This is a genomic window from Haloarcula pellucida (assembly GCF_014647235.1).
GTDB classification, from domain to species: domain Archaea; phylum Halobacteriota; class Halobacteria; order Halobacteriales; family Haloarculaceae; genus Haloarcula; species Haloarcula pellucida.
This window is the reverse complement of record NZ_BMOU01000001.1, coordinates 490,345-600,612: the sequence shown is the minus strand read 5'-3', so window position 1 is coordinate 600,612 and position 110,268 is coordinate 490,345. Positions and strand designations below refer to the sequence as shown.

116 protein-coding genes, 1 tRNA gene and 2 pseudogenes (2 of these 119 cut by a window edge) are annotated in these 110,268 nt (G+C 66.1%); 57 read left to right on the top strand and 62 right to left on the bottom strand.

Annotated features, from left to right (window positions below; all coding sequences use genetic code 11):
• On the bottom strand, positions 1-719 hold the 5' portion of the coding sequence (locus tag IEY28_RS03245) for a D-2-hydroxyacid dehydrogenase (protein WP_188994479.1). The gene continues 235 nt to the left of window position 1, outside the view; only the first 719 of its 954 coding nucleotides appear in the window; its start codon is at positions 717-719; the stop codon falls past the left edge of the window.
• 156 nt (positions 720-875) lie between these two features.
• Here IEY28_RS03245 and IEY28_RS03240 point away from each other — a divergent pair, with 156 nt between their 5' ends.
• From IEY28_RS03240 to IEY28_RS03230, 3 genes are all read left to right on the top strand, one after another.
• Positions 876-1,472 (top strand): response regulator, encoded by a 597-nt coding sequence (locus IEY28_RS03240; RefSeq protein ID WP_188994477.1) that lies wholly within the window; start codon positions 876-878, stop codon positions 1,470-1,472.
• Between the two features lie 48 nt (positions 1,473-1,520).
• Complete coding sequence (locus IEY28_RS03235; RefSeq protein ID WP_188994475.1) at positions 1,521-2,879, top strand: NAD(P)/FAD-dependent oxidoreductase; 1,359 nt, start codon at positions 1,521-1,523, stop codon at positions 2,877-2,879.
• A 521-nt stretch (positions 2,880-3,400) separates the two neighbouring features.
• Positions 3,401-4,633, top strand: coding sequence for a Fic family protein (locus IEY28_RS03230; protein WP_188994473.1), 1,233 nt, complete (start codon positions 3,401-3,403; stop codon positions 4,631-4,633).
• A gap of 500 nt (positions 4,634-5,133) precedes the next feature.
• Here IEY28_RS03230 and IEY28_RS03225 read toward each other — a convergent pair.
• Positions 5,134-5,363: pseudogene (locus IEY28_RS03225) on the bottom strand (IS5/IS1182 family transposase); the annotation flags it as partial.
• A 71-nt stretch (positions 5,364-5,434) separates the two neighbouring features.
• On the opposite strand from IEY28_RS03225, the gene IEY28_RS03220 reads away from it, so the two are divergent.
• A complete protein-coding gene (locus tag IEY28_RS03220) occupies positions 5,435-6,988 on the top strand; it encodes an alkaline phosphatase (protein WP_188994471.1) in 1,554 nt (517 codons plus the stop codon).
• A gap of 109 nt (positions 6,989-7,097) precedes the next feature.
• Positions 7,098-7,406: a hypothetical protein gene (locus IEY28_RS03215; protein WP_188994469.1), complete on the top strand. Its 309-nt coding sequence runs from the start codon at positions 7,098-7,100 to the stop codon at positions 7,404-7,406.
• 13 nt (positions 7,407-7,419) lie between these two features.
• Here IEY28_RS03215 and IEY28_RS03210 read toward each other — a convergent pair whose 3' ends face one another.
• From IEY28_RS03210 to IEY28_RS03185, 6 genes are all read right to left on the bottom strand, one after another.
• Positions 7,420-8,334, bottom strand: coding sequence for an LLM class oxidoreductase (locus IEY28_RS03210; protein WP_188994467.1), 915 nt, complete (start codon positions 8,332-8,334; stop codon positions 7,420-7,422).
• A gap of 6 nt (positions 8,335-8,340) precedes the next feature.
• Positions 8,341-9,183, bottom strand: coding sequence for a CPBP family intramembrane glutamic endopeptidase (locus IEY28_RS03205; protein WP_188994465.1), 843 nt, complete (start codon positions 9,181-9,183; stop codon positions 8,341-8,343).
• A 52-nt stretch (positions 9,184-9,235) separates the two neighbouring features.
• Positions 9,236-9,775: a DUF1684 domain-containing protein gene (locus tag IEY28_RS03200; protein WP_188994463.1), complete on the bottom strand. Its 540-nt coding sequence runs from the start codon at positions 9,773-9,775 to the stop codon at positions 9,236-9,238.
• Between the two features lie 108 nt (positions 9,776-9,883).
• Positions 9,884-12,580 (bottom strand): PAS domain S-box protein, encoded by a 2,697-nt coding sequence (locus IEY28_RS03195; RefSeq protein ID WP_188994461.1) that lies wholly within the window; start codon positions 12,578-12,580, stop codon positions 9,884-9,886.
• Positions 12,581-12,680: 100 nt separating this feature from the next.
• A complete protein-coding gene (locus tag IEY28_RS03190; protein WP_188994459.1) occupies positions 12,681-14,657 on the bottom strand; it encodes an AMP-dependent synthetase/ligase in 1,977 nt (658 codons plus the stop codon).
• Positions 14,658-14,762: 105 nt separating this feature from the next.
• Positions 14,763-15,191, bottom strand: a complete 429-nt coding sequence (locus tag IEY28_RS03185) for an Hsp20/alpha crystallin family protein (RefSeq protein WP_188994457.1) — start codon at positions 15,189-15,191, stop codon at positions 14,763-14,765.
• 165 nt (positions 15,192-15,356) lie between these two features.
• Here IEY28_RS03185 and IEY28_RS03180 point away from each other — a divergent pair, with 165 nt between their 5' ends.
• The 5 genes from IEY28_RS03180 to IEY28_RS03160 all read left to right on the top strand — a co-directional run bounded on the left by IEY28_RS03180 (position 15,357) and on the right by IEY28_RS03160 (position 19,515).
• Positions 15,357-16,193: an NOP5/NOP56 family protein gene (locus IEY28_RS03180; protein ID WP_188994455.1), complete on the top strand. Its 837-nt coding sequence runs from the start codon at positions 15,357-15,359 to the stop codon at positions 16,191-16,193.
• A complete protein-coding gene (locus tag IEY28_RS03175; protein WP_166969531.1) occupies positions 16,190-16,819 on the top strand; it encodes a fibrillarin-like rRNA/tRNA 2'-O-methyltransferase in 630 nt (209 codons plus the stop codon). Before IEY28_RS03180 ends, IEY28_RS03175 begins: the two co-directional genes overlap by 4 nt.
• 59 nt (positions 16,820-16,878) lie before the next feature.
• Positions 16,879-17,961, top strand: a complete 1,083-nt coding sequence (locus tag IEY28_RS03170; RefSeq protein WP_188994453.1) for a glutamate--cysteine ligase — start codon at positions 16,879-16,881, stop codon at positions 17,959-17,961.
• Between the two features lie 473 nt (positions 17,962-18,434).
• Positions 18,435-18,932, top strand: a complete 498-nt coding sequence (locus tag IEY28_RS03165) for a helix-turn-helix domain-containing protein (RefSeq protein ID WP_188994451.1) — start codon at positions 18,435-18,437, stop codon at positions 18,930-18,932.
• Positions 18,933-19,026: 94 nt separating this feature from the next.
• Complete coding sequence (locus tag IEY28_RS03160; protein ID WP_188995680.1) at positions 19,027-19,515, top strand: phosphopantetheine adenylyltransferase; 489 nt, start codon at positions 19,027-19,029, stop codon at positions 19,513-19,515.
• Here the strand turns inward: IEY28_RS03160 and IEY28_RS03155 are convergent, their stop codons facing one another.
• Complete coding sequence (locus tag IEY28_RS03155; protein ID WP_188994449.1) at positions 19,516-19,824, bottom strand: cyclin family protein; 309 nt, start codon at positions 19,822-19,824, stop codon at positions 19,516-19,518.
• A gap of 64 nt (positions 19,825-19,888) precedes the next feature.
• The gene (locus IEY28_RS03150) at positions 19,889-20,608 is read right to left on the bottom strand and encodes a hypothetical protein (RefSeq protein ID WP_188994447.1); all 720 of its coding nucleotides are present in this window, start codon (positions 20,606-20,608) and stop codon (positions 19,889-19,891) included.
• Between the two features lie 386 nt (positions 20,609-20,994).
• Between IEY28_RS03150 and IEY28_RS03145 the strand changes: the two genes are divergently transcribed.
• Both IEY28_RS03145 and IEY28_RS03140 read left to right on the top strand, forming a co-directional pair.
• Positions 20,995-21,078 (top strand) — tRNA-Leu (locus IEY28_RS03145).
• A gap of 630 nt (positions 21,079-21,708) precedes the next feature.
• On the top strand, positions 21,709-22,308 hold the full coding sequence (locus IEY28_RS03140) for a DUF5789 family protein (RefSeq protein WP_188994445.1): 600 nt from the start codon (positions 21,709-21,711) through the stop codon (positions 22,306-22,308).
• Between the two features lie 66 nt (positions 22,309-22,374).
• Here IEY28_RS03140 and IEY28_RS03135 read toward each other — a convergent pair whose 3' ends face one another.
• A complete protein-coding gene (locus IEY28_RS03135) occupies positions 22,375-22,803 on the bottom strand; it encodes a DUF7539 family protein (protein WP_188994443.1) in 429 nt (142 codons plus the stop codon).
• Between the two features lie 80 nt (positions 22,804-22,883).
• The gene (locus IEY28_RS03130) at positions 22,884-23,108 is read right to left on the bottom strand and encodes a DUF7385 family protein (protein WP_188994441.1); all 225 of its coding nucleotides are present in this window, start codon (positions 23,106-23,108) and stop codon (positions 22,884-22,886) included.
• A gap of 109 nt (positions 23,109-23,217) precedes the next feature.
• On the opposite strand from IEY28_RS03130, the gene IEY28_RS03125 reads away from it, so the two are divergent.
• The 4 genes from IEY28_RS03125 to IEY28_RS03110 all read left to right on the top strand — a co-directional run bounded on the left by IEY28_RS03125 (position 23,218) and on the right by IEY28_RS03110 (position 27,261).
• Complete coding sequence (locus IEY28_RS03125) at positions 23,218-24,249, top strand: nicotinate-nucleotide--dimethylbenzimidazole phosphoribosyltransferase (protein WP_188994439.1); 1,032 nt, start codon at positions 23,218-23,220, stop codon at positions 24,247-24,249.
• Between the two features lie 16 nt (positions 24,250-24,265).
• Positions 24,266-25,558, top strand: coding sequence for a cobyrinic acid a,c-diamide synthase (locus IEY28_RS03120; protein ID WP_188994437.1), 1,293 nt, complete (start codon positions 24,266-24,268; stop codon positions 25,556-25,558).
• A gap of 96 nt (positions 25,559-25,654) precedes the next feature.
• Complete coding sequence (gene dacZ, locus IEY28_RS03115; protein ID WP_166969505.1) at positions 25,655-26,464, top strand: diadenylate cyclase DacZ; 810 nt, start codon at positions 25,655-25,657, stop codon at positions 26,462-26,464.
• A 2-nt stretch (positions 26,465-26,466) separates the two neighbouring features.
• Entirely contained in the window at positions 26,467-27,261 is a 795-nt protein-coding gene (locus IEY28_RS03110) for a mechanosensitive ion channel domain-containing protein (protein ID WP_188994435.1), read from the top strand.
• On the opposite strand, the gene IEY28_RS03105 is transcribed toward IEY28_RS03110, so the two are convergent.
• The 3 genes from IEY28_RS03105 to purD all read right to left on the bottom strand — a co-directional run bounded on the left by IEY28_RS03105 (position 27,258) and on the right by purD (position 30,717).
• On the bottom strand, positions 27,258-27,767 hold the full coding sequence (locus IEY28_RS03105; protein WP_229783083.1) for an acyltransferase: 510 nt from the start codon (positions 27,765-27,767) through the stop codon (positions 27,258-27,260). The genes IEY28_RS03110 and IEY28_RS03105 overlap by 4 nt on opposite strands.
• A gap of 40 nt (positions 27,768-27,807) precedes the next feature.
• Positions 27,808-29,307, bottom strand: a complete 1,500-nt coding sequence (locus IEY28_RS03100) for a TrkH family potassium uptake protein (protein ID WP_188994432.1) — start codon at positions 29,305-29,307, stop codon at positions 27,808-27,810.
• A gap of 111 nt (positions 29,308-29,418) precedes the next feature.
• Positions 29,419-30,717 (bottom strand): phosphoribosylamine--glycine ligase, encoded by a 1,299-nt coding sequence (purD, locus tag IEY28_RS03095; RefSeq protein WP_188994430.1) that lies wholly within the window; start codon positions 30,715-30,717, stop codon positions 29,419-29,421.
• Positions 30,718-30,812: 95 nt separating this feature from the next.
• Here purD and IEY28_RS03090 point away from each other — a divergent pair, with 95 nt between their 5' ends.
• Complete coding sequence (locus IEY28_RS03090; protein ID WP_188994428.1) at positions 30,813-31,109, top strand: hypothetical protein; 297 nt, start codon at positions 30,813-30,815, stop codon at positions 31,107-31,109.
• A 35-nt stretch (positions 31,110-31,144) separates the two neighbouring features.
• Here the strand turns inward: IEY28_RS03090 and IEY28_RS03085 are convergent, their stop codons facing one another.
• From IEY28_RS03085 to IEY28_RS03070, 4 genes are all read right to left on the bottom strand, one after another.
• The gene (locus tag IEY28_RS03085) at positions 31,145-31,528 is read right to left on the bottom strand and encodes a DUF7344 domain-containing protein (protein ID WP_188994426.1); all 384 of its coding nucleotides are present in this window, start codon (positions 31,526-31,528) and stop codon (positions 31,145-31,147) included.
• Positions 31,528-31,731 carry a hypothetical protein gene (locus IEY28_RS03080; protein ID WP_188994424.1) on the bottom strand — a complete coding sequence of 68 codons (204 nt, stop codon included), beginning with the start codon at positions 31,729-31,731 and terminating at the stop codon, positions 31,528-31,530. The genes IEY28_RS03085 and IEY28_RS03080 overlap by 1 nt, the downstream gene beginning before the upstream one ends.
• Positions 31,731-32,309, bottom strand: a complete 579-nt coding sequence (locus IEY28_RS03075; protein WP_188994422.1) for an HTH domain-containing protein — start codon at positions 32,307-32,309, stop codon at positions 31,731-31,733. The genes IEY28_RS03080 and IEY28_RS03075 overlap by 1 nt, the downstream gene beginning before the upstream one ends.
• Positions 32,310-32,530: 221 nt before the next feature.
• Positions 32,531-35,089, bottom strand: a complete 2,559-nt coding sequence (locus tag IEY28_RS03070) for a bacterio-opsin activator domain-containing protein (RefSeq protein WP_188994420.1) — start codon at positions 35,087-35,089, stop codon at positions 32,531-32,533.
• Between the two features lie 312 nt (positions 35,090-35,401).
• Here IEY28_RS03070 and IEY28_RS03065 point away from each other — a divergent pair, with 312 nt between their 5' ends.
• Complete coding sequence (locus tag IEY28_RS03065) at positions 35,402-37,540, top strand: thioredoxin domain-containing protein (protein ID WP_188994418.1); 2,139 nt, start codon at positions 35,402-35,404, stop codon at positions 37,538-37,540.
• Here IEY28_RS03065 and IEY28_RS03060 read toward each other — a convergent pair whose 3' ends face one another.
• Complete coding sequence (locus tag IEY28_RS03060; protein WP_188994416.1) at positions 37,541-37,936, bottom strand: thioredoxin family protein; 396 nt, start codon at positions 37,934-37,936, stop codon at positions 37,541-37,543. It lies immediately after the preceding gene.
• A 42-nt stretch (positions 37,937-37,978) separates the two neighbouring features.
• The gene (locus IEY28_RS03055) at positions 37,979-38,413 is read right to left on the bottom strand and encodes a DUF488 family protein, N3 subclade (RefSeq protein WP_188994414.1); all 435 of its coding nucleotides are present in this window, start codon (positions 38,411-38,413) and stop codon (positions 37,979-37,981) included.
• A gap of 108 nt (positions 38,414-38,521) precedes the next feature.
• Between IEY28_RS03055 and IEY28_RS03050 the strand changes: the two genes are divergently transcribed.
• The gene (locus tag IEY28_RS03050) at positions 38,522-39,445 is read left to right on the top strand and encodes a PLP-dependent cysteine synthase family protein (protein ID WP_188994412.1); all 924 of its coding nucleotides are present in this window, start codon (positions 38,522-38,524) and stop codon (positions 39,443-39,445) included.
• A gap of 284 nt (positions 39,446-39,729) precedes the next feature.
• Here IEY28_RS03050 and IEY28_RS03045 read toward each other — a convergent pair whose 3' ends face one another.
• The 5 genes from IEY28_RS03045 to cyaB form a co-directional block, all read right to left on the bottom strand.
• Positions 39,730-40,269 carry a DUF5804 family protein gene (locus IEY28_RS03045; protein ID WP_166969477.1) on the bottom strand — a complete coding sequence of 180 codons (540 nt, stop codon included), beginning with the start codon at positions 40,267-40,269 and terminating at the stop codon, positions 39,730-39,732.
• A 27-nt stretch (positions 40,270-40,296) separates the two neighbouring features.
• On the bottom strand, positions 40,297-41,484 hold the full coding sequence (locus tag IEY28_RS03040; protein ID WP_188994411.1) for a tRNA sulfurtransferase: 1,188 nt from the start codon (positions 41,482-41,484) through the stop codon (positions 40,297-40,299).
• 47 nt (positions 41,485-41,531) lie between these two features.
• Positions 41,532-41,936, bottom strand: coding sequence for a carboxymuconolactone decarboxylase family protein (locus IEY28_RS03035; RefSeq protein WP_188994410.1), 405 nt, complete (start codon positions 41,934-41,936; stop codon positions 41,532-41,534).
• Positions 41,937-42,178: 242 nt separating this feature from the next.
• Positions 42,179-43,381: a methionine adenosyltransferase gene (locus tag IEY28_RS03030; protein ID WP_188994409.1), complete on the bottom strand. Its 1,203-nt coding sequence runs from the start codon at positions 43,379-43,381 to the stop codon at positions 42,179-42,181.
• 66 nt (positions 43,382-43,447) lie between these two features.
• Complete coding sequence (gene cyaB, locus IEY28_RS03025; RefSeq protein WP_188994408.1) at positions 43,448-43,987, bottom strand: class IV adenylate cyclase; 540 nt, start codon at positions 43,985-43,987, stop codon at positions 43,448-43,450.
• A gap of 146 nt (positions 43,988-44,133) precedes the next feature.
• On the opposite strand from cyaB, the gene IEY28_RS03020 reads away from it, so the two are divergent.
• Together IEY28_RS03020 and IEY28_RS03015 are read left to right on the top strand one after the other, a co-directional pair.
• Complete coding sequence (locus IEY28_RS03020) at positions 44,134-45,168, top strand: threonine ammonia-lyase (RefSeq protein WP_188994407.1); 1,035 nt, start codon at positions 44,134-44,136, stop codon at positions 45,166-45,168.
• A gap of 51 nt (positions 45,169-45,219) precedes the next feature.
• Positions 45,220-46,173 (top strand): FKBP-type peptidyl-prolyl cis-trans isomerase, encoded by a 954-nt coding sequence (locus IEY28_RS03015; RefSeq protein WP_188994406.1) that lies wholly within the window; start codon positions 45,220-45,222, stop codon positions 46,171-46,173.
• Between the two features lie 45 nt (positions 46,174-46,218).
• Here the strand turns inward: IEY28_RS03015 and IEY28_RS20890 are convergent, their stop codons facing one another.
• From IEY28_RS20890 to IEY28_RS03000, 3 genes are all read right to left on the bottom strand, one after another.
• Positions 46,219-46,359, bottom strand: coding sequence for a rubrerythrin-like domain-containing protein (locus IEY28_RS20890; RefSeq protein ID WP_188994405.1), 141 nt, complete (start codon positions 46,357-46,359; stop codon positions 46,219-46,221).
• 118 nt (positions 46,360-46,477) lie between these two features.
• A complete protein-coding gene (locus IEY28_RS03005) occupies positions 46,478-47,107 on the bottom strand; it encodes an RAD55 family ATPase (protein WP_166969463.1) in 630 nt (209 codons plus the stop codon).
• A gap of 29 nt (positions 47,108-47,136) precedes the next feature.
• Entirely contained in the window at positions 47,137-47,766 is a 630-nt protein-coding gene (locus IEY28_RS03000; RefSeq protein WP_188994403.1) for a MinD/ParA family ATP-binding protein, read from the bottom strand.
• Positions 47,767-47,853: 87 nt separating this feature from the next.
• Here IEY28_RS03000 and pyrB point away from each other — a divergent pair, with 87 nt between their 5' ends.
• Together pyrB and pyrI are read left to right on the top strand one after the other, a co-directional pair.
• Positions 47,854-48,771 (top strand): aspartate carbamoyltransferase, encoded by a 918-nt coding sequence (gene pyrB / locus IEY28_RS02995; protein ID WP_166969459.1) that lies wholly within the window; start codon positions 47,854-47,856, stop codon positions 48,769-48,771.
• A complete protein-coding gene (gene pyrI, locus IEY28_RS02990; RefSeq protein WP_188994401.1) occupies positions 48,768-49,235 on the top strand; it encodes an aspartate carbamoyltransferase regulatory subunit in 468 nt (155 codons plus the stop codon). The genes pyrB and pyrI overlap by 4 nt, the downstream gene beginning before the upstream one ends.
• 25 nt (positions 49,236-49,260) lie before the next feature.
• Here pyrI and IEY28_RS02985 read toward each other — a convergent pair whose 3' ends face one another.
• From IEY28_RS02985 to IEY28_RS02935, 11 genes are all read right to left on the bottom strand, one after another.
• Entirely contained in the window at positions 49,261-50,502 is a 1,242-nt protein-coding gene (locus IEY28_RS02985; protein ID WP_188994399.1) for a P-loop NTPase, read from the bottom strand.
• Between the two features lie 16 nt (positions 50,503-50,518).
• Entirely contained in the window at positions 50,519-51,394 is an 876-nt protein-coding gene (locus IEY28_RS02980; protein ID WP_188994397.1) for a HEAT repeat domain-containing protein, read from the bottom strand.
• Positions 51,391-52,224 (bottom strand): DUF8068 family protein, encoded by an 834-nt coding sequence (locus tag IEY28_RS02975; protein ID WP_310914996.1) that lies wholly within the window; start codon positions 52,222-52,224, stop codon positions 51,391-51,393. Before IEY28_RS02975 ends, IEY28_RS02980 begins: the two co-directional genes overlap by 4 nt.
• Entirely contained in the window at positions 52,221-52,898 is a 678-nt protein-coding gene (locus tag IEY28_RS02970) for a molecular chaperone TorD family protein (protein WP_188994395.1), read from the bottom strand. Before IEY28_RS02970 ends, IEY28_RS02975 begins: the two co-directional genes overlap by 4 nt.
• Complete coding sequence (locus IEY28_RS02965; RefSeq protein ID WP_188994393.1) at positions 52,898-53,743, bottom strand: ethylbenzene dehydrogenase-related protein; 846 nt, start codon at positions 53,741-53,743, stop codon at positions 52,898-52,900. Before IEY28_RS02965 ends, IEY28_RS02970 begins: the two co-directional genes overlap by 1 nt.
• 113 nt (positions 53,744-53,856) lie before the next feature.
• Positions 53,857-54,930, bottom strand: a complete 1,074-nt coding sequence (gene narH / locus IEY28_RS02960) for a nitrate reductase subunit beta (protein ID WP_188994391.1) — start codon at positions 54,928-54,930, stop codon at positions 53,857-53,859.
• A complete protein-coding gene (narG, locus tag IEY28_RS02955) occupies positions 54,927-57,797 on the bottom strand; it encodes a nitrate reductase subunit alpha (RefSeq protein WP_188994389.1) in 2,871 nt (956 codons plus the stop codon). Before narG ends, narH begins: the two co-directional genes overlap by 4 nt.
• Positions 57,790-57,972 carry a DUF8120 family protein gene (locus tag IEY28_RS02950; RefSeq protein ID WP_188994386.1) on the bottom strand — a complete coding sequence of 61 codons (183 nt, stop codon included), beginning with the start codon at positions 57,970-57,972 and terminating at the stop codon, positions 57,790-57,792. Before IEY28_RS02950 ends, narG begins: the two co-directional genes overlap by 8 nt.
• Complete coding sequence (locus IEY28_RS02945; protein WP_188994384.1) at positions 57,965-59,359, bottom strand: cytochrome b; 1,395 nt, start codon at positions 59,357-59,359, stop codon at positions 57,965-57,967. Before IEY28_RS02945 ends, IEY28_RS02950 begins: the two co-directional genes overlap by 8 nt.
• Positions 59,360-60,007: a QcrA and Rieske domain-containing protein gene (locus IEY28_RS02940; RefSeq protein WP_188994382.1), complete on the bottom strand. Its 648-nt coding sequence runs from the start codon at positions 60,005-60,007 to the stop codon at positions 59,360-59,362.
• Between the two features lie 2 nt (positions 60,008-60,009).
• A complete protein-coding gene (locus IEY28_RS02935) occupies positions 60,010-60,582 on the bottom strand; it encodes a hypothetical protein (protein ID WP_188994381.1) in 573 nt (190 codons plus the stop codon).
• Positions 60,583-60,756: 174 nt separating this feature from the next.
• On the opposite strand from IEY28_RS02935, the gene IEY28_RS02930 reads away from it, so the two are divergent.
• From IEY28_RS02930 to IEY28_RS02910, 5 genes are all read left to right on the top strand, one after another.
• Entirely contained in the window at positions 60,757-61,416 is a 660-nt protein-coding gene (locus tag IEY28_RS02930; RefSeq protein ID WP_188994380.1) for a helix-turn-helix domain-containing protein, read from the top strand.
• A gap of 39 nt (positions 61,417-61,455) precedes the next feature.
• The gene (locus IEY28_RS02925; protein ID WP_188994379.1) at positions 61,456-61,995 is read left to right on the top strand and encodes a MogA/MoaB family molybdenum cofactor biosynthesis protein; all 540 of its coding nucleotides are present in this window, start codon (positions 61,456-61,458) and stop codon (positions 61,993-61,995) included.
• A 49-nt stretch (positions 61,996-62,044) separates the two neighbouring features.
• Complete coding sequence (moaC, locus tag IEY28_RS02920; RefSeq protein ID WP_188994378.1) at positions 62,045-62,524, top strand: cyclic pyranopterin monophosphate synthase MoaC; 480 nt, start codon at positions 62,045-62,047, stop codon at positions 62,522-62,524.
• A gap of 261 nt (positions 62,525-62,785) precedes the next feature.
• Entirely contained in the window at positions 62,786-64,177 is a 1,392-nt protein-coding gene (locus IEY28_RS02915) for an FAD-binding oxidoreductase (protein WP_188994377.1), read from the top strand.
• Between the two features lie 88 nt (positions 64,178-64,265).
• A complete protein-coding gene (locus tag IEY28_RS02910; protein WP_188994376.1) occupies positions 64,266-65,099 on the top strand; it encodes a molybdopterin synthase in 834 nt (277 codons plus the stop codon).
• On the opposite strand, the gene IEY28_RS02905 is transcribed toward IEY28_RS02910, so the two are convergent.
• Together IEY28_RS02905 and IEY28_RS02900 are read right to left on the bottom strand one after the other, a co-directional pair.
• Positions 65,096-65,896, bottom strand: a complete 801-nt coding sequence (locus tag IEY28_RS02905) for a molybdate ABC transporter permease subunit (RefSeq protein WP_188994375.1) — start codon at positions 65,894-65,896, stop codon at positions 65,096-65,098. The genes IEY28_RS02910 and IEY28_RS02905 overlap by 4 nt on opposite strands.
• Positions 65,871-66,752 carry an extracellular solute-binding protein gene (locus tag IEY28_RS02900; protein WP_188994374.1) on the bottom strand — a complete coding sequence of 294 codons (882 nt, stop codon included), beginning with the start codon at positions 66,750-66,752 and terminating at the stop codon, positions 65,871-65,873. Before IEY28_RS02900 ends, IEY28_RS02905 begins: the two co-directional genes overlap by 26 nt.
• Positions 66,753-66,863: 111 nt before the next feature.
• Here IEY28_RS02900 and thiC point away from each other — a divergent pair, with 111 nt between their 5' ends.
• The 3 genes from thiC (at position 66,864) to IEY28_RS02885 (ending at position 69,593) form a co-directional block, all read left to right on the top strand.
• Positions 66,864-68,282 carry a phosphomethylpyrimidine synthase ThiC gene (thiC, locus tag IEY28_RS02895; protein WP_188994373.1) on the top strand — a complete coding sequence of 473 codons (1,419 nt, stop codon included), beginning with the start codon at positions 66,864-66,866 and terminating at the stop codon, positions 68,280-68,282.
• A 194-nt stretch (positions 68,283-68,476) separates the two neighbouring features.
• A complete protein-coding gene (locus tag IEY28_RS02890) occupies positions 68,477-69,301 on the top strand; it encodes a hypothetical protein (RefSeq protein WP_188994372.1) in 825 nt (274 codons plus the stop codon).
• Positions 69,302-69,353: 52 nt separating this feature from the next.
• Positions 69,354-69,593, top strand: a complete 240-nt coding sequence (locus IEY28_RS02885) for a hypothetical protein (protein ID WP_188995718.1) — start codon at positions 69,354-69,356, stop codon at positions 69,591-69,593.
• 47 nt (positions 69,594-69,640) lie between these two features.
• Here IEY28_RS02885 and IEY28_RS02880 read toward each other — a convergent pair whose 3' ends face one another.
• Positions 69,641-70,201: an NUDIX hydrolase gene (locus IEY28_RS02880; RefSeq protein ID WP_188994371.1), complete on the bottom strand. Its 561-nt coding sequence runs from the start codon at positions 70,199-70,201 to the stop codon at positions 69,641-69,643.
• A 210-nt stretch (positions 70,202-70,411) separates the two neighbouring features.
• Between IEY28_RS02880 and IEY28_RS02875 the strand changes: the two genes are divergently transcribed.
• From IEY28_RS02875 to IEY28_RS02845, 7 genes are all read left to right on the top strand, one after another.
• Positions 70,412-70,594 (top strand): DUF1918 domain-containing protein, encoded by a 183-nt coding sequence (locus tag IEY28_RS02875; RefSeq protein ID WP_166969410.1) that lies wholly within the window; start codon positions 70,412-70,414, stop codon positions 70,592-70,594.
• A gap of 7 nt (positions 70,595-70,601) precedes the next feature.
• Complete coding sequence (locus tag IEY28_RS02870) at positions 70,602-71,027, top strand: RNA-binding protein (RefSeq protein ID WP_188994370.1); 426 nt, start codon at positions 70,602-70,604, stop codon at positions 71,025-71,027.
• A complete protein-coding gene (locus IEY28_RS02865) occupies positions 71,027-71,725 on the top strand; it encodes an RNase P subunit p30 family protein (protein ID WP_188994369.1) in 699 nt (232 codons plus the stop codon). The genes IEY28_RS02870 and IEY28_RS02865 overlap by 1 nt, the downstream gene beginning before the upstream one ends.
• A 60-nt stretch (positions 71,726-71,785) precedes the next feature.
• Positions 71,786-72,205 carry a hypothetical protein gene (locus IEY28_RS02860; RefSeq protein ID WP_188994368.1) on the top strand — a complete coding sequence of 140 codons (420 nt, stop codon included), beginning with the start codon at positions 71,786-71,788 and terminating at the stop codon, positions 72,203-72,205.
• Between the two features lie 78 nt (positions 72,206-72,283).
• Positions 72,284-72,763, top strand: a complete 480-nt coding sequence (locus IEY28_RS02855; RefSeq protein ID WP_188994367.1) for an Rpp14/Pop5 family protein — start codon at positions 72,284-72,286, stop codon at positions 72,761-72,763.
• A gap of 2 nt (positions 72,764-72,765) precedes the next feature.
• Positions 72,766-73,533: an archaeal proteasome endopeptidase complex subunit alpha gene (psmA, locus tag IEY28_RS02850; RefSeq protein WP_188994366.1), complete on the top strand. Its 768-nt coding sequence runs from the start codon at positions 72,766-72,768 to the stop codon at positions 73,531-73,533.
• 102 nt (positions 73,534-73,635) lie between these two features.
• Positions 73,636-74,364 (top strand): ribosome assembly factor SBDS, encoded by a 729-nt coding sequence (locus tag IEY28_RS02845; protein ID WP_188994365.1) that lies wholly within the window; start codon positions 73,636-73,638, stop codon positions 74,362-74,364.
• A gap of 32 nt (positions 74,365-74,396) precedes the next feature.
• Here the strand turns inward: IEY28_RS02845 and IEY28_RS02840 are convergent, their stop codons facing one another.
• The gene (locus tag IEY28_RS02840; RefSeq protein ID WP_188994363.1) at positions 74,397-74,744 is read right to left on the bottom strand and encodes an FUN14 domain-containing protein; all 348 of its coding nucleotides are present in this window, start codon (positions 74,742-74,744) and stop codon (positions 74,397-74,399) included.
• Between the two features lie 114 nt (positions 74,745-74,858).
• Here IEY28_RS02840 and hflX point away from each other — a divergent pair, with 114 nt between their 5' ends.
• Positions 74,859-76,169, top strand: a complete 1,311-nt coding sequence (gene hflX, locus IEY28_RS02835; protein WP_188994360.1) for a GTPase HflX — start codon at positions 74,859-74,861, stop codon at positions 76,167-76,169.
• Here the strand turns inward: hflX and IEY28_RS02830 are convergent.
• The 3 genes from IEY28_RS02830 to IEY28_RS02820 form a co-directional block, all read right to left on the bottom strand.
• Positions 76,161-77,126 carry a dienelactone hydrolase family protein gene (locus IEY28_RS02830; protein ID WP_188994358.1) on the bottom strand — a complete coding sequence of 322 codons (966 nt, stop codon included), beginning with the start codon at positions 77,124-77,126 and terminating at the stop codon, positions 76,161-76,163. The two genes, hflX and IEY28_RS02830, sit on opposite strands and share 9 nt — an antisense overlap.
• Positions 77,127-77,248: 122 nt before the next feature.
• A complete protein-coding gene (locus IEY28_RS02825) occupies positions 77,249-78,694 on the bottom strand; it encodes an NAD(P)H-hydrate dehydratase (RefSeq protein WP_188994356.1) in 1,446 nt (481 codons plus the stop codon).
• A 63-nt stretch (positions 78,695-78,757) separates the two neighbouring features.
• Complete coding sequence (locus IEY28_RS02820) at positions 78,758-79,033, bottom strand: acylphosphatase (RefSeq protein ID WP_188994354.1); 276 nt, start codon at positions 79,031-79,033, stop codon at positions 78,758-78,760.
• 145 nt (positions 79,034-79,178) lie between these two features.
• Between IEY28_RS02820 and IEY28_RS20570 the strand changes: the two are divergent.
• Positions 79,179-79,250, top strand: a pseudogene (locus IEY28_RS20570) (IS6 family transposase); the annotation flags it as partial.
• Between the two features lie 905 nt (positions 79,251-80,155).
• On the opposite strand, the gene IEY28_RS02815 reads toward IEY28_RS20570, so the two are convergent.
• The 8 genes from IEY28_RS02815 to IEY28_RS02780 all read right to left on the bottom strand — a co-directional run bounded on the left by IEY28_RS02815 (position 80,156) and on the right by IEY28_RS02780 (position 89,135).
• Positions 80,156-80,368: a hypothetical protein gene (locus IEY28_RS02815; protein ID WP_188994352.1), complete on the bottom strand. Its 213-nt coding sequence runs from the start codon at positions 80,366-80,368 to the stop codon at positions 80,156-80,158.
• A gap of 615 nt (positions 80,369-80,983) precedes the next feature.
• A complete protein-coding gene (locus tag IEY28_RS02810; RefSeq protein WP_188994350.1) occupies positions 80,984-81,895 on the bottom strand; it encodes a DNA-3-methyladenine glycosylase family protein in 912 nt (303 codons plus the stop codon).
• A gap of 61 nt (positions 81,896-81,956) precedes the next feature.
• A complete protein-coding gene (locus IEY28_RS02805) occupies positions 81,957-83,357 on the bottom strand; it encodes a sodium-dependent transporter (protein WP_188994348.1) in 1,401 nt (466 codons plus the stop codon).
• Positions 83,358-83,411: 54 nt separating this feature from the next.
• Positions 83,412-84,755 carry a sodium-dependent transporter gene (locus tag IEY28_RS02800; protein ID WP_188994346.1) on the bottom strand — a complete coding sequence of 448 codons (1,344 nt, stop codon included), beginning with the start codon at positions 84,753-84,755 and terminating at the stop codon, positions 83,412-83,414.
• A 517-nt stretch (positions 84,756-85,272) separates the two neighbouring features.
• Complete coding sequence (locus IEY28_RS02795) at positions 85,273-85,983, bottom strand: SDR family oxidoreductase (protein WP_188994343.1); 711 nt, start codon at positions 85,981-85,983, stop codon at positions 85,273-85,275.
• Positions 85,984-86,016: 33 nt separating this feature from the next.
• Entirely contained in the window at positions 86,017-86,973 is a 957-nt protein-coding gene (locus tag IEY28_RS02790) for an NADPH:quinone reductase (protein ID WP_188994341.1), read from the bottom strand.
• Positions 86,974-87,010: 37 nt separating this feature from the next.
• Positions 87,011-87,739, bottom strand: coding sequence for a hypothetical protein (locus IEY28_RS02785; protein ID WP_188994339.1), 729 nt, complete (start codon positions 87,737-87,739; stop codon positions 87,011-87,013).
• A complete protein-coding gene (locus tag IEY28_RS02780; protein WP_188994337.1) occupies positions 87,729-89,135 on the bottom strand; it encodes a protein kinase domain-containing protein in 1,407 nt (468 codons plus the stop codon). Before IEY28_RS02780 ends, IEY28_RS02785 begins: the two co-directional genes overlap by 11 nt.
• Before the next feature lie 142 nt (positions 89,136-89,277).
• Between IEY28_RS02780 and IEY28_RS02775 the strand changes: the two genes are divergently transcribed.
• Positions 89,278-91,578 carry a methyl-accepting chemotaxis protein gene (locus tag IEY28_RS02775; RefSeq protein WP_188994335.1) on the top strand — a complete coding sequence of 767 codons (2,301 nt, stop codon included), beginning with the start codon at positions 89,278-89,280 and terminating at the stop codon, positions 91,576-91,578.
• 2 nt (positions 91,579-91,580) lie between these two features.
• Entirely contained in the window at positions 91,581-92,288 is a 708-nt protein-coding gene (locus IEY28_RS02770; protein WP_268239416.1) for a bacteriorhodopsin, read from the top strand.
• Between the two features lie 55 nt (positions 92,289-92,343).
• Here the strand turns inward: IEY28_RS02770 and IEY28_RS02765 are convergent, their stop codons facing one another.
• Complete coding sequence (locus IEY28_RS02765; RefSeq protein WP_166969369.1) at positions 92,344-93,303, bottom strand: transcription initiation factor IIB; 960 nt, start codon at positions 93,301-93,303, stop codon at positions 92,344-92,346.
• A 138-nt stretch (positions 93,304-93,441) separates the two neighbouring features.
• On the opposite strand from IEY28_RS02765, the gene IEY28_RS02760 reads away from it, so the two are divergent.
• The 12 genes from IEY28_RS02760 to IEY28_RS02705 all read left to right on the top strand — a co-directional run bounded on the left by IEY28_RS02760 (position 93,442) and on the right by IEY28_RS02705 (position 101,634).
• Complete coding sequence (locus tag IEY28_RS02760) at positions 93,442-94,314, top strand: 3-hydroxyacyl-CoA dehydrogenase family protein (RefSeq protein WP_188994333.1); 873 nt, start codon at positions 93,442-93,444, stop codon at positions 94,312-94,314.
• Positions 94,311-94,898, top strand: a complete 588-nt coding sequence (locus IEY28_RS02755; RefSeq protein ID WP_188994330.1) for a DUF2391 family protein — start codon at positions 94,311-94,313, stop codon at positions 94,896-94,898. The genes IEY28_RS02760 and IEY28_RS02755 overlap by 4 nt, the downstream gene beginning before the upstream one ends.
• A gap of 72 nt (positions 94,899-94,970) precedes the next feature.
• Positions 94,971-95,150: an HVO_2753 family zinc finger protein gene (locus IEY28_RS02750; RefSeq protein WP_166969363.1), complete on the top strand. Its 180-nt coding sequence runs from the start codon at positions 94,971-94,973 to the stop codon at positions 95,148-95,150.
• A gap of 2 nt (positions 95,151-95,152) precedes the next feature.
• Entirely contained in the window at positions 95,153-95,419 is a 267-nt protein-coding gene (locus IEY28_RS02745; RefSeq protein WP_166969361.1) for an elongation factor 1-beta, read from the top strand.
• Positions 95,420-95,539: 120 nt separating this feature from the next.
• Positions 95,540-95,833, top strand: coding sequence for a 50S ribosomal protein L21e (locus IEY28_RS02740; RefSeq protein ID WP_166969359.1), 294 nt, complete (start codon positions 95,540-95,542; stop codon positions 95,831-95,833).
• Positions 95,834-95,841: 8 nt separating this feature from the next.
• Positions 95,842-96,198, top strand: a complete 357-nt coding sequence (locus IEY28_RS02735) for an RNA polymerase Rpb4 family protein (protein ID WP_188994328.1) — start codon at positions 95,842-95,844, stop codon at positions 96,196-96,198.
• Between the two features lie 76 nt (positions 96,199-96,274).
• Positions 96,275-96,850 (top strand): DUF655 domain-containing protein, encoded by a 576-nt coding sequence (locus IEY28_RS02730; protein WP_188994326.1) that lies wholly within the window; start codon positions 96,275-96,277, stop codon positions 96,848-96,850.
• A gap of 245 nt (positions 96,851-97,095) precedes the next feature.
• Entirely contained in the window at positions 97,096-97,953 is an 858-nt protein-coding gene (locus tag IEY28_RS02725) for a 16S ribosomal RNA methyltransferase A (RefSeq protein ID WP_188994324.1), read from the top strand.
• 3 nt (positions 97,954-97,956) lie between these two features.
• Positions 97,957-98,571 (top strand): HemK2/MTQ2 family protein methyltransferase, encoded by a 615-nt coding sequence (locus IEY28_RS02720; protein WP_188994323.1) that lies wholly within the window; start codon positions 97,957-97,959, stop codon positions 98,569-98,571.
• Positions 98,572-98,633: 62 nt separating this feature from the next.
• Positions 98,634-99,629, top strand: coding sequence for a 5-methyltetrahydropteroyltriglutamate--homocysteine methyltransferase (locus tag IEY28_RS02715; protein ID WP_188994321.1), 996 nt, complete (start codon positions 98,634-98,636; stop codon positions 99,627-99,629).
• Positions 99,626-100,699: a methionine synthase gene (locus tag IEY28_RS02710; RefSeq protein WP_188994319.1), complete on the top strand. Its 1,074-nt coding sequence runs from the start codon at positions 99,626-99,628 to the stop codon at positions 100,697-100,699. Before IEY28_RS02715 ends, IEY28_RS02710 begins: the two co-directional genes overlap by 4 nt.
• A gap of 422 nt (positions 100,700-101,121) precedes the next feature.
• Positions 101,122-101,634 (top strand): HTH domain-containing protein, encoded by a 513-nt coding sequence (locus IEY28_RS02705; RefSeq protein ID WP_188994317.1) that lies wholly within the window; start codon positions 101,122-101,124, stop codon positions 101,632-101,634.
• On the opposite strand, the gene IEY28_RS02700 is transcribed toward IEY28_RS02705, so the two are convergent.
• The 5 genes from IEY28_RS02700 to IEY28_RS02680 form a co-directional block, all read right to left on the bottom strand.
• The gene (locus IEY28_RS02700) at positions 101,631-102,776 is read right to left on the bottom strand and encodes an ABC transporter permease (RefSeq protein WP_229783067.1); all 1,146 of its coding nucleotides are present in this window, start codon (positions 102,774-102,776) and stop codon (positions 101,631-101,633) included. The two genes, IEY28_RS02705 and IEY28_RS02700, sit on opposite strands and share 4 nt — an antisense overlap.
• Positions 102,769-103,449, bottom strand: a complete 681-nt coding sequence (locus IEY28_RS02695) for an ABC transporter ATP-binding protein (RefSeq protein ID WP_166969343.1) — start codon at positions 103,447-103,449, stop codon at positions 102,769-102,771. The genes IEY28_RS02700 and IEY28_RS02695 overlap by 8 nt, the downstream gene beginning before the upstream one ends.
• Complete coding sequence (locus tag IEY28_RS02690) at positions 103,446-104,924, bottom strand: COG1361 family protein (protein ID WP_188994315.1); 1,479 nt, start codon at positions 104,922-104,924, stop codon at positions 103,446-103,448. Before IEY28_RS02690 ends, IEY28_RS02695 begins: the two co-directional genes overlap by 4 nt.
• A 250-nt stretch (positions 104,925-105,174) precedes the next feature.
• Complete coding sequence (locus tag IEY28_RS02685) at positions 105,175-106,188, bottom strand: phosphotransferase family protein (protein WP_188994313.1); 1,014 nt, start codon at positions 106,186-106,188, stop codon at positions 105,175-105,177.
• Positions 106,189-106,270: 82 nt separating this feature from the next.
• Complete coding sequence (locus tag IEY28_RS02680; protein WP_188994311.1) at positions 106,271-107,683, bottom strand: sulfatase-like hydrolase/transferase; 1,413 nt, start codon at positions 107,681-107,683, stop codon at positions 106,271-106,273.
• Positions 107,684-107,787: 104 nt separating this feature from the next.
• Between IEY28_RS02680 and IEY28_RS02675 the strand changes: the two genes are divergently transcribed.
• Positions 107,788-108,945 carry a dihydropteroate synthase gene (locus IEY28_RS02675; protein WP_188994308.1) on the top strand — a complete coding sequence of 386 codons (1,158 nt, stop codon included), beginning with the start codon at positions 107,788-107,790 and terminating at the stop codon, positions 108,943-108,945.
• A gap of 4 nt (positions 108,946-108,949) precedes the next feature.
• On the opposite strand, the gene IEY28_RS02670 is transcribed toward IEY28_RS02675, so the two are convergent.
• Positions 108,950-109,630, bottom strand: a complete 681-nt coding sequence (locus IEY28_RS02670; protein ID WP_188994305.1) for a haloacid dehalogenase type II — start codon at positions 109,628-109,630, stop codon at positions 108,950-108,952.
• Positions 109,631-109,745: 115 nt separating this feature from the next.
• On the opposite strand from IEY28_RS02670, the gene IEY28_RS02665 reads away from it, so the two are divergent.
• On the top strand, positions 109,746-109,892 hold the full coding sequence (locus IEY28_RS02665) for a hypothetical protein (RefSeq protein ID WP_188994303.1): 147 nt from the start codon (positions 109,746-109,748) through the stop codon (positions 109,890-109,892).
• On the top strand, positions 109,889-110,268 hold the 5' end (the start) of the coding sequence (locus IEY28_RS02660; protein ID WP_188994301.1) for a TIGR04024 family LLM class F420-dependent oxidoreductase. Its footprint extends 619 nt past the window's final position; the window shows 380 of its 999 coding nt (coding positions 1-380); the start codon lies at positions 109,889-109,891; its stop codon lies off the right edge, out of view. Before IEY28_RS02665 ends, IEY28_RS02660 begins: the two co-directional genes overlap by 4 nt.

Sequence of the window (110,268 nt, the reverse complement as noted above, 5' to 3'; positions counted from 1 at the left end):
AGGGCGTCGGTGTCGACCACCGGGCCGCGGGCGACGTTGACGAGAACCGTCTCGGGGTGCATCGTCGTCAGGAGGTCGTCGTCGACCAGCCCTCGCGTCTCCGCTGTCAGCGGGCAGGCGAGCGCCACGTAGCGAGCGTCCTCGACGGCCTCGTGGACGTCGTCGTAGCCGTACACCTCGTCTGTCGGGGTGTCTTTCTCGGGCGAGTGGCGCACGGCGACCGTCTCGACGTCGAAGCCGTCGAGTCTGTCGACGATGGCGGAGCCGATGGCCCCCATGCCGAGGACGCAGACGCGGCTGCCGGCGAAATCGTTCGATTTGAACGACTGCCAGACGTGGTCGGCCTGTCGTCGCCGCGCCGTGAAAAAGCCGCGGGCGAACGAGAGCCACGCGCCGACGACGTGTTCGGCGACGTTAGGGGCGTGGACGCCGGAGGCCGTCGTCAGCGCCACGTCGTGTGCGGCCAGTTCGTCGAGCGGGAGGTGGTCGTAGCCGGCGTAGGTACTCGCAAACAGGCGGAGCGAGTCCGCCGCGTCGAGCAGGTCCTCGGAGACGGAACTGCCGGTGAGCACCGTCGCGTCGGCGACGAGGTCACGTTCGGCGGCCGGCGTGCGTGCCACCTCGACGTCGTGGTTTGGAAGTCGGTCGCGCAGTGCCGTCGCGTATCGGTCGACGGCCATGCCGTGGATGTTGTCTCGGCGGACGACGATGTCTGCCATACGGACACTGTGACACCGCGTATCAAAAACGGCACGGCAGCCACCGAGTTTCGCTGCCGGGACTGATTATCGCGGCTGATATGCGGTTTGAACGGTCTTGAACGGTCGAAACGGTGGGCGAGATATATATCACGAGTGGTAGTTGCTTCGGATAGCATGTCGGAGACGCCCGAGACAGTGTTGCTCGCCGACGACGACGCCGGCTGTCGGGCACTCTATACTGCCTGGTTGGAGGCGGACTACGAGATACGGACGGCTGCGGACGGTACCGCGGCCCTCGAACAGATGGACGACGACGTCGACTTGGTGGTTCTCGACAGGGAGATGCCCCGAAAGGACGGCGAGGCGGTCGCAGCGGCTATCGACGCCGGCGACAACGACCCGTTCGTGGTGATGATAAGCGGCGTCGAACCGGGGGTCGACCTGCTCGACATCCCCGTCGACGACTACCTGACGAAGCCGGTACAGCGGGAGTCCGTCCTCGCAGTCGCCGAACGCGCCGCGACACTTTCGACGTGTCAGGCACGTCTCCAGCAGTTTCTGGCGCTCGCCTCACGAAAGGAGTGTCTCGAAACCCACGTCCACCCGGCCGAACTGAGCGAGAGCGACGCGTACCGGTGTGTCGTCCGCCGACTCGAACGCGAACGAGCGGCCGTCGAGGAAGCGCTCGACGCGGCGGTCAGCACGCCGGACACCGACAACCCGGACGCGTCGACGCTGCCGGGCCTATCGTGGGCCACGGAGTCGCCGTAGCGCGACGAGACAATAGGTTTTAGCCGTCGGGGTGGCACGGTAGCGCGTATGGAATACGTAGACGTGGCGATCGTCGGGGGTGGCCCGGCCGGGTCGTCCGCCGCCGAGGCCGCCGCCGCCCGAGGTGCGGATGCCGTCGTCTTAGAGAAGGGGGTTCCCCGGGCCGACCGCGACGGCCCGGGACCGGATTCGACGGACGCTGCCGGTCTGCTCGACTACTGGCTCGACATCATGGACATCCCGTTCGAGGAGTTCCCCGAGGACGTCGTGCTCAGCGAACTCGACGGGGCGAAGTTCTACGGCCCCGACTCCGAACTGGCGCTGACCGAGACCGGTATCGACGCGAGTTACGACGGATTCGGCTTTACGATGCACCGCGCGAAGTTCGACGATTGGCTTCGCCAGCGAGCGACCGACGCCGGTGCCGACTATCGCGTCGGCGTCAGCGTCACCGGCGTCGAGACGGACCTCGCGTCGAGTCCGCGCCACACGGTCCACCTCGCCAACGGCGAGGACATCGAGACGGACCACCTCGTGCTGGCCGACGGCCCCCAGCGAACCGTCACGGGCGGGGCCCTAGACCAGTTCCTCCCCGAGGGTCGGACGATGAGCGAGATCATGCCCTCCAACACGGTCAACCACATCGCCTATCAGGAACACCGCCGGATGCCCGAGGAACTGTTCGACCCGGACTTCATCGAGTTCTGGTGGGGCATCATGCCGGGTCACACGGCGTACCCGTGGATCTTCCCGAACGACGAGCCAGTGGCCCGCATCGGCCTGACGATGCCCATCGGACTGGACATCGACGACTACGACACGCGCGAGTGGGACCTCCTGCGCGACGACGACGAGGGCATCCCCCGGGGCAACGAGTACGTCCGGCGACTGCTCGAACGGCAGTTCCCCGAGTACGACGTCGCGGACTTCCCGCTGGTCGAAGACCGCGGGAAGTCGAAGGGCACAGAGACCTATCCCATCTCCTCGACCCGCCCCATCGAGTCGCCCGCCCGCGCCGGCATCGCCGTCACCGGCGGCGCGATGGGCGCTACATCGGCGTTCCACGAGGGCGGCGACCACGTCGCGGTCCGAACCGGGAAGATAGCCGGTCGACTCGCCGCCGAGGGCGGCCTCGAACGCTACAACGACGAGTGGCACGCCGCCATCGGCGACGAAGTCCTGCGGAACGCCACGTTCGCGGACATGGTTCGCGACTGGCGGCCACGCGACTGGGACCGTGCGTTCACCACAGCGGGAGACCTGATGGACGCTCGCGGCATCAAGGCAGACGCCGCTCTCAAGGGCGGCCTCCACGGCATCGAACTCGTCGCCAAGTACAAGTGGGGGAAGTTCGGCTACCGCAACGGGAAGTACGTCCAGTTGCGCGAAGACGAGTACGCACTCTGAACGCCACCCTTAGGTACGGGTGTCTCCTAGATCGACTGCGTGCCTTTAATCCCCGGCCGAGGCCCGTCACCGGGACGATGACGAACCGGAGAACCCGGGCACGGTACATACCGGCGGCTGACGCCGCCCGTTTGGCGAACGCACCCCGCCCGACTCGCGGTCGTATCCCGCCCGCCGAACCGGTCAACGCCGTTTCGGCACCAGGCGACAGTTCTGTCGCCCGCCCGGCACGAGGGTTTGCCGGCTGACCTGGCGCGCCGCCCAGGATGACGCCGGTCGTTAGTGTTCCGGGCGTACATTTCGAGGACAGATAGTATCCCGAGTAAATTGCTTCGGGGAACCGTTTACTCAGATATCGTATAGAGCGTTTAGAAAACGCTCGGCAGGAAAAGTTTACTCGGGTGTGATTTGGACGGTCTAGAAAAACGACTCCCATAGACAATTTACCCAGGCACGATCTAGAACAGCTAGGGAAACTATTTGCCATAACCTTTTACTTAGGACGAGAGGAGAGATAGCTAATGAAAGATGGGTACCTCGTGGATACGCCTGCTCCAGGAGTATACCGGCCGGTCGATTCGAGCTCCAGCGTTCCGTTCTCCAAGTTTTACAAGCCGAACGAACTGCCGCCGGATATTGAGCTATCGGACGATGTAATTCAGGCTTATGGCCGTGCGATGCACTCACTCGGTCGGCTTGATGGATTCTGGAGCGAGATTGAGAACCCCGAAACTGTCTTCGGCCTTTTCGTGTACAAGGAGGCCGAACAGTCTTCACAGGTTGAGGGAACCCGTGTCACGGTTTCAGATATGTACAAGGAGGGATCGGATTCGAAGGACGTCCGCGAGGCGCGGAATTATGCATCTACTCTGAGCGAGGCGGCGAAACAGCTGTCGGAAACAGGACGATCCCGAGAGAACCTTTCGAACGAGCTGTTGAAAGACTTGCACAGAGAACTGATGGAGAAGGGACGGACCGACGAAGAAGATCCGCTCCCGGGAGAGTTCCGACCAAGCTACGCGTGGATTGATGAATCGACCGGTATCGGAACACGAGTCCGTTTCGCTCCGCCAAAAGCCGAAATCGCGGCGTCGAGAATGGAGAACGTTGAGGAATATATGCAGTCCGAGGGAGCATATCCCGACCTGATCGATATCGGGATTCTGCATTATCAGATCGAAACGATCCATCCGTTCGTCGACGGGAACGGCCGCGTCGGTCGTCTGCTTATCGTGCTGTTGCTGATGGCGTCGGATATCTTGCTCCATCCGCTGTTCTATCTCAGTTCCTATATTCGACGGAATCGGGACGAATATACGAATCGGCTTCTGGCGGTTAGTGAAGAAGGGGAGTGGAACGAATGGCTACTGTTCTTCCTCACGGGGATTAAAGAGCAGGCAAACGAGGCGTTCAGCCGGGCGAAACTTCTGCTTCACCTCCACAAGCAGTATCAGGAGAAGTATGCCGACGCTCGCCCGTCTGTCAGGGGTCTCCTTGAAGAGGTCTTCACCGAGCCTGTATTCACAGTTAATCGTGCTTCGGAGATGATCGATATGTCGTATCCGGCGGCGAATCAGGCGGTATCCATACTAGAGGATGACGGGGTTCTTCGGGAACGGACTCAGAAAGAACGGTACCGAGAATTCCAAGCAGACGATGTCCTAGACGCATTGAATAAAGACGCAGATGAGATCCCCTCGCCGGAGGCAGTAATAGAGGAAGAAGAGAATCGGTTCGAGGAAGTCACTCAATAGGGCATCGAAGTTCGCACATCGTTACTCAGTAGGCAGATCTACCTAATAACCGAGTCTGTCAGACTCGTGTTGCGGGTCGCCAGAGCTGATCGGGATGAACACTGAGAGATGTAGACGCCCTAAGAAACGAGTAGCGTTCTCACGCCCATCGGTTTGCCATACGCTGCTGTCTCGTGTTTCACTTCCGTCGAGCCTACTAGTAGAAACTCGGCCGGTAGTGTTCCGGGCGTACATTTTGGTATACTATCGAATGCATTGCAAATAATATGCGTAGCTTTGGTTGCGGCCTATTGTCGAGACAGGTTATCAACAGTGAGCACCTTTCCAGCCGTATCTTCGGGGGAAACAGTCAGTGATGACAAACCGGGGATGATGTCCGACGGGAGTGCGCATATGCCTGTTAGGTTCGGATGCCCGTGCTGAATATACAGCGCGTATCTTGCACGACCAACCGTCGCTGGTTGGCCGATAGCTACCATGAGGGTGTCATAGAAGTATTCTCACACCGAGATCACAGTACTTCCGGAAACGTCTCCACGCTCATAGCTGGTGATTGCAACCACGAGACGGAGACACAGCGCGAGAAACACCTGCGCTCGTGCATGGACGCGTCGTCGGTACGTTCAACGCCTGTACGGCAGGTATACGTCTCGTCTACTGTCGATAGCTTCAGCTGAACGTGTTCACCATACTCCGCTGGTGCCGGCCGGTGTCGTACATGTATCCGCTTACGTTTATTGCTCCCAATATATAAAAATTATATATTATTTTGTCGCTGAATAATGTGCCGACGAATACGGCATGCAACGACGACAATTCATCACGGCACTCGGCGCAACGGGATTGCTCGGCGCGACTGGTGCTGCGAGTGCACAGGCGAACGGCAAGGGAGAATCGAAGAGGAACGGACGTAACCCGAACGTCGACGGAGGGATCGAGAACGTCATCGTGCTGATCGGCGACGGCATGGGCTTTGACCCGATCGAGGTAACGTCGGTGGTCCACGACGACCTCGCGATGCAGTCGATGACCGGAGTCGGCTACACTCGGACGAATTCACGGAGCGGCGAGGTGACGGATTCGGCGGCAGCAGGGACGGCGCTCGCAACCGGGCTGAAAGCGTACAACCGTCAAGTCTCCGTCTACGGCGACGGCGACGAGGACGACGTTACGCCGCTGGCGACCCAGCTCGAAGTCGCCCAATGGCTTGGGAAGGCGACCGGGCTGGTGTCGACGACCAGAATCACGCACGCGACGCCCGCGGCGTACGCCTCGCACATCTACGACCGTGGTCAGGAAGCGGCGATCGCGGCGCAACTCGTCGACAGCGGCGTCGACGTCCTGTTCGGCGGCGGTCGCCACGAGTTCGACGAGGAAACGCTCGGTCGTGCCGAAAACGAGGGTTACGAACTCCTCACGGACGCGGGGGACCTCGGATCCGCGAGCAGCGAGAAGCTCCTTGGCCTGTTCGACGACAGTCACGTCACCTACACGCTCGACCGCGACGACGCCATTCCGGCCCTGCCCGAGATGACCGCAACGGCAGTAGACCACCTGGAACAGGACGACGACGGGTTCTTCCTGATGGTCGAGGGGGGTCGCATCGACCACGCCGAACACGGCAACGACACGCAAACGACTGTCGCCGAGACGAAGGAGTTCGACGAGGTCGTGAACTGGGCGCTCGACTACGTCGAGGACCGCGACGACACGCTCGTGGTCGTCACCTCCGACCACGAGACCGGCGGGATGGCGACCGGCGACGGCTACGGGTCGCCGATCGAGACCGACGCGATCGCGAACGCCGAGGCGAGCAACGGGGCGATCGCCGCCGCGATCGAGGACGGCGCGGACGTGCGCGAGGCGGTCGAAGGCCACGTCGACGTCGACCTCACTGACGAGGACGTCGAGCAGATCGAAGACGGGATCAATTCGGACAATCCCTACGGCCTCTTGAACGAACTCGGGGCGGTCATCTCCGACCACCTCGGCGTCGCGTGGGCCTCGAACGCTCACACCGGACCGGCCCAGCCCGTCATGGCCGCCGGGCCGAACGTCGATCCGTACGACGGCTGGGTCCACCACGTCGACCTCTCGGCGACGCTCACCGCCCTACTGCTGTTCGGACGGCTCGACGAGGTCTCCGAGACGGAATGTGAAAACTGGGAACGGACCGTCGCCAAGAAGGGTCCCCGCGGCACCCGCGACGCCTACATGGCGCTCCAGTACGTCGGCCCCGTCGCTGACGACGTGACCGAGGCGCTCGACGTCGACGACAACGGCGTCGTCGACTACCGCGACGTCGTCGCCATCCTCGACGGCGAGGTTCCCAAACCGGTGACGGCCAAGAAGTAACGCAAACGCCGCCGGACGCGGTCGACCGGACGGCACGGAACCGTCCAGAACACCGTGTCGTCGAGGCGACTGACCCACCTTTTTGCCCGTCTGTCGCCACGTCCGTGGTATGACCGACGACGGCGACCCGGAGGCGAACCTCGAACAGTGGAAAGACGCGATGCAGGCCGAACACGAGGACGCCATCGCCAACCCCGACCCGAGCGAGGATCACCGCATCGAGGGCGTGACACAGGTTAGTTACCGCGTCACGTTCGAGTACGACCCGGAGACCGAGACGCTCGAACGCGACCAGCGAGAGCAGGTCGACGACCTCGCCGACCCGGAACTGCTCTCCTGTGATTGTGGTGTCCGCGGGATGACGCCCGACGAAGCACGCGAACACGTGCGGGCGGCCCGCGAACAGGCGTCGGAGTAAGCCACAGTCGGTCTCAGACCCGCGAGAGGACGTCCTCGGCGAGACGCGTGAGTTCCCGGTCCGGGTCCTCGCCGGGCGTCGAGACGACGACGTGATCGACGCCGACCGACGCGAGGTCACGGAAGTACTCGACGAACCACTCGCTGCCGGCCCGGTAGCCCTGATGGACCGGTTCGGGGTCGGCCGTCGGGTCGTCTGTGAGGTGGGTGCGAACGACCATCGCGTATGGTTTCTCGCCCGCGGCGGCGCGCCAGTCGTCGAGATACGACGCCAGCGTGTCTGTCGGGAGGTGATAGAACAACCAGCCGTCGCCGTGGTCGGCTATCCACTCGACGGACTGACGGGCGTTGCCCGTCGGCAAGAGTGGGATCGTCCCGCCCGCCGGTTTCGGGACTACGTCGAGGTCACCGTCTAAGGAGCCCCAGCGACCCTCTGCCGTCGGAAACTCGTCGCGCCAGGCGGTCCTGAGAAGGTCGACCGACTCACGGAACAGTACGCCGCGCTCGTCCGGATCCACGCCGAACGCCGGGTACTCCGGGTCCCGGTCCCCGGTGGCGACGCCCAGCACGAGTCGTCCGTCGGCGAGGCGGTCGACGGAGGCGGCGCTCTTTGCGACGTGCAACGGGTGTCTGAGCGGCAAGACGACGCTCGCCGTCCCCAGCGCCACGTCGTCGGTGTGGGCGGCCGCGTAACTGAGCCACGACCACGTATCGAACGTCTGGCCGGCGTCGCCGAACCGGGGCCAGTACAACGGGACGTCTCGCGCCCAGAGGGCGTCGAACCCGAGCGACTCGGCGTGGGACGCGAGGGTCATCTCCCTGTCGACGTCCGGGCGCGACTCGCTGGCGTCGGTCAAGGGAAAGCCGACGCCCACGGTGAGGCCGTCGCCTCCGAACAGGCGGTCGTACCCGGCGTTGAACTGCGCCATCGTGGCTCAGGCGAGGAGCGCTTGCTGGGGTAACTGGTCGCCGTACTTGACGACGACGAACAGCATCGTAAACAGCGTCGCGTTGTACAGACCGTGAATCAATGCCGGCACGACGATGTTGTCAGTGTACTCGTAGGCCACCCCGAAGACGAGTGCGGGGACGACCAGCACACCGAGTGTCACGAGGTTCCCCTGTGGCGACCCGCCGCTGAGCGCGAACCAGTGGAGGCCGGCGAAGATGACGCTCGGGATGAGGACGCCCGGAACGGGACTGAACACCTCACGGATACGGCCCTGAACGACGCCGCGGAACAGCATCTCCTCACCGGGGCCGATGACCAGAATCGACGCCGGTATCAACAGGAGCAGGACTTCGGGGTTTTCCATCCCTATCTGGGCAGCCTGATTCGTCCCGGTCTCTAACTCCGTGCCAGTGACTCGCTGGACGACCGTAATCGCGGCCGACCCCAGCAGCGCGCCGCCGATGGCGACGAGGTAGCCCGCGACGATTGTGGCCGCGTCTCTCATGCTCGGGACGGCGGCGGAGATGTCGAACCTCGGAACCGTCTCGGACAGTTGCAACAGGTCACGAATCGGTCCCGCGAGATGCGGTCTGACCTTGAGGTAGCTCAGGGCGACACCGGCACACCCGATTCCTTGCACGAAGACGAGGCTGAGGACGATACTCAGGGCCGGCGAGAGTTCGAGACCGATACCGACGATGAGGAGTCCCGCCACCAGGAACGTCAGGGCGAAGCCGAGGAGCAGGCCGCCGGCACCGAGGACGAGTGCGGCGACCAACGCCACGACCGACTGGAGGAACGGTCGCTCGCGCGTCACGTGAGACATACCGGCTGGTAGCGGCGACAGCCTGAAAACAGTTCGCTCCGCGGCCAGTTCGTCAGCGGGTTCGCTCGCCGGCCTCGACGGTCGTCTCCAGCCAGTTCGTCTCGGGCGGGAGCGGGCAGGAGAAGGTGTCGCTGTACGCGCAAAACGGGGCGTACGCGAGATTGAAGTCCAGCGTGACGGCGTCGCCGTCGGTCAGTTCCTCGTCGGCCTCCAGTTCCATGTAGCGGCCGCGGTGGTAGGTCTGCTGGCCGCTGGTCTTGTCTCTGAAGGGGACGAAAAACGTCGCGGGGTCGTCGCCGGCCTGTCGGTAGCCCGCGAGGTCGTAGGACTCGCCGTCCAGTTCGAAGGCGAAGGTGACGACGTGGAGATACCGGACGGTCCGGCCGTCGGTCGTGTCCATCTCGACGGGCGCAGGTTCGTCGTGTCGCGTCACCGTCGCTTCGACGCGGTAGTCGGGGTCCGGATCGAAGTAGGCCAGACCGTCGAAGTCGTCGCGTTCGTCCGGCGGGATGGGTGACTGCGGGTGTTCCGCGAAGAACTCGTCTTTCTCGGCGCGGTTCTGTCGGAGACGGTCGTCCCAGGCGTCGCTCATGGGCTACGTTGCGAGGCGAGCAGTTTGAGTCCGGCGGTCCACCGACTGACTGCCACGACCGTCGTCACCGGAGTGACCGACGTCCAGAAACAGTTACGGCCAACGGTATCACCCCTCGAAGCCCGTCATCTCGAACCGCGCGCCGCCGAGTTCGCTCTCGGTGACGCGTATCTCCCAGCCGTGGGCCTCGACGATCTGGTCGACGATTGCGAGACCGAAGCCGTTGCCGTCGTCCGAGTGAGTGTACCCCGAGGTGAACACCGCCTCGCGTTCGTCCTCGGGAATTCCCGGACCGTCGTCCTCGACGAAGACGCCGGCCCCGTCGTCGAGGTCGCCGACGCGGATCGTCGGGCCGTCGCCACCGTGTGAGGCGGCGTCGTCGGACTGCGTCTGACTGCTCGTGGCGCCGTGTTCTACGGCGTTGCCGAGGAGGTTCTCGAACACACGCCGGAGGCGGTCACGGTCGGCCTCTACCGCCTGGGCCGTCGTCACGGTGAGGTCAGCGTCCTCGGCCTGTATACCCAGCCAGCACTCCGCGACGAGGTCCGGGAGCGACACCGGTTCCGTCTCCTCGACGGTCACGCCCTCGCGGGCCCACGCGAGGACGTCGCTGACGAGGTCCGACATCCGGTCGTGGGCCGCTGCGACGCGGTCGAGATGCTCCCGGTCGACCTCGCCGTCGCCCTCCGTCGCCAGTTCGAGGTGGACGGCCGCGAGGTCGAGCGGCGTCCGAAGGTCGTGTGAGACGATAGAGGCGAACTCGTCCAGCCGCTCGTTCTGTCGAGCCAGGGCCTGTTCTCGGTTCCGGAGGGTCTGTTCTCGCGCCACCTGCTGGAGCGCAGACTGGATGTTCGCCGCGAGGACGCTCCCGAGCGAGCGGTCCGTATCGTCGAAGGCCCCCGGGTCAGTCGAGGCCGGCAACAGGACGCCGCGGTCGCCGAGCGGCACCACCATCTCCGATCGGATCGGGGTCTCGGGGCCCAGCACGCCCGCGCCCTCGCACACGTCCTGTCTGACGATCGCTTCGCCACGTTCGAACGCTCGCCACGCGATGGAGTCGCCCTCGGTGAACGTCGGCAGTTCACCGAACAGTTCGTCCGTACACTCCGTCGTCGCCGCGGGGACCAGACCGCCGCGCTCGTCGTCGTAGAGGTGGATAGCGTTGATGTCGTGGCCGAGGATGTCCTTGGCCGCAGCTAGTCCGACGTTCAGTACCTCGTCGGTCGACTCGGCGGTCATCAGGTCGCGTGCAGTCTCGTGGAGCGCCGCCAACCGTTCTTCGTAGGTCGTCCGTTCCGTGATGTCCGTGTAGACGCCGTAGGCGAGTACCTCGCCGTCTTCGTGTTCGATGGGGACGTTCCTGAACAGGAAGTCCCGTTGTTCGCCGTCGGCCGTCTCTCGGCGCACCTCCCGGGAGACGCACGCGCCGTTCAGGACGGCGCGGTCGATTTCGGCGGCCCCGTCGGTGCGGTCAGCGGGCACGAGGAGGTCGTTTACCGACTCGCCCACCACGGCCTCGGCATCGTACCCGAACACCGCCTCGAAGGCGCCGTTGGCCCGTCGAATCCGCGGTTCGCCGTCCTCGAAGTCGGTGACCACCGTCGGGTCGGGGAGGTTGTCGAACAGCGCCCGGTATCGGTCTCTGGCACGCTGACGGTCACTGACGTCCCGGACGGTACCGGCGAACACCTGTTCGGGGCCGGGGAGCGTCTCCAGTCGCCCCTCGACCGGAATCGTCTCGCCGTCGACGAGCGCCGCCGTCTCGTAGGCGAACTGGTCGACGTCCTCGCTCTCCGCGAGGCGCACGAACGGGTCGCAGTTGCCGACGGTATCGGCCGGGGGTGTCAACTCCGAGAAGTGTGCCCCGAGGATGTCGGTCGGGTCCCGCCCGACCAGTTCGCCCAGTCGCTCGTTGGCGAAGACGAACTCGCCGTCGCCGTCGAGCGCGAACACGGGGACAGAGAGCGCCTCGAGGAGTCGGTCCGCGGGGACGTGGTCGCCGCTGTGGCCCGGTTCGCTGACTCGGCCGCCGTCGGTCGCCGGCAGCGACTCGTCGTCGAGCACTCGGAGGATGCCGACCGACCCGCGGAACGACTCGCCCTCGTACGGCAGGACGCCCATGTGGTCGCGGCACTCGACCGTGTCCCCGTCCGCCGTCTCGATGGTGGCACGGAACCGGGTCGTCTCCGGCCCGGAACTCGACAGCAACCGACCGAGTTCGGTTTCGGCGCGCTGGACGGTCTGGTCGGGCTTGACAAACGACGTGGGTCGACCGAGTATCTCCGTCCGGTCGTACCCCGTCATCGCCGCGAACGGTTCGTTGACGAACTTGAACGTCCCCGTCTCGTCGACGACGTACACCGGGTAGGCGAGCGCGTCGATGACCGTCTCGTAGCGGTCGGCTTTCACCTGCGCGTGGTACTGATCGGTGGCGTTGTGGACGCGGTTCGCGAGCAGGTCGTACTGTTCGGGGCCGCCCTTCTGGAGGTAGCCGGTGACGCCGGCGTTCAGTGCGTCCGCGGCGACGGTCTCGCTCCCCCGACCGGTAAAGAGAATAAAGGGGAAGTCCGCGTGGTCGAACTGCTGGGAGAGCCGTTCGTACAGTTCCAACCCGTCCAGTCGCGGCATCTCGTAGTCGCTGACGACGCAGTCGAACTCGCCAGCATCGAACCGGTCGAGTACCGCCTCCGGGTCGTTGACCGTCGAGACGCGGATGTCCGAGTCCCGTTCGAGCATCGTCGCCGCGAGATCGGTGATGGAAGGGTCGTCGTCGACGTGGAGAACGTGGATATCACCGGCAGCCATTGGGATGTATTCGCGGACCAACCACTTCAACGCGACGGGTCCGTTATCAATTCAAAAACCGATGACTGGCGAACGCGTCTCCACCCACGCGACGGGGTGGTCAGTTCCCGCCGTCGTAGTCGTCGCCGTATATCTCACCGAGTTTCTGCTCGAACGCCTCACGGATGTTCCGGCGTTTCTTCTTCATCGACGGTGTCAAGAGGTCGTTCTCGGCGGTCCAGTCACTCGGTACGAGTTCGAACCGCTTGATTCGCTCTAGTTGCTCCAGTTCGGCGTTGGTCTCGTCGACGGCGTCTTGCATCCACGCGCGGACCCTGTCGTCCTGACAGCGGGCGTCGTCGTCCGCCGGCAAGTCGATGCCCTCGGCGTCGGCCCACCGCTCTAGTTCCTCGAAGTTGGGGACGATGAGCGCGGCCACGAACTTCTGGTCGTCGCCGACCACCATTATCTGTTCGACCCTATCGTTCGTCGAGAAGCGGTCCTCTATCGGCTGTGGTGCGACGTTTTTCCCCGTCGAGAGGACGAGCAACTCCTTCAGTCGGTCGTGATAGACGAGGAAGTCGTCGGCTCGCCGCTCGACGATATCTCCGGTCCGGAACCACTCCGTGCCGTCGATTTCGGTGAACGCCCGCTCCGTGGCCCCCGGTTCGTCCCAGTAGCCGTCCGTGACGTTCGGGCCGTCGACGAGGAGTTCGCCGAGAGTGCCGCTCACGTCCTCGAACTCCGAGTCGTCGACCACGTGGGTATCGAGGCGGACGTTCATCTCGTCGACCGGCACCCCGAGCGTCCCCGGTCTGACGTCCTCCGGTGGATTGACAGAGATGACCGGGGCCGTCTCGGTGAGTCCGTACCCCTCGACGATGGTCAGCCCCATCCCGAGGAACGTCTCACAGAGCCGTTTCGAGAGGCTCCCGCCGCCGCTGACCATGAACTCTATCTCCCCGCCCAGTCTCTCCGCGACGGTGCTGTAGACGAGTCGGTCGGCGAGTCCGTGTTTGAGTTCGAGGAGCGGTCCCGGGTTCTCGGCGCTGGCGTAGTCGCGGGCGACGTCCATCGCCCACTCGAAGATGCGCTTTTTCGCCGCCGAGTCGCTGGCCTGTTCGCGCATGTTGGCGAAGATGCGTTCGTACACTCGCGGGACGCTGGCCCCGGTGTTGGGTTGAATCTTCTGGATGTCGTCTGCAAGCGTGTCCGGGTGCTCGACGTAGCCGACGGTCGCACCGGAGCCGAACATGAAGAAGTGCCCGGACAACCGCTCGAAGACGTGCGCCAGCGGGAGGAAGGATATGGACGTCGTATCGGACGTGATGGCAGGGAGGTCGGGGTGTTTGTCGGGTCTTGGAGCGAGTCGTTTCCGCGTCTGGTTGACGTTCGACCGGAAGTTCTCGTGCGTGAGTCTGACGCCCTTCGGTTGTCCAGTCGTCCCGGACGTGTAGATGAGGCTGGCGAGGTCGTTCGGGTCCCGGTGGGCCAGCCACGACCGATACCGCTCCTCGTCGAACGTCTCTCGGCCCCGCCGGTACACGTCGTTGAGCGAGTAGACGTCCTCGCGGTCGGCGTCGTACTCGTCCATCACGACGATGAACGAGAGCGAGAGGTCGTCTTCGACGTCGAGGACTCGCTGGAGCAGTTCCTCGTTCTCGACGACGACGGCCTCGGCGTCCGGGTCGTCCAGCAGATACCGAACTTGCTTCGGCGACGACTCCGTGTACACCGTGGTCACGACGGCGCCCGCCGAGAGCAACGCGAAGTCCGAAAGCGCCCACTCCATCCGGGTACTGGAAAACAGGCCGACGCGTGTATCGGCCTCGACGCCGAGAGCACGGAACCCCGCCGCGAGGTACTTGACGAGGTCGTGCATCTCCCGGTAGGTGAGACTGGCGTACTCGCCCGGCGGCGCCGCGGGAATCGCATCACCGGTGAGCGAGCGGTCGTACGCCCCGCCTTTGTACAACTGTGCCTCGCTGTCGGCGTTGCGTTCGGCGCTCGCGGCGAACAGTTCTCCCAGTGTGTCGTCGCCGATCACCTCGTCCGTGTACGACGCCTCTGCCGCACGCCAACCCGGAGTCCCTGCCATGGGACTGCGTTCACCACCAGTTGCCAAATATGTCAGGGATGTTCACAGGGAACACGTTTGCAAAAGTTTCCGAACCGAGAGCAACCGACGGGGGACGTAACGGAATCACTCGATGTCGATGTTCGAGCCCGATATCGCCTCGTCCTCGTCGACGGTGAATCGAACTTCGAGGACGCCGTTGCGGTAGGTCGCGCTGGCGTCTTCGGGGTCGACGTGGGCCGGGAGCGTGATGGACTCCGTGACCGTTCTGCTGCGGTAGCCCATCCCGTCTCCCACCTCGTGTTCGCCGCTCAGGTGGAGTTCGTCGTCGTGGAGGCGCAGGGAGAGTTCGTCGCGTTCGAACCCCGGGAGGTCCGCGAGCACCACGAAGCCGTCGTCGGTCTCCTCGATGGAGACGCCGGCGTCCCACCCGCCCTCGTCTTCGAAGCCGGTTTCGTTTCCGAAGGCGGGTGTGTTCCACGAACCGAACATGTCGCTTCGCATCTGGTCGAACAGTCGGTCCACGTTGTCGAAGGGGTATCGTCGTCCTCTCATAACACATCCTAATACGCCGGACGAGATGATAAAGGAGTATGGACACGTGATAGCAAACGCCCGATAGAGGACTTGATACGCACTATATCGATATTTTGCCGTCCGTTTCCGAGTCCTGCCCGCCCAACCGCGGGGCTTTTTCGCGTCGGGTACACACCGGAGAGTATGACAGACGGGTGGTTCGCCGGCGTAGAGTCCGGTGACGAGGCGGCCGCGGCCGAGCGTATCAGAACAGGCCGGGCCGACGGGCCCGAGGCGTGGCCCCAGCAGGCCGTCGACGCCGGGTTCGCGAGCGACGAGGACGACTACTACGATCAGTTGCACGCGGCGACGATGACGGCGACGCGGGCCGCCGTCGCGGAACGTGAGACCGCCGACGACAAGCAACTCGTCCACGCGATTCGGGCGATGGCCGACTGCGAGCGGACGGCCAACGAACTCGCCGAACGCGTCGCGGAGTGGGCGGGCAGTCGGTACGGCGAGAGCGGCAGCGGCGTCGACTTCGCACGGGACGTCGTCGAGCGCGAACCCGTAGACGAAGGTGACGTCGCCCTCCAGTCGCTCGCCGAACGGACCGTCGCCGTCGCCGACGAGGCCGACGACCTGCGGACGTACATCGAACAGACGGCACCGGCCGTCGCGCCGAACCTCTCGGCGTTGGCCGGGCCAGTGCTTGCGGCCCGCCTCGTCTCGCTGGCGGGCGGCCTCGAATCGCTCGCCAAACAGCCCAGCGGCACCGTACAGGTGCTCGGGGCGGAGGACGCCCTGTTTGCCCACCTCCGGGGCGGCGCGCCGTCGCCGAAGCACGGCATCATCTTCACACACGAGTACGTCAGCGGAACCCGCCCCGAGGAGCGGGGGTCGGCCGCGCGAGCGCTGGCCGGGAAGTTGAGCATCGCTGCGCGCGTCGACCACTACAGCGGCGACCTGCGGCCAGACCTCGAAGCGGAACTCGACGAGCGCATCGAGCGCATCCGCACGCGCGGAGGTGACGGCGAATGAGCCTCCCCGACGGCGTCTCTCGACACGACTTCGACGGGACGACCAGCATCGCCACGCGTGGCCACCCCGAATACGGCGAGCGAACCGACGGCGAGTGGCGCCGCTGGGACCCACACCGCTCGAAACTCGGCGCGATGCTGGAACTCGGGATGGAGACGGGGCTGACCGCCGACCAGACCACGCTGTATCTGGGCGCCGCCGCCGGCACGACGGTCAGCCACGTCGCCGACTTCGGCGGCCCCACCTACGCCGTCGAGTTCGCGCCCCGACCGACGCGTGACCTCCTCGACGTAGCCGAGCGCCGCTCCAACCTCTTTCCCCTCCTGAAGGACGCCAGAAAGCCCGAGACGTACGCACACGTGGTCGAACCGGTCGACGTACTCGTACAGGACGTCGCCACCCGGGGACAGGGGCGCGTCGCGACGCTGAACCGGCAGTTCCTCGCCGACGACGGCTATCTACTGGCCGCTATCAAGGCCCGGAGCGAGGACGTGACCGCCGACCCCGAGGACGTGTTCGACGAGGTACTGGCGGACATCGACGCGGCCTACGACGTCGTGGCGACCGAACGACTCACGCCGTACCACGACGACCACCTCGGCGTCGTCGCTCGACCGGAGCGGTAGTGAGCGGTCGTCGGGCCCGGACGGAAGGCTTTAGCGCGTCGGTTGCCATGCACCAGTCGATGGATGAGACGGGGTCTCCCGAGAACTTCACCCGGATGAGTACGTTGGGCATCGAAGAGGAGTTCTACGTCGTCGACGACTACGGTCGGCCGACGTCCGGGACGGACGAACTCGTCTACGAGGCAGCGCCGCCGGAGCTACTGGAGGGTCGCTTAGACCACGAGCTATTCAAGTGCGTCATCGAGACGCAGACGCCGCTCATCGAGGACCCGAGCGACGCCCGCGAGCAGGTACTCGCAGTACGGGAGGCACTGGTTGACCACGCCGACCGGAACGGGTTCGGCATCGCCGCCGCCGGCCTCCACCCGCTCGCGAAGTGGCGGGAACTCGAACACGCAGCGAAGCCCCGCTATCGGGCCCAACTGGACCGCATCCAGTACCCGCAACACCGGAACACGACGGCGGGCCTGCACGTCCACGTCGGCGTCGACGACCCGGACAAGGCGGTCTGGGTCGCGAACGAACTCCGGTGGTACGTGCCCGTCATGCTCGCGCTGTCCGCGAACTCACCGTACTGGAACGGGTTCGATACGGGTTTGCAGTCCGCCAGAGCGAAGATATTCGAAGCACTTCCCAACACCGGGATGCCGACTGCCTTCGAGGACTACGAGGCGTTCGAACGCTACGAGCGGTGGATGCTCGACAGCGACAGCATCGACGACCGGGGCGAACTCTGGTTCGACGTGCGACCCCACTCTGGCCACGGCACCGTCGAGGTCCGCGCACCCGACGGACAGGCCGACCCTGATACCGTCCTCGCGTTCGTCGAGTACGTCCACGCCCTCGTCGAGGACCTCGCCGCTCGCTACGAGGACGGCGAATCCGGGACGAGACTCCGTCGAGAGCTCTTAGACGAGAACAAGTGGCGCGCCATTCGACACGGACAGTCCGCCTCTCTCCTCATGCGAAACCCCGGCGAAACGCTCCCGCTAGAGGACATCGTCGCACGCGAATGCGATAGACTCGACGTCGATGGCCTGTGGGAACTCCTCGACGGAGAGAGCGGGGCGACCCGGCAGCGGCGAATCCGTCGCGAGGAGGGTGTCGCCGCCCTCTGTGAGTCGCTGCTGCTCGACTATTGACGCCGTATCCGGTCGCTGTACCGGTACGCCACCGGCACCGTGACGAAGGGTTTTGGCTGCCACCACTACTCCAGGTGCCCCCACACCCATCAGGAGTGGCATCCTCGACCGTGGCCTCGTCCCACAGCCCGACGTCCCGTTGTACACGCAGATATCGTTCGCCGGTCGCCGACGATAACGGTTACTCGGTCGTGCTGTGCGACGATGTATTCTATTGAGTACTGTACTAAAATAGTAGTGGGTCACTCTCACCGGCGATAGTCAGACCGTGTATCCGGCGTTGTTTAAGTGCGCTCTTCGTCGATCTGTAGAAACGCACATCGTTCCTGCACGTTTGAGACGAATGGTTCCGGTTGGTGCAGACTCGCGTCGATCGACGACTCGCCCGGTCGTCGCTGCAGTGCAGTCGCCGCTCACTACCCCGAGGCAAGGTTTTTATCCGAAAGTCGCTTTCGTCCTCACAGAGACAACGCATGTCTGCAGACGACCCACACGAAGAAACCGAGGAGACCGGAGACGTGCGCGAGCGAATCGAGCAGGAAGCCGACCGCGCAGTCGAGCAGTTCGACGAGGGCATCGTCGACTTGCTCGCCTGGCTACTGGACACCGAGACCCGCGCGCGGATTTACGTCAGTCTGCGTCAGAACCCCGAGAGTACGAGCGACGAGATATCCGAGGCGACCGGCCTCTATCCGAGTACCGTTCGGGAGGCGCTCGCGGCGCTGCACGAGGAGGGGACGGTCACCCGCCAGAAACGCGAGAGCGACGGCGCTGGCAACAACCCCTACGAGTACAGCGCGATTTCGCCGAGCGAACTCGTCAACACCGTCGTCGGGGACATCCAGTCGGAACTGAACACCGTGTTCAACTTAGACGACCACCTCGGGGGCGACGACGAACCGCTCTCCGGCGACGAACCGGTCACCATCTCCGTCGAAGACGCCGACGACGAAGACGACGACGAAGCGTAATCGGAGACTGGGTCGCTGTCTGGCCCCGTGTGACGGTTTCTCGATGGTTGGGGAAGACGACACCACTAAATCGGACGACGCCGTTGCCGGGGATATGATGGTCGCACTGGGTGGGACGTTCGATCCCATTCACGATGGACACCGCGCGCTGTTCGAGCGTGCGTTCGAACTCGGTGACGTGACAGTCGGGCTCACCAGTGACGACCTCGCGCCGAAGACCCGCCACGACGAGCGTCACGTCCGCTCGTTCGCCGACCGACGTGCCGACCTCGCCGCGGAACTGTCGACGCTCGCCGAGGAGATGGGACAGGACTGGGAGATTCGCGAACTCTCCGAGCCGACCGGTATCGCGACCGAACCCCAGTTCGACGTCCTCGTCGTCTCGCCGGAGACGGAGACCGGCGGCAAGCGTATCAACGAGATTCGACGCGAACGCGGCTACGACCCGCTCGAAATCGAGGTCGTCCCGCACGTCCACGCCGACGACGGCGACATCATCTCCTCTACTCGCATCGTCAACGGCGAAATCGACGAACACGGGAACCTGACGCCCGAGCGCGAAGGCCGCGGGCAACCCTCGTAGTTACCAGTCGGGCGCTTCCAGCCCAGCATACTCTAGCAAGTCCTTCCAGCGCTGTTGTATCGTCAACCGGGAGACGTCGGTCGCGTCGGCGACGGCCGACTGGGACCGTTCCTCGCCGGCGACGAGTGCGCCGACGTAGACGCTGGCTGCCATCGTCGCTCGCTTCGAGCGGTCGTCGTCCGGAAGCGTCGAGAGAAACAGGTCGACGGCGTGTGACCGCGCCTGCGTCCCGAGGTCTAGCGTCTCTGCGGCCGTCTCGATCTCGGACAGCCACGCGTCCTGTTCGACTCGGTCGCTGGCGCGATACATGGCGTGGGGTTCTCGCTGAGCCTACCTAAATCTTCGTCGCCATCGGTCACGTCTCCGGTCGGGGCTACCGTTTTGCGACTCGGCGATTGGCTGCCGCCGAGCGCTCGTAGACTGTCCCGCACGATTTACACTCCCAGACGTACGCGCCGAGGTCTCTGAACGCGTCCTGTCCAGTCCGAGAATCGTCGCACTCGGTGCATGCTTCGGGGCGGTACTTCGACCCCGTGACAGCGGATTCGACCGGTTCTCCAGCAGCCTCGTCGACGAGCAAATCCAACACCTCACGACGCTCGTCGGCCGTCAGTTTGGCCCCCAGACCGTCGACGACGGACGATAACGCCTCGGCAGTCGCTTCGATCTCGTCGCGGACATCGTCACTGACCGTGGAATCGAGCCGCATCCCGGCGAGCTGTGTCGTCCGTCGATAGTATTCGGACAGCGCCACCGAGTAAACAGCGATCCGTGCCTGTCCGAGGACGGCATCGCGTAGCTGCTCTCTGTCGATGGGCTCTGAGAGATGGACCTGTGCCGTCGGCGTCGTATTATACACGGGGAGGTGGCTGGACGTGGCAAACACCACACGACTCTGTGGCGCCAGCCGCCACAACAGCGTCGCTAGCCGCTCACGCAACTCCGTGGAGAGTTCGTGCCGGACGATAGCGACGGTCGTCGTCTCGCTGATGGCTTCTTTCGCCTCGGCACACGACGTAGGGGTATGGACGGATATCGTATCCGCGAGCCACTTTTCGTAAAGCTCCCGGCGGGTGGACTCGTCGAATACCACGACCGACGGAGCGTCGATAATCGGGTGCAGTGACGGCTGACCGTTTGGTTCGGACGGCGTCGTGCGGTGGCGAGTCGGGTGAGACATCCTCTTCGCTCTCGATACGGCATACACTCTCCTGTCGGGACATAAATGTTACTCAATATACATTATATTCAATAATCGAATTCGGTGCGCCACCAGCCGTCGGCTGACGGGAGCAACACGGGCGTCGTCCCGGTCATCGCTACCTGGACCCGGCAGCGAGAGAGATCGGACATCGCTATCGGAGTTGACCCGTCGCTGTTGGGACGCGACGTCGGGGTGGCCTCGCGAGCGTTCCCGACGGTCACGTCCCGGCCCGCAAACGAAGGGTTCTTGATGACCTCGCCGGAACGGGTGACTGCGCGCGGGTTGCCGAGCCAGGAAAAGGCGTAGCGCTTAGGACGCTATCCCGTAGGGGTCCGCCGGTTCAAATCCGGTCCCGCGCATTCCGACTGACCGCGAACGGACGTGAGCGGTCTGTGAATCGTGACGAGCGGATTCTGAACCCTGGAAGACGAGCGACGCGAGTCTTCCTCCGGTTCAAATCCGGTCCCGCGCATGAGCGAACGAACGTGAGCGAAGAGCAGGACCGATTTGCACCCTGCAAGGAACGCGCAGCGAACGGCTGTGAGCGAGCATTTCTTGCTCCGGTTCAAATCCGGTCCCGCGCATTCCGACTGACCGCGAACGGACGTGAGCGGTCTATGAATCGTGACGAGCGGATTCTGAACCCTGGAAGACGAGCGACGCGAGTCTTCCTCCGGTTCAAATCCGGTCCCGCACATTTTGTAGCGAACGAGACCGTGAGCAACACTCGTGACGAGCGGTGTCGAACGACGCGAGACGACCGGAGTGGGTGTCGCCGTCGAGTGTAACTCCGGTCCCCACGTTCGACCGACTGCGAACTCCGACGCCCGGCGTCAGCGTCTCGCCGGACGGCGACGTTCGGCCCGGGTCCGTGTCGTGGTGTTTTCGCCGGAACGAGCGGCGTATCCGTGGTGTCGACGACGGGTAAGCGAGCGGTCACTCGCGGACCCAACCACAGGGTTATGCTTGTCGGGCGACTAACATTGCGGATGGCTGACGATAAGCGCGGTCGAGACAAGCAAGCACGGGACGTCGAGAAACGCCAGCGCGAGCGGGCTATGGGCGTGGCACTGGAGCGCGCGGACGAGACGGAGCCACCGATCGAGGACCCAGAACTCGACGAGATAGAGACGGAACTCGACGCGCTGTCGTTCCCGGCGACGGGGTCCGACGTCGTCACAGCGATCGGTGACCGGGACGTCGAGGCAGACGACGGCACCTACACCGTCGAGGAACTGGTCGCGGACACGGAGACGGAGGTGTTCGACTCGCCCGCTGCCGTCCGCGTGCTGGTCCAGCGCCCGACAGTCGCCACGGCGATAAAACGCATCGTAGAAGCGACCGACTCGCTGCAAGGCGTCGACCTCGATGGCTCACAGCGGGAGGCCTACGAGAAGACGTTCCGGGCGCTCAAGGGAATCGACGCCGACGACGAGGACGAGGGGGTAGAGGCCATCAGGGACTGGGTTCTCGAACAGATACGGGACGACGGGACGCTCCCGGGGTCCCGGGCGGTCCGCCGACAGGCCGCGGAGTTCTGTCGTGCCAACGGGTATCAGGTCCGGAACGACGAGTGGCTCGGGATATAAACCGCCGACGGCCGGCAGACGGGACGCAGTCGACAGCGTGGGCCACCCGGCGAGCGTCGGCCGGAGTCAGCTCTGCGTTCGGCGGAGAAACTCGTCGAGTTCGTCCTCGACGAGTGTGGCGACGCGCTCGCTGTACCGCCAGAGGGCCGCGTTGAGCCGTTCTTCGGTCTCGTCGTCTAGCTCGTCGGTGCCGCTGAGGACCGAGTCCGCGGTAATCTGAGGGTGATACACGCAGACGACGCCGAGTGCGGCGTCCGAACTCGTGGGCCCGCCCGTGTAGATACCGTACTGGTCGGTCCCCCAGACGCCGTCGCCACCTTGTCTCTCCAGTGCCGAGTCGAGCGCGTCGAGGAGTTGGCGTTCGTCAGCGGTGAGCAGCGGGTCCGCTCCCTCGAACAGTTCCGCGTATGCCTGTGCCCTGGCACTGGCGGTCCACTCTTCGAGGTGGGAGCGCGCTCTGAGGACGGTCTGTCTCTCGTCCGGAAGTTCGTCCATACATCTACGGGGCGCCGCAGACAAATCAACGTTGGTACAAGTTCTCGACGAGACGCCCGCAGTCGCCGTCCCTCGGCGGGCTACTTGTGCGTGAACAGCACGACGTTGTCGTCGTGAATGGCCGTACAGAGGTCCATCTCGAAGTCGAGGTTGAGGGACGTGAACTCCTGCTTGCAGACGACCATGTCGTCGAACGGTTTTTCGCAGGCCGGGCAGGCGACGGCGGTGGTGTTCTGGTACGACTTGATGGCCTCGTTGTCCTCGCGCGGCGTCAGCGACGACACGAGTTCTTCGAAGTCCTCCATACCGGGAGTCACGGCCCCCGTCGCTTAAATCATGCGCCGGGGAGGACGACACACGGCCCCGACGGCGGCACCGGTGGGATAAAGTGGGATTGCACTACTCCAAGTGAGTATGGAACACTCGCCCGACGGAACGCGGTTCGTCCTCGTCGCGGGGACGACGGCGACAGCGGAGAGAGAGGGTATCAGCGCCGCCGGTGCCGACCCGGACCTGATGACGACGACGCCGGCGGCCGATTCGGAACTACTCGCGTACGGGCGGCCCGTGCGGACGGAGACGGTGCCGGTGAGTCCGAGTGGGTGTCCGACGCCGGCGTTGGTCACGCGCGCAGTGCGCGAGGTGCTTGGCTTCGAGGTGACGGTCGTCGACGGCGGCCTCGCGGAACCGACCGCCGCGCCGACGGTCACTGTCGGCGCCGGGCCGGGGCGAGATATCGCCGAACAGGACCCGGTGCCGACGGCCCACGGCGCCTTCGAGGCGGCCAGACAGTTCGGCCGGAAACTGCCCGCCGACGAACTGTGGCTGGCGGAGACGGTTCCCGGCGGGACGACGACTGCGCTGGGCGTGTTGCGAGCACTGGGTGAAGACGCGACGGTCTCCTCCTCACTGCCGGAGAACCCCGTCGAACAGAAAGAACGGGTCGTCGAGGCCGGACTCGAAGCCAGTTCGCTCGCACCCGGCGACGCCGCTGGGCAACCGAAGCGGGCCGTCCGACGGATGGGCGACCCCGTGTTGGCGACGGTGGCGGGCCTCGCCGCCGGTGCCGTCGAGACGGACACGGCAGTGACGCTGGCCGGCGGGACACAGCAACTCACCGCTGCGGCACTGGTCCGTCACGGCGGCTACGAGGGGCGACTGGGGCTGGCGACGACGACCTACGTCGCCGACGACGGGACGGCGAATCTCCGGGCGAGCGCCGCCGAACTGGACCTCGACCTGACCGTGACAGACCCCGGGTTCGCGGGGTCGGACCACGTCGCGATGGAGCGGTTCGTCGCGGGCGAGGCCAAAGAGGGCGTCGGGATGGGCGGGGCGCTGGCGCTGGCAGACCGGGCCGGCGTCCCGATGGCCGACGTTCGCGAGCAGTTCGCCGCGGTGTACGACGACCTCGTCGACGAGGTGCGCGTGGGTGGTGCGCCGTGACGGTGGGTGACCGGTCGTGAAGGGCGTCGTCCTCGCGGGCACGGCCTCGAACGTCGGGAAGACGGTGGCGACGCTGGCGACCCTCTCGGCGCTGGAGCAGGCGGGCTACGACCCACAACCCGCCAAGGCCGGCCCGGACTTCATCGACCCGAGCCACCACGAGGCGCTCGTCGGCAACCCCTCGCGGTCGCTGGACCCGTGGCTCGCCGGCGAGGAAGGGACGCGACGGACCTACTGGCGCGGCGAGGGCGACGTCTGCGTCGTCGAGGGGATGATGGGCCTCTACGACGGGACGAAGGCGTCGACGGCCCGCGTCGCCGAGGTGCTGGACCTGCCCGTCGTCCTCGTCGTCGACGCCAAAGCCGGAATGGAGAGCGTCGGCGCCACGGCACTGGGCTTCCAGCAGTACGCCGAGCGTATCGGTCGAGACATCGACGTGGTCGGGGTGCTCGCGCAGCGTGCCCACGGCGGCCGACACGCCGAAGGCATCCGCGACGCACTCCCCGGGGAACTGCGGTATCTCGGTCGGATTCCGCCGACGCCGGACCTCGACATCCCCGACCGGCACCTCGGTCTCCAGATGGGGAGCGAGGCGGCCATCGACGAGGCGGCGCTGGCCGAGGCCGGTGAGACTATCGACGCCGACGGGGTCGCAGAGATAGCACGCGACCCACCGAGCGCCTCGCCCGCCGACCCGTCGAGGACGGACGCCACCGTTGCCGTCGCCCGCGATGCAGCGTTCTGCTTCGTGTATCCCAGCACCGTCGAGCGAGTCCGTGAACGGGGCACTGTCGCGACGTTCTCGCCGCTCGCGGGCGACCCGGTGCCGGAGGCCGACGCCGTCTATCTGCCGGGCGGCTACCCGGAACTGCACGCCGCCGACCTCGCCGAGTCGTCGACGCTCGACGAACTCGGGACGCTGGCGGCCGACGGCCTGCCGGTGTACGGCGAATGTGGCGGCCTGATGGCCCTCTCGGAGACGCTGACGACAGCCGACGGCGACACCTACGAGATGGCGGGCGTGTTGCCGGCCGACGTCGAGATGTGCGACCGGTATCAGGCGCTCGACCACGTCGAGCTAGAGGCGTCTCTCGACACGCCAGTCGCCACCGCAGGCACCCGGCGCCGCGGCCACGAGTTCCACTACTCCTCGGCGACGGTCGACGCGGACGCACGGTTCGCGTTCGAAGTGGTCCGGGGCGACGGCATCGACGGCGACCACGACGGCCTGACGGAGTACCAGACGGTCGGGACGTACTGTCACGCCCACGCCGCGAGCGGGGCGTTCGACCAGCTATTGTCAGTCTGAACATACGACGAGCGACGGCAAACGCGTCGTTCGAGTGGCAGACGACCGGCTGACGGCCCACAAACTTTTTTCCTGTCTGCAATCGTGATACGTACAATGAACGAGTTGCGCGACCTGTTGGGAGACGTGGTCGCAGACGCGAACGCGGTGTTCCTCTTCTCGCCGAGTTCGGCGGACTTCGAACGGTTCGCCGATGCCGAGGAAGCCGTCGTCGTGGTCGGTCCGGAGAACGCCGTCGAAGCGGAATCCTTCGTCGAACTCCCCATCGACTTCACCGACCTCGAAGGCCGAATCCGGTTCGGTATCGAGGGCGCTCTCGACAAGGAGTTCGTCGGGGAAGACGACGAAGTCGTCTGCGTGAGCGGATTCATGGGCGGGACGTCGAACACGATTGCACGCATCCAGACGAGCGACTTCACGCCCTCGGGCGTCTACGACCTGTTCGTCAACTCCCGGGCCGAACCCGGCGTCGTCAGGGACGTCTTCGAGGTGGCCATCGAACTCGGGAAGAAAGGCCAGAAAGGCAAACCGGTCGGTGCGCTGTTCGTCGTCGGTGACGCCGGCAAGGTGATGAACAAGTCCCGGCCGCTCTCGTACAACCCCTTCGAGAAGTCTCACGTCCACGTCGGCGACCCAATCGTCAACGTGATGCTGAAGGAGTTCTCGCGGCTCGACGGCGCGTTCGTCATCTCCGACGCCGGGAAGATCGTCTCGGCGTACCGCTACCTCGAACCGTCCGCCGAGGGCGTCGACATCCCGAAGGGCCTCGGGGCCAGACACATGGCCGGCGGTGCCATCACCCGTGATACGAACGCGACGGCTATCGTCCTCTCGGAGAGCGACGGACTCGTACGAGCGTTCAAAGGCGGGGAACTCGTCCTCGAAATCGACCCCGAGGAGTACTGAATATGCAGTTCGGATTCGACTGGCCGGACTTCATCCGGACCCTGTTCTCGCCCGAAGGGACACTCGTCATCTCCTTGCTCGTGTTGGGGCTGGGAATCCTCGTCGGGTTCCTCGTTTGGAGAGCGTCGCGGGAGTTCATGCGGGAACTCGGCGTGCCCGAGACCGTCGAGGGGACGCCGTTCGAGCGGACCGCCCGGAGCCTCGGGACGTCGACGGTTGGTATCGTCTCGAACCTCGCGGCGCTGTTCGTCTACATCCTCACGATCACCATCGCGCTGAACATCGCCCAACTCGTCAATCCCGAGGCCTACTGGACCCGCTTTACCGCGTTCCTGCCCGACCTGTTCATCGCGGTCTTCGCCATCATCATCGGCCTCATCGCCGGCGACAAGGCCAGACTCGTCGTCTCCGAGCGACTCCGGAGCGTGAAACTCCCGGAGGCCGGCGTCCTCCCGGAACTCGTCAAGTACAGCATCTTCTTCCTCGCCGTCCTCGTCGCGCTGGACCAACTCGGCGTCGAGACGATGGCCCTGCTCATCCTGCTCGCGGCGTACTCCTTCGGCATCGTCTTCCTCGCGGGACTGGCGTTGAAAGACCTGCTCGCGGCCAGCGCGGCCGGCCTCTATCTCCTGCTGACGGAACCGTACAGCATCGGCGACGAGGTGGTTATCGGCGACCAGCAGGGAATAGTTCAAGAAGTCGATATGTTCGTCACGCACGTCGAGAGCGACGGCAAGGAACACATCATCCCGAACCAGCAGGTCATGCAGTCCGGCATCGTCCGGGTCCGCGATTAGTCGGTCGCCTCGACCGGTTCCGCGGGAACGCCCGCGACGGTCGTCTCCGGCGGGACGTCCTCGGTGACCAGCGAGTTTGCCGCCACCTGCGCGTCCGCGCCGATTTCGACGCCCGGGAGGACGATTGCGCCCGCGCCAATCATCGCTCGCTCGCCGACGACCACTTCGCCCGTCCGGTACTCGTCCTGGAGGAACTCGTGACAGAGCAACGTGGCGTCGTAGCCGACGATGGCGTCGTCACGGACGGTGATGAGTTCGGGCCAGAACACGTCCGGCGTCGACTCTAACCCCCACGCGACGCCGGTGCCGACGGTCGTACCGAGGCGCCGCAGCAGCCAGTTCTTCAGTTGCAGACTGGGCGAGACTCGGCAGATCCAGATGACGACGTAGTTGACCATCACGCGGAGCGGATGCTTCGCGCTCGGCCACGAGAACAGGGAGTTGCGGGGGCCGGGCGTCGGATGGCGGTCGAGGTCGTCGTGTCGTGGGCCGCTCACGCCTGCCAGTTGCGTCCCGGTCGTAATCAAACCACTCGGAACCGGCGACTCACGGCCGCCGCCAGAACGTCGGCGTCAGCAGCACCATCACCGGGATGATCTCGATGCGGCCGACCCACATCAGGAGGACCATCAGGAGCTTGCTCGTCCGGGCGAACCCGTCGTAGGTGCCGTAGGGGCCGGCCTGTCCGAACGCCGGGCCGATGTTGAAGAACATCGACGCCGCGGCGGAGAGCGCCTCGAACTCCGTGATGGGGTCGCCGACCCGTTCGGCGTCCGCGACGAGCAACACGGTGCCGACGATGAAGATGACCAGCGCGACCAGCGTGTAGGCGTACACGTCCCGAATCGTGTCCTCGCCGACGACCTCCCGACCGACTCTGACCGCGCGGACGCTCCGTGGGTGTGCCGAGACGTTCAGGTCCCGCCAGAAGGACTTCGTGACGATGAGCCACCGGAGCGTCTTGATAGAGCAGGTCGTCGACCCGGCCATCCCGCCGCTGAACATCGCCACGAAGAGGACGTTCTTCGCGGCCGCGGACCACGTGTTGAAGTCCGTCGATGCGTAGCCCGTCGTCGTCACGATAGAGGCGACTTGAAACGTCGCGTGCCGGGCCGTCGTCTCGGGGTCGGCCGTGAACCGGGGGTCAGCGATCAGTAACCCCACGATGAGTAGCGTCCCGGCCCCGAGGATGCCGAGGTAGAAGCGGAACTCCTCGCTCCGCCGGAGCCTCGTGGCGTTGCCGCCCAGGAGCGCGTACAGCAACACGAAGTTCGTCGCACCGACTATCATGAACAGGGTGACGGCCCACTGGACCGCCGGCGAGAACGCGCCGACGCTCTCGGCCCGCGGCGAGAAGCCGGCAGTCGCGATGGCTGTCAGCGCGTGGGCGACGGCGTCGAAGGCGGTCATCTCCGGCGCGAGTCCGAGGAGGTGCAGGGCGAGGAGGACGAGCGTCGCACCGGCAGTGAGCAGGAGGTAGACGAGCGCCAGTAGCTTCGCCGTGTCCTCGATGCCCGGCGTGAGTTTCGTGACGTCCTTCGTCCGCGTCTCCGTCTCCATCAACTGCGCGCCGGCGACCGAGAGCCGTGAGAGGACGGCCGTCGCCAGTAGCAGGACGCCGAGACCGCCGAGCCACTGGAGGACCTGCCGCCACATCAGCAGGGCCTGCGTGTGGGCGTCGAAGTCGCGGATGACCGTCGCGCCCGTCGTCGTGATGCCGCTCATCCCCTCGAACAGCGCGTTTACCGGACTCGCGAACACGCCCGTCCCCTCGACGTACAGCGGGATGGCGCCGACGACGGCGATTCCGAGCCACGCCAGCGAGACGGTGAGGAACGCCTCCCGGTCGTGGATGCGGTCCCGTTCGAACTGCACGAGCGCGGTGCCGACCACCAGCGTCGCGCCGATGGCGACGAGATACGGGACGGGCGACTCGCCGTAGGCGAGTGCGACCAGTACCGGTACCGCCAACGGGACGACGAGCCACTGGAGTATCCGGCCGAGGACGTTCAGCGACGACCGGACGTCGACCGTGGTCAGCGCCACCGGCGATCACATCCCGTCACTCCGACTGTCTCGACGCACACGGCGTTACAGAGAACGGCTGTCGGCTTCAATCCTCCGCGAAGTCCGGCGAGAGAAATCGGTTCGCGAGCCTCAGTCCGCGCCGCCGCGAATCTCGGACATGTGGTCGATGCGCTGCTGGACGAGGTCGGCCGTGCCGATGTCGTGGCGGACGCGCAGGCCCTCGGTGCCGGCCCGCTCTAGCGCGCCCTCGGCTATCTCCTCGGCCTCACCGATGGTGTCGGCGACGCCGACGACGGCGTAGGAGCGAGAGGTGGTCGTGTAGATGCCGTCCTCGCGCTGGTCGACGCTGGCGTAGTAGAGGATGGCCTCGCCCGCGTTGTCCTCGTCGATGGTGACCTTCGCGCCAGACTCCGGTTCGGTCGGGTAGCCGTCGGGGACGGCGTACTTACAGACGGTGGCCTTCGGGCGGAAGGACAGTTGCGGTAAGGAGAGGTCGTCCCGGGCCGCCGTCAGCACGTCGAGGAAGTCCGTGTTCAGGACCGGGAGCGTGTTCATCGCCTCGGGGTCGCCAAAGCGGGCGTTGAACTCGACCACGCGCGGCCCCGTCTCGGTCAGCATGAACTGGCCGTAGAGGACGCCCTTGTAGCCGTCCAGTGCGTCCACCGTCGCGCGGAGGACGTCGACGGCGTCGTTGTAGTCGTCCTCGGTCATGAACGGGAGTTCGAGGCTGGCGTCGGTGTAACTCCCCATCCCGCCGGTGTTCGGTCCCTCGTCGCCCTCGTAGGCGCGTTTGTGGTCCTGCACGGCCGGCGTGACGCGGAGCTGGCCGTTGGCGACGAACGCCTGCACGGTGAACTCCTCGCCGACGAGGCGCTCTTCGAGGACGACGCGGTCGTAGTCCGAGTCGCGGAGGTACGCCTTGGCTTCCTCGGCGGTACACTGGTCGCCGATGACGCGGACGCCCTTGCCGCCGGTGAGGCCGGCGGGCTTGACCGCGAGGTCGCCGTCGTACTCGTCGATGTACTCGCAGGCGGCGTCCATGTCCTCGAACGTCTCGAAGTCCGGACAGCCGGGGATGTCGTGCTCCCGCATGAACCGGCGCTGGAACGCCTTGTCCGTCTCGATTCGGGCCTCGGACTGCTGCGGGCCGAACGCGTAGACGCCGGCGTCGTCGAGGGCGTCGGCGACCCCCGCCGCGAGCGGTGCCTCGGGGCCGACGACGGCGAGCGTCGCGTCGATTTCGCGAGCGTAGGTCGTGACGGCCTGCGGGTTCGTCGTGTCGAGCGTCTCGAACCCGTCGGCCAGCGCGACGATGCCCGGGTTGCGGTTGCCCGCACAGGCGTACAGGTCGGCGTCGGAGTCGGCGAGCGAACGAGCGACGGCGTGTTCTCGGCCGCCGCCACCCACCAGCAGCACTGTCTCTGTCATACCTCAAGGCCGGATGGGCTCGGATGTAAGTATTGCTCTCTCACTCCGTCGTCGTCCACCGAGTAGCGGCGGTCGCATCGGCCCCGACGCGGTCGGTGACGACGAACACCACCGGCGTGAGTGTGACGAACAGCCCGGTGACGGAGGCCCATCCGGCGACCGTCGGCCCAGTGAGGACCAGCGACCGCGACGCTATCGTCGAGGAGGCGGCGGGCTACGCCGGCATACACCGCGACGGTGCCGGTAAACAGGCTCATACTGGTGGCTGTAAGTTCGTACAGATATTCGCCACCCCGGGGTGGCGAAGTGCTTCAGTTTGTTACAGCCACCAGTATCAGTCTGGCGTCGGTCAGGACGTGGTCGACCGCGCTCGCGTCAACGTTCTGTTCTAATCTGGCCGTGCTCACCCGGCTCTCTTCCCGACTCCTCACCGCTCGATAGGCCACGAACCGTGATCGTCGAGGTCGTCGAGAGCATCCGCTCTGAGGTACGGTTCCAGTTGCGCCAGTCCCGTATCTGGCGACAGCGTATCCTCGGACTGGTCGTAGTCGACGACGCCAGCGGACGCGAGTTTCGGGACGTGCGTGTGATACAGTCGCATGTACACCGTCAGTCGTTCGTCAGGAATCGTCTCGGCGGGGACGCCGTGTTCGAACTCGGCGACGGTGTCGGCGACGGTCGCGAGCGAGACCGGCGTCGTATAGACGAACAGGCAGTAGAGAGTGTATCGTCGCCAGCGCGACGCGAGCAGCGAGTACATCTCCTCGCGCGAGAGCGACGTATCGCTGCCGCCGTCCGAAGCCGGCGACATCATCGCGATGACCGCCGACTGGACTGCCGTATGTCGGTCGCCTCGTCTGTGGCGTCGAGTTCGGCCAGCACCGCGTCGATGTCCTCGCAGATCGCCTCCACGTCGTCGGTCAGGTCGTCGGCGTCGAGTCGTTCCGTCGCATCGTCGAGGAACACGCGCGCTTCGAGGAGTCGGGTCCGGGCAGATGGGCTGTCGGTCGTCATCATTCGGCCCCGACGGTCGCCGAATCGGCCACTTGGTCCTCGGATGCGGTGTCACGAATCGCCTCGTAGAAGTCCTCGACAGTGTACACCACCCCGTCGTGTCGGGCGGGGAACACGCCTTCGAGCCCCGCGTCGCCGTGGATAGCCAGACAGACGATGGGGAGCGTGACCTCCTCGCGTCGGCGACCCGACAGGGGCGAACGGACGACGCGTCGCTGGAACGCCGGGGCGAGGCTGTAGCCGTTCTCCGACGCCCACGCCTCCATCTCCCGAACCGCCCGGTGGACCGGGCCCGACACAGCCTCCTGGTCAAGGTCCCGAAAGAGCCGCGTCGGCCACGTCCGAATCGTGACGTCCGCGACCTGTGGGCTCGTTTCGAGCGCCGTCGTCTGCTGTCTGTACTGGGCCTGCACGTCGCGCACGGTGTGTCCGGTCCCCTCACGGAGCCAGAGTTCGATCGTCACTGCGTCTGTCGACTGGTCGAGGAACTGGTCGAGACGGACACAGTCGTCCGTCCGCTCGGATTTCGCTGGCGCTTCGCTCGAACCGTCCGCCCGATAGTGATCGTCATCTGTCATATTTGTGCTTTGCATTGTTCGATGTTAGCAGCGTCTCTCCGGAGGATTGCAGTTGCTCACGAACCGCCGAGTTCGCCGTCTCGTTCCGCGAGAGCGTACAGTAGAATCGGTGCGTGCCGTCCGACAGAAAGGTTCCCTAGAAATGTCTAGACCGATCCAGTCAGGACGGCGCGTCCCCGCGGGTCGCGACCGAGACGCAGGCAGTGAGCGATGACGACCGGTTACGCCTCGGTCCTGTAGCGGTCCTCCTCGTAATACGTCTCGAGAAGGGCCCGCAGTGCGTTCCGGAGGTGGAAGTGAATCGTCGACGAGGAGACGTCGAACGACGCGGCGATGTCTTCTGCGGTGCTCTCGCGTGGCCACTCGAAGTACCCGGAGAGGTACGCGCTGTGGAGGACGTCGACCTGCCGGTCGGTCAACCGATCGGCGAGCGACTCCCGGAACTGCTGTACGGTCCTGACGGGCCGGTCCAGTTCGCTCTTCCTGACGAGTGTCGCCCCCGGACAGGCGTCTTCGAGAGTCGAGACGAGCGGTCGTACCTCGATGTCGGACGCGATTTCGGCGACGATGCGGGCGACGCCGCCGTCCGCGGACGCGGACCGTATGGTCGCGCCGTACGCGGCGAGGACCTGTATCGCCGACCCCCCGACGACGTGGAACTCGAACAGGCCGCCATCCGTACCCCCGGTAATCGTCCTGACGGAGGTGATTCCCGGTGCTCCCTCGGCGCGTTCGACCAGCCGCTCGGCTGGGACGCCTTCGACGTCGACGTAGAAGACGAGTTGGTCCGAGTCGGCCGGGACGAGTCCTTCGAGGTCGAGTCGGCAGTCGAACTCGGCAGAGATGGCGTGAAAGAACATCTCCGCGTCGTCGACCTCGAACTCCAGTTCGGTCGCCGTATCGGTCAGCAGCGTCTTGCGGGTCTCAGCGGCGCGAATCGCGCGACCGATCATCTGTCCGAGTTCCCCGAGGACCGTCAGGAACTCCTCGTCGAACACCGATGGGTCGTCAATAAACAGCAGGAGGACGCCGTAGGCGACGTTTCCGGACGTCAGCGGGACGGCGACGACGGCTCGACAACCCGCGTCCCGGAACGTATCGTACCACGACCCGGCGTCGCCGCGCGCGTCGGCGTCGCGGTCGACCCGGACAGTCCCCGTCGCGGTCGCCGTATCTATCAGATCGCTGATGAGTGGGGCGTCGACGTGGTCGCCACCGTCGAGGTCGGTCTGACTCTCGGTGGTGCCGGCACGCCTGCGTACCCGGACGCTGTCGCCGGACGACCGGTCACAGATACAGGCCGCGAGGTACGACTCCTCGACGGCGAACCGCTCACAGACGTTGTGCTCGATAGCGTCCCGGTTCGTCGTCGCGGCGACCTCGGTGTTGATGTCCCTGATGACGGCGTTGAGTCGAGAGAGATCGGATAGCCGCTCGTTCTGCCGTTCGAGTCGTGCTTCGCGTTCGGTCTGTCCTAACCCCACCTCGGTGATGGCCGTCAGTATGCCGGCGTATCTGTCGGTCCGGTCGTCGAAGGCAGTCTCAGAGCGAGTCGCGAACACCAACACGCCGTATTCGCCGAGCGCTTCGACCCAGCCACGCTGGACGCGCGACGGGACCGGCAGTCGGTGCGCGAACGAGGCGTCGAACGCCGTCGATTGCCCGCTCGCGAACGATTCCCAAAGCGGGTTCTCCGAGCCGGTGACAGCGGCGGGGTCGTCCGGTGTCTCTCCGTCGGCGGCGCACGCTATCGGTCGGAGGGTCCCGTCCTCCTCGCCGGGTACGTAGACGCAGGCGAAGGTCAGCCCCAGCGCGTCGATGGCCGTCTCGACCGATATCTCGGCGACCGCTTGGCTAGTGGTCGCCCCGAGCATCGCCTGTGCGGCCTCGTTGAGCGTCCGCCGCAACTGCTCGCGTTCCTTCCGTTCGGTGATGTCCTCGGCGATGCCGGCGACGCGGACGACGTTCCCCTCGTCGTCGGTGATAGACACCGCTCGGTCCCGAATCCACCGCGTCGTCCCGTCCGGGCGCCGTATCCGGTACTCCTCGTCGTACTCGCCGGTCGGCTGTCGGTCGAGTGACGAGCGGACCCGTGCCCGGTCTTCGGGGTGGACGGCGTCGAGAAACGCAAGGGGCTCCTCGGAGAGGCGTTCGCGGGGCTGTCCCCAGACCGCCTCGTAAGCGGGATTGACGTATATTATCTCCTCTTTGTCCGGGTCGCTCATCCAGACGACCTCCTCGATGTTGTCGAGTATCTGGCGGAACGGCGGGTCACCCTCGAACGCGCCCGGTGAACCAGTGGTACCGTCGTCTGCCGTCGCTACGGTGCCGTCTGCTCGGCAGTCGACGCCCTCGCTCCGGTAGACCCGTGGCGAGAGGTCGGCGTCCCGGCACGCATCGAGAAAGTCCGTCAGCGCAGCACTGTCGGGGGCCCGGAGTTGGAAGACCCACTCACAGGCCGTGGCGTGGGCACGCTGGAGGACGACGCCGTGCCCCCGCAGCAGCGAGAACACGTCGGTCTCGTCGAACGACCACGTGACTCGATACCGGACGGTGCCGTCGTCGTCCCGGTGACGCCTCGCCGTCTCGACGGCCCGGTCCGCCCGGAGCGCCGTGTCGAACGCATCGGGGTCGTCAGTCTCGACCCGGAGATACGGCGTCAGTCCGCCGTCGGTGTAGACACACGGTTCGAGTTCGACGCGGGTCGATTCGCCGACGGCGACTGCGTCGGCTATCCCGACCGTGTCTGTCGGGAGACCGATACGCACGTCGACGGTCATACTACCATCGTCGACGAAGGCGGCACAGTGATCCGAGTCGATATCCCGGGTGCTACCGACCGCAGTTCGGCCCCGAAATCGAGGGTACGTAGTGCTGTAGTTCGAAGCATAGGTCTCGGTTGGTAGTGCCCCACTCGACCGTCGTGACGACAGCGGGGTGCGGGCGGGTCAGACCCTTCGCCGGCATCGCCACGCCTTTGTCGAGGAGCCCAATGTCAGATGTATGTGTAATAAGTTTATACCTTTCAGTCTTTTCATCACTGTCAGTGATCAAGGTGGCCGCTTTTCAGTTCGGCCCCCGGACCGTCTAGCATGAGCGACGACACTGACCCGACGAGACGGAACCGCCTCGACGCAGCGGAGAGTCCGTACCTCCGGCAGCACGCCGACAACCCGGTAAACTGGCAGCCGTGGGACGAACAGGCACTCGAAGCAGCCCAGGAGCGAGACGCCCCTATCTTCCTCTCGATCGGCTATGCCGCCTGTCACTGGTGTCACGTCATGGAGGAAGAGAGCTTCGAGGACGAAGCGATCGCCGAGACGCTGAACGAGCACTTCGTCCCGGTGAAAGTCGACCGAGAGGAGCGCCCGGACCTCGACTCGGTGTACATGAGCATCTGTCAGCAGGTCACCGGCGGCGGCGGGTGGCCGCTGTCGGCGTGGCTCACCCCCGACGGCAAGCCGTTCTACGTCGGGACGTACTTCCCGCCCGAGGAGAAGCGCGGGCAACCGGGCTTTCACGACCTGCTGCAACGACTCGCGAACTCGTGGTCGGACCCCGAACAGCGCGCGGAGATGGAGAATCGCGCCCAGCAGTGGACCGACGCCATCGAGAGCGACCTCGAAGCGACGACCGGCGACCCGAGCGACCCCGAAGAGAACCTCGTCCAGACGGCGGCGACCATCGCACACCGGGGTGCCGACCGAGATAACGGTGGGTGGGGGTCTGGCGGTCCGAAGTTCCCGCAGACGGGGCGCCTCCACGCGTTGCTCCGCGCGCACGCCGACGGCGGTGGGGAGGACTACCTGAACGTCGTCGAGGAGACGCTGAACGCGATGGCCGACCGGGGTCTCTACGACCACGTCGGCGGCGGGTTCCACCGCTACTCGACGGACCCGCAGTGGGGCGTCCCCCACTTCGAGAAGATGCTGTACGACAACGCCGAGATTCCACGGGCCTTCCTCGCCGGCTATCAGGCGCTGGGCAACGAGCGCTACGCCGCCGTCGTCCGGGAGACGTTCGCGTTCGTCCAGCGGGAACTCCAGCACGAGGACGGCGGCTTCTTCAGCACGCTCGACGCCGTGAGCGCGCCACCCGCGAACCCCGACGGCGAGACGGAGGAGGGCGCCTTCTACGTCTGGACGCCCGAACAGGTCCACGACGCCGTCTCGGACGAGACGGCCGCCGAGGTCTTCTGTGAGTACTACGGCGTCACAGAACGCGGCAACTTCGAGGGTGCGACCGTGCTGGCGGTTCGCAAGCCCGTGCCCGTCCTCGCCGAGGAGTACGACCTGAGCGAGGACGAGATTACCGAGAAGCTACGGCAGGCGCTCGACGAGACGTTCGCGGCCCGCGAGGACCGACCCCGGCCGGCCCGTGACGAGAAAGTGCTGGCCGGGTGGAACGGCCTGATGATCTCGGCGCTCGCCGAGGGCGCCGTCGTGTTGGACGACGGCTACGCCGACGTGGCCGCCGACGCCCTCGGATTCGTCCGCAAGCACCTGTGGGACGAGGAGTCACAGCGCCTCCAACGCCGGTATAAGGACGGCGACGTGGCAATCGACGGCTATCTGGAGGACTACGCGTTCCTCGCTCGCGGCGCGTTCGACCTGTTCGAGGCGACGGGGAACGTCGACCACCTCGACTTCGCGATGGCCCTCGCCGAGGCCATCACCGAGGCGTTCTGGGACGAGGGAGAAGAGACGCTGTACTTCACCCCCACCGGCGGCGAGGCGCTGGTCGCTCGGCCACAGGAACTCACCGACCAGTCGACCCCCTCCAGCACGGGCGTCGCCGTGGAACTCCTGCTTGTACTCACGCACTTCAGGGACGACGACCGGTTCGGCGACGTGGCCGAGAAGGTCCTGCGCACGCACGCCGACCGCGTCTCCGCGAACCCGCTCCAGCACGCGTCGTTGACGCTCGCGGCGGACACCTACGAACAGGGGTCGCTGGAACTGACCCTCGCGTGTGACCCGACGAACCCGCCCGTCGAGTGGACGGAGACGCTGGCCGAGACGTACGTTCCCCGCCGGTTACTGGCGTGGCGGCCCGACGACAGCGAGACGTTCGACGCGTGGCTCGACGCGCTGGGGGTCGACGACGCCCCGCCGATCTGGGCGGGTCGCGACGCGGCCGACGGCGAACCCACCGTGTACGCCTGTCGGAACTTCGCGTGTTCGCCGCCGAAACGCGACCTCGAATCGGCCCTCTCGTGGGGCCAGAACTAGTTATTCGAGTTCCGCTTCGATTTCGTCGGCGAGGTAGACGGCGATAGGGACCGGTTCCTCCTCGACGAACCGGGCGACTTCCTCGCCGTCGCGTTCGACGACGACGGTCGGGATGTACTCGATGCCGTACTCCGCCACCTTCGGGCCGGTCTTCGAGCCGTCGTCTTCCTTCTCGGTCGGGTAGTGGTGAATCTTCGATGTGGGGACGTCGGCGGCTTCGAGCGCCGCACCGAAATCCGGCAGTTGTGCTCGACAGTCCTTGCACCAGTCGCCGCCCCAGACGTGGTACTCCAGTTCGGCGGCGTGGCGGGTGAGGACGTCGACGGTGTCGGAGTAGGCGTCTTTCACCCAGACCGGGTTCGGTTCCATCGTTTCGAGCGGTCCGCTCTCACTCATAGCACCCCGTAGCGCGGCGAGTGGCTTGAACCCCCCGACTGTTCAGTACCGTTCGAGACGGGAACGGAGGCGTTCGCGGAGGAGCGTCCGATGACAGCGCTTGCGCTCGCCCTCGAAGCAGACGAGTACGACGGTTTCGCCGTCGCGAACCCGCGTACAGAGGTCGTCGACGGCACGCTTTGCCGCCTCGCTCTCGTCGAGGTGGGTCCGATAGCGGTCGGCGAAGTCGGTCTCGTCCCACGCCGCGTTGTGTGCGCCCTCCTCGCAGAGGCCCTGCATCTGTAGGTCCTCGGCACGCCGTTTCGTCTCGTCGAGGAGGTCTGCCGGCGGGCCGAGTTCGGGGACGTTCTCGTCGACGGCGGCGTGGAACCATCCGGTCGGTTGGCGGACGACGCCGACCAGCGTCTCGTCGCCGGCGAGGTCGGCGAGGTCGTGCTGAATCGCCGCGGCGTACGTGTCGCCGACAGCACCGCTCATGTACGACCAGTCGCGCAGACGGCGGAAAAGCCTGCCGGGAACGAGCACCACCCACAGGAATCGGGGGCTCCACTAGGGGTTTAAGCGGGGGTGGCGTACGCGACAGCAATGCACGAGACACTACACGCGTCTATCACCGACGCCATCGGGTCGCCGCTGGTGTCGGTCCGCGCCCCCGAGGGCGCGACAGTCGCCGCGAAGGTGGAGTCGTTCAACCCCGGTGGCTCCGCGAAGGACCGCCCGGCGGCGTTCATGATAGAGGCCGCCGAGCGAGACGGTGCCCTCGAACCGGGCGACACCCTCGTGGAACCGACCAGCGGTAACACCGGTATCGGCATGGCGATGGTCGGGGCCGCGAAGGGGTACGACGTCGTGCTGGTGATGCCGTCCTCGAAGTCCCCGGAACGCCGCGAGATCATGCGGGCCTACGGCGCCGACATCGAACTCGTCGAGGGCGACATCTCCGCCGCGAAGGACCGCGCGGACGAACTCACCGAGAAGAGCGGGTACGTCCAGTTGCGCCAGTTCGAGAACGCGGCCAACCCGCAGGCCCACTACGAGACGACGGGGCCGGAGATTCTCGAACAGGTCGGGGACCGCACCGTCGACGCCCTCGTGGCCGGCGTCGGCACGGGCGGCACCATCACGGGCACCGGCCGGCGACTCCGTGAGGCGTTCCCCGAACTCGACGTCGTCGCCGTCGAACCGGCGGACAACGCCGTCCTCTCGGGGATGGAACCGGGCACCGGCGAGGACAGTTTCCAGGGGATGGGCCCCGGATTCGTCAGCGACAACCTCGACGTGGACCTGATAGACGACGTGCGAACGGTCGAACTCGACGACGCCGAGGCAGAGTGTCGCCGCCTCGCCCGCGAGGAGGGCATCCTCGTGGGCCAGTCCTCGGGTGCGTCGAATCTCGCGGCCCGCGAGGTTGCCGGGGAACTGGTCGAGGCGGGCGTCGACGACCCCCTCGTCGTCACCGTCTACTGGGACAGCGGTGAGCGCTACATGTCGACCGGGATGTTCGACTGACGCAAGCGCCGAGCGTCGGTTGTGAACTGCTCGCTCGCCCACTCGCTCACCGCCCCGGTGTCGTTTCGACGACGATGTGGCTGACCGTCGGGGGACACGTCCGAAAGCGTCTCGACGACCGGTATCCCGTCAAGAACTGCGGAATCGATGTCCACGTCGCCGGGGTTCAGCACGCACCGGTTGGGCCTGCGTGAGTGTGGCGGGTCCGTCCGGTCGAACCGACCGTCCCTCTGACAGCCACTCACATCGCGGACAACCGGACACCCATCGCGCCTTTCGCCGCCTCAGGCCCCGAACTCCGACTCGGTGACGCGAACGACCAGCGTATCGTCCACCTCTCGCAGGTCGTACTCGGGGATTGTGTCGCCGGTGCGGGTCAGTAACATCGGTTCGACGAGGCGTGGGGGGCGTTCCTGTGCCGGTTCGACCGCCGAATCGCCGTCCGTGTCGGATTCGCCGGTGGTCGACTCGCCCGCTTCGTCCGTCTCGCTCTCGACGACGCCGTACACTTTCAGGAACCGATCGGTGTCGGCAGGGGCTATCTCGTCGTCCCTGACCGCCGTCGCGAGGGCCCGCGAGAGCCACTCCGTCTCGCTGATAGAGGGCTCTCTGACGAAGGCGGCGTCGACGAATCGGACGAGGTACCAGTTCAGGTCGTTCAGGAGGGCGACGGCGGCACCGAGGCTCACCGTCTCTAGCCTGAGTGCGTTCTCGAACGGTTCCCGCAGATCGTAGGTCGCGAGCGCGTTCCGGGCGGTCTCTCGCGAGAGCAGTTCGTACTGGAGGTTCACGTCCTCGCTCCCGACGAGACAGACCTGCGTCATGGCTCGTCCGTGGCCCGCCCCGGAGATTTAGCTTTCGATAGCCACGACCGTCCGACGCCGCGCACACTCCCGCGCACGCTCGAACAGCGTATCGGGCTCCACCGACCTGAGTGCATCCAGCGACGCGTTCGTCTCCGGGAGTTCCGGAGCGACCCGGTTACATCCGGTGTCGACCGTCGAGTCCTCGAACGTGCCGATGTCCCGAGCGAGGGTCGTTATCTCGGCCTTATCGAGCGTCAGGTTGGGCCGGTGGACGGGTAGGTCCGTCGCCACGTCGGTAACGGCGACGTTCGCGCTGGTCTGACTCGACTTCTGTCCGATGGCCTCGCCGGTGACGACGCCGACGCTCCCCTCGTCCTCGGCGACGGCTTCGGCCGTCGCGAGCATGAACCGGCGCAGCGAGAGCATCCGCAGGCCGTCCAGTTGCTCGGCGAGGTCCGCGACCACGTCGCCCGCGTCGACGACGTGCATCGCCATCGACTCGTTCGGGGCGTACGAAGCCAGCGTCTCGACGGTCGCTCTCGCCCGGGCCCGGTGGTCAGGGCCCCCGTAGTCGCCCAGGTCGACGTACACCGGGACCACCGGACAGCCCCGTCGCATCAGCTTCCACGCGGCGACCGGCGAGTCGATACCGCCGCTTATCAGCGCGACCACTGGCCGTTGCGTCCCGAGCGGCATCCCGCCCGGCCCCGTCCGCTTCTCCAGAAAGACGTACGCCTCCTCGGCGCGACACTCGACGAACAGACGGAAGTCGGGGTCGTCGAGGTCCACTTCCGGAGTCTCGCCGAGCGACTCGATAGCGTCCCAGACGACGGCACCGCCCGCCGACTCGATGTCGGTACTGGCGAAGGGGTGGGCGTCGCTGGGACCGGCCCGCCGCGCGTCGACGGCGAAGGGGCCGCCGTCGTAGTGGGATTCGGTGGCCGCCGCCAGCGCGTCTTCGATGGCGTCGAGGGTCGGGTCCACGACTGCGGCTGGCGAGGCGGAGACGACGCCGAAGGTGTCAGTCGCGGCGTCGGTGACTCCCTCGGGGTCGTCGGTGTGGACGAACAGCCGGTTCCGTCGCTGCTCGACGTCGCCGGTGAGCCCTCGGGCGTCGAACATCGCGGCGAGGTTCTCGGCGAGGCGGTCCTCCATCTTCCGGCGGACCTGTTCGCTCTTGACGCCTATCTCACCGTGGCGGACGATGACGACGTCGGCGTCGGGCGGGTGCATACCCGCCCTTGCCGAATCGCGGATAAATGGGTGTCGGCTTCGCCGACTCAGTCGTCCGCGGCCTGTTCTTCGAGGTGGTCGGCCACCTGTGCCATCTTGACTTTGAACTCATCGAGGTCTGTCTCCTGAGCGTGGAGCATGGCGCTGTACCGCGACGTGAGACTCGCCAGCGAGGTGGTCTCTGCGAGTTCCTCGTCGGTCGCCCCGTGCATCGCCGCCGCCTTGCGGTGGAAGTGGATGCAGTACGGACACTTGATGTTGGCCGCGACGGCCAGCCCCATCAGTTCCCGATACTTCGGCGGGATCTCGGACTCGCCGACGGTGTACTTCTGGAAGAAGTGCCACTCGCCGACCATGTCGTCCTCCGGAATCGTATCGAGCGGTGGTGGGACCATCCCGAACGTCTCCGTAATCTCTTCTTCTACATCTGCGGGTTGTTGTTCTGTTGCCATGATTGGTGGTCGGTCGCTGTTCGGTCGTGCGGTACTGCGGTTCGGGGTCGGTATCGCTCGTAGAAGTTGCCCGGTCGACGAGATAGTTATGTGCTGACATTTGTCACTACAGACGGAGTCGGGTCGGCCTAGTCGCTAGTATATGACAGTATTTCCTCACGTCCGCCGTCGCCGAACGACGCTCGCGGTCGGTGGAACCCCTCGGAGAAACGAGCCGGTACAGTCAGCTAACGGACGAGACCTCAGAACGTCGAGACGTCGCCCTCGATGACCTTGCGGGTCACGTCGGTGACGCTCGCGAGTTCCGCGTCGACGGCCTCGCGTACCTCGGCTTCGATGTCGCTCACGGCGACCCCCTCCTCGGTGACGAGCATGGCGTCGGCGACGTGTGGTTCGTCGATGGGCGAGCCGATCTGAGAGAGGAGGCGAAGCTGGAGCTGGCGGATGCCGTCCACTTCGTCGACGACGGACTCGGCGATTTCCGTCGAGAGCAGGTTGTAGATCTTCCCGATGTGGTTCACGGGGTTCTTCCCGGAGGTAGCCTCCATGCTCATCGGACGGTTCGGCGTGATGAGGCCGTTGGCGCGGTTGCCGCGGCCGACGGAGCCGTCGTCGCCCTGTTCGGCGCTGGTGCCCGTGGTGGTGAGGTAGATGGACTCCTCGTCGTAGTCGTCGGCGGTGTTGACGTGGACGGTCACGTCGCGGTCGGTGTACTCCGTCGCCAGCGTTTCGACGTACTCGCGGACGTCCTCGACGGCCTCCTCGTAGGCCAGCAGGTCCTCGACGTGTTCGTCGACCATCGCGACGGCGACGGTGACGTCGATGTGGTCGCCCTCGCGCTTGCCCATGACCTTCACGTCCTGTCCGACGACGGGATTGTCGACGGCGTACTCGCCGGTGAGTTTCCGCTCGGTGTTGTAGACGATTTGCTCCGTCTCCGAGAGGGGTGCGTGGCCGACCCCGTAGCTCGTGTCGTTGGCCATGGGGACGGTCCCCTCCTCGCCGAAGACGCTCTGGAGGTCGCCCGACCCTTCGCCGAGTTCCACGTCGACGATGATATCGCCGCCCACGTCGAGATGCGGGAAGTTCTCGTCCAGATACTCGCGGGCGGCCTTCAGCGCGATGCTCTCGGCGGGAATCCGCTGGCCCTCGTACTCCTTGGTCGCACGGCCGACGATGAGGAGGTAGATGGGTTCGAGGACTTCCCCGCCGCCGTAGGCCGGGGCCGCGGTGCCGGCGACGAGTTGCGTCTCGTCGGTGTTGTAGTGGAGGACCTTGCCCACGCGGTCGAGGTACGTCTGGGCGAGCGCACGGGAGACGCTCTCGGCGACGCCGTCACAGATGGAGTCGGGGTGGCCGATACCCTTGCGCTCGACGATTTCGACGTTCTGGTCCTCGACTGCCAACCCGCTCTCGGGCTGGACGTGGATGTTCCGGTCGGTCATTGCTCGGACCTTCGCTGTGCCCGCTTCTATAACTTACGGGAACCGCTCGACGAAGAAAGATTACCTTCACGCATCCTCGAGCAGTAAGCCGAGGTACGACGTCCGGGTCTGGTCCTCGGGGTCCAGTCCGAGCGCTCGAAGCACCTCGTAGGCGCCCTCCCGGGCCGGTTCGACCCCGCTCTCGTCGGTCTCCGTCTCGACCTCCACGAACTCGCCGACGCCCTCGACGTCGTCAAGCGTGATCGTGTAGCCCTCGTAGCGGTAAAAGCGCCGGTCCTTCCGAACTGTCGCGGCGGGGTCGAACCCGAGCTGCTCGAAGATGGCGTCGGCCTTCTCGCCGTCGGTAACGCCGGTCTCGACCTCCTCGCGCGTCTTCGACTCGGCCTCCACGAGTGGCCCCTTGTAGGTGATGCGGGCCGTCGTCGCCCCGTCGCGCGTCTCTCGGCGGACCCGGAGCGCCTCGTCCGTCTCCGCGAAGTCGCGGTGCGGTGCGTCGTAGTAGGTGTCGACCTGCAGGACGTCGCCGGTCTGTTCGGCCCCGAGTTCGTCCAGTCGCTCGGCGACGGCCGCGAGGTCGGCGGCGACCTTGACTTCGACTTCGTACATGGCTGTGTGCTCTGTCGGGTCGGGCAAAAGCGATTGCATCCGTCGTCGACACCCGGTGGACATCGGGCTACTGTGACGGGCGAGGGGAGTAACGGCCACCTACCGCGGACCGCGAGTTTTAGTGTCCTCGCCCACCGGGTAGGGGTATGGACGGTCGCTACGACCCCATCGAGTCCCCCGACGAGACGACCGTCTTCCCCTATCACGACCTGACGCCGCCGACGACGGCCGACGTGGCTCGCGCGCGCAAAGTCGTCCGTCAGCACCTCCCGACCACGCCGCTCGTGCGGAGCGAGACCCTTTCGTCCGACCTCGACGCGGAGGTCTACCTCAAACGGGAAGATACGCTCCCCACCGGCGCGTTCAAAGTTCGGGGCGGCGTGAACCTCGTCTCGTCACTCTCCGCGGAGTTCCGCGAGGCGGGCCTCATCACCGCGAGTTCTGGCAACCACGGCCAGTCTATCGCGTGGGCCGGCCGGGAGTTCGGCGTCCCCGTGACGATCGGCGTCCCAGCGGAGGCCAACGACGGGAAGGTGGCCGCGATGGAGCGACTCGGCGCGGAGGTCATCAGACACGGCCCGGACTACGACGCGGCCCGCGAGCGCATCGAGCAGTTGGCCAGCGAGCGCGGCGCCCGATACGTCCACTCGGGCAACGAACCGAAACTGGTCGCTGGCGTCGGTACCGCGGGGCTGGAAGTCGTCGACGAACTGCCCGAGGTCGACCGGGTGTTCTGTCCGGTCGGCGGCGGCACCTCCGCTGCGGGCTACTGTCTCACCGTCGGCAAACTGACCGACGCCGACGTGGTCGGCGTCCAGTCCGAGGCCGCCCCGGCGATGCACCGCGCGTGGACCGACGGGTCGCTCGAACCCCACGACCGAATGGAGACGACGGCCGAGGGCGTGGCGACGCGCGTCCCGTTCGCGCTCACCATGGACCTCCTCGGCGACGGACTGGCGGACTTCCGTCTCGTCTCGGAAGCAGACATCCGAGACGGCGTCGCGCGCCTCTTCGAGGACGAACGCATCGTCATGGAGGGCGCCTGCGCGACGGCCGTCGCCGCCGCCGTCGAGGCACGGGCCGAAATCGCCGGCGAGACGGTCGTCATCCCCGTCTCCGGCCGGAACATCGACCTCGCGAAACTCGACCGGATGCTCGAAGCGAGCGAGTACTCGGCGTGAGGCCCGACGGGAAACGTTGTTCTTAAGAGTGCCACGACTGACGAACACGGTATGAGCAACGACTCCGAGGCCGAGGACGTAGAAGAAGAAGTAGAAGCAGAGACGGCCGACGAAGAGACCGAGAGCGGCCTGCAGGAGGGCGACGTCGTCAAACTCGCCTACACCGCCCGCACCGTCGAGGAAGGCCAGCTCGTCGACACCACAGACGAGGACGTCGCCGAAGACGAGGGCATCGACACCGAACAGCAGGAGTTCGGTCCCCGCGTCATCGTGCTCGGCGAGAACCACATCTTCCCCGACGTCGAGGAGGACATCTACGGTAAGGAGGTCGGCGACGAGGGCAGCGTCACCATCGCCGCCGCCGACGCCTTCGGCGAGTACGACGAGAGTGAAGTCCGCACCGTCTCGAAGGACAAGATTCCGGAAGACGACCGCTACCCCGGCGCACACGTCGACGTCGACGGCGAGCACGGGCACGTCGAGACGATCATCGGCGGCCGCGCCCGCGTCGACTTCAACCACCCGCTGGCCGGTGAGGACGTCGAGTACGACTACGAAATCGTCGCGGAAGTCACCGACCGCGAGGAGAAGGCACAGGGCATCATCGAGATGATGCTCGACATGAAGCTCGACCTCTGGTTCGAGACGGACACCGTCGAGGAAGAGCAGGTCGTCGAGTCCGACGACGACGACGAGGAGGGCGAACCCGAGTACGAGACCGTCGAGGTCGAGAAGGACACGCTCTACATCGAGGCCACGCCCCAGCTAACGATGAACCAGCAGTGGATGATGGGCAAACAGCAGATCGCCCAGCAGCTCACGCAGCTTCTGGACGTCGACCGAATCATCGTTCAGGAAGAGCTCGGCGGCGGCATGGGCATGGGTATGGGCGGTATGATGGGCGGCATGGGCGGTGCCGGTGGCGCCGACATCGAGGAAGCGCTCGAAGACGCCGACGTCGACGCCGAGGAGATCGTCGACGAGATCGAAGGCGCCGAAGAGTAACTCGACAGTCGAACTTCTCCGTCTTTTCGACCCCCGTAGTGACGCCTATCGGGGGATTGCCCTATCCGTCATTCGACCGCCACATTTCGGACAGCTGAGGCCCCGGCTGGACGCCGTCGTCCGGAACGAACAGCTGTCGCACTCGAACTGCTTTTGCTCTTTGGCGAGCGGGTCTCGACCACTCATGTAGATTGAGTAACACCTCTTGCATGATAAGCATTAGCACTGAATTGTCATGGTCGCCGGACGAGGCGGTGAGCGCACTGTCGGCGGAGAGGGCCACAGGCCGCGAGCGTGGCCGTCGTCAGGCGATGTCCCGACTCGTGTCGATGCTGACCTCTTCGACGAGGTCCAGTTTGATGACGTCGTTGGGCGCCCGGCCACCCCGGAACTTCGGGATGGCCAGCCGATTCTCCACCTCGTCGGTGTTCGTCGTCGTCTTGAGCTGGAACACCACGTCGGCGAAGTGTTCGGTCGTGTCCCGAAGCGGCGGGACGTCACGTCCGTCCAGACAGTGGAGGATAGCCAGACTACCGGTGTTGACGATGTGGTTCTGCAGGTCGTTCATGAACGCGCGGAAGCGAGAGTGGGGTTCTTGGGCCTCCAGCACGTCGAGCGGGTCGACGATGAGGTTCGACGTCTCCGGGAGCGCCGAGACGAGTTTCCCCGCGTTGTCCAGTGGCGCCTCGCCGGAGATGTGTCGGACCGTCGGGTCGCCGGTGTTGGCCGGCGTCTGTTCGATGCTGGCGACGACGGACTGGGCCGTTCGGTCGAGCGAGAGCCACAGCGTCCCGCGTGTGGCGGTGAGTTCATAGAGGAACAGTTCCGCCTGGCTGGCCGGCTGGGCAGTGAGGGCGACGATACTTCCCGCTGGAATACCCCCGTCGAGTTTCCGGTCGAGAACGTCGATGCCCGTTCGGAGCCGGTTCACCATGCCGTTTTGAGACAAGCATACCCACCTGATTAAATATTCCGCTTGGACAGGATTTTCGCACATTTCAGGTATCGAGACGCCGATTCCTCGGTTTCGAGTGGAGGATCTGGCAGTTCCGGAACGTGTACGACGTACTCACAGTCGAACAACGGCGTCGGGTCCGTCGTGCCGTCGCTTCTGGGGAGCAGGAGGACTGACGGGGTCGCGTCGAGTTGGCGAGCCATCGCCGACGTCTTCGTCGTGTCACGCAGACTCTGTGCGACTGGCGTCGAGACGAGGAGCGTCCGGTCGGCCGCGCGAAGTGGCACAACGGCGTCGGGACCGGCCCCGGCCGCACAGTCGAGCACGACGGGACGGTCACACTGCCGGAGACGGCGGAACGCCGACGCGGCGGTCGACGGGTCGGAACCCCGACACGGGAGGACGTCCACGCCGGCGAATCGAGGCGAGCGCTGTGCGACGGCGGCAGGTCGCTGACCCTCGGCGACGGCGGTGAGTCCCGCGACACGGTCGGTCTCGGCCCGGTGATGGATGTCGGGCATGTCGAGGTCCGCGTCGACGACGAGCGGTCGCTCGCCGAGGGTCGCCAGGGCACGGGCGAGTCCCAGCGCCGTCGTCGTCTTCCCACAGCCACCTTTTCCACCGGCGATAGCGAGCATGGCGGGGCTGGCTCCGTCTCGGGATTTGAACCTTCGCCTCCCCGTGTCGGGAGATTCAAGAGCGTCGGGGGCGCGGTACCGAGTAAGATGCGGCACGACCACATCATCAGCGCGAAACAACTGTCGCGGGCCGACATCGAGGAGGTGCTCGACCACGCGGCCGCCATCGCAGCGGACCCGGGTGCCTACGCGGACCGGCACGCCGATACGTTGCTCGGGATGCTCTTTTTCGAACCGAGCACGCGGACCAAGATGAGTTTCACGACGGCGATGAAACGGCTGGGCGGCGACATCGTCGACATGGGTTCGGTGGAATCGTCCAGCGTCAAGAAAGGCGAGTCGCTCGCCGACACCGTGCGCGTCGTCGAGGGGTACGCCGACGCGCTGGTCCTCCGGCATCCGATGGAGGGGTCGGCGAAGATGGCGAGCGAGTTCGTCGACGTGCCGCTGGTCAACGCCGGCGACGGCGCGGGCCAGCACCCGACACAGACCCTGCTCGACCTCTACACGATCCGTGAGAACGCCGGGTTCGACGACCTGACCATCGGTATCATGGGGGACCTGAAGTACGGTCGCACCGTCCACTCGCTGGCCCACGCGCTGACGAACGTCGACGCGCGCCAGCACTTCGTCAGTCCCGAGTCGCTGCAGTTGCCGCGGTCGGTCCGGTACGACCTGCACCAGGAGGGTGCCGAGGTCAGAGAACACACCGAACTCGACGAGATTCTGCCGGAACTCGACGTGCTCTACGTCACGCGCATCCAGCGCGAGCGGTTCCCCGACGAGAGCGAGTACCGCGAAGTCGCGGGTCAGTACCAGATAGACAGCGAGACGCTGGCCGCCGCGAAAGACGACCTGACGGTGATGCACCCGCTCCCGCGAGTGGACGAGATCGCCCACGACGTCGACGACACCGACCACGCGAAGTACTTCCAGCAGGCCCACAACGGCGTGCCGGTGCGGATGGCGTTGCTGGACCTGATGCTCGGAGGTGAGCCAGAATGACCGACGACGACCAACAACTCCGCGTCTCGAAGATTCGCAACGGCACCGTCATCGACCACATCACCGGCGGACAGGCGCTTAACGTCCTCGCCATCCTCGGCATCGACGGCACCAGCGGCGAGTCCGTCTCCGTCGCGATGAACATGCCCTCGGACCGCCTCGGCAAGAAAGACATCGTGAAAGTCGAAGGCAAAGAGCTCTCACAGAACGAAGTCGACGTGCTCTCGCTCATCGCCCCCGCCGCCTCTATCAACATCGTCCGCGACTACGAAGTGATCGAGAAACACCGCGTCGAGCGCCCGTCGGTGGTCGAGGGCGTGCTCGAGTGTCCGAACCACAACTGCATCACGACCGAGGACGAACCCGTCCAGTCCCGCTTTGCCGTCGTCGAGGACGGCGTGCGCTGTGAGTACTGCGACACCATCATCCGCGACAATCTGCCCGCGCACATCCTCGCGGACTGAGTCTCCCGATTTCGACGCGCCGTTCTCAGGGGACGACCGTCTCTAACACCCAGTCGTCCGGCGTCGCCCGTCGCACCTCGAACGGGTCGAACGCCTCCCGAGGGGCCTCGGCGAGGCGGCCGAGGAAGGGGCCGACCGGGTTCGGGTCCCGGTCGCTCACGAGGACGAACTCGTCGCCGCTGTCGAGTTCGGTGAACGTCTCTCGGACCCGGTCTTTGCGCGCTTCCGGCGACAGACCACGGATGTCGACGGCGTGGTCCGGCACCGCCACCTCGCCAGCCGTCTCGATGGACTCCGTAACGGCGTCGCCGAGGTCCGCCATCGCCTCGGGGACGTCGCCGGGCGCGGGCGTGCCCTGCAACTCGTGGGTGAACGGCAGTTCCGCCAACACGGGGGCGTCGAGGTCACCGAGGGCGTCGTCCTCGAAGAGGTCGTTCGGTTCGCCACAGCAGTCACAGACGTACTCGGCCATGTTGACGACCGTTCCGAGGACAGGCACGTCGTTGTCGCGGAACAGTTCGACGGTGCGACTGGTGTCGCTGACGCTGGCGTGGAACGGCGTCGTCACGACGACCACGCCGTCGACCGGCACCTCCTGTAAGGTCGTCAGGACGACGTCGCCGGTTCCCGGCGGGAGGTCGACGACGAGGACGTCGTCGTTGCGCCACGCGGTGTTCGTAAAGAGGTCGTCGAGCGCGTCGTGGGCCATCGCGCCCCGCCACGCCAGCGGTGCGCCGTCCTCCATCAGGCCGACGCTCATCACGTCCATCCCGTCGGTCCGAATCGGGAGGGGGTCGCCCTCGTCGCTGGAGTGAACCGGCCCCGAGACGTCCAGCAGTCCGGGCACGTTCGGGCCGTGGATGTCGGCGTCGAAGAGGGCCACGTCGTTGTCCGCCGCCAGCGCACACGCGAGGTACGTCGCCGTCGTGGACTTGCCGACGCCGCCTTTCGCGCTGGCGACGGCGACGATGTGGTCGAACGATTCGACGCTCTCCCGGTCCTCGCTGGACGGGGTCGCGCTCTCGACGTGGACGCTCTCGACGCCGTCGACGTCGTCGACGGCCCGCAACATGGCCTCTATCACCTGATTGCTCGTATCGCTGTCCAGCGAGGTCAGGTCTGTCTCGACGGTCACCTCGCCGTCCTCGGCGACGACGTTCTCGACGAACCCCGCCTCGAAGACGGAGAGGTCGGCCTTCGGGTCGCGAACCTTGCGCAACTGTGCCTCGACGCGGTCGGTCAGGGTCGTTCGGGCGTTCTCGGTCATCGTGGTGGGATGGGAATCATAGGTCGGGCATCCGGTTCAGACGGTCCTCGCCGGGGAGGAGGCGGGCGTCGGCCTCCAGTGTGCCGCCGAACTGCCGGCGGAAGCGGCCGGGGTCGGCCTCCAGCGAGCGCTCGGCTGTCTGTCGCACGACGGTCGCCGGGTCGTCGGTCAGTTCTCGGAGTCTGTCGCGGGCGGCGTCGGCGTCGACGCCGGCTAACATGTGGGCGGCCCACTCGCGGAGGCGTTCGCTCTCGTCGCGGCTCAAGTCCAGTAGCGTCTCGGCCATCGCTTCCCCGCGGAGCTTGAACAGCGAGATGGCCGCGTTCCGCCGGACGGCGTGGTGATCGTCGTCGGCGAGCGTCTCGGCGATGTCGTCCTCGTGGGCCTCTCGCGCGAGGTTGTCGAGCGCGACCACCGCCTCGGCGCGGACCCACGGGTCGGGGTCGGAGAGCAGTTCGACGGCGACGGCGGCGGCCCGTTCGTCGCCGTGGCCGGTCAGGGCCTCCACCGCGAACTGCCGGACGTCGCTGTCGTCGTCAGTCGTCGCCGCCTTCGCGAGGCCAGCGACCACCGCCTCCTCGGTGGGGACGTCCTGCAACGCGAGGGCGGCCCGTCGCCGGTCGACGTGGCTCCCGTCGGCGAGGTCAGAGAGCAGGTCGGCAGCGTCCGAATCCTCGACCGGTTCCGTGTCGGCGGCCGCCAGTTCTTCGGGCGTGGCCTCGCCGATGGTCACGTCCTCGCGACTCACCTCGATGTCTTCCAGCGCGTCGATGTCGGTGTGCATCCCCGGACTGCGCTCGGGGTCGAGTTGCGGGTCGGGGTCCTCCGCGAGGTGTTTCTCGAACTCGTCGTCGCCACAGCCACCGTCACCGCAGCCACAGTCGTCGCTCATCGACCAACCTCCAGCGAGACGAGCGCCGCGACGCCGAGGGCGAAGGGCACCGCCCGGCCGAGGGTCACCGGGACGCCCGCGAACGCGAGCAGTGCAACAGCGGCGAGCAGTGCCCAGCGTCGCTCGCGACCCGCGGCGCTGGCCGTCGTGACCGCGCCGCCCGCCGCGAGAGCGACCACGGGAAGCGAGGTGCCGACGGCCCCGGTGCCGACCAGCGTCACCGCGCCGGCGACGAACGGCATCGAGAGGCCGACGACGACGACGGCACCGAACGCGAGACACCCGCGGACGAGCGCCGAGGTGTCGGTGGCCGCGACGACCGGCGTGACGCCGATGCCGGCCAGCGCCAGCGTCGACGCGAGCGGTCGGAGCGACGCGACGCCGCCGACGCCGCTCGCGAGGCCGACGGCGAGAGCGAGACCGAGCAACCCGGCGACGGCGCCGGTCCCGGCGTCCAACTGGCTGCGGTGCGCGACGGTTACGACGGCGGTGCCGGCCACCACGGCGACGGCGGCGGGCGTGGTGACCGCTGGCGAGACCAGCGAGAGCAGGCCGAAGACGCCGACGAAGAGGAGTCCGACGCCGGCGACGGGGGTCCGCTCGGTGAGACCCACGACGAGCGCGGCCAGCGCGGCCAGCGCCGTCGCCGCGGGCGTCAGCAGACCGACGGGGGCCGTCGCGGGCGCCGTCGGGACGTTGACGATGAGCGCTGCGAGGAAGCGCCCGGCGAGGGCGACCGCCGCGAGCGCAGTCGCGGCGACGGCGGCCCGCCGGTGATCGACACCGGCCATCCGGGGAAGGACCGCCCGGAGCGTCGGGCGCGTGCTCATCGCCGACCCTCCAGCCGTTCCGCGAGGTCGTTTCTGTCCGCGCGGACGAACGCCTCCAGCAGTTCGCCGAGCGCGCCGTAGACGTCGGTCCCGGGTTCCTCGGCGAGACGGTCGGCGACGCCGGCGGCGGCGTGGCCGAGGTGCCGGTCGTGAAAGTCCAGCCGCGCCGTCGCGGCGTCGTCACCGACGGCGGCCTCCCGGCGGGCGAGGTAGCCCGCGAACTCCAGTTCGTAGGCCAGCGCGTCGTGGTTGTCGCGCTCGTTCTGGTCGATTTCGAGGCCGTAGTGGCGGTAGGCCCGCGCCAAATCGAGGTTCACGTCGTTCCACGACTGGTCGGGGCGGTACTTCGACTCGTACAGCGGCACCGGCGGCCCCTCGGCGTCCAGCGACCCGTCGGTTCGGTCGGTGTACTCGCTGTAGCCCAGTTCGAAGACGTCGTTGTACCGGGCCGCGAGCGTCTCGTAGTCGTCGTCGGTGGCGAGTTCGGGGACCGTCAGGTCCAGCGAAGTCTGCTCGGTGCAGGCCCGCACGTCCGCGTCCAGCGACCCCTCTGCTGCCGCGGCGTGGAACGCCTCGTCCGGATACCGGAACGCCTGTGCCAGCACCCGGTACACCGTCCCGCGGGCGGCCGCGTCCGGGTCGACGTCCTCGACCCCGTCGCTGGCGGCGGCCATCAGCGCATCCCCCCTCTGGCGCGGTGGACGCCGAAGGCCGTCACGGCGACGACGCCGACGATGGCGATGCCGGCGACGGTCCACAGTACCGTCTCGTAGGGCGGTCCCTCCGGTCCGGGCCCGAACGGGAAGTAGTGCCACTCGCTGACAGACTTCCGACCGGCCCGCTCGCTGTTCGACCCGTTCCAGACGGCGAAGGCCACGTCCACGTCGCCGTCGTCGGCAATGGTCGTCCGGTTCGCGCCGGACGCGCCCACGTCACGGGTGTAGACGACGGTCCACGTCGCGTTCTCGCCGCTCCCGCGGTGGACGGCCGTCGCGTTCACCGACGGGTTCTGGAACCGCGTGGTCGACCCGGCCCCGCCGGCTAACAGTTCCTCCGTTCCGGTCGCCCCGCTCCAGTACCAGACGTTGACGCGGTTGGTCGGGCCGCCCATCGCTATCGGCGGCCGGGAACTGGTGTTGACCGGGAACTGGACGGCGACGGAGTCGGCGAACGCCCGCGTCTCGTTGGTCGCCACGTCCCGGGTGGCGTCGTGCCACTGGAGACGGAGGTGCAGTTGACCGTCGCCGCGGGCCGCCTGCACGTGGACCCGTTCGACGCTCGTCTGGTCGGCGTTGGGGACGCTACTCGGGGCGCTGGCCAGCGGCACCGTCGCCGCCGGCACGTCCTCCCAGCCGTCGGTAGTCGGCCCGGAGAGGTCACCGGTGGCCGGTGCGACCGGGATCTCGTGTGCTGGGCGTGCGCTCGCCAGCGGCGCCGCCACCGCCGAGAGCGTGACGAGGACGGCGACGACGGCCGCCACCAGCAGGGTTCGCCGTCGTTTGCTGGTGGTGTCACGCATCCTCGAACACCTCCAGAGCGAAGCGCTGCCGAGCCCGAATTCGCTCACTGCGTTCGCTCATTCGAACACCGGGAGACCTGCGGTCTCCCGAGCACGAGGTTCGTTCACTACGCTCACGCATCCTCGAACACCTCCAATCGGTACTGTTTCGCGGGATTCTTGTGCTGGAGCAGTTCCATCAACTCGCTCTCGCCGCCCTGCCGGACGCGCTGGCGCTCGCGCTCGATGGTGTCCAGCGCGTCGTGGACGCGCTCGCCGAACAGCTCTTCGAGGTACTGGCGGGGGATGCGCTCTACGTCGACCGTCTCCCCCTCGTCGGTGTGCTGTGGTGGCGCGTAGGGCGGGATGTAGTAGACGTTCGGCTGCGTGTGAAACTCCGGGTGCAGGGGCAGGGCAACCTCGTACTCCTCGACGAGTTTGTAGATGGGGCCTGCCTCGTCGTCGAGGAAGCCCACCAGTCGGAGTTGGGGCGGACACTCCTCGGCGCAGGCCGGCGCGTACGTCTCCCCGTCGGGTCCCTCGCCCTCCAACCGGGGGTAACAGAAGATGCACTTCTCGGAGTTCTTCGAGACGGTGTTGTAGTACACCTTCTTGTAGGGACACCCCTCGACGCAGTAGCGGTAGCCCCGACAGCGGTCTTGGTCGACGAGGACGATGCCGTCCTCCGCGCGCTTGTACAGCGCCGAGCGCGGACACGCCTCGACACAGGAGGGGTGGGTGCAGTGGTTGCAGATGCGCGGGAGGTAGAAGTAGTAGCTGTTGGGGTACTCGCCGGCCCCTTGGTCCTCGTCCCAGTTGGGGCCCCACTCCGCGCCCTCACGGGGGCGCAGGGGTTCGTCGCTCCCCTCGTACATGATTTCGGAGTGGTTGAACTCCCACGGCCGGCCGTACTCCTCCTCGGAGGGTATCTCGCCGGTCTTCCGCTCTTTGTGTTCGCCGGACTCCCACCCGCCGCCGGAGTCCTCCCAGCCACGGGGGTACCCCTCGCCGGGTTTGGTCTCGACGTTGTTCCAGTACATGTACTCGCGGCCGCCGCCCTCCGTCCAGAGGGACTTACAGGCGATGGTACAAGTCTGACAGCCGATGCACTTGTTCAGGTCCATCACCATCGCGACCTGATGGTCGACGCCGTCGGCGACGTTGATGTGCGTGTCCTCGGACTGGGATTGGTCGTTCTGGCTACTCATTGGCTCTCACCCCCCGACCCGCCGTCGGCCAGCCGGACGTCGACGTTGACGTCGCTGTTGACCCCGGTCGGCCCCCAGTAGTTCGGGAAGAAGTGGAGGTGCTCGCCCGTGTCCTCGGGGTACTGCACCAACTGGGTCGGCTTCATGTACATCGGGACGAGCGTGTTGAAGTTGTCGTCGTCCGGGTACTGGAACTTCTCCCACGCGAAGTACTGCCGGGCCGTCCCGGGTTCGCTGGACGGGTAGATTTTCGCCTGCACCTCCACGCTCCCGAGGTCGTTGAACACCTCCACGGTGTCGCCGTCCTCGATGCCCCGTTCTTCGGCGTCGTCGGGATTGAGGTAGACGACGGGTTCACCCCGCTGGAGGCGGAGCATCTTCTCGCTGTCGCGCCACGTCGAGTGGATGGACCACCGGCCGTGGGGCGTGTTGTACGACAGCGGGTAGTCCCCGCCAGTGTCCTCCGGTCCCTGCTTGTGGGTCGGCAGTTCCTCGCCCAGTTCGAGGAACCAGTCGTGGTCGACGTAGTACTGCTGGCGACCGGTGAAGGTCGGCCACGGCTCCTTGTCGTGGACGTAGCTCTGCCACGGGACGTACGCCTCGCCGTCCTCGATGTCCGAGGTCCAGTGGTCGCCGGCGGCCAGCAACCGCTGGGGCTGTTCCTCGGTGTCGGCGAAGGTAATCTGCTCGTCGCTGTCGCTGGGGTTGGACTCCTCGGAGTGTTCGAGGATGAACTCGGAGGCGACCTTCCCGTCGGTCAGGGCGTCCTCCTCGCCGCTTTCCCAGTCGCGGACGTAGTCGTCGTAGATGGTGGTGAGGTCGATAGTGCGGTCGAACTTGCGGTCCTCGACGGGGGAGACGCCGCGGTCTTTGGCTCGCTCCTGTATCTTCCGGGCGAGCAGGCGGAATATCTCCCAGTCGGTCTTGGCCTCGCCCAGCGGTTCGACGGCGGGCGTGAACGGATGCACGTAGGTGTGCATGTCCGTCATGTTCAGGTCGTACTTCTCGTAGTGGCTCGCAGCCGGGAGGACGATGTCCGAGTACATCGCCGTCGAGTCCATCCGGAAGTTGATGTCGACGACGAGGTCCAGTTTGGGCCACAACTGCTCCTCGACGGCGACGTTGCCCTTGGCCTGATTGAAGTAGTTGCCCCGCCAGACGAACATCGTCGAGGGGTCGGGCCGACTGCCGTCGTCCCGTTCCTCGGGGTAGAGCGGCATCCACCCCTCGTCGATGGACTGTTGAATCTTCTCGGCGGTGTCGGGGTCGGTGTTCTCCAGAATCCCGGAGTGGTAGTAGGTCCACAGCGTCGTCGGCACGCCGCGGACGCTCCCGGTCGGGAAGGATAGGACCTTCCAGCCGTGGAACGTCCATATCTTCTCCTGGCCGACGTAGTGGTCGAGGCCGGTGCCGGGTTCGCCGAGGTTGCCCGTCAGCGTCACGAGCAACTGGATTGCGCGGTTGCCGAGGTCGTTGTGGTACCAGTCGTTGACGCCCTTGCCGTGGATTATCTTGGCGGCGTCGGCCTCGGCGAACTCGCGGGCGACTCGCTGGTACGTCGACCGGCCGACGCCGGTCTCCTCGTGGACGAACTCGGGGGTGTACTGGGCGAGTTCGTCCCGCAGGTTCTCCCAGACAGAGCGGACCTCCACCTCGCCGCTGTCCGTCGAGACGGCCCGCTCGACGGAGAGTCGCGGGTCGAAGTCGAGTTCGATGCTCGCCGACGGGTCGTGCTGGCCGTCGCGTTCGCCCAGCGACCCCGGCGCGCGGCGGAGAGTGCCGTCGGCGTCGACCATCACGAACACTTTCTCGGGGTCGTCGGCGTCCCCGGCGAGGCCGACCTCGCCGGCCCGCAGGAACTTCCCGGTGTCCTCGCGGACGAGCAGCGGCATGTCGGTCTGTTCCTTGAGGTGGGCCTCGTCGTAGAGCCCCTGATCGACGATGGTCTGGGCCATCCCCAGCGCGAGGGCGGTGTCGCTCCCGCCGTGGGGAGAGAGCCACTCGTCGGTGTGGATGGCCGTCTGGGAGTAGTCAGTGAAGATGCCGACGCGCTTGGTGCCGTCGTAGCCCGCGTCTAAGAAGTACTTCGCGTCGGGGATGCGCGTGACGTTGATGTTCGACCCCCACGCGATGATGTAGTCGGCGTTGTGCCAGTCGGCGGACTCGGCGTTGTCCGTCTGGGTGCCCCACGTAATCGGCTGGCCCGGCGGCAGGTCGGAGTACCAGTCGTAGAAACTGTGGGAGACGCCGCCCAGCAGGTTGACGAGGCGACTGCCGGAGGCGAAGGAGACTGGCGACATCGCCGGAATCGGGGTGAACCCGGAGATGGCGTCGTACCGCCCGGCCTGCACCTCGTCGATGACGTGGTCCGCGATTTCGGTCAGTGCCTCGTCCCAACTGATGCGCTCCCACTGCCCCTCGCCGCGTTCGCCGGTGCGGCGCAGGGGATGGAGGACGCGCTGGTCGGCGTTGACGTAGTCGGTGTAGCAGGCCCCCTTCTGACAGCCACGCGGGTTCGGGTCCGGGAGACTCTCGTCGAAGGTCGGGTAGTCGCCGGCCTGCTCCTCGCGCCAGACCTGCCCGTCTTTGACGAAGACGTTCCACGAACACGAGCCGGTGCAGTTGACGCTGTGGGTGGATCGGGCGATGTCGTCCCAGTCCCACTCCTCGCGGTAGAAGTCCTCCCAGTCGCGGTAGGGGTAGTTGCCGATGGGGTCGTCGACCGCTTCGAGGCCCTGCATGCCGTCGTCGGCGAAGGAGAGGCCGGTCGCCCCCAGCAACGAGGCGGCCCCGAGGCCGCGCACGAAGTCGCGTCGACTGATTCCGGAACTGTCCGTCGCGTCGTCGGTGGGGTCGTGTCTACTCATGGGTGAGGAATACGGTCGCAGTCGCACAGGCGACGCCGGCGAGAGCGAGGGCGAGACCGGGCGGGGTCGACCCGCCGGCCTCCAGTCCGCCGGCGACGAGCGCGACGCCGAGCAGTTTGCTCGTGGCGTCCAGCAGGCGGTACTGGCGGGCGGAGAGGGTCGCGAGGTCAGTCATCGGACTCACCTCCGGTGGCGTCCGCAGCGGCGTCACCGTCGGCGGCTATCTCCTGCTCGTCGGTCTGGGACTCGTCGTCGCCGTTCCGGAGCAGGAGGTACGTCAGACCGCCGACCAGCGGCGGGACCAGCAACAGCGCGGCCTGCAAGATGGGGTTGACGACGCCGGTGGTCGTCCCCAGCACCTTGTCGGCGAGGATGTTGTTCATCCCCGCGATGGAGGCTATCATGACGAAGGCGACGGCGGCGACGCCGACGCCGGTCTGCCACGGGCGGGAGAGCGGGTCGGCGGTGAAGTGCGTCGGTTCGGGCGTCCGGTCGATGAAGGGCCAGACGGCGACGGCGGCGAACACCAGCCCCGGAAGGACGACGCCGCCGATGAACTCGCCGCTGACGTGGACGGGGCCGACGGTGAAACTCGCCCACTTCGGGAGCAGTTTCAGGAACCCGTACACCCACATCAGGAACCAGTCGGGCATGATGAGTCCCGGCGTGCTCGCGGGGTCGTTCGGGCCGTAGTGGGCGATGTTGTGGACCGGCAGGAGGCCTGCGAGCGCCGACAGCGTCGCCGCCGTAAAGAAGAACACGACGGCCGAGACGGCGGCCTGATTCGGGAAGGCGGGCAGGCCGACGATGACGCTGTCGTCGTCCTTGTCGACCTCCCGGCCGCCAGCGGTCAGGTCGTCGTCCCGCGGCGCCTCGGTGTGTTTCTGCCGGACGAGGATGGCCATGTGGAGCGCCAACCCGCCCGCGATGAGCATCGGGATGACGAGGACGTGCAGGAAGTACAGACGCGGGATAGTCGCGCTGGACGGGAACTCGCCGCCGAATATCACCTGCCCGAAGAAGTCCCCGACCAGCGGCACGGAGATGGTGAGGTTGTAACCGATGCTGGTCGCGGTTGCGGCGAACTCGTCGAAGGGGAGCGCGTACCCCGTGTAGGCCGCCCCCATCGCCAGCGCCGCGAGTCCGGTGCCGACTATCCAGTTTGGCTCCCGCGGGTTGCGGTAGGCCCCGGTGAAGAACACCCGTAACATGTGCAATCCGATAGAGGCCACGAACAGGTGAGCCGCCCAGTGGTGGAGTCGGCGGATGAACATGCCGAAGGGCACGTCGTAAGTGATGTGCAGCACCGAGACGAACGCCTCGGGCATCTCCTCGCCTTGGAACTTCTGGACGCTGCCGTCGTACTCGACGTCGGAGGTGGAGGGTTCGAAGAAGAACCCGAGGAAGATGCCAGACAGCACGAGCAGGAGGAAACAGAACAGCGCCACCTCCCCCAGCAGGAACGAGTCTTCGGCCGGGAACGCCTTCCCGAGGAACGTCTGGCCGTTCTCGACGTCGAGTCGCGTATCGAACCAGTCGTAGAGCTGTTTCGCGCGGGACATTCACTCGCCCCCCGGGCCGACTGGCCCCTCGAAATCGCCGGTAGCGACGAGATAGCCGTCGCTCGTGACGGTGATGGGTAGTTGCGGGAGCGGCCGCCCCGGCGGTCCGTCGGTCACTGCCGCCCCGTTTAGCGGGTCGAACTTCCCGAAGTGACACGGGCAGACGAGCAGGGTCCCCTCCTCGTTGGCGACCATACACCCGGCGTGGGTACACACCTTCGAGAACGCGGCGTAGCCACTGACGGTGAACCCCATCTCGATGCCGCCGCCGTACTCGGACTCGGGGTACCGAACCAGCAGCGTCGGCGCGTCCTCGATGCCGGGCCGTGGCTCCGGGAAGACGGTCATCTTCTCGCCCTCTGAGAGGCGGTTCTCCTGGATGCGTTCGCCCTCGTCGTCGACGAGGAACACCCCATCGGAGTAGACGGGGCCCTCGTAACTGCGCTCGAACACCTGCGTGGTGCTCGCGAGGGGGGCCGTGAGGCTGGCGATGGCGGTCAACCCGCCGACGCTCGCGAGGAACTTCGCGAAGTCTCGACGGCGTAGTTCCGCCCGGGCGTCGCCGTACAGCGTGGGCGACACCTCCGGGGAGTCGCTACACGGACAGTCCTCGGTGTCGTCGCCGTCGTCTGGTTTCGGATAGTCCATGGTCAGTGTCCCCTGATTTCCGCGACTTCGATGTGTGGCATGAACCAGGCGTAGTACGCGACGGTCGAGAGCGCCAGCGAGACGAACATCCCCGTCGCGTAGAGGCCGAAGTACTGGGTGCGGGCGAGCGTGAGGTACTCGCCGGTAAACAGCGTCGCGAAGACGATGGCGAGCACTGTCAGGCCGCCCATCGCCACGAGGCCCTCGATGGCGTCCGAGGCGTCGTGGTACTCGACGACCCAGCGCGTCTCGGTGTCGAGCCACGGGAGCGAGACGGTGCCCCCGTCGGCCACCGTCTGGGCGTCGTCCGGTGGCCGAACCGCCCTGTTCATGAACTGGTGGACGGCCGCCAGCACCCCGACGAGGGCGAACAGCGCCACCCAGACGATGACGCCGACCTGACTGGGTGAGAGTTTGTTCGGGGTGTCGACGAACCCTTCCAGCGGCCGCTGTTCGGTGACGCTCTCGTCGATGGCTATCTCTTCGGACGGTGGTTCCCCGTGGAGGGCGACGTACCACATCGGGAGCAGTACCGCCGTTATCAGCAGGCCGATGAGTATCGTGTTGCGTCTCATGGTTGCGGTCCACACCCACCCGGCGGAGGCCGGACGAGTGGTTCGCGTGTTCGGTCATTAACGAACCACTCCCCTGAACCACCAGCCAGACATCTTAGGTGTTTTATTAAGGGACTTGAACCACGAACATATTCGGGGCCAACTATAACGGGGCACTCGGGCGAACGGGGTATCATGGCCGACCGTGTCCTTGCCGAAGTGGAAGTGTTCGACCCGCGGTCGTGTCAGGTGGCCCCCCACGCCGACGAGGCGTGGAGCATAACCGACGTCTCTCGGAGTGCGCTCGGCGGTGAGGGCGGAACGGTCGTGGAGGAGTTCACGCTCACGGGGAGCGAGGACGCACCGCCGCCCGACGCCGACGCGCGCGAGCGAGTCGAGAAGGTGTTCTCCTTCGACAGCGAGTTCGTCTATCGCTTCGAGCGGACGGCGAATCAGGGCTGTGTCTGCGAGCGTATCGAGCGCCTTGGCTGTGTGGTACAGGACGTCAGTGCCGACGAGAACTCGATGGTCGTCACGTTCCTCGTCGAAGACATCGAGACGCTACGGGACGTCATCAAGGACTTACAGGGGGAAGGAGAGAGTATCAGTCTCCGCCGACTCGTCGAGAGTTCCGAGAGTGCCAGCGGCGGACAGCCCGCTATCCTCGACCGCGACGCCCTGACCGACCGGCAGAACGAGGTGCTGGAACGGGCGTACGAGATGGGCTACTTCGAGCATCCGCGGGACGCGACCGCCGGGGAGGTGGCCGAGGACCTCGGTATCGCCACCACGACGTTCACCGAGCATCTGGCCGCCGCCCAGCGCAAACTGCTCGACGACTTGCTCGGCGCCTGACCCCCGACGGTTTACTGCTGGCGGCCGCGTGGTACGGGTATGGACCGCGATCATCACTCCCCCAGCGATGAGAGTCACGACCATCACCACGACCACCACGCACACGACGAGGACACGGTCGCCATCGCGGTGGTGACCGTCTCCTCCTCGCGCACGCTCGACGACGACCCCGGTGGCGACGCCATCGAGTCGGCGTTCGAAGCGTCGAGCCACGACGTCGCCGACCGGTCGCTCGTGACCGACGACGCGGCGGCTATCGCCGACGCCGTCGCCGCTGCGATGGACGACGGCGCCGACGTGGTGGTGACGACTGGCGGGACGGGCCTGACCGACGACGACGTGACCGTCGAAGCGGTCGGCGCGCTGTTCGACCGCGAGATTCCCGGCTTCGGCGAACTGTTCCGCTGGCTGTCCTACGAAGAGGTCGGACCGATGGCGATGGCGTCGCGGGCGACGGCCGGCGTCGTCGACGACCGGCTCGTGTTCTGCCTGCCCGGTAGCGAGAACGCCGCACGGATGGGAAGCGAGGAGCTAATCGCGCCCGCCGCGGGTCACTTACTCGGCCTCGTTCGTCGCTGACCGCCGCCAGACCCGCACGGTTTTGGGCGGCGTCGCGCTATCGTCGGATATGACCGACGAGTTCACGCACGTCGACGAGGACGGGGACGCACAGATGGTCGACGTCGGCCAGAAGGCCGACAGCCGGCGTCGGGCGGTCGCTCGCGGCGAGATTCGCCTCTCACAGAGTACGCTCGACGCCATCGCCGCCGACGACGTGGAGAAAGGCGACGTGCTGACGACGGCCCGTATCGGCGCGATTCAGGCCGTCAAACACACGTGGGAGACGATTCCGATGTGTCACCAGATACCCATCACGAACGTCGAGACCGGTTTCGAGGTGGGCGAGGAGTGCGTCGAACTGACCGTCGCCGTCGAAACGGTGGGCAAGACCGGCTGCGAGATGGAGGCCCTAGAGGGCGTGACGACGGGCCTCAACGTCGTCTGGGATATGGTGAAAGCCAACGAGAAAGACGAAGACGGCGAGTATCCGACGGCGGCTATCGGAGACGTGCGGGTGGTCGAGAAGTCGGTCGAGCGAGCCGAGTAACCGCTCCTTCGAATCCCGCTCGACCGATATCGCGAGAAACCACGTCCGACGGATTCCCGAGAAGTGTGCCGTAGTGACGACCGCCGGGAGGGTCCGACAACCCGGAGAAATCAGGTGTGGCACGAACCGAGCGAGTATGCCCTAAATATGTGTAACGATAACACCTAACACACCTGTCAACGTATTGGAAGCAGCGCTCTCTCGACGCTGGAACTGTGGGCGAGACGAGAGTCGTGTCGAGAGAGCGCGGCGAAGCAACCAATGGCAACGACAGCAAGCGACGAGTTCGACGGCGCACTCGACGACCTCAGAGAGACGGTACGGGGAACAGTGATAGAGCGCGGCGACCCGGCGTTCGACGACGCGCGTGAGATATACAACGCGATGATAGACAAGCAGCCGAGACTTCTCCTCACGTGTACCGACGTCGCAGACGTGAAGGCGGCCGTAAACTTCGGACGCGAACACGGTCTGGATACGGCAGTACAGAGCGGCGGCCACAGCGGACCCGGTCTCGGGCTCGTCGAGGACGGGTTGGTCATCGACCTCGGCGAGATGACCGGCGTCCACGTCGACCCGGAGGCGGAGACGGCACGCGTCGAGGCCGGGTGTACGTGGGGGGACGTCGATCACGCGACCCACGCGTTCGGGTTGGCGACGGTCAGCGGCGTCATCTCGACCACGGGTGTCGGTGGCCTGACGCTGGGCGGCGGGCACGGCTACCTGACCCGCAAGTACGGCCTGACGATAGACAATCTGCTGAGCGCCGACGTGGTACTGGCCGACGGCCGACTGGTCCACGCCAGCGAAGACGAGAACGAAGACCTGTTCTGGGCGCTCCGCGGTGGCGGCGGCAACTTCGGCGTCGTCACCTCGTTCGAGTACCAACTGCACCCGGTGGAGACGGTGGTCGCCGGACCGATGTTCTGGCCTCTCGACGACCTCGAAGCGACGATGCGCTGGTACCGTGAGTGGCTTCCAGAGGCTCCGGAAGACGTCTACGCGTTCTATATGGTAGCGGAGGTCCCGGGCGACCCGTTCCCGCCGGAGATACACGGCGAGAGTGTCTGCGGACTGATGTGGTGCTGTACGGGTGGAGAGGAACTGGCCGAGGAGATGCTCGACGAGGCGCGTGGCGTCGCAGAGCCGATGTTCGAGCACGTCGGCCCGATGCCGTACCCAACACTGCAGTCGATGTTCGACGACCTCTACCCGCCGGGTGACCAGTGGTACTGGAAAGGCGACTTCGTCCGGGACCTGTCCGACGAGGCCATCGCGGCCCACGAGCGATTCGCCGAGGTGCCGACGCCGAAGTCGACCATGCATCTCTACCCCATCGACGGGGCCGTCCACGACGTCGGCGAGGACGAGACGGCGTGGAGCGTCCGCGACGCCAACTGGTCGATGGTCATCGTCGGCGTCGACCCCGACCCGGCCAACACCGAGACGATTACCGAATGGGCACAGGAGTACTGGGAGGCCGTCCACCCGCACACCGTCGGCGGGTCCTACATCAACTTCATGATGGAGGAAGGACAGGACCGCATCCGCGCCACGTACGGCGACAACTACGAGCGGCTACGGGCGGTCAAAGCGACCTACGACCCCGAGAACTTCTTCCACGTGAACCAGAACATCGAACCGGCGAACTGAGGGAGCCCAACAGCCAGTTCCTGTGCCGGTCCCCACCCGCGATTCACCATCGGAAACACATAGGTGGCCGCCGTCACAACGTGTATCCATGCACGTCCTCGGTATCGCCGGTCACTCAGACACCGGCAAGACGACGCTGGTCGAGCGCCTCGCCGAGCGCTGTTCGTCGTCCGGGTCGGTCGCGACGGTCAAGCACTGTACTCATTCGCCCGACGTCGACACGGACGGGAAAGATTCCGCGCGCCATCGCGACGCGGGCGCGAGCGAGACGGTCGCAGTGACCGACGACGGCGAGTGGTTCGCGACCGGCGACTCCCGGACGCTGACCGACACGCTCGACGACCTCGCACCGGACTACGACTACGCCTTCGTCGAGGGGTTCAGCGACGCGGCGATTCCGAAAGTCGTCCTCGGCGACCGGGACGCGGCCGACCCGGTCCTCCACCGGGCCGCGGACGGCGAGTCGGCAGACGTCGACGCTATCCTCGATGCCCTCCACGACCGTGACCCCTACGTCACGCTCGAAACGCTCGTCGAGGAGGTCAAGCGCTCGCCCGACGAGGACCGAGCGGGCGCCATCGCGACGTTCACCGGACGCGTCCGTGCGAAGGAGAGCGCGGACGACCGGCCCACGGAGTATCTGGAGTTCGAACGCTACGACGAGGTGGCCGCCCAGCGGATGGCCGAGTTGCGGGCGGACCTCGAAGCCCGCGACGGCGTTCACGCGGTCCGCTTACACCACAAGACCGGCGTGGTCGAGGCGGGCGAGGACATCGTCTTCGTGGTGATCCTCGCGGGCCACCGCGGCGAGGCGTTCCGGGCCGTCGAGGACGGCATCAACCGCCTGAAAGAGGAGGTCCCGCTCTTCAAGAAGGAAGTGACCGTCGACGACGAGTTCTGGGCCCACGAGCGGGACTGTTAGCGCCACGGCGTCGCCCGCAGACCGTGGACGACGAGCAACGTTCCGAGCGCGACGCTCAACAGGACGACGGCGACGGGGAGCGCCGCGTCGAGTCCGCTGGAGATGAACGACGCCCAAATCTGGACCGGCAGGGTCCGCGGGTAGTACGCGAGCATCATCGTCGCGCCGAACTCGCCCATGGCGCGAGCGAACGTGAGGACGAGGCCGGCGAGGATACCCGGTTTGGCGAGCGGAATCGTCACCGAGCGCATCGTCTCGGGCCAACTGCGGCCCAGCGAGCGGGCGGCCTCCTCGAAGTGACTGTCGACGCCGTCGAAGGCCGCCTTCACCGTGACGACGAAGAAGGGCGCGGCGACGAACGTCTGGGCCGCGACGACGCCGAACAGCGAGCGAGTCAAGCGGAGGTCGGTGAGGCCACCGAGACCCTCCGGCCCGACGACGGTCAGCAGGAGCATTCCGCTGACGACCGGCGGCAGGACGAGGGGGAGCACCACGACGCCCAGCGCCACCGTGGCGAGGACGTGGTCGCTCCGGGAGAGCCAGTACGCAAGCGGGAGGCCGAAGACGAACGCCAGCACCGTACTCGACAGCGCCGCGAGCAGGGAGGTGGCCGCGGCGTCGACGACGTAGCCCGCGGCGAGGTTCGACAGCGCCGTCGGCGAGTAGGTGACGACGAGGACGGCCACCGGGACGACGAAGTACAGCAACAGGACCGCGCCGAGGACCGGCACGAGGTGTCGAAGTTCGAGCCCGACGCGCCGGGAGGCCGCCTCAGCCTCGGAGACCGTTCGGGACATCGCCCTCCATGCGCGGGTACTGATCGTGGACGACGAAGCCGTGGTCACGGAGCCACTCGCCCGCGAGCAGTGTCTCGAACGCCCGTTTCGTCTCGTCGTCGTCGGCCCGGCGCGTCGCAGCGTACTCGATGGGCGCGCCACGGGCGACGGTGCCGTCGGGGAGTTCGTACTGGACGTCGGCGTAGGCGTCGGCGTGGGCCGGGTCGCCGAGATCGACCGCCGGTGGCAGTTCGCGGAAGGGGTAGTCACGCTCTATGGCCATGCTCCGGTAGACGACGGCGGCGTCGACGCTCCCCGTCTCGAACTGCGCCAGCAGTTGCGTCTCGGGATAGCGCTGGTCGGGGGACAGCACCTCGTCGACGAGGTCCGGGTCGTCGCGCCGCCGAGCGGCCAGTTCGAGCGCGAAGATGGTCCGGTAGCCGAGCGGGTCCAAGTCCGGGTCGGTCCGACCCAGCGAGACGTCCGCCCGGCCCAGCGGCGCTGTCCACGACTCCGCCTCGGCGACGAGACGGCCGCCGGGCGTCTCGGGGTTGTACGCCAGCACGAGTTCGTTGCTCGCGACCACGGCGTACCACGGCGTCGACAGCAACCGCTCGAACAGTTCCGGGTCCGCGAGTGCGAGCACGTGCGGGTCGCGCTTGCCGTCGGCGACCAGTCGCGCGGCGTGGACCGAACCGTGGGCCTCGACGGCGAGTTGCGGCCCGGTAGCCCGTTGTAACGACTTGCACGCGGCCTGTAAGCTCCCGGCCACGAGCGTCCGCACGCGCGACCGTCCGACCGCACCGCACCCAGCGACACCGACGGCGGCACCGCTCCCGAGGAGACGCAGAACGTCCCGGCGATGCCAGACAGTCATCGGTCGCTGATTCAGCGTTCGGGCACTTGCCTGTTCGGATGGGTACCAACAATTGGCGGTGCTTTATCCGGACGGTGGATTTATAATCTAGTGATATAACTAGCTTATCCGATGACGCAACTGGCAGCCGCCCGACACGGAACCGTCACGGAAGCGATGGAACGCGTCGCCGAGAGGGAGAACTGTGCGGCCGAGTTCGTCCGCCAGCAGGTCGCCGACGGACAGGCCGTGATTCCGGCCAACGTGGGCCACGACGCACTGGACCCGATGATTATCGGCCGCGAGTTCGGGACGAAGGTCAACGCGAACATCGGCAACAGCGAGGAGACGAGCGACATCGAGGGCGAACTAGAGAAACTCCACACGGCGGTTCACTACGGCGCCGACACGGTGATGGACCTCTCGACGGGGGCCAACCTCGACGCGATCCGGGAGGCCAACGTCGAGCACTCACCGGTACCGATCGGGACTGTCCCCATCTACGAGGCCGTCAAGCGAGTCGATGACGTCACCGACATCACGCACGAACTACTGCTCGACGTCATCGAGAAGCAGGCCGAGCAAGGCGTCGACTACATGACCATCCACGCCGGCGTGTTGATGGAGCACCTCCCCCTGACCGACGGCCGGAAGACCGGCATCGTCTCCCGCGGCGGGTCCATTCTCGCCCAGTGGATGGAGGAAAGCGGGATGCAGAACCCGCTCTACGCGACGTTCGAGGAGATCTGCGAGATATTCGCCGAGTACGACGTGACGTTCAGCCTCGGTGACGGCCTCCGTCCGGGCTGTCTGGCCGACGCCGGCGACGAGGCGCAGTTCGCGGAACTGGACACGCTCGGCGAACTCACACGGACGGCGTGGGACCACGACGTACAGGTGATGGTCGAAGGGCCCGGCCACGTCCCGATGGACCAGATAGCCGAGCAGGTAGAACGCCAACAGGAGGTCTGTGACGGCGCGCCGTTCTACGTGCTGGGCCCGCTCGTGACCGACATCGCGCCGGGGTACGACCACATCACCAGCGCAATCGGCGCCACCGAGGCGGCCCGCGCCGGCGCGGCGATGCTGTGTTACGTCACGCCCAAAGAACATCTGGGACTGCCCGACCGCGAGGACGTGCGCGACGGCCTCGCAGCGTACCGCATCGCCGCCCACGCCGGTGACGTAGCGAACGGGCGGGACGGCGCCCGCGACTGGGACGACGCCCTCTCGGAGGCGCGCTACGCCTTCGATTGGAGCGAGCAGTTCGAGTTGGCGCTGGACCCCGAGCGCGCCCGGTCGTACCACGACCAGACGCTCCCCGGTGACAACTACAAAGAGGCCCGTTTCTGCTCGATGTGCGGCGTGGAGTTCTGTTCGATGCGCATCGATCAGGATGCCCGCGACGCGGGCGAGATGGAATCTATCGAGGCCGAGGACGGCGAGCGAACGGACGTCGCAGGGTCTGCCGCCGCCGAAGTGAACCGACCGCCAGTCGGCACTCACGACAGCACGCCAGTCGACGAGGCCACGCCGGCCGACGACGACTGACGACAGTCTGGCGATAGTTCTTTATGAGCCAGTTGCGTATCTAGAAGCGATGTCGAAGAAGGTACTCGCCGTCGTCGCTATCGTCGCCCTCGCACTGGTCTACTTCGCGAAGAAGTAAGGGCAGAGGGTCCCCAGCACAGTTTTCAACCACCCTTTTCAGAACCCTTACCCGGAACAGCGACCAACGGGAGTCCATGTACGGCGTCGTCACCCGCAACGAGGAGGAGACCGAGTGGTCGGAGTTCGACCGGGCGTTCTACGAGGTCAAGGACGTCACCGGCCGGGCCGTGGAACCCATCCCCGGTGCGGTGAACATGGTGTCGTGTTTCGGCGACAACGCCGTCGAGAGCGAGCAAGACCTGCTGGCGTTCGACGACGAGGGGACCGCCGCCACCCGGAACGAACCGTACTTCGACTGGACGTACGTCTGTCCGACCCACGAGCGCTACCGCGAGGGACTGCTGGACATCGTCGAGGAGGCCGCCACCGTCAACGAGAACGTCCGCCTCGACGACGTGGGCTTCCCGCGCGACGAGTACTGCCACTGCGACCGGTGTGAACGGACGTTCGCCGACAGCGAGTTCGACGACTGGGCGGCGTGGCGGACGAACGTCATCACCTCCTTCGTCGCCGACGCCCGCGAGCGAGTGCCCGGCGACCTCTATCTCACGCTGTATCCCGACCCCTATCCCGGTCATCTCGAATCGCGGACCGGCATCGACGTGGACGCCGTCGACGAGTACGTCGACGAGTTCGTCGTCCCCATCTACGACATGGCCTACTCCACGACCTACTGGCTGGAGATTCTGGCCAAGGGGTTCCGGGACCGACTCGACACGCGGTTCAGCATCGAACTGTACGCCGTCGACGTCGACATAGACGACCTCGCGAAGGCCGTCGAGGTGGCCGCCGAGTACGGCCACTCGGTCTTGTTCGGCTACGACGCCAGCAACGCCCGCGCGACGGTCCGGCGTCTCGACGCCGACGCCCGCGAGGGGCGGTCGTTCGGTCCCGAGTAATCGCCGGTAGCCAGCGCATGCTTTTTTCCGTCCGACGCGTGTCGGGTCGTATATGAAAGCACGAATCAAGCGAACCGTCAGTCGCGCGAAGTACGCCGCAATCGGTGGCGCCGTCGGCGGCGCACTGGGCGGCCTGGTAGGGCGAAACGCCGCGAGCACGGCCGCCGGCCTCGGTGCCTTCGTCGGCGCTATCGTCGGCGAGAAGTGGGCGTCGGCCGCACCGGTGGTCGAGAAGGCGAAGTCGAGAGTCCCGAAGAAAGAGACGCCGGACGCGGCCGAGGACGAGGCGTAACTTCTCGCCCGTCGACGGTCGCACTGTCCGCTCGGCCGCGATGTGAGTCAGTCGAACCGCCGGTCGCGCCACCGAAGAATCTCCTCGCGGTCCCGCGTGTCATCGGGCAACTCGCCGAACCACCGGGCAGCGCTTATCTCGTGGTCCGGGTCGTCGACGGAGGGATCGATGGTCTCGGCACGCGCCTCGAAGACGGGGAGGACGCCCCACGTGTCGTTGCCGTCACAGTAGAACTCTACACGGCCGAGCATCCCCAGACCCTCGATAGTCGCCTCGATACCGCCCTCCTCGCCGAGTTCGCGGATGGCGGCCTCCCGAAACGTCTCGTCGCCGTCGAGTTCGCCGCCGGGCAGAACCCACTTGTCGACCCCCTCGTGGCGGACCAAGAGGAGTTCGCCAGAGGGACGGTACGCGAGGGTATGCGCGCCGAAGGGCGCCCCGTGGTCCCGGGCGTCCTCGGCGACAGTGCGGAACCGCGGGCGAGGCACCCGCCGGCGGCGGGTGAACTCGACGAACCCGTCGTGTCGCTCCGTCAGGGCGTGATAGGTCTGCTCGGCCTGCTGGCTGGCGACGTCAGCGAGATACCACAGGTCGTCGACGGTGGTCATCTGTGGCCGCAGCGTGGGGCGTATCTGCCGCACGGAGACAGCGACTGAAGCAGCGTAGACGAACCGGTCATGCCCACAGATACGCGTGAGATTCACTATAACCCTTCGACACCAAGTTGGACGGACCGCGGTCGACGCCGGGTGAGCGACCGACAGCGGCAGTCGGGGCGAATCAGTCCCTTTTTGACCGGGCATCCAGTACCGCCGAGCATGGCATTCGAAGAAGACGACAGCGTCATTCTCCACGACGAGCACAGCGACTACGACGGGCAGGAAGGTACTATCACGCAGGTCGTCGAGACGATGTTCGGCGACGCCAACTACACCGTCTCCTTCGAGGACGGCCAGGAACAGGGCGTCCCCGAAGACAACCTCGAAGCGGCCGAGGAGTAAGGCCCCGATGTCGTCGGTGCCGTTCCACTACGTCGACCTCCGGACGTTCTGTTACGCCACGGAGGACGAGAAACGCGTCGAGGAAGCCCTGCGTACGTTCCTCCCCGAGGACTGGGAGCTAGAGCGGACGGAGAGCGAGGGCCACTACGGCGACCGCATCGTCGTCCTCTCGGCCCGCATCGAGAACGCCGACGACGTGCGCCACGTCCTCTCGCAGGTGGCGACGCTCGACGACATCGACGACGTGCGTGCGGAACTCGACGACAGGGTCGACGACAACTGCTCGTTCTTTCTCACCTTCGACAAACAGGCCGCCTTCGGCGGCGAGGTTCGCCGCGGCGACGGGATCACACTGCGGGCGAAGGTCGAAGCCTACCCCGCAAAGCGGGAGAAGGCGGTCGCTAACGCCCGCGAACTGCTCGACGAACTGTGATGTACGAGGCCGTCCACGCGCACCCGGACGGCGACAGTACCGTCGCCAGACAGGCGCTCACCGCCGCCGAGTACGGCTTCGAGGGTATCGTCGTCCGCAACCACGGTGACGACCCCGCGGACTACGACGCGGCGGCGGTCGCCGACGCGTACGGTATCGACGTCGCCGATGGCGTCGAAGTGCGGGCAGACACCACCTCACAGGCCAGCGGTCTCGTCGGGAACCACCGCTCGAAACGCACTGTCGTCGTCGTCCACGGCGGCGACAGGGCCATCAATCGGTTCGCCGTCGAGAACCCCACAGTCGACGTGCTGGCCCATCCGATGCGAGACGACGGCGACTTCAACCACGTCCTCGCGAACGCGGCGGCCGAAAACGGCGTCCGCGTCGAATTCTCGTTGGGACCGGTGCTGCGAGACAGCGGCGGGAGTCGCGTTCGGGCCCTGCAGGACCTGCGGAAGTTACGGGAACTCATCGAGGACGCAGACGCCCCCTACGTCGTCTCGGCGGACCCGCGAAGCCACCTCGAACTCCGCGGGCCGCGGGAACTCATCGCGTTGGGCGAGCGGATTGGGTTCACAGCGGACCAGATACGCGGCGGCCTCGAAGCGTGGGGGTACCTCGTCGAGCGAAACCGCCGGTTGACCGACGACTCGTTCGTCGAACCGGGGGTCCGACTGGACGAGACCGACGGCTGACACTGTCGACCGGTTGAACGACCTAGTGGATTTATTTGCGAGCGGGTCGGCTTCGGATGTATGTCAGAGACCCGTCCGACGTTCGGTGCCCTTGTTCTCGCCTCGCTCGCCGGCGTCGTCGGCACCAAGTACCTCCTCGGCGGTGCCCTAGCGATGGTGACGGAGTCGGTGGGGAGTTCGATGCTGGTCGCCGACTCGATAGCGCTGACAGTTGGCTGTGGCGTCATGCTCGGTGTCGTCACTGGCGGGTTCGTAGACGGCGCGGTCTGGGCCAGATTCGCCGCGATCGCCGCGTTCGTCGTCGTCTCCGGCCTCAGCGTCTCTGCGGTACTCGCCGCTGATCCGATCGTCCTCGTAGAGACGGTCGGCATGGGACTGGCGGTCGCCTATCTACTCGTCCGGAACCCGATAGAGCGTCTCGAAGAACCCGACGTCGAGTCCGAGGACAGCGCTAGCAGGTTCGGTTCGACGCTGCGCTGACCGGCGACGACACCGCACTGTTCTTTACGCCGATACCCGAAGGCTAGGTATGCGACAGTCAGCGGCGGAGGGCGGGCGATGAAACACCTCCCGAAACACCTCCAGCCACGGTGGCGCTACCTCGCCGTCGAACTCGAAACGTGGCCCGACGCCGACGTGGACCGCCGGGCGTTCCAGCGCGAGGTGTGGTACGCGGCCCAGAACCTGCTCGGCGACACCGGCAGCGCCGACGCCGACGCTACCGTCCTCCGGTTCGAACACGACGACGGTCTCGGTCACGCCATCGTCCGCGTCCGCCGAGGCCAGACCGACGCCGCACGGGCGGCACTGGCCTGTATCGGTTCGGTCGACGGCGTGCCAGTGGGCCTGCGCGTGACGGGCACGAGCGGGACCGTACGCGCCTGTGAAGAAAAATATATACGCGGGCCGGCGGAACCGTTCGAACAGAGACACGTCGTGTTCGAGAACGCAGAACGGCGCGCCGTCGCCCGCGAGACGCGAGTCGACGTGCGCACCGACCACACGTTCGTGGGCGCGACAGACCTCGATTTCCGATAACTATGCAGGGACAAAATCAACAGCAGGCGTACGACCGCGGGATTACTATCTTCTCTCCGGACGGACGTCTCTATCAGGTAGAGTACGCCCGTGAGGCGGTCAAACGGGGTACGGCGAGCATCGGCATCCGAACCAGTGACGGCGTCGTCCTCGCCGTCGACAAGCGCATCCGCTCGCCGCTGATGGAGCGGTCGTCCGTCGAGAAGATTCACAAGGCCGACGACCACATCGGCATCGCCTCGGCCGGCCACGTCGCCGACGCGCGACAGCTCATCGACTTCGCCCGCCGACAGGCGCAGGTCAACCAGCTCCGGTACGGCGAACCGGTCGGCGTCGAGACGCTCACGAAGGAGATCACCGACTACATCCAGCAGTACACGCAGGTCGGCGGCGCCCGCCCGTTCGGCGTCGCCCTCATCATCGCCGGCATCGCCAACGGCGAACCCCGTCTCTACGAGACGGACCCGTCGGGCACCCCCTACGAGTGGAAGGCGCTCGCAGTCGGCGCGGACCGCGGCGACATCCGCGACTACCTCGAAGCCCACTACGACGAGGAGATGGATCTGGACGCTGGCGTCGACCTCGCACTCGCGGCGCTCGCGTCGGTCAACGACGACGGCCTCGCCCCCGAGGGCATCGGCATCGCCGTCATCGACGTCGAAACCGAGACGTTCCGAGAACTCTCCGACGAGGAGAAAGCGACCCACCTCGCCGAGGCGGACCTGCTCGCCACCGAGGACGAGGCCGACGAATCCGAAGACGAAGAGTAGCGTTCCGGCCGTCCCGGGTTCTGGCCGCCAACGAGGTTTCGAGCGACTGTCTGACCGCCCGACGCAGTAAGGCCTTTAACCGACCCACCGTTACCGACAGGTATGATATCGCTTGACGAGGCGGTGACGGCGCGCCTCGAGACCCACGGACAGCGGTTCGAGGTACTGGTCGACCCCGACGCAGCCCTCGCCATCAAACGCGGTGAGTTCGAGGGCGAACTGGAGGACGTCATCGCCGCCGAGGACATCTTCGAGGACGCCTCTCGCGGCGACCGACCGCCGGAGGAGAGCCTGAAGGAAGTGTTCGACACGACAGACCCAATGGAGATTATCCCCGAGGTCATCAAACAGGGTGAGATACAGATAACGGCCGACCAGCGCCGGGAGATGCAAGAGCAAAAGCACAAACAACTCATCCAGCGCATCACCCGCAACGCCGTCAACCCGCAGATGGACGACGCGCCACACCCCCCCGAGCGCATCGAATCGGCCCTCGAGGAGACGGACTTCCGCGTCGACCCGATGGAACCCGTCGAGACGCAGGTCGACGACGCGCTAGACGCCCTGCGGCCGGTCATCCCGATTCGGTTCGACGAGGTCACGGTCGCCGTGCAGGTCCCGGCCGAGTACGCAGGCAGCGCGCAGGCGAAGATTCGGCAGTTCGGCGACTTAGAACGCGAGGAGTGGCAGGCCGACGGCTCGTGGGTCGGCGTGTTGACGTTCCCGGCGGGGATGCAGAACGACTTCTACGACGTGGTCAACGAGAACACGAGCGGCGAGGCCGAGACGCGCATCATCAAGGACGAAGACGACATCAGTACCCGCGGATAGCGGACACCGGGGTCACAGAACCGCGCCGAGCGTTATCCCTTCTTGAAGCCGACGAGGAAACCGCCGGTGAAGCCTGCGCTGACTGGCAGCGCCGAGAGAATCGACATGAGCCACGAGGGCGGTTGGCCGGCCGCGGTGTCGGTCGCGCCTCGTGTGGCGTTCTGTGCGGCCCCGCCGATGGCCTGCCAGTTCACTTCGAGGATGCCTCGCGTTTCGAGGAACTTGAATAGGGCCAGTTCGAGGCCGACGATGACCGCGATGAGTTTCGCGACCTTCTTGGCGGCGAAGCCGATGATGCCGCCGATGAGGCCGCCAGCCCCGAACTCCAACCCCATCTGCTGGAGGCCGAGTCCATCCATCTGGAGAGCAAACTCTACCATACTGGATACCTGACTGGGACGTTTTAAATCCTTTGTGCTAACAACGGTTCCGTCCCCGATTCGATGCCCCCCTACCCTGCAGATTAAATAACCGGACAGCGTAGTGTTTGGCGAGTGACGGCGACACACACCACGGACCGGGCTGTTGTCGCGAAACGGGTCGACAGTGGCACGGCCGACACCGAGGAGATTCGTGACCTCGCGCGGGCCGCCGGCTACGACGTGGTCGGCGAGATAACCCAGACGCGGACCGAAGACCCCGCCTACCACCTCGGCGAGGGGAAGGTGACGCGACTCAGCAACACGGTCGCCAGAGAACGAGCGACGACGGTCATCTTCGACAACCAGTTGGGGCCCTACCAGACGTACAACATCGGGAACGAACTCCCCGAGGGCGTCACGGTCATGGACCGATTCCGCCTCATCATCGAGATATTCGGCCAGCGGGCACAGACCCGGAAGGCACAGCTACAGGTCGAACTGGCGGAACTACGCTACGAACTCCCGCGTGCCGAGGCGAAGGCCAGCCTCGCGAAACGCGACGAGCGCCCCGGATTCATGGGGCTGGGCGAGTACGACGAGAGCCGCGAAGAGGACATCAAAAAGCAGATAGCGAACATCCGAGACGAGTTAGAATCCATCGAGGAGACCGAGCAACACCGGCGCGAACAGCGCCGGGAGTCCGGGTTCGACCTCGTGGCACTCGCGGGCTACACGAACGCCGGGAAGTCGACGCTGTTGCGCCGCCTCGCCGACGATCTGGAGGTCGACGAGAACGAGGACCTCCACCCCGACCTCGATACGACCGCCGAGAGCGAGGACCGCCTGTTCACGACGCTGGGAACGACGACCCGCCGCGCCGAGGTGGGCAAACGCGAGGTACTCGTCACCGACACCGTCGGGTTCATCCAGAACCTCCCCCACTGGCTGGTGGAGTCGTTCAAGTCGACGCTCGACTCCGTATACCGGGCCGACCTCGTGTTGCTCGTCGTCGACGTCTCGGAGTCCGTCGAGGAGATACGCGAGAAACTGGTGACGAGCCACGACACCCTCTACGAGCGCAACGAGGCCCCCATCGTCACGGTGTTGAACAAGACGGACAAGGTGGACGACGAGGAGGTAGAGCGCAAGCGTGCGGCGCTCTCGAAACTCGCACCCAACCCCGTGGCCGTCAGCGGCAAAGAGGGGCTGAACATCGAGGAGTTGGCCACTCGCATCGACGAGGAACTCCCCGATTACGAACGCGAGCGCCTCGTCCTGCCGATGACCGAGGAGACCATGAGCGTGGTGTCGTGGATTCACGACCACGCCGTCGTCGAGGACGTCGACTACGGTGACCAAGTCGTCATCGAGTTCGAGGCCCGGCCGGCCATCGTCGAGCAGTCTCGTTCGAAAGCCGGTGAGTTGGTGGGCGCGTCAGCCTGACGACGTGTTTCGGTCGCTCTCGCGGATGGTCTCGTCGAGGAAGCGAAGCGTCTTCGACCACGCGTCCTGTGTCGCGTTCGGGTGGAAACGCTCACCGCTCGGGTTGGCGAAGGCGTGGCCGGCGCCCTCGTAGACGTGTATCTCCGTCTCGACGCCGAGGTCGGCCAGCGTCCTGTCGAACTCGCGGACGCTCTCGATACTCACGACCCGGTCTTCGGACCCGAAGATGCCTAGCACCGGCCCGTCGATGCGCTGCAGCGTCGTCTCGTCCGTCGTCAGCGTCCCGTAGTAGATGACCGTCGCGTTCAGGTCGGCGTCGCTCAGGCTCAGCTGGAGGCTCTGGCCGCCGCCGAAGCACCAGCCCAGACTGGCGACACGTCGGGTCGTGTCCGACCGGTTTCGGAGGCCAGCGGTCGCACGGCTCATCTTCCTCACGGCCTCGTCGGGATCGTCCCGGACCTCGCCGGACAGCTCGGCGGCGTACGAGGCGTTGGTCGCCACGCGACCGTCGTAGAGGTCGACGGCGAAGACGACGTAGCCGTGGCCGGCGAGGATGTCGGCCATGTGCCTGATGTTCTCGTTGAGGCCCCACCACTCGTGAATCACGACGACGGCGGGGTACGTCCCATTGTCGGCCGGTCGGGCCAGATACCCCGGCGTCCCGTTTATCGTCGTGTTCGTCGCCGTTATCGCCGAGAGGTTCTCGGCGCCGAATATCTCGGCGTTCGAGTCGGAGGTGACCACTCGGCAAGTGCCGTTCTTCTCGATAGCGCCCGGCTGACATCCCATGTGTGGCGTCTGGGTGTAGGTCGCTTCCGCGCTGGTCGGCTGTGCGGTCGGTGTCTCGGTCGGGGTACTCGTCTCGGTCGGCGTCGTCGCACCGCTCTGAGAGAGACCGGCACAGCCACTCAGGGCGACCAGGACTGCGACCGCCACCGCGAGCGAACTGGCGCGCATGGTCTACGCAGATGGGCAGTTCGTGTAAATCGGTTGTTACTAGTTGTCTCGCAGATAGATTCGCGCCGCGAGACAACGGGGGCGAGCGATCGCACACTGCCGGCCGGGGGTCGAAACGACTGTCAGTCGTCGTCGTCGTCGTCCGCCCACAGCGCGGGTGGCACCGCGTCGAGCAGGTCGGTCGCGACCAGTCCGTACCCCCGTTCGTCGACGACCGCGTCACCCGCAGCGCCGACGGCGTGGGCCGCGATAGCCGCGGCGTGGCGCGGTTCCTGCACACAGGCCAGTGCGCCGGTGACGCCCGCCAGCACGTCGCCGGTACCGCCGACAGTCATCCCGGGATTGCCGGTGCGATTGACGCGGGTCCGCTCGCCGTCGGAGATAACGTCGTAGGGGCCTTTCACGAGCACGGTATGGCCGAGTTCGGCCGCGAACGACTCGACGAGGTCCGCGCGTTCGCGCCAGTCGTCGCTCGTCTCGCCGCCCATCCCGACGAGTTCGCCCTGGTGGGGGGTACAGACGAGGTCGGCGTCGGTCTCGACGTCGGGAACCACCGAGAGGGCGTCGGCGTCGACGACGGCAGTGCCGTCGAACCGTTCGAGGAGGTCTGTGACGGCAGCGAGCGTCGCGTCGGCGTCGCCCAGTCCCGGCCCGAGGACGAGCGTGTCGTGGTCGGCCGCGAAGGCGGCGAGACGGTCGACGTGGGGCGGTGCGAGCATCTCGCCGTCGTACGGTCGGACGATGAGGTTCTCGCTGTAGCCCTGAATCTCGCGAGCGACGAGTTCCGGCGCGGCGACGCGGACGAGGTCCGCGCCACCGCGCAGCGCCGCCTGCGCCGAGAGGGCCGGCGCACCGGTGTAGGGGCCGCCACCGACGACCAGTACCTCCCCGTTGTCGCCCTTGTGGCTGGCCGGGTCCCGCGTCAGTCGCCGGAGGTCGCCACGTTCGACGAACAGTTCGGCGGCCTCGGGGATGCCGATGTCGGCGACGGTGACACCCGCGTCGAGGTCGGACAAGCCGGGTTTCGTGTCGTGAAACGTGACGACGTGGTCGGCCTCGACGGCGTTCTCGGCGAGAGTGCCGTCCTCGGCGTCGAGGCCGGACGGCACGTCGACCGAGAGAACCGCCGCGTCGCTCGCGTTCGTCGCCGCCGCTGCGGTGGCCTCGGGTTCTCGGAGCGCCCCGTTGATGCCAGTGCCGAGCATCGCGTCGACGACGATGTCCGGGTCACCGAGGTCGAACTGCGAGGCGTCGCGGACCTGTTCGGTCGGATACTCCGCCGACTGGAGGGCGTTCCAGTTCTCTCGGGAAATGTCGGTCGTGATCGTCTCGGGGCGGCCGAGCAAGAGTATTCGGAGGTCGTAGTCGTCGAGAAAGCGCGCGGCGACGAGGGCGTCGCCGCCGTTGTTACCGCGGCCGGCGACGATAGTGACACTCGCACCGGGGTCGGCGAGGTCCCGGACCGCCCCCGCGACGGCGTTGCCCGAGGACTCCATCAACTGCTTGCGCGGCACGCCCAGCGCCGCCGCGTTCTCGTCGACGACACCCATCTCTGAGCCAGTGAGCATGCGTGGCGGTTCGCCCGCCACCGTGGTAACGATAGGGGGACCGCGCGACGGCCGACGCGTCGGCTACCAGCGAACTTCGAACCCGTCCACCCCCTCCGGGTCTTCCTCGTCGACCTCGACGTCGGTGACGGTCGCCCGCGTACTTCCCTCGTGACAGTACTCGACCATCGCGTCGACGGCGTCCGGGTCGCCCTCGAAGACGGCTTCGACGCGGCCGTCGTCGAGGTTCTTCACCCACCCATCGACGCCGTGTTCGCGGGCCGTATCTCGCGTCGTCGCCCGGTAGTAGACGCCCTGTACCTGTCCTGAGACGTAGACGTGGACTCGCTTCCGACTCATGGGCGACAGTCCCGTCGGCGACTACAAAAATCAATCCCCAGCGGACGGGCCGTGTTTCGTGAAGCGTGAAACGTACGCTGTGCTTATTTCTGCGTGGCTCAGGCCCGAAACCAGCTGCCACCGCGGGAACAGAGACTGAGTTGATTTGGGGTTCGTGGAGCGCGAACGAACACCCAAACTGGCGATGGCACTGGGTATTCAACCGCACGCTTCAGGATTTTGACCAATATATAACAAATATACGCTCATAGAGAGTACACCACCTTCTTACATCGGCATATGTCGATATTATATATGGCATCTAATTGTGATAATGTGTGTGGAAAAATCAGAATCGGAGAAATTCATCACCTCGATACAACGAACAGTCATAGGTGTGCTACTCGCTATAGTTTTTATTTCGGGAATTGGATGGGGTATCCGTTCATCACCAGAAACGATAGTATCCAGTATTACCGGATGGTTGCTTGCGACAGTTGCGTTACTTGGAATAGTATTTCTATTTACACAGGGTCTCAAAGAAACCTGAACTAGTGTGGAGTTTGAGTGGCAGTGGTTAGTTACGAATGCAAGTGCGGCGGTCGGCAAGTCGGAGACAGTCAGCGTCTCGACGCCGTTCTCGCCGTGGACTGGCTCACGACCACGAGCGGCACGGGCTCGGTGACTTCGCGACGTAGCGCGCCGGGGTGAAAACACCCGGCGCAGATGGTGGGGGTGTGGGGATGGCGGACACGCCGAGAGTGATGGCTCCAGCGGCGTCCGCAGCGGAGGCTACCTGCGTGATGCGTAAACTGATTCTGGTACACGCGTCTAACTGTGAAACGTCGCCGGTGGAGTGGGGTTGTGCAGGACGAGAACAACCCCAAATACCGTGAATGGACCCACTGACGGCCGCTGTGGTGCCTCTGACAGCCCGCATCAAGCGTATCGAACCGCCGGTATAGAATAGTACCTATCAATTACTATTCGAGTTGTAAAATCCGCTGGGGAGGGCACCCCAGCGGCGAACCACCGCCGACCTGCACTTCGTCATGGCCGGCAGCGGCGGCTGTCAGAGGTGCGGGCGCTGTGCCCGCACCACGAACATCTCGATCAATACACATACATGTTGTGTGAGTGTATTCAACTTCTCCCACTATTAACTCGTAAAAATGTATATTCCTCCAACTCGGTCGCCAGTGTCGGCACATTTATCGATTTCTCAGACAGGTGTCGTCGACATCCACACTCGATCTCAGCGCCGACGAGGTGCTGGGCCTGCGTCGCTATCTGCCGGCGGACGCCCTCGACCAGCCCCCGGGCGTCGCGAGCGATCCGATCGACATCGTCCGTCATCGCGACCCCTCCTGTTCAGTGGCCGCGGCTACTGAGCGATCTGTGAGGATGCTCCTAACACTGGGGGTTATTCCGTCCTCGGGATAATTGTCAAGTGGGATCGGGGAGGCCTCTGACAGTTCGAACCCCCCAGTTTCCGAATCGGACTCCCCGTTGCCCTATACTGGAATCCAGACGATTGGAGAGTGTACTCTGTACTGCCTGGGGACTGAGCGCTCGCCCGTCGATCACCTCCCACGCAGACTCGTGGCCGTCGGCACGGATTTGCCCGACAGCCGCCTCGAGGACCCCCTCGTTTACGGGGATGTTCGGGTTGCCCAGTTCCTGCCCCTCGGCGACCATCTCGGCCTCCAGTCGGAGCGTCTCGACGTCGTCGGGGACCGGCGACGGTCTGCTCGCGGATCTCGTGCCCTGCTTCGTTGTCTCGTCGTAACGGTCGCTGTCGATGAACGACGCGTCGAGGTTGGCCTTGCGGCGCCGACGCGATTCTGCGCGGGGTCGATCTCGCTGACGCCGTCGTCACCCTCGCGATGGGCCTCGACGGGGCGCGTGAGTGTGGCGGCGCTCATGCCGCGCTCACCCAGGTCAGAGACTGCCGACACTGCCGGAGACTCATTACTCCTCGCCTTTTCCGCCGTTTCGTAAGAAGTGGAACAGATAGGTCTGCGTGTAGCCCGCGTACTCGCCGCCGAGCGTCTCGCGGATGGCACGGGAGGTGTCCGTGTAGTTCCCTCGTTCGCACTCGGGATAGTACTCCTCGATGGTCTGGCGAATCCACGTATCCAGCGGGACGGCCTCCAGATACCCCAGCGAGAACAAGAGGATGCAGTCGGCCACCTTCTCGCCGACGCCGACGAACTCGGTCAGTTCCTCGCGGGCGTCCTCGTAGGGGAGCCCCGCCGCGTCTCCCGGGTCGGCCTCGCCCTCGGCGACCATCTCGGCCGAGCGCTTGACGTAGGGCGCCCGGTAACCGAGGTTCAGGTCCCGCAGGTCCGTCTCGCTCGCCCCGGCCAGCGCCGCTGGCGTCGGGAAGGCGTCGTAGGTTCGGCCGTCGAACGTGACCGCCTCCCCGAACTCCCGGCGTATGGCCTGTTGCATCCCGTGGATGCGTCCGACGCGCATCTGGGCCGAGCAGATGAACGAAATCAGCGTCGGGAACGACGGGTCGCGGACGATGCGCATCCCCCAGTAGGCGTCGTAGGCGTCGTCGACGACGGCGTCTGGCGGGGACGTCTCGCGAATCGCGGGCAGGTCGTCGTCGAGGCCCAGCAGCGTCCGGAGGCGCGATTCGGCGTCGAACGACGACTCCCAGACGAGGGCACCGTCGGTCTGCCGGACCCGGATTACGTGGGGGTCGCCGTCGACCCGAACTGTGGTCCAGTACCACGCGTCGCCGCCGCTGGCGGCCGTCCGCTCGTACATCTCGCCGTCCTCGCGGTCCCAGAGGTAAGACTGGCCGCTCTCGACGGTCGCTTGCAGGTCGATGCCCCCCGAGAGCGCCCCCACGTCGATGCGTCCGCGTTCCATCGTGGTGTGGGACGGGTCGGAGGCCTTTCCGGGTTTCTATCCCGTGTGACGGCGAGCGCCGTTAGGTCGCGGCGTCCGCCGTGGTCCGGAGGAGCAGGATGGCTCCGACGACACCCACGACGGCGACGCCCGCCGCCTGCGGGGCGGTGACCGAGACGCCGACGACGCCGCCTAGACCGGAGACGAGCGTGAACGCGAGGAACAGCGGAAGGGCGACGGCGACGGCGTAGTACCACGGCAGGCCGACCATCCGGGCGACGGGGCCGGCCCCTTTCTCGTACTCGTCGAGCGCTGCCTTCCCCAGCACCCACCCGTCGAACAGCAGGAATCCGAGCAGTCCGGCGGTCAGGACGAGGTTGGCGACAGTGTTCGCAAGCAGTGCGAACAGCGACGGCGACAGCGCGGTGACGCTCCCGGTGACCAGAAACAGGCCGCCGACGCCGGCGGTGGCCTGCGAGCGAGTGAGGTCGTGTTCGTCGACGAGGTACGAGACGAGCACCTCGAAGATGCTGATGGCCGACGACAGTGCCGCAAGCAGGACGACGCCGAAGAAGACGACGCCGACGACGCGACTGTACGGGAGGTCGGCGAACGCGCCGGCGAGACTGACGAACAGTGCGCCCGGGCCTCCTTCGCCCGGCGAGACGCCCAGCGAGAACAGCAGCGGGAAGATGACGAGGCCCGCGAGGACGCCGATGCCCGTGTTCAGCCCGGCGATGATGGTTCCGTCGGCGGCCAGCGAGCGGTCCTCGTCGACGTAGGAGGCGTAGGTGAGCATCGCACCGGCCCCGACAGAGAGGGTGAAGAGCGCTTGTCCCGCCGCGGCGACGAGGACGTCGACGAAGTTCGCCCGGAGGTAGCCCACGTCCAGCGAGAGGTAGAACTCGTAGCCGCCAGCGCTGCCCGGTAGCGTCGCGGCCCAGACGGCCAGCGCGCCAAAGAGGACGACGATACCGGGCACCATCACCGTCGTCGCCACTTCGATACCGCGGTCGACGCCCGCGTAGACCACGGCTATCGTCGCGAGTAGGAACAGGACGTGAAAGCCCGCCGCGCCGACGCCGTAGTCGATGGCGGCGAAGTACCCCTGCGGGTTCCCGAAGTACGCGCCGGTCGCGCTGGCGAGCGCATACCGCAGAATCCACCCGCCGACCACCGAGTAAAACGAGAGAAGGACGACGGAGGCGAGTACGGCCACGCCGCCGAGGACGCGCCATCGCCGCCCGCCAAGCGCGCCGAACGCGCCGACCGGGTTCCGGCGACTCCGCCGGCCGATGACCATCTCGCCGAGCAACCCGGGGACGCCCACGAGGACGATGACGAGGACGTACAGGAGCAGAAACGCAGCGCCGCCGTTGGTCGCGGTCAGCCACGGGAACCGCCAGATGTTCCCGAGGCCAACGGCGCTCCCGACGGCGGCGAGGACGAACCCGAGTCGCGTCCGCCACGTGGCTCGCACCATCGTCTCACCGTCCTCCCGCGCGTCGACCGTCGTACGGAGAGCGTTGCACGCACATCAGAACGGCTGGAAGAAGTCGGCGTTCTCGACGAGAAACATCTCGTTGATACCGAGGCCAAGCGTGCCGAGGATGGCCACGACGACGACCAGACGGAGCGTCCAGAGCCACACCGGCCCGACGGGACCGAGGCCTTCGGTCCCCCGCGTGAGTTCGTCGACGGCGTCGTGTCCGACGACCCACCCGACGAAGACGACCAGCGCGAGCACGGAGACCGGCAGGAACACCTGGTAGGCGAAGCGGTCGAACCACGTCAGCCAGGCGGTGTCCCACGCCGACGGGAGGCCGAGTACAAACAGGCCGACCCCCGCCGCGGTCGCGAGGTACGGTCGCGGTATCCCGAAGTTGTCGTTGGCGTAGGAGACGGTCACTTCCAGCAGACTGATGGCCGACGACAGCGCCGCGATGAGGACGACGCCGAAGAAGACGACGCCGAAGACGCGACCGAAGGGGACGGACCCGAACCCGGCCGCCGTCGCGACGAACAGCGCTCCCGCCCCGCCAGTCTCGGAGGTGACCTCCGCGCCGATAGTGAGCAGGATGGGGAAGACGACGAGGCCGGCGAGGACGCCGACCAGCGTGTTCGTGACCACGACCGTCCCACCGTCGAAGACGAGGTTGTCGTCGCTGCCGACGTACGAGGAATACGTGATCATGATCGCCATCCCCAACGAGAGCGTGAAGAAGGCCTGTCCGACGGCGAAGGGGATGATGCTCCCGGCGTTTGCGACCATCGTGTCGACGTTCGGTGAGAGGAAGAAGGCATAGCCCTTGGCCGCGCCGGGCAGCGTCGTGACCCACGCCGCGAGCGCGACCATCAACACGACGATGCTGGGGACCATCACTTTCGTCGCCTTCTCGATACCGTCCTCGATGCCCAGCGCCACGATGCCGACGACGATGGCGAGGAAGACGGCCTGTGCGAGGACAGCACCCGGGCCGGAGGAGACGGCCCCGAAGTAGCCACCGGGGTCGGCGAAGTACGCGCCCGTGACACTGCCGACGACGTAGCGGATGACCCACCCGCCGACGACGTTGTAGTAGGACAGAATCCAGAACCCGGTGAAGACGGCGAGGCCGCCGACGACGCGCCACTGTCTGTGGCCCAGTTCGCCGAACGCGTCGACGGCGTTGACGTTGGTCCGGCGGCCGACGACGAACTCGGCGAGCATCGCCGGGAACCCGACGAGGACGACCGCCGCCAGATAGAACACGACGAAGGCCGCCCCGCCGTTGGTTGCGGTCTTGAACGGGAACTGCCAGAGGTTCCCGAGACCGACTGCGCTCCCGATAGCCGCGAGGATGAACCCGACCCGCGTGGCCCACGTCTCTCGTTCGCTCATAGACGCGCCCTATCTCGTTCGTCCGGTTAACCGCTGTGATTCGGCCTCGATATCACGCCGTGGCACCCCCGCTCACGTGACCCATTGAGCCCTATATACCAATATTATCAACGCACTAATGCCGCGCCCCGTGAGTATCATCCGTCCACACTCGCTGCCAGCACCAACCAGTCAAGAGCCACATTGTCATGGTATCCCAACGTCTCTCGTCTACCGCCAGTGTGGACAGGCAATCGTGCGACACGACGGCGACTCCCCACCGTCGTCGTTCCTCTCTTTCGGATTCGGTAGGCGTCGTCTCAGCGCTCCGCAGCAGCGCCGCCTCCCTCGGTCTACGCCTCCCCGTAGACCGGGACGGCCACGATACTCGGCAGCGGCGCCGCCTCCCCTCGGTCTACGCCTCCCCGTAGACCGGGACGGCCACGATACTCGGCAGCGGCGCCGCCTCCCCTCGGTCTACGCCTCCCCGTAGACCGGGACGGCCACGATACTCGGCAGCAGCGCCGCCTCCCTCGGTCTACGCCTCCCCGTAGACCGGGACGGCGGCGCCACTCGTGACCGACGCCGCGTCGGAACACAAGAACACCATCGTCGCAGCGATGTCGGCCGGGTCGACCCACTTCTCGAAGTCCGAATCCGGCATCATCTCGCGGTTCATCGGCGTGTCGATGACGCTGGGCATCACCGCGTTCGCGCGGACCGTGCCGAGGTTCTCCGCGGCGATGGTCTCCGTGAGCAGTCGTACCCCGGCCTTCGTCGCACGGTAGATACCGTCGCCTTCACCGCCTTCGAGCGACGAACGAGCGGAGACGGAGACGATAGCGCCCCCCGTCTCCTGTAGGTGGGGTAAGGCGTGTTTCGACGCGAGAAACATCGTCTTCAGGTTGACGTCGAACAGGAAGTCGAACGTGTCGACCTCGGTCTCGTGTATCGGGTCGCCGCCGCGCCACGTGCCGGCGATGTTCAGCAGGTAGTCCAGACGGCCGTGTTCGTCGACGACGCGGTCGACGACCGACGACACGTCGTCCTCGTCGGTGAAGTCGCCTCGATGGAAGTGGATGCGGTCGGGGTCCGATAGCTGGAAGTCCTCGCTGTCGGGTTCGACCACGTCAGCGCCACAGACGGTAGCGCCCGCTTCGAGGAAGGCGTTGGCGACGGCACTGCCGAGTGCCCCGCCGACGCCGGTGACCAGTGCGACCTCCCCGCCCATGTCGAACGTGACGGACATGTGAACGGAGAGGCGCGGCAGGCGGTTAAAGGGTCAGGGCGTGACGACCAGTTTGCCGAGGAAGCTCTCCGACATCACGGCTTCCTGTGCGTCGGCCACCTCGACGAGGTGGTACGTGTCGGCTACCTCGGCCGTCAGGTCGCCGTCCTCCAGCAGGTTCGCGAGGCGACCGAGGACCGCGCCGAAGTCCGGCGTGTTGAACATCGAGACGTGGTGGACCGACACGTCCTTCGCGCGACACTGCGGGACGTTCTCGAAGGTCGCGGCCGGGTCCGTGTTCCCCATCGCCGCGATGCGGGCGCTCTGGGCGGCGACGTCGACGTCGAACGAGAGGTAGTCGTCGAGGCGGTGGTCGACAATCACGTCGGGTCGACCGGCCTCGACGACCGCGTCTTCGAGGTCCTCGCGGCGGTAGTCGAAGACGTCGTCGGCACCGAGTGCCCGCAATCGGTCGTGGTACTCCGGCGCGGCCGTCGTCGTGACACGCGCCCCCGTCGCGGCGGCCAACTGGACGGCCACGTGACCGACGCCGCCGCTCCCGCCGTGAATCAGGGCGCGCTCGCCGGGTTCCAACGAGCAGGCGTCGACGAGCGTCTGCCACGCGGTGACGCCGACGAGCGCTATCGCCGCGCCCGTCTCGAAGTCGACGCCGTCGGGGAGGTAGGCGAGGTGTGACTCGGGGACGACGGCATACTCCGCGCAGGCCCCCTGTAGCCAGTTGCCCAGTCCCGTCGCGAAGACGCGGTCGCCCTCGTCGTAGCCGTCGACGTCGGCCCCGACCTCGGCGACCGTTCCCGCACAGTCCGACCCCGGAATCCACGGCAGTTCGCCGGGGTCGTACCCGCCCTCGCGGAAGTACGTGTCGACGGGGTTGATAGCCGCCGCATCCACGTCGACCAGTACCTCGTCGGCATCCGGTGCTGGCCGAGGAATCTCCTCGACTGTGAGTACCTCGGGACCGCCGTGTTCGTGAAATCGGACTGCACGCATGGGCCATACGTGGACGGGTGCCAGCAAAAGGATAGTGCTACAGGCTAGCGAGGTTCTGCCGGAGTTTGATGGTCGCCGTCATCAGCGTCGTCGCGGTCATGATGACGAACACCACCTGTATGTGGAGGACGATGACGCGGTCTAGCCCCGCCAGCACGGCGATTTCGACGGCCGGTACCAGCGACGCGAACAGGAGGACCGGGAGGAGGTGACGGAGGAGGGTATCGACGACGGTGCCCTGCACGCGCGTCTCGGCGGCCCCGCGCCGTCCGAAGGAGAACCCCGAACCGGCAAAGGCGAGGGCACTACCGCTCAGCACGGCCAGCAACGCCGGCCGGCGACCGACGAGCGCGAACCCGACGAAGACGACGGCGACGCCGAGAACTGCCGCCCGGGTCAGGGTCCGCTCGCGAGAGGTCCCGCCGTCGGCCGCAGCGGGGACGACGCTCCGATAGAGCATCCGCATCGTCACCGCGAGCAGGAACACGTGTGCGAGCAACAGCGCGCTCTTGAACGGCAACACGTACGTCGTCAGAATCTCGACCAGACCGAGGACCGCGAACCCGACCGCGAGGAGGCCGACGAGTGCGAGGTAGTCCCACAGTCTGTGTTCGGCCACGAGTTCGCTCTCCCGCCGGTTGCGGTAGGCGTAGAAACTGAACCGAAGTCCCAGCACCACCAGCAACGTGAGTGCGATGAAGAAGATGAACGTCAGGTTCGGGTTGTTCGGCGCGAACGGTAACCCCACCGCGATGCTACCCACCATCGTCCTCCTGTGGGTCCCTGAGAGCACGTAGCTCTTGCGCAAGATGTGTCGCCGTCTCGTAGCGGGTGAGTTTCTTCGTCGCCATCGCTTTCCCGACGACGGCGTCGAGTTCCGCGGGCACGTCGGCCACGTCGGTCGGGACGGGTGGCGGCCCGCGGAGCACCTGCTCGCGGACCACGTCGAACTCGCCCCGATAGGGTGGCTGTCCGGTGAACAGGCGGTAACAGACCGCGCCGAGTTGGTAGATGTCGGTCGCGTGGTCGATGCGACCGAAACGCCGCTCGTAGTACTCCGGTGCGGCGTAGCGCGGGTCTAAGAACTGTGACGGATCGGCGTGCTGTCTGTACACCGAGAGGAGGCCGACGTTGTCGAGCAGGGGTGGCTGTCGGTCGCCCTCCCGGAGGACGTTCCCGTAGTACGCGACGGCGGTCGGGTCGATGCCGGCGTGGACGATGCCCCGTTCGTGGAGCGTCGCGAGGGCGCTCGCGAGTCGTTCGGCGTGCCACGCCGCCTCGGCGGGCGGGAGACGGTCCCGGTCGGCGAGTCGCTGGTCGGTGTACTCGCTGGCGATCCAGAACCGCGGGTCCTCGTGCCAATCGTACAGCGTCACGACGTTGGCCTCGTCGCCCACCGACGCCCAGTCGGACAGGCGATTGCGGAGGCCCGAGCGGTAGCCCGTGTCCCGAGTGTCGCCGCCACGGAGGATACGGAGGGCAACGGCGTACTCCTCGTCGTCGACGACGCCGAGGGTGCGGTACGTGTCGCTGTACCGTCGACGGTCCCGTGGTGCCAGAACGGTGAGCGTCTCGAACCGGCTCTCGTACTCGACCAGCGAGAGCCACTCGGCGTCGTTCGCCCGCGGACGCTGGGGGATGGTTCGGCCCGTTTCGTCGGCCAGTTCGTCCGGGACGTCCTCGGCCTCCTCCTCCGTGTCACCGTCGGCGTCGGCCTCGTCGGTGTACACGCGCCGCGGCCCGGGAGCGACACCGGCCCCGGCGAGCGTCGTCCGTCCGATGTCCCGGTTTCCGAGGCTGCCACGCATCGGCGTCGGCTGCTCGACGTCGTAGGACGATTCGTCGGCCCCGAGGAGCGCGTCGAGTTCTCGCTCGACGGTCTCTGGATGGCGAGCGGCGAGATAGTCGAGTGCGAGGGCGGCCGGGAGGTCGTCGTCGCTCTGTATCCGGTCGAGCAATCGTCCGGTCAGGTACGCCACCGTGTTCGGATGCTCCTCGGCGAGGACACAGAGCGCCGTCGCTGCCCCGAGACGAACCTGCCGGTCTCCTACCTCCAGCAACGCCAGCAGCGTCGGCAGACGGTCCCGGTCGACGTTCGCCCCGGTCAGTACGTCCGCCACGACGGCGCTGGGTGCCGCTCCCCCACCTGACTCCGGCGTCATTGGCGCGATACGAACACAATCGACGGTGAGAACGTATCACTGTTTTGGCGCGAGTCGGGTAGTCCACCCGTCGGCGTCCGGCTTATCAGGTGTGAAAATGGCGGAGGAAGCCTTTAACCGACGTTTTCCATACGTTTTGGAGATGCCAACAGACAGGGATTCGCCACTCCCGAGCGTCGTCGGGGATAGCTACGCCGCGCGGCTGGGAGTCGCGCTCGCGTTCGCTATCGTCGTCATCGTCGCGTTCGGCGCCGTCGTGAGCCTGCAAGCTTCCGCAACGCTGGAAGACGACGTCGCCAGTGACATGACCGCGTTGTCCGACACGCAGGCCAGCCAGCTGGACGCGTGGCTTACGACGACGCGGCGGGACGTGCGGACGACCTCACGGCTACCAGTCTTCACCGACGGATCGCAGACAGAGATACAGGACAGACTGACGGACCTCGTAGCGAACGACGAGGTGCCGCCGGACGTGGTCGCGGTCCACTACGTGAACACCGGTACCGGTGAAATCGTCGCTAGCTCGAACGAGCAGTTCGTCGGCGTGAACGCCGCCGAACAAGGTGCCCCCTTCGCGACGGACCCACCCTCGTTCAGCGACCCGGACGACACGCACGTCACCGAACCGTTCAACGTCGCCGTCGTCGACCACCCGATCATCGCCGTCGTCTCGCCGGTTCCGGGCGCGGAGAACCGCGCTATCGTCTACATGACGGACCTCGAATCGAAGGCGGACGACATCTCGAATCAGCGGTCGGGGTCGTACACCACCGTCGTCAACACCGACGGCGAGTTCGTCGCCCACCCGAACACGTCGAAGATTGGGACGACTGCACCCGTCTCGCAGTTGGAGCGTGAGCCGGTCACCTCGCTGGCCCCGGGCAACAGCACCTTCGTCGAGACGGGGGCGATGCTGATGGGCCTCACCCGACTGCAGTCACACGACTGGGTCGTGATGGTCCACTCGAACGCCGAACAGGCCTACGCGCTGAGTGACCAGATCAACTCGGACCTCGTCGGTCTCATCCTGCTCGCCGTCATCAACCTCGGACTGGTCGGGGTGACAATCGGTGGGAACACTATCGCCTCGCTCCGGCGTCTCTCCGCGAAGGCAGAGTCGATGGCCGACGGGGACCTCGACGTCGAACTCAGGACGTCTCGGACCGACGAGTTCGGGACGCTCTATAACGCGTTCGACGACATGCGGTCGAGCCTCCGAGAACAGATCTCGGAGGCCGAGGCCGCCCGCGAGGAGGCCCAGACGGCAAAAGAGGAGGTCGAACAAGAGCGCAACGAGATGCAGGCGCTCAGCGGCCATCTCGAACTGAAAGCCGACGAGTACAGCGACGCGCTGGAGGCCGCCGCGAACGGTGACCTGACCGCCCGCGTCGACGAGGATAGCATGAGCGACGCGATGGCCGACGTCGGGACGGAGATAAACGCCACGCTCGACGCGCTCGAAGGCACCATCGCGGACATGAAGGCGTTCGCGGCGAACGTCCTCCAGTCCAGCGACCGCGTCGGCTCGAACGCAGAGCGCGTCGATCAGGCGAGTCAGCAGGTCTCGAAGTCGATTCAGGAGATATTCGAGGGCACCACCGAACAGAGCGAACGACTGCAAGAGGCCTCCGGCGAGATGGACAACCTCTCGGCGACGGCAGAAGAGGTCGCCGCCTCCGCACAGCAGGTGGCAGACACCTCACAGTCCGCCGCCGAGGTGGGCGAAGACGGTCGCGAAGCCGCACAGGAGGCCATCGAAGAGATGAGCGCCATCGAAGCCGAGACCGAGGAGACCGTCGAGGAGATTACCGCACTCGACGAGGAACTCGACGAGATCGGCGAGATAGTCGGCGTCATCACGAACATCGTCGAGCAGACGAACATGCTCGCCCTGAACGCCTCCATCGAGGCCGCACACGCCGACGGCGACGGGGCCGGGTTCGCCGTCGTCGCAGACGAGATCAAGGGCCTCGCCGAGGAGACCAAATCCGCCGCCGGCGACATCGAACAGCGCATCGAGCGCATCCAGTCGCAGGCCGGCGACACCGTCGAGACGATGGAGTCGACGAGCGAGCGCATCACCGAGGGCGTCGGCACCGTCGAGGAGACGGTCGACGCGCTAGAGACCATCGTCGAGTACACGGAGGAGGTCGACACCGGCATTCAGGAGATAGACCGGGCGACCGAAGAGCAAGCCCGCACGGCACAGGAGGTCATGGGCACCATCGACGACCTCTCGACCATCTCACAGCAGACGGCGACCGAGGCCGACACCGTCGCCGGGGCGGCCGAGGACCAGTCGGCCGCCATCGCGGAGGTGGCCGACTCCGCCCGGGAACTCCGCGAGCGAGCGGACGACCTCGAATCGCTGCTCGACCGCTTCGACGTCGACACCACCGACACCGCGGGTGTCGGCGGCGCGACGGCCACGACGGACGACTGACAATGGACACGATAACTATCTGGTTCACGCTCGGACTGCTCGGAGAACTGCTCGGGACGGCCGTACTGGCCTACGGCTACACGCTCGTCCCCGAAGCGACGCGCAAGCGGTACCTGCTGCTGGTGGCGATTCCGGGAGTGGCCATCGTCGCGTACGTCCTGCTGACGCTCGGTGTGGGCAGGATACAGGCGGCCGGGCACACGGTGTACGTCGTTCGCTACGCGGACTGGCTGGTGACGACGCCCATCAACGTCCTCTATCTGGGACTGCTCGCACAGGCTGCTCGCGACGATATCGCCAAACTGGTCGGCTTGCAGGCGCTGACCATCGTGTTCGGGTTCGCCGGCACGGTGGTCCCCGACCCGCTGAACTACGGCCTGTTCGCCCTCGGCGCCGCCTGCTTCGCCGGCGTCGTGTACCTGCTGTATGGCTCCGTAGCGTCCGCTGCAGTCGCGGCGCTCTCCGATCTCGAAGTGAGCCTCTACCGGACGCTGCGGAACTTCGTCGTCGTCCTCTGGATGGTGTACCCCGTCGTCTGGCTCCTCGGTCCCTCGGGAATCGGTCTGCTCGACATCGAGACGGCGTCGCTGGTCATCGTCTACCTCGACGTGGTGACGAAAGTCGGGTTCGGCGTCATCGCGCTGCAGGCGTGGACGACGATACGGGAAGTCACTGTCGGGGACAGCGTCGTGACGGTGACCGCCGACTAGCGGCGAGCAGCGTTCGGAGAAACGGCGGACGAGACGAGTGTGACGATGCGGGCAGTCAGTGGATGCCCATCGCTTCGATCTGCTCTTGATACCGGTTCCGGATGGTGACCTCTGTCACCTGTGCCACGTCGGCGACCTCACGCTGTGTCTTTTTCTCGTTACAGAGTAGCGACGCGGCGTAGATGGCGGCGGCGGCATAGCCCGTCGGGGACTTCCCCGAGAGCAGGCCCTGTTCGGCGGTGGTGTCGATTATCTCGTTGGCCTTCGACTGGACCTCCTCGGAGAGGTCCAGTTCCGAGGCGAACCGGGGGACGTACTGCTTGGGGTCGACCGGTTCCATCTTGAGTTCGAGTTCCTGGGCGACGTACCGGTACGTGCGCCCGATCTCCTTCTGCTCGACCCGTGAGACGTCCGAGACCTCTTCGAGACTCCGTGGGATGCCCTCCTGTCGACAGGCGGCGTACAGGCAGGCCGTCGCGACGCCCTCGATGGAGCGGCCACGGATGAGGTCCTCGTTCAGTGCCCGTCGATAGATGACGGAGGCGACTTCCCGCACCGACCGCGGGACGCCAAGCGCGGAGGCCATCCGGTCGATTTCCGAAAGCGCGAACTGGAGGTTGCGTTCACCGGCGTCTTTCGTCCGGATTCGCTCCTGCCACTTTCGGAGACGGTGCATCTGGGAGCGTTTCTCCGAGGACAGGGACCGCCCGTAGGCGTCTTTGTCCTTCCAGTCGATCTGTGTGGTCAGCCCCTTATCGTGCATCGTCTGCGTCGTCGGCGCCCCGACGCGTGACTTCGACTGGCGTTCGGAGTGATTGAACGCGCGCCACTCGGGCCCGCGGTCGATGTTCTCGTCTTCGATGACCAGCCCACAGTCCTCACAGACGAGTTCACCCCCGCCGTCACTGGAGATATTCTCCGACTCACATTCGGGACAAGTTTGTTGACCAGTGTCCTCGGACTCCTGCTCACGCTCCTCTTGGTCCGTATCCCGCTGGCGCGTCGGCCGTTCCATGTGTTCTTTTACGGAGAAAGGCCTATTACGTATAAATGTTTGGGTGGTTGGTACCGCCTAGAGGGGGGAAAACCCGCCGACCGGGGCTCCATAGCGGCCGAATAAACGCTTAACCCGAGGGAGTGCGGTAGTTGGTGCATGATTGTGGCCGTACTGGGGGCCGGTCCACACGGGCGAGCCCCAACCCGACGATGCGTGCGCGCAGGCCACGCCGTCCGTCTGTACGACGAGGACCCAACCACTGTGATGGACAGCGTCGACGCACTTGACCGAACCCTCGACGACGTGGCCGTCACGGACTCGCTCGACGGCACGACGGGACTGCAGAGTGCCGTCGACGGGGCCGACGTCGTCGTCGACGCCACCGACCGCGACCTGGCGTCTCGGCGGGACTTGCTCGCAGAGGTCGAGACGATGCTGGCCGAGGACACCCTCGTCGCGACGGGCGGGACGACGGTGTCGGTGACCGCTGTCGCGGCCGGGTTACAAGCACCCAACCGGGCAGTAGGACTGCACTTCCCGGCGCCGACGGCGAGCGACGTCGTCGAGGTCGTCCTCGCGGATCAGACGACGGCGGCGACGCGGGACCGCGCGACGACGTTCGTACGCGGTCTTGACGGCGTGCCAATCGTCGTCCGGGACGTGCCGGGGTTCGCCACCGCCCGCCTCGAACTCGCGAGTATCGTCGAAGCGGTCAGGATGGTCGCAGACGGCGTCGCCACCATCCCCGACATCGACCGGGCGGCAACGCGCGCCGACGCTGACTGGGGGCCTCTCGCGCGCGCCGACGCCATGGGACTCGACGCCGTCCTCGCTGGACTGGACGACCTGACCGCGCGACTCGACGCGCGATTCGACCCACCGGCGATGCTCCGCGAGGCGGTCGAAGCGGGCCGACTCGGGAAGCCGACCGGCGAGGGGTTCTACGTGTGGACGAACGGAGAGCCGACTCGCCCCAGCGAACTGAACCCGGCCGTCACAGCGCGCGCAGACGGGGTCGACGAGCGATGAGTGCCGACGACTTCGAGACCGACGACGATGGCATCAATGAGCTATTCGACGAACTAGAGGAGTTAGCGACCATCGTCGACTCGCCGGAAGAACGCAGGCAGGTCAGAGAGGCGATGCGGGCGGCGGCCGAGGCTCAGGACGACGAACCGGTCGTCTTCGGTCGCATCATCTACGGGTTCGACCGTAAGGACCTCGCGGAGTCCGTCCTCGGGTCGCTCCTGTTCGGTATCCCGATGGCCGTCGAAAGCGGGACGGTAGAGGCCGGTCACCACATCGCCCAACACCCGCTGTATCTGTTAGGGACGCTGGCCTCGGCTGTCGTGATGGTCATCGGTATCCTCTACGTCGCCGACTTTCAGGACGTCCGGGTGGCCAACCGAATCCTCGGCCTCGTCCCCCGTCGGCTTGCCGGGGTCACTCTGACGGCGTTCGTCGTCGCCGTTGCCCTCCTGACTGGCTGGGGGGTAGTGGAGTGGTCGACCACCGACCCCGCCGTCGTCTGGGCGTCGTTTTGCGTCTGTAGCGTCGCGTTCGTACCGATGGCGATCGGTGCGGCACTGGGCGACATCCTCCCGGGGAGCTAACCGTGGCACACTCTCGCGTGGTGGCGGCGACGTTTGGCAACCGTTAAAAGCCGCGGTCGGATACGGGGTGGTATGAGCGAGAGCCAGCAAAAGCGGACGCAAAAGTGCGTCTCGTGTGGCATCAACATCGCCGGCACGAACGCCGCCGCGTTCAAGTGCCCGGACTGCGGCCAGCAGATTTACCGCTGTTCGACCTGCCGCAAGCAGAGTAACCTCTACAAGTGCCCCGACTGCGGATTCACGGGTCCATAACCATGGGAAAGGTAGCCGCCAAAATCAAGATCATGCCGCAGAGCCCGGAAGTCGACCTCGACGACCTGCAGGAGCGTCTCGAAGGGTCGCTTCCCGAAGGAGCGAAGATCAAAGGCTTCGAGCGTGACGACGTCGCGTTCGGCCTCGTCGCACTCCTCCCAACCGTCATCGTCCCCGACGACGCCGGTGGGACCGAGGCCGTCGAGGAAGCGTTCGCCGACGTCGACGGCGTCGAGTCCGTCGAAGTCGACAGCGTCGGTCGCCTGTAACCACTGGCTCCCGTTTTCGCGTTCCCCGAGTTCGGTAGCCGCGGCACCGCGAGAACCCGTGCCGCCCGCAGTCGTGGAACGCACGTTTTATTAGGGCGACCGGACAAGCGGTGAGCAAGAATGCCTAGTTCAAACGGCCCTCTCGAAGGTACTCGTAACAAACTCAAGAACAAGCCCCGAGACGGTGGTACCTCGCCGCCACAGCGCGCCGTCGAGCAGTTCGAAAACGGTGAGAAGGTCCACCTCAAGATCGACCCCTCGGTGCCCGAGGGTCGCTTCCACCCGCGATTCGACGGCCAGACCGGCACCGTCGCCGGCCAGCAGGGACGTGCCTACCGGGTCGAAATCGTCGACGGCGGCAAACAGAAGACGGTCGTCGTCAAGCCCGCGCACCTGCGTCGCCAAGAGAACTGAACTGAGCGATGACCATCTTCAAAGAGAAGGTCGACGAGGAGTATCTGACCGTCGCCGAGACCAAGGAGATCCTCGAGGACCTCGAGATGGAACGAGCGGCAGACGAAGAGCGTGAGATGCGCTACGAACTCAAGCGCGCCATCGAACACGTCAACCGCTTTGCCCTGCTCGACCCCGAGGAGTCTCTGGAGTTCGTCGAACAACTGCAGGAATTGGAGAAAGTCGACGAGGCGACGGCCTACAAGATAGCGAACCTCCGTCCCCTCGACCGGGACGAACTCCGCGCCGTCTTCGCACAGGAGCGCTACACGCTCACCGGCGAGGAACTCGACGACATTCTCGACATCGTCAAGCAGTACGCCTGAACGGCCGGGTTTCGACCCGCCGGGCGTAGTACGTCTATCCATCGCCATTAAGTGCGTTCTCATCGTACCGCAGTACATGAGCAGCACGGAGAGCGGTGGCGACGACATGGTCGCGGCAGTGCTCGACGTCCTCCCACACGGCCGAAGCGACGACGACAGGCCCCAGCACCAGAAAGAGCCGCTCGCATATGCCCTCGGTATCGAGGAGTTCTACATCTACGAACTGACGCTCTCGGACGACGCCGACATCGCGTTCGGGGACCGCATCGACCTGACCGAGTTCGGTCGCGTCCGGGAGCGAGAGTTCGACGACCTCCCCAGCGGCGCCCGCTCGGAACTGGAGTACGCCGTCGAGGAGATCGTCGAGGCCAACCAGCAACGATTCGTCGACTTCTACAACGACGCCCAGCCGATTACCCTGCGACTCCACCAGTTGAACCTCCTGCCGGGCATCGGGAAGAAACTCCGAAACACGATTCTCGACGAGCGAAAGCGAAAGCCCTTCGAGAGCTTCGAGGACCTCGAAGACCGGGTCAGCGGCCTCCACAACCCCAAAGAGGTACTCATCGAGCGCATCCTCGAAGAACTGCGCGAAGACGACCTGAAGTATCGGTTGTTCGTCCGCCGGAGCGAGCAAGGCGAGGGTGAGTGAAACGAACCCTCGTAGCGGAGCGGGGGGCGACAGCGACCCGCAGAGCAAGGCGAGGGTGAGTGAAACGAACCCTCGTAGCGGAGCGGTGAACGGAGTGAACCGTGGAGCAAGGCGAGGGCGGCGAGTAAACGGAGTGCAGGAGCCGTCCTCGAAGCGGAGCGGCGGACCCGTAAGCGTAGCGACGCCCGAGGCGGCGCGGGCCGAGTAGTCGGCCTTTTCAACCGCCGACCGTCTACGGAGTCACAATGACCGAGACGCCGACCGGCAGTCGCGACCCCGACGCGCTCGTCCGTCGGGCGGGCAAACGCGCCGACACCCGGCAGGACCAGCACTTTCTCGTCGACGACCGTGTCCTCGACCGCATCCCCGAGTACGCCGTCGAGACGGAGATGGACCTCGCACACGTCCTCGAAATCGGTGGCGGCCCCGGCGCGCTGACCGACCGCTTGCTTGCGGTCGCCGACCGAGTGACCGTCGTCGAACGGGACCGCGACTTCGCGGCCCACCTGCGCGAGGAGTTCGCCGACGAGGTCGCGGACGGGCGCTTGACCGTCGTCGAGGGTGACGCACTCGACGTTGCCCTCCCCGAGTTCACGGCGAGCATCTCGAACCTGCCCTACGGCGCATCGTCCGAGATAGCGTTCCGGTTGCTGCCCCACGGTCGTCCGATGGTGCTGATGTTCCAACAGGAGTTCGCCGAGCGGATGGCCGCGGACCCCGGGACGGACGACTACGGCCGGCTGTCGGTGACGGCGGGCCACTACGCCGACGTGGAAGTCGTCGAGACGGTGCCCAAGCAGGCGTTCGACCCACAGCCACGGGTCACGAGTGCGCTCGTGCGAACGACGCCCCGGGAACCGGACTACACCGTCCCCGACGACGACTTCTTCATGGACTTCCTGAAGGCCGTGTTCACCCAGCGCCGGAAGACGATGCGTAACGCCGTCCGGAACACCGCCCACATCTCTGGACTGGGCGACCCGGACGCGGTGGTCGACGCCGCCGACGAGGACCTGCTGAGCGCCCGCGCCGGGAACCTCGCGCCGGCGGACTTCGCGGATCTCGCGACGTTGGCGTACGACGTCGGCGACCCGGAGGCGTGACCGATGCGCGGTGACGGGGGGAGCGGCGAGACCGAGGGGTCCGGACGGCCAGCACTGGCCGACCAGCGCGGCGTCGAGTCGGTGTACCAACCGGCCGAAGACTCGGCGCTGCTCGCCCGAGCGGTGAGCGAGCGCGTCGACGACGGCGACCGCACGCTCGACGTCGGAACCGGATCCGGGTTCGTCGCGGCGACGATGGCCGAGGCCGGTGCCGACGCCGTCGGTGTGGACGTGAATCCGCTCGCCTGTCAACAGGCCCGCAAACGAGGGGTCACGGCGGTTCGAGGCAACCTCGTCGACCCGTTCCGCGACGAGGTGTTCGACCTCGTGGCGTTCAACCCGCCGTACCTCCCGACCCCGGCCGAAAAGGAGTGGGACGACTGGATGGAACACGCCCTCTCGGGCGGCGAAGACGGCCGGCGACTCGTCGACCCGTTCCTCGAATCGGTCGGCCGGGTACTCGCGCCGGACGGCGAGGCGCTCCTCCTCGTCAGCAGCCTCACCGACCCCGACGCAGTCCGCGAATACGCCCGTCAGCACGGGCTGGTCGGCGAACAGATCGCGAGCGAGAAGCATCCGTACGAACGGCTCGTCGTCCTCCGGTTCGTGCGGAATTGATTACTTTGGCGCATTTTCTCGAATAGGAAATATTAAAGCCCGTCATTTCGTAGCCGAGTGCAATGACACAGATAGTCGCCACGACACCGGGCCTGTTCCCGCTACCGGACTGGGCCAAGGACGAACTGTCTGACCTGAAGGGGCATCAGAAGACGGACCTCATCAGCGGTGACGAAGGTGGAGAGATCGTCGACGCATACGACCGCGCTCGCGAGGAAGTGATTTCGCTCCAGCAGGACGCCGGACTCGACCGCGTCGTCGAAGGACAGCTCCGCTGGGACGACATGCTCGCCCACCCGCTTGCGGTCCACGACAGCGTCGAGACCCGCGGCATCGTCCGCTACTACGACAACAACAACTTCTACCGAGAGCCGGTCGTGCAGGACGACCTGACGGCAGACGGCGACGTCGCCGCCGAACTCGACGCCGCGGCCGAACTGGTCGACGACGGCCTGCAGGCGGTCCTGCCGGGCCCGTACTCGCTGGCGGACCTCGCGACCGACGACTACTACGGCGACGAGGCCGCCTTCCTCGACGCCATCGCCGAGTTCCTCGCCGGCGAGGTCGAGCAGTTCCCCGACGTCGAGACGCTGTTCCTGCTAGAGCCGTCGCTCGTCGAGAACGACCCCGATGACGGGACGGACGAACGCGCGAGCGAAGCTATCGACGCCGTCGCGAACGCCACCGACGCCGACGTGGTCACCCACACCTATTGGGGTCCCATCGAGGAGAAGACCTACGCCCACCTGATGGACGCCGACGTCGACGCCATCGGCTTCGACCTCGTCTCCGACCACGACAGCAACGTCTACAACGTTCAGGAGTACGGGACGAAAGACGACGTCGCCCTCGGCGTCGTCGACGGCCAGAACACGCTGGTGGAGTCCCCCGAGACCATCCGTGACCGCATCGACTGGTTCGAACAGCAGACCAACACCGTCTATGACACCGTCTATGCCACCGCGAACACCGAACTGTTCTATCTCCCCGTCAACAAGTTCGCGGACAAACTGGAATCGCTTGCGAACGCCGCTGACTTAGAAGAGGTGGAAGCATGACTGGCCCACGAGAGCAGTTCCGACCGGAGGATCACCCGAACGACCACTTCCTGCTGACGACAGTCGTCGGCTCCTACCCCAAGCCGAAGTGGCACGACCGCGCCCGCGAGATGTTCGAGGACGAGGACGCCGACTTCGGCGAGGACGAGTGGGAGGAGTCGAAAGACGACGCCTCGCGACTCATCACGCACGAGCACGAACGCTGTGGTCTCGACGTCATCTGTGACGGCGAGATGCGACGCAACGAGATGGTCGAGTACTTCGCTCACCGCATCGACGGCTACGAGTTCAACGGCCGCGTGAAGGTGTGGGGCCACAACTACTTCGATAAGCCCTCCGTCGCCGACGAAGTCGAGTACGGCGAGCAGTGGCTCGTCGAGGAGTTCGAGTTCACCGACGAGGTCGCCGAGCGACCCGTGAAGGTCCCGATTACCGGCCCCTACACGCTCGCGAACTGGTCGTTCAACGAGGTCTACGACAGCGAGGAGCAACTGGCCTACGAACTGGCCGACCTCGTCAACGAGGAGATAGAGGCGCTGGTCGAGGCCGGCGCGCGCTACATCCAGATCGACGAACCGGCGCTGGCGACGACGCCGGACGACCACGCCATCGTCGGCGAGTGTCTCGAACGCATCGTCGACGAGATTCCGGACGACGTGCGACTCGGCCTGCACGTCTGTTACGGCGACTACTCTCGTATCTATCCCGAGATTCTGGACTACCCCGTCCACGAGTACGACCTCGAACTCGCCAACGGGAACTACGAGCAACTCGACGTGTTCAAGGAACACGAGTTCACGAAGGACTTCGCGATGGGCGTCCTCGACGCACACACCGCGGAGGTCGAGTCCGTCGAAAGCATCAAGGACAACATCAAGAAGGGGCTCGAAGTCGTCCCGCCGGAGCAACTCACCGTCTCGCCGGACTGTGGCGTGAAACTCCTGCCTCGCGAGATTGCGCGTGGCAAGATGGAGAACATGGTGCAGGCGGCCCGAGAAGTCGAACAGGAACTCGACGCCGGCGAGATCGACGTCGTCGCGAGCGGTGCGGAAGCAAGCGCGGACGACTAACGCGGAACCGATCGGAGGGGTTCCCATCGAATAGCGAGCGGGGAACGCAGTGATCCGCGATCGAGTACCGTCACGAGCGGTCTCTTCTCGAACCGTCACTGTCGAACGCGGCTACCGGCCAGTCGCTACCACGGCGGGCGGATTTCGTCCGTCTCGCTCGTCGATCGAACCACCGATGAATACCGCGCGGTAGTACACCCCGCGATTTTTCGACGCCGGACGAAACAGCCATCGACCACTGCAGAAATATCGTTGTTACTTGTTGTCACAATGTGTCACGATATATACTCCGGAAAGTGCATTTTACGGCACTTTCAGACCCTATTGGACGTAGTTCCTTCGTGAGAATATATAGTTATTCGTATATGGAAATCTGGGAAAGAGTTTAGTTGTCGTCAGGAGATGGTTCGAACGAGAGGGCCATGACAGACGACACACACCTTCGGGCGGAACTGTATCTTCGCGGAGACACTTACGGCACGTTCGATGCCCAGCAGCAGGTGCTCAACCGGGTCAAGCGACTCGAAGCCAACGGCGTCTTCACGGACTCGATGGTCGCTGGTGAGTGGCAGCGCATCCGGACGATGGCCGAGGACAAGCGGTCCGGCGCGCTCGCGACCTACGAGGAGTTCCGCGACTGGTCAGAGCGGAACGGTTCGTCGCTCGAACCGGCGTTCGAGCGGCGGACTCGAAGTTACGTCGGACTGGACCGGGTCGACGACGTGGTCGTGTTCCCCGTCGTCTCGCTGGCCATCTACGACGACAAGCAGTTGGAGGCCGTCTTCCCCTGCACCGACGACGACATGACCTACACCGTGGGTGACGCACTGGAAGCGTTCGAGCGTGGCGACGGGGACTGGCTCGTCCAGTTCGATTCGGTGACGGTGGGCCGGACCGAACCGTGGCTCGAACCCGGCGTCGAGACGACGCCCTAACCCCGTAGCGCTTCGACCGGTTCTTCGCTCGCTGCTTTCCACGCCGGATAGAGACCGCTGACGATGCTCGTCACCACGGCGAAGCCGAAGGCGGCGAGCAGGTACCACGCGTTCGCGAGGCGGAACACCGCCATCGCGTCGCCGACGGTGTAGTGGTTGATAGCGAGGCCGGCCCCGAGGCTGAGGACGACGCCGACCAACCCGCCGACGATGCCCAGCAGCGTGGCCTCGGTCAGCATCACTTTGAGGACGTCGCGCTTCTGGTAGCCGACGGCTCGCAGGACGCCGATCTCCTCGCGGCGTTCGACGGTCGACATGAGCATCACGTTGAGGATGGAGATGCCGGCGACGAGCAGCGAGATAGAGGCGATGCCGACCAGCACCGTATTGATTATCTGGAACTGCTGTTCGATGGTGTCGACGAGCGATCCGAGTTCGTTCACCGTGACTCGTTGCTCTCGGTCGTTGAGAGCGCCCCTGATGGCGCTGGCCGTCTCGTTGGCCTGCGTGCCGGTCCGAGCGGTAACGTACACCTGTGCGTACCCGCGCTCGTGGAAGTACGAGGGAGGGAGGATGAGGCGGCTGTCGGGGTTCAACCGGGAGAAGGCGTCGCCCGATTCGAGTACGGCACGGACCCTGACGGTCGTCCCGTTGACGGCGATGGTACTCCCCGGGTGTAAGTCGTGTTCTTCTGCGATGGTCGTCCCGACGAGGGCGCCCGAGCGGAACGGTTCTGGGACACGCCCCTCAGATGCGTTGTATACCTCGCTGGGACGCTCTAACCCGTAGATGAACTCCGACGTGTTCTGCTTGCGGTCGTACGCGACCGGTTCGATACCCTGCTTGACCGGAGAGACTGTCACGCCCGGCCCGGCGACGCGCTGAATCTCCCGGATGTCGCGTTCCGAGAGCGAGGTGACGCCGGCGTCCCGGTTCGGCGAGACGGTCACCTGATTCCCGAGGTCACCGAGATTCTGTGTAAACGAGTACTGCAGTGCGACGCCGAACATCCCCAGAGAAGCGATGGCGATGACGCCGATGACGATGCCAAGCGACGCGAGCAGCGAGCGCATCTTCGTCCGTGTGAGGTTCCGTCGAGCCATGAGTACCGACGGGAACCGGCGGTACAGGGGGTCAAGCATTCAGCACCTCCTTGCCGACGGTGCCGTCGACGAGGTTGACGGTCCGGTCGACGTACTCGTTGACCAGTTCGTCGTGTGTCACGGCGACGATGGCGACGTCCTGTTCGTCGGCGATGCGGCGGAACTCGTCGAGAATCTGCCGACCCGTCTCACGGTCTAGGCTCCCGGTGGGTTCGTCGGCGAGGACGATAGTCGGGTCGTTGATGAGCGAGCGAGCGATGGCGACGCGCTGTTTCTGCCCGCCAGAGAGTTCGTCGGGTCGGTGGTCCAGACGGTCACCGAGTCCCACGCGCGTCAACAGGTCCTCAGCGCGGGCGGTTCGGCCGGGATCACGGTCGAACAGGCGAGGGACCTCGACGTTCTCGACGGCAGAGAGCGTCGGGAGGAGATAGAAGTGCTGGAAGACGAATCCGATTGTCCGTTTGCGGAGGCGCGTACGCTTCCGGTCGCCGAGGTCAGTCACGTCGCGGCCGTTCAGCGTGAGACGGCCCTCCGTCGGCGTCGCGAGCAACCCGAGGATGTTCAGGAGCGTGGTCTTCCCGCTGCCGCTCGGTCCCATGATCGAGACGAACTCGCCGGCAGACAGCGAGAAGTCGACACCGCCGAGCGCTTCCAGCGTCTCGCCGCCGGTTCGATACCGCTTGACGAGGTCGTACGCGTCGATGACGGTCATAGGTCCTCGTCGTCGTCCCCGCGCTGATACCGCCGGACGAGGATACCCCCGACGATGAGGAGGGCGACGGCCCCGACAGCGGCGACCGGCAAGAGACCACTGCTGGACCGCTGGTCCGTCGGTGTCCTGTTCTGACTGGTGTCGGCGCTGCCGGCGTTCACCTGCACTGTCTGGCGCTTGCGGTCACCGTCGACGAGATACGACACCTCGACCGGGACCGACGTGACGTTCCCGTCGGTCCGCGCAGTCAGGTCGAACGAGACGAAATCGCTCGCCGGAACCGTCCCGACGAAGTAGTCTTTGTTCGGCGCCGCCGGTTCCACGCTGTCGGTGGGGACGACGCTGAGAACGACGCTGTTGGCCTCGGTCATCCCGAGGTTGCTCGCACTGCCCGTAATCTGGACGACCCCGCCCTCGCGGGAGACCGACAGGCCAGTCAAGCCGATAGTGCCCGGGGCCGACCGGAGTTCGGTGGTCGTCGTCGCACGTCGCTCGGCCGTGCCGACCTCGTACCGAGTCTCGACGGTGACGTTGGCGCGCGGTTCCGAGAGAGTGGCGTTCAGACGGACGCGTTCGGACGACCCGGGTTCGACCTCCCGTACGATGGCCTGACGGAACGTCGCGTTGTCGGACGCGGCCGTGACGACGACGTCCTCGATGGGCGCGTTGCCCCGATTGATGACGTCGACGGCGAGGGCACGGTCGCCGCCGCTGCCGACGCCGGTCGCATCGAGGACGACGCCCTCGCGGAGGCCCTCGCTGCGAATCGTCTTGCTCCGGGTCACTGTCCGTTCGGTGTCACCGGCGATGGTGTACGAGAGCGTCGCTTCGAGTTCGTGCGGGCCCTCGCTCTCCGGACGGAACCGGAACGGCGCTGTCACGGTGTCGCCCGGACCGAGCGTAGCCACCACGGTCCGCTCTTCGAGCATCGTGACGCCGTCGCCGGAGACCGTTATCTCGGCGTTGGAGACGTTGGTATCGAGGCCGTTCGCGACGGTGACGGTACCCGACGAGGGGACGCCAGCGACGGAATCGTTGGCCTTGATATCGAGTTGCGGATGCCGCTCCCGAACGGAGACCGAGACCGGATACCGGAGCTGGACAGTTTCGCTAGCGTTGGGATTGTACGCGTAGACGAACACGCGCATATCGCGGGTCCCCGCCGTCTCGAACGTGTGTGTGAGCGGCACCTGAATTTCGGATCCCGGTGTGATGGTCCCGACGTTGCGCACTCGCGTATATTCGGTGATGCCCCCGCCACCGGCGCGGCGGAGCGCGATGGCCCGGATATCGAGCGAGTCGCTGCTGCTCTGGAGGTTCCGTACCGTCGGTGTGAACGTGACCGTCTCGCCGGGAGCGGGCCCGGACGGCGTGACGTCGACGCCGGTGACCGACGCGTTGACGCCGGCACCGGCGACGGTCACCGGTACGACGGCGACGAGTATCGCGACCGCGAGGAGCGTCAGACGTCGCATCGTCGCCTCCGGGTCGGCCGAACGTTCGTTCGATAATCGATGCACAGAGGGCCGACTCGCGAGGGGAGGGCAACCGTCATGGGTCGGCCTGCGTATAGCTACGGATTAAAACTACTGAAATTTGTTCCCAACTCACTGCTGAACGCTGCTTTGGCGTGTCCGGAATATCTCCGTCGGCCGCACCGTCCCACACGGCCTGTGTAGGTCGACGGTCGCCGGGACCGCCCTACGAGTCGAAAAGCGGGGCGAGTCAGGACGGAATCGTCTCGATGAGACGTTCGAACTGCTGGCGGTACTGTGCCTCGGCGCGGGCCTGTGCGAGCCCCGACTCCTCGGCGAAGGCGGCGTCGAACCCGGCCATCCGCCACAACAGCGTCGAGAGCTGATAGAGGGGACGTCGGTTCTCGTACCCCTCCTCGAACGTCATCGGCCGCTGTGAGCGATAGCCCTCGTGGAACGCCGAGCGGAGCGTCTCGCGTATCTCCGGATCGCGAAACGAGGAGTCGACGAAGAGAAACTCCGTCTGTGCGAGGTTGTATTCCGGTAAGGCCGCCAGTACGTCCTGCCAGTCGAGGACGGCCGTGATAGGGGCCTCGGCCTCGGCGTCGAACATGAGGTTCGCCGGCCGGAAGTCGTCGTGGACGAGTCTCGGGACGCCGTCCTCGGGGACGACGTCTAGCGCTGGCTCGATGCGCGTCGTCGCACGGTCGGCGACGTCGGCGAACCGAGTATCGGCCAGCCGCGAGAGGTGGGTCCGGGTGAGCTGTTCGAAGTACTCGCGCCAGCTCCCCATCCAGTCGCGGACGATGAGCCGACCGTCGTGCAAGTCGAGGCGGCCGAAGGCCTCGAACCCGATTTCGGAGTGCATATCTCCGAGAATCGTACCCGCCTGTCGAAGGATTCGGGAGCGGTGGTCGGTCGAGAGCCCCGCGAACTCCTCGGCGAGGTTCTCGCCGTGGACGCGTTCGGTGACGAAGTACGGTGGGACGTCGACGGTCGGGTCGCGCTTGAACACGAGGATTCGTGGAACCGGCACGTCAGTCCGGTTGGCGACGTACTCGTGGAGTTTCGGTTCGACGTCGAACGGCACGTCGCCCGGCGGTTTGAACTTCACCACCACCTCGTACTCCTCGCCGGCGTGCGAGAGCGTCACCAGATAGACGTCGCTCTGGTGGCCACCACCCGGAGTCTCGAACGAGAACCCGTCGTAGTCGGGACCGGACTCGTCGAGAACCGCCTCGATGTCTCGTTCCGGCGTCGACACACTGAGCGGCTAAGCGGGAGGGCTAAATAAAACTGTCAGTCGCCTCGTCGCGTCGACCGCCCGTCCAGAGCCGAGGTGTGACTCACCGATAGCCCAGTTGTTCGAGGTGCCGGGCAGTGTCGTCGTCGACGGTCGCCGCTGCAGTCCCGTCGACCGCGCCTCGCTTGGCGGACTCGATTGCGGTCTCGAAGGGCGGGTCGGTGTCGGCGGCCGGGAGGCCGTCTCGCCGTCCGACCCTCGACTGCCAACTCGGTCGGTCGGCGTCGAGGGTGTACCGTCGCGTCTCGCCGGTCACGTCCCACACGGTCTTCGTGTCGTCCTCGTAGACGCACCGCACCGCGCGGTCCCACCGGGGGTCATCGGGCGGGTCGTCCCACGTCGGCGTGCGTCCGAGGACTTCAGCGGCGACCCGGTCGGCCGTCACGTCGCGGAGTTCGTCGACGGTGAGGCCGGAGACGAACGCGCCGAGACGACGAAGCGGGAGGTGACGGCCAGCGTTCAGCGACGGCACGGCACCGTCGGTCGGTGGATTCACCACGGCGAACGGGACGTGCAACAGCCCCTCGGTGAGGCTGCTAGTGTGGTCGAGGAGACCCCTGTCGGCCGGATACGCGAGGTTGTGACCGTGGTCGCTCGTGACCACGACGGTGGTCTCTCGGTCCGTCTCCGCGACGACCGAATCGACGAAGTCGGCCACGATGCGGTCGAGATAGCGGACCCGTGCGTCGTAGATGGCTCTGAGGGAGTCGACGTCGTCGGCGTACGGCCCCATGTCCGCAGCCGTGTTGACGGCCCACGTATCCAGCCGTCGGTCCGACCACCGTCTGGAGACCCCGTAGTCAGCCATCCCCCGCCAGTGCCAGTAGGGGGCGTGGGCGTCCATGAGGTTCGCGAAACAGACCACGGGATCGTCGCGGTCGACGACCGCTCTGCGCGCGCGTTCGAGGACGGCGGTGCCGCCGTTGTCAGTGGGGGCGGGGACGGGCAACCCCTGCAGTCGGGGATGGTCGAGCATCGCCGAACGGACCCGCTCGGCGGCGACGTTGGCCAGTGCGCCGAGCGGTCGGTCACCGGTGACCGCGGCACGGACCGCAGTCAGCGTTCCGTCGGCGTCCCACGCGGGGTTCCGTGCGTCGGGGACCACGCACCCCCCGGGAACGAACACCGTCTCGTCGAAGAACCGGCCGATGCCGAACGCATCGCTCACCCACCGGTTCGCGCTGATACAGGCGGTGTGGTACGCGTCCGGGAGGTCGCCGAGGAACGTCTCACTCGGCCCGACGCCGTCGTAGTGTCGAGCGTGCGTGTGGACGCCGTGCTGGTGGGGTAACTCGCCGGTGAACAGACTGGCGTGACTCGGCACGCTCCACGCGCTGGGCGCCCGACAGCCACCGTGGACGAGGGCGGCCCGGTCACGTATCCTGTCGGCGTGGACGCAGAAGCTATCGGCACGGACCGTATCGAGACACAGGACGACGACGTTTCGCTGGGCCATCGTGACGAGAGCGGGTTGTGTGTCGTTAGGACTGCCCGCAAAAATACGTATCGTGCCCCGACGGAAGTGGAGGGTCTATGTACACGCAGTCCTCAGTCCCGGCCATGCGCACGGTCGACATCGACGGCCTCCCGGTGGGGGACGGTCACCCGACGCGAGTCATGAGCGTGTTGAACATGAGTTCGAACTCGGGATACAAGCCGAGCGTCTATCTCGACCCGGCCGAGGCCGCCGAGGCCATCGAGAACACGCTCGTCCCCGCCGGGGCCGACATCGTCGACGTCGGCCTCCAGTCGGCGAATCCGAAGTACGAGTCTAAACCCGTCGAGAAGGAACTCGACCGACTGGAGGAGGTCGCGCCCCTCGTCGACGAACTGGACGCCGACGTGCCCCTCTCGCTGGAGACGCGATACGCCGAGGTCGCCGAGGCAGCCATCGGCTACGGATTCGACCTCATCAACGACGTCTGTGGCTTTGCGGACCCGGAGATGAAGTCGGTCGTCGAGGCCCACGACATGCCGGTCGTAAAGATGGCGAGTCCGCCAGACCTCGCTGCCCCGGGCGCGTTGAAGACGATGGACGAACTGTTCGAGGCCCTCCAGCGCGACGGCTTCACGGACCAGACCATCATCGACCCGGCCTTCGGCGGGTGGTACGACGGCAAGGAGTTCGCGGACAACTGGGAGCTGTTCCGCCGCCTGCGGGAGTTTCGCGCGTTCGGCCGGCCGATGCTCACCGCGACCAACCGCGAGGACTTCCTCGGTGACCTCGCCGGGCGACCGGAGACGGCGGACCAACTGGCCGTCAGCCTCGCCGCGGCGACGATGGAGGCCGAACGTGGGTCCCACATCATCCGGACACACGACACGAAAGAGACACACGACGTCGTGAAGGTCGCGGACGCACTGGGCGACGAGCGGACGGTCCGGGCCGAGACCGACCCGGGACCGACCGTCGCCGAACTGACCGACGTGACAGTGCGGGAGGTAGAACGCAACCAGTCGCTCGGCGAGACGCTGGCCGGCGAGACGGGCGACGGCGCGACGCTGACGTTCCTGCTCGGTGACCTCGCCGAAGACGAGGCCGCGAGCGTCCGGGCCGTCGCCGAGGTGGTCGACGTGGTGCTGGTCGAGAAGTCGAGCGGTGCCCTGTACCTCGGCGGGTCGGCGGCCGCCGTGAAAGTCGTCGCCGACAGTCTGGCCGAGGACGGCCACCGCGAACTGGCCGGAACGCTCCGCGAATCGCTCTCGCGCCGGGTCTGAGTCGTTAGGCCAGTTCGTCCACGAGGTCGTGGAACGACCCGATGGTCAGGTCGGGGTCGCCGGCGAAAGCGTCCCACGGGCCGTCGTCCCGGTTCACCCACACGCCCTGCATCCCGGCGTGCATCGCGCCGTAGACGTCGAAGTAGCCCGCGGTGACGTGGGCGATCTCGTCGATGGGCGTTCCCGTGCGCGCGGCGGCGTGGCGGTACAGTTCGGCGTCGGGTTTGAACGTCCCAATCTCGTCGGCACTGACCGTGTCCTCGACGAGGCCGCCGATGCCGGCGTGGTCGACCATCGAGTCCAGCATCTCCGGATTGCCGTTCGAGACCACGTAGAGGTCGTAGCCGGCGTCGTACAGGCGGTTCATTCCCTCACGCACGTCGTCGAACACGTCGAGTTCGTGGTAGACGGCCAGAATCTCGTCGCGGTCCTCGGTCGAGATGTCGACGCCGTGGGCGTCCAGCGCGTACTGCAACGCATCGCGGTTCACCTCGTAGAACGGCTTGTAGGCGTCGACGGCGTTGGCGATGAACGTGTAGGCGAGCGACCGCGAGCGCCAGAGCCGCGAGACTGGCTGCGGGTCCGGAACTCGCTCACTGAGTGCCTTTTCCGCGGCCTCGACGTCGACGATGGTGCTGTACGAGTCGAACGTTAGTGTCGTGACGCGGCCGGGGTCGAACGTCATAGCACCCCATTGGTGGGCTGGACGGAAAAGAACGGCCGGCCCATTGAACTCCGTTTGCACACCGCGACCCCGACGCGCCTGTGGGTTTATGCCACGCCCGCTCGCAGTCCGGGCTATGCCGGACAGGTTCGGCGTCGGCGGGCCAGCGGTGGTCACCGGCGCGTCGAGGGGCATCGGACGGCCCGTCGCCGCCTCGCTCGTCACCGGCCAGACGCCGACCCCGCGCGGCGTGCCGCCAACAGAGGAGACACCCGACCGATGACAGTCAGAGACATCTACCTGCCAGTCGCCGCACAGCCCTCCGTCGACGCGCTCGTCGGGATGAGCCAACTCGCCGAAGACGCCGGCTACGAACGCGTCTGGCTCCCGGAGACGTGGGGCCGGGATGCCGTCACGACACTGACGAGTATCGCCGAACACACCGACGGCGTGGGCATCGGCACGTCGGTGATGAACGTCTACTTCCGGTCGCCGACGCTCATCGGGCAGACGGCCGTCACCTTACAGGAAGTGTCCGAGGGCCGCCTTCGGATGGGCGTCGGACCGTCCGGCCCCATCGTCATCGAGGGGTGGCACGGCGTCGACTTCGAGCGACCGCTCCGCCGGACACGGGAGACCATCGAGGTCGTCAAGCAGGT

Excerpts from the sequence above, each read along its gene's own strand:
- IEY28_RS02675 (WP_188994308.1), top strand. The coding sequence starts at position 107,788 with ATGCGCACGGTCGACATCGACGGCCTCCCGGTGGGGGACGGTCACCCG.
- IEY28_RS02880 (WP_188994371.1), bottom strand. The coding sequence starts at position 70,201 with ATGACCACCGTCGACGACCTGTGGTATCTCGCTGACGTCGCCAGCCAG.
- IEY28_RS02975 (WP_310914996.1), bottom strand. The coding sequence starts at position 52,224 with ATGAGCACGCGCCCGACGCTCCGGGCGGTCCTTCCCCGGATGGCCGGT.
- narH (WP_188994391.1), bottom strand. The coding sequence starts at position 54,930 with ATGAGTAGCCAGAACGACCAATCCCAGTCCGAGGACACGCACATCAAC.
- IEY28_RS02950 (WP_188994386.1), bottom strand. The coding sequence starts at position 57,972 with ATGACTGACCTCGCGACCCTCTCCGCCCGCCAGTACCGCCTGCTGGAC.
- narG (WP_188994389.1), bottom strand. The coding sequence starts at position 57,797 with ATGAGTAGACACGACCCCACCGACGACGCGACGGACAGTTCCGGAATC.
- IEY28_RS02770 (WP_268239416.1), top strand. The coding sequence starts at position 91,581 with ATGGACACGATAACTATCTGGTTCACGCTCGGACTGCTCGGAGAACTG.
- IEY28_RS02710 (WP_188994319.1), top strand. The coding sequence starts at position 99,626 with ATGACTGGCCCACGAGAGCAGTTCCGACCGGAGGATCACCCGAACGAC.
- IEY28_RS03050 (WP_188994412.1), top strand. The coding sequence starts at position 38,522 with ATGCACGAGACACTACACGCGTCTATCACCGACGCCATCGGGTCGCCG.
- IEY28_RS03230 (WP_188994473.1), top strand. The coding sequence starts at position 3,401 with ATGAAAGATGGGTACCTCGTGGATACGCCTGCTCCAGGAGTATACCGG.
- moaC (WP_188994378.1), top strand. The coding sequence starts at position 62,045 with ATGACCGACGAGTTCACGCACGTCGACGAGGACGGGGACGCACAGATG.
- IEY28_RS03235 (WP_188994475.1), top strand. The coding sequence starts at position 1,521 with ATGGAATACGTAGACGTGGCGATCGTCGGGGGTGGCCCGGCCGGGTCG.
- IEY28_RS03190 (WP_188994459.1), bottom strand. The coding sequence starts at position 14,657 with ATGGCAGGGACTCCGGGTTGGCGTGCGGCAGAGGCGTCGTACACGGAC.
- purD (WP_188994430.1), bottom strand. The coding sequence starts at position 30,717 with ATGACAGAGACAGTGCTGCTGGTGGGTGGCGGCGGCCGAGAACACGCC.
- IEY28_RS02840 (WP_188994363.1), bottom strand. The coding sequence starts at position 74,744 with ATGGTAGAGTTTGCTCTCCAGATGGATGGACTCGGCCTCCAGCAGATG.
- IEY28_RS03080 (WP_188994424.1), bottom strand. The coding sequence starts at position 31,731 with ATGACGACCGACAGCCCATCTGCCCGGACCCGACTCCTCGAAGCGCGC.
- IEY28_RS02725 (WP_188994324.1), top strand. The coding sequence starts at position 97,096 with ATGACCGAGACGCCGACCGGCAGTCGCGACCCCGACGCGCTCGTCCGT.
- IEY28_RS03210 (WP_188994467.1), bottom strand. The coding sequence starts at position 8,334 with ATGGCGCAGTTCAACGCCGGGTACGACCGCCTGTTCGGAGGCGACGGC.
- thiC (WP_188994373.1), top strand. The coding sequence starts at position 66,864 with ATGACGCAACTGGCAGCCGCCCGACACGGAACCGTCACGGAAGCGATG.
- IEY28_RS02720 (WP_188994323.1), top strand. The coding sequence starts at position 97,957 with ATGCGCGGTGACGGGGGGAGCGGCGAGACCGAGGGGTCCGGACGGCCA.
- IEY28_RS02905 (WP_188994375.1), bottom strand. The coding sequence starts at position 65,896 with ATGTCCCGAACGGTCTCCGAGGCTGAGGCGGCCTCCCGGCGCGTCGGG.
- IEY28_RS03155 (WP_188994449.1), bottom strand. The coding sequence starts at position 19,824 with ATGTATCGCGCCAGCGACCGAGTCGAACAGGACGCGTGGCTGTCCGAG.
- IEY28_RS02805 (WP_188994348.1), bottom strand. The coding sequence starts at position 83,357 with ATGGTGCGAGCCACGTGGCGGACGCGACTCGGGTTCGTCCTCGCCGCC.
- IEY28_RS02790 (WP_188994341.1), bottom strand. The coding sequence starts at position 86,973 with ATGCGTGCAGTCCGATTTCACGAACACGGCGGTCCCGAGGTACTCACA.
- IEY28_RS02820 (WP_188994354.1), bottom strand. The coding sequence starts at position 79,033 with ATGAGTCGGAAGCGAGTCCACGTCTACGTCTCAGGACAGGTACAGGGC.
- IEY28_RS02780 (WP_188994337.1), bottom strand. The coding sequence starts at position 89,135 with ATGACGCCGGAGTCAGGTGGGGGAGCGGCACCCAGCGCCGTCGTGGCG.
- IEY28_RS03045 (WP_166969477.1), bottom strand. The coding sequence starts at position 40,269 with ATGACGCAGGTCTGTCTCGTCGGGAGCGAGGACGTGAACCTCCAGTAC.
- IEY28_RS02735 (WP_188994328.1), top strand. The coding sequence starts at position 95,842 with ATGACCATCTTCAAAGAGAAGGTCGACGAGGAGTATCTGACCGTCGCC.
- IEY28_RS02940 (WP_188994382.1), bottom strand. The coding sequence starts at position 60,007 with ATGGACTATCCGAAACCAGACGACGGCGACGACACCGAGGACTGTCCG.
- IEY28_RS02715 (WP_188994321.1), top strand. The coding sequence starts at position 98,634 with ATGACACAGATAGTCGCCACGACACCGGGCCTGTTCCCGCTACCGGAC.
- IEY28_RS03035 (WP_188994410.1), bottom strand. The coding sequence starts at position 41,936 with ATGGCAACAGAACAACAACCCGCAGATGTAGAAGAAGAGATTACGGAG.
- IEY28_RS02915 (WP_188994377.1), top strand. The coding sequence starts at position 62,786 with ATGGCAACGACAGCAAGCGACGAGTTCGACGGCGCACTCGACGACCTC.
- IEY28_RS02900 (WP_188994374.1), bottom strand. The coding sequence starts at position 66,752 with ATGACTGTCTGGCATCGCCGGGACGTTCTGCGTCTCCTCGGGAGCGGT.
- IEY28_RS03110 (WP_188994435.1), top strand. The coding sequence starts at position 26,467 with ATGCAGTTCGGATTCGACTGGCCGGACTTCATCCGGACCCTGTTCTCG.
- IEY28_RS03125 (WP_188994439.1), top strand. The coding sequence starts at position 23,218 with ATGGAACACTCGCCCGACGGAACGCGGTTCGTCCTCGTCGCGGGGACG.
- IEY28_RS02935 (WP_188994381.1), bottom strand. The coding sequence starts at position 60,582 with ATGAGACGCAACACGATACTCATCGGCCTGCTGATAACGGCGGTACTG.
- IEY28_RS03180 (WP_188994455.1), top strand. The coding sequence starts at position 15,357 with ATGACAGACGGGTGGTTCGCCGGCGTAGAGTCCGGTGACGAGGCGGCC.
- IEY28_RS03030 (WP_188994409.1), bottom strand. The coding sequence starts at position 43,381 with ATGACCGACCGGAACATCCACGTCCAGCCCGAGAGCGGGTTGGCAGTC.
- IEY28_RS02885 (WP_188995718.1), top strand. The coding sequence starts at position 69,354 with ATGAAAGCACGAATCAAGCGAACCGTCAGTCGCGCGAAGTACGCCGCA.
- IEY28_RS02970 (WP_188994395.1), bottom strand. The coding sequence starts at position 52,898 with ATGGCCGCCGCCAGCGACGGGGTCGAGGACGTCGACCCGGACGCGGCC.
- IEY28_RS20890 (WP_188994405.1), bottom strand. The coding sequence starts at position 46,359 with ATGAGTGGTCGAGACCCGCTCGCCAAAGAGCAAAAGCAGTTCGAGTGC.
- IEY28_RS02865 (WP_188994369.1), top strand. The coding sequence starts at position 71,027 with ATGTACGAGGCCGTCCACGCGCACCCGGACGGCGACAGTACCGTCGCC.
- IEY28_RS02890 (WP_188994372.1), top strand. The coding sequence starts at position 68,477 with ATGTACGGCGTCGTCACCCGCAACGAGGAGGAGACCGAGTGGTCGGAG.
- IEY28_RS02800 (WP_188994346.1), bottom strand. The coding sequence starts at position 84,755 with ATGAGCGAACGAGAGACGTGGGCCACGCGGGTCGGGTTCATCCTCGCG.
- IEY28_RS03240 (WP_188994477.1), top strand. The coding sequence starts at position 876 with ATGTCGGAGACGCCCGAGACAGTGTTGCTCGCCGACGACGACGCCGGC.
- IEY28_RS02980 (WP_188994397.1), bottom strand. The coding sequence starts at position 51,394 with ATGAGCGACGACTGTGGCTGCGGTGACGGTGGCTGTGGCGACGACGAG.
- IEY28_RS02730 (WP_188994326.1), top strand. The coding sequence starts at position 96,275 with ATGAGCAGCACGGAGAGCGGTGGCGACGACATGGTCGCGGCAGTGCTC.
- IEY28_RS02945 (WP_188994384.1), bottom strand. The coding sequence starts at position 59,359 with ATGTCCCGCGCGAAACAGCTCTACGACTGGTTCGATACGCGACTCGAC.
- IEY28_RS02830 (WP_188994358.1), bottom strand. The coding sequence starts at position 77,126 with ATGCGCGCCAGTTCGCTCGCGGTGGCGGTCGCAGTCCTGGTCGCCCTG.
- IEY28_RS02875 (WP_166969410.1), top strand. The coding sequence starts at position 70,412 with ATGGCATTCGAAGAAGACGACAGCGTCATTCTCCACGACGAGCACAGC.
- IEY28_RS02755 (WP_188994330.1), top strand. The coding sequence starts at position 94,311 with ATGAGTGCCGACGACTTCGAGACCGACGACGATGGCATCAATGAGCTA.
- IEY28_RS03220 (WP_188994471.1), top strand. The coding sequence starts at position 5,435 with ATGCAACGACGACAATTCATCACGGCACTCGGCGCAACGGGATTGCTC.
- IEY28_RS02925 (WP_188994379.1), top strand. The coding sequence starts at position 61,456 with ATGGACCGCGATCATCACTCCCCCAGCGATGAGAGTCACGACCATCAC.
- IEY28_RS03005 (WP_166969463.1), bottom strand. The coding sequence starts at position 47,107 with ATGGTGAACCGGCTCCGAACGGGCATCGACGTTCTCGACCGGAAACTC.
- pyrB (WP_166969459.1), top strand. The coding sequence starts at position 47,854 with ATGCGGCACGACCACATCATCAGCGCGAAACAACTGTCGCGGGCCGAC.
- psmA (WP_188994366.1), top strand. The coding sequence starts at position 72,766 with ATGCAGGGACAAAATCAACAGCAGGCGTACGACCGCGGGATTACTATC.
- IEY28_RS03175 (WP_166969531.1), top strand. The coding sequence starts at position 16,190 with ATGAGCCTCCCCGACGGCGTCTCTCGACACGACTTCGACGGGACGACC.
- cyaB (WP_188994408.1), bottom strand. The coding sequence starts at position 43,987 with ATGTACGAAGTCGAAGTCAAGGTCGCCGCCGACCTCGCGGCCGTCGCC.
- IEY28_RS02690 (WP_188994315.1), bottom strand. The coding sequence starts at position 104,924 with ATGCGACGTCTGACGCTCCTCGCGGTCGCGATACTCGTCGCCGTCGTA.
- IEY28_RS02740 (WP_166969359.1), top strand. The coding sequence starts at position 95,540 with ATGCCTAGTTCAAACGGCCCTCTCGAAGGTACTCGTAACAAACTCAAG.
- IEY28_RS02750 (WP_166969363.1), top strand. The coding sequence starts at position 94,971 with ATGAGCGAGAGCCAGCAAAAGCGGACGCAAAAGTGCGTCTCGTGTGGC.
- IEY28_RS02930 (WP_188994380.1), top strand. The coding sequence starts at position 60,757 with ATGGCCGACCGTGTCCTTGCCGAAGTGGAAGTGTTCGACCCGCGGTCG.
- IEY28_RS03215 (WP_188994469.1), top strand. The coding sequence starts at position 7,098 with ATGACCGACGACGGCGACCCGGAGGCGAACCTCGAACAGTGGAAAGAC.
- IEY28_RS02910 (WP_188994376.1), top strand. The coding sequence starts at position 64,266 with ATGCACGTCCTCGGTATCGCCGGTCACTCAGACACCGGCAAGACGACG.
- IEY28_RS02665 (WP_188994303.1), top strand. The coding sequence starts at position 109,746 with ATGCCGGACAGGTTCGGCGTCGGCGGGCCAGCGGTGGTCACCGGCGCG.
- IEY28_RS03060 (WP_188994416.1), bottom strand. The coding sequence starts at position 37,936 with ATGAGTGAGAGCGGACCGCTCGAAACGATGGAACCGAACCCGGTCTGG.
- IEY28_RS03065 (WP_188994418.1), top strand. The coding sequence starts at position 35,402 with ATGAGCGACGACACTGACCCGACGAGACGGAACCGCCTCGACGCAGCG.
- IEY28_RS02825 (WP_188994356.1), bottom strand. The coding sequence starts at position 78,694 with ATGCTCACTGGCTCAGAGATGGGTGTCGTCGACGAGAACGCGGCGGCG.
- IEY28_RS03195 (WP_188994461.1), bottom strand. The coding sequence starts at position 12,580 with ATGGCTGCCGGTGATATCCACGTTCTCCACGTCGACGACGACCCTTCC.
- IEY28_RS03135 (WP_188994443.1), bottom strand. The coding sequence starts at position 22,803 with ATGGACGAACTTCCGGACGAGAGACAGACCGTCCTCAGAGCGCGCTCC.
- IEY28_RS02815 (WP_188994352.1), bottom strand. The coding sequence starts at position 80,368 with ATGACGGACGATGTCGATCGGATCGCTCGCGACGCCCGGGGGCTGGTC.
- IEY28_RS02670 (WP_188994305.1), bottom strand. The coding sequence starts at position 109,630 with ATGACGTTCGACCCCGGCCGCGTCACGACACTAACGTTCGACTCGTAC.
- IEY28_RS03020 (WP_188994407.1), top strand. The coding sequence starts at position 44,134 with ATGGACGGTCGCTACGACCCCATCGAGTCCCCCGACGAGACGACCGTC.
- IEY28_RS03085 (WP_188994426.1), bottom strand. The coding sequence starts at position 31,528 with ATGTCGCCGGCTTCGGACGGCGGCAGCGATACGTCGCTCTCGCGCGAG.
- IEY28_RS02860 (WP_188994368.1), top strand. The coding sequence starts at position 71,786 with ATGTCAGAGACCCGTCCGACGTTCGGTGCCCTTGTTCTCGCCTCGCTC.
- IEY28_RS03130 (WP_188994441.1), bottom strand. The coding sequence starts at position 23,108 with ATGGAGGACTTCGAAGAACTCGTGTCGTCGCTGACGCCGCGCGAGGAC.
- IEY28_RS02695 (WP_166969343.1), bottom strand. The coding sequence starts at position 103,449 with ATGACCGTCATCGACGCGTACGACCTCGTCAAGCGGTATCGAACCGGC.
- IEY28_RS02765 (WP_166969369.1), bottom strand. The coding sequence starts at position 93,303 with ATGGAACGGCCGACGCGCCAGCGGGATACGGACCAAGAGGAGCGTGAG.
- IEY28_RS02680 (WP_188994311.1), bottom strand. The coding sequence starts at position 107,683 with ATGGCCCAGCGAAACGTCGTCGTCCTGTGTCTCGATACGGTCCGTGCC.
- IEY28_RS03055 (WP_188994414.1), bottom strand. The coding sequence starts at position 38,413 with ATGAGCGGTGCTGTCGGCGACACGTACGCCGCGGCGATTCAGCACGAC.
- dacZ (WP_166969505.1), top strand. The coding sequence starts at position 25,655 with ATGAACGAGTTGCGCGACCTGTTGGGAGACGTGGTCGCAGACGCGAAC.
- IEY28_RS03015 (WP_188994406.1), top strand. The coding sequence starts at position 45,220 with ATGAGCAACGACTCCGAGGCCGAGGACGTAGAAGAAGAAGTAGAAGCA.
- IEY28_RS02705 (WP_188994317.1), top strand. The coding sequence starts at position 101,122 with ATGACAGACGACACACACCTTCGGGCGGAACTGTATCTTCGCGGAGAC.
- IEY28_RS02810 (WP_188994350.1), bottom strand. The coding sequence starts at position 81,895 with ATGGAACGCGGACGCATCGACGTGGGGGCGCTCTCGGGGGGCATCGAC.
- IEY28_RS02870 (WP_188994370.1), top strand. The coding sequence starts at position 70,602 with ATGTCGTCGGTGCCGTTCCACTACGTCGACCTCCGGACGTTCTGTTAC.
- IEY28_RS02785 (WP_188994339.1), bottom strand. The coding sequence starts at position 87,739 with ATGGTGGGTAGCATCGCGGTGGGGTTACCGTTCGCGCCGAACAACCCG.
- IEY28_RS02855 (WP_188994367.1), top strand. The coding sequence starts at position 72,284 with ATGAAACACCTCCCGAAACACCTCCAGCCACGGTGGCGCTACCTCGCC.
- IEY28_RS03140 (WP_188994445.1), top strand. The coding sequence starts at position 21,709 with ATGGCTGACGATAAGCGCGGTCGAGACAAGCAAGCACGGGACGTCGAG.
- IEY28_RS02760 (WP_188994333.1), top strand. The coding sequence starts at position 93,442 with ATGATTGTGGCCGTACTGGGGGCCGGTCCACACGGGCGAGCCCCAACC.
- IEY28_RS03075 (WP_188994422.1), bottom strand. The coding sequence starts at position 32,309 with ATGACAGATGACGATCACTATCGGGCGGACGGTTCGAGCGAAGCGCCA.
- IEY28_RS02775 (WP_188994335.1), top strand. The coding sequence starts at position 89,278 with ATGCCAACAGACAGGGATTCGCCACTCCCGAGCGTCGTCGGGGATAGC.
- IEY28_RS02795 (WP_188994343.1), bottom strand. The coding sequence starts at position 85,983 with ATGTCCGTCACGTTCGACATGGGCGGGGAGGTCGCACTGGTCACCGGC.
- IEY28_RS02700 (WP_229783067.1), bottom strand. The coding sequence starts at position 102,776 with ATGCTTGACCCCCTGTACCGCCGGTTCCCGTCGGTACTCATGGCTCGA.
- IEY28_RS02845 (WP_188994365.1), top strand. The coding sequence starts at position 73,636 with ATGATATCGCTTGACGAGGCGGTGACGGCGCGCCTCGAGACCCACGGA.
- IEY28_RS02965 (WP_188994393.1), bottom strand. The coding sequence starts at position 53,743 with ATGCGTGACACCACCAGCAAACGACGGCGAACCCTGCTGGTGGCGGCC.
- IEY28_RS03040 (WP_188994411.1), bottom strand. The coding sequence starts at position 41,484 with ATGCACCCGCCCGACGCCGACGTCGTCATCGTCCGCCACGGTGAGATA.
- IEY28_RS02985 (WP_188994399.1), bottom strand. The coding sequence starts at position 50,502 with ATGACCGAGAACGCCCGAACGACCCTGACCGACCGCGTCGAGGCACAG.
- IEY28_RS03170 (WP_188994453.1), top strand. The coding sequence starts at position 16,879 with ATGGATGAGACGGGGTCTCCCGAGAACTTCACCCGGATGAGTACGTTG.
- pyrI (WP_188994401.1), top strand. The coding sequence starts at position 48,768 with ATGACCGACGACGACCAACAACTCCGCGTCTCGAAGATTCGCAACGGC.
- IEY28_RS03160 (WP_188995680.1), top strand. The coding sequence starts at position 19,027 with ATGATGGTCGCACTGGGTGGGACGTTCGATCCCATTCACGATGGACAC.
- IEY28_RS03185 (WP_188994457.1), bottom strand. The coding sequence starts at position 15,191 with ATGAGAGGACGACGATACCCCTTCGACAACGTGGACCGACTGTTCGAC.
- IEY28_RS02745 (WP_166969361.1), top strand. The coding sequence starts at position 95,153 with ATGGGAAAGGTAGCCGCCAAAATCAAGATCATGCCGCAGAGCCCGGAA.
- IEY28_RS03000 (WP_188994403.1), bottom strand. The coding sequence starts at position 47,766 with ATGCTCGCTATCGCCGGTGGAAAAGGTGGCTGTGGGAAGACGACGACG.
- IEY28_RS03200 (WP_188994463.1), bottom strand. The coding sequence starts at position 9,775 with ATGAGCGACGCCTGGGACGACCGTCTCCGACAGAACCGCGCCGAGAAA.
- IEY28_RS03070 (WP_188994420.1), bottom strand. The coding sequence starts at position 35,089 with ATGACCGTCGACGTGCGTATCGGTCTCCCGACAGACACGGTCGGGATA.
- IEY28_RS03205 (WP_188994465.1), bottom strand. The coding sequence starts at position 9,183 with ATGTCTCACGTGACGCGCGAGCGACCGTTCCTCCAGTCGGTCGTGGCG.
- IEY28_RS03165 (WP_188994451.1), top strand. The coding sequence starts at position 18,435 with ATGTCTGCAGACGACCCACACGAAGAAACCGAGGAGACCGGAGACGTG.